We start from the raw sequence: 115,343 nt of genomic DNA, 5'->3' as shown, positions 1-115,343 counted from the left end.
AATTTAATTCTCGTTCGACTTCAGCGAAGGCAGCTTCGATACCAGACGCAGCGACACTGTTAATCCTTCCAGCTGATAATGCGGGCGCAGGAAGAATTTCGCTGCATAGTAGCCAGGGTTGTCTTCCTGCTCTTCCACATTCACCTCCGCCGCAGCCAGTGGCTTGCGTGATTTGGTTTCCTGTGAAGAGTTAGCCGGGTCACCATCGACATAGTTCATTATCCAGTCATTCAGCCAGCGTTCCATATCGTCACGCTCACGGAATGAACCAATCTTGTCGCGCACAATGCACTTCAGATAGTGAGCGAAACGGCAGCAGGCGAACAGGTACGGCAGACGGGCAGCCAGACGGGCATTCGCGGTAGCGTCCGCATCATGGTATTCCGCCGGTTTTTGCAGCGACTGTGCGCCAATAAACGCGGCGAAGTCAGAGTTTTTACGGTGGACCAGCGGCATAAAGCCATTTTTCGCCAGTTCGGCTTCACGGCGATCGCTGATGGCGATCTCGGTCGGGCACTTCATGTCCACGCCGCCGTCATCGCTGGGGAACGTATGGCAGGGCAGGTTTTCCACTGCGCCACCTGATTCCACGCCACGGATGGAGGTACACCAGCCGTACTCTTTAAATGAACGGTTGATGTTGGCCGCCATCGCATAAGCTGCGTTGGTCCAGCTGTAGTTGCTGTGATCCGAGCCATCGGTCTGCTCTTCAAAATCGAAGCTGTCAACCGGGTTGGTACGAATGCCGTAAGGCAGACGAGACAGGAAGCGCGGCATTACCAGGCCCAGGTAACGCGCATCTTCCGATTCGCGCAGGCTGCGCCAGGCGGCATATTCGGTATTCTGGAAGATTTTGGTCAGATCGCGTGGATTCGCCAGCTCCTGCCAGGATTCCATCTGCATAACGCCTGGCGCGGTACCGGTGATAAACGGACAGTGCGCGGCCGCACCGATGCGGGCCATCTCGCCCAGCAGCTCAACGTCCTGCGGGCTGTGGTCGAAGTAGTAATCGCCGACCAGGCAACCGAACGGCTCGCCACCGAACTGGCCGTATTCCTGTTCATAGATTTTCTTAAACAGCGGACTTTGATCCCAGCCCACGCCTTTATAGCGCTTGAGCGTGCGGCCCAGCTCCTGTTTAGAGATGCTCATGAAACGAATCTTCAGCATCTCATCGGTTTCCGTGTTATTCACCAGATAGCTCAGACCGCGCCAGGCGCTTTCCAGCTTCTGAAACTCTTCATGGTGAATAATCTGATTGACCTGCTGAGACAGCTTTTCATCAATCTCAGCAATCAGTGCCTGAATGGTGCGGTAAGCATCGCTGGAAACGGTCACCGTATTTTCCAGCGCCTGCTGTGCCAGCGTTTTCACCGCGCTTTCTACCGCTTCGCGCGCCTGATCACTCTTTGGACGAAACTCTTTGTTCAGTAAGGCACTAAACTCGTCCTGACTAAAACTGGCATCGCCCTGTGACTGGGGTTGTTGAGAAGTCTGATTCATTATTGCTCCTCCTTCCCTTCTGCGGCATCCGCCTGCTTAGGCACATGCGTCAGCGCCTGCAGCAGGGTCGGATCCTGAAGAATTTTGCCGATAAGCTCTTCAGCGCCATTTTTGCCATCCATATAGGTCAGCAGATTTGAAAGCTGAGTACGTGCTTCCAGCAGGCTGTTAAGTGGTTCGACTTTACGGGCAATGGCATCCGGGGAGAAATCGTCCATGCTTTCAAAAGTCAGGTCAATATTCAGTTTGCCGTCGCCGTTCAGCGTATTGTCGACCTGGAATGCAGCGCGTGGCTTCATGGCTTTCATGCGCTCATCGAAGTTATCGATGTCGATTTCCAGGAATTTGCGGTCGTCAACGCTGGCCTGCGGCTCCAGCGGCTTACCGGCTAAATCGGCCAGTACGCCCATGATGAAGGGCAACTGAATTTTTCGTTCTGCACCATAAACTTCCACGTCATATTCAATCTGAACGCGTGGCGCGCGATTGCGGGCGATAAATTTCTGCCCACTGGACTTCATTGTTGGCATGGTTCTCTCCATAAATAATGCGCGGTTACTGGCTCGCAGGAGGCGCGCAGGTCTCGCTGCGTTAAGACTTCACTGATAGCTTAGTCGCGGCGTCCAAAAATGTTTTCTAACTGATGTACACCATCCGGCGCAAGGTCGCGAATGATGTCCATAAAGTCGAGTTCGATCAGGCGCTGTACACGGTCAATCATCAACGGTGCCGGATGGCTGGGCTCGTGCTGCGTAAAGTACTGTTTCACTTTTTCCAGCATTAACTGCGCTTCAGCACGCGAGTTAAGTTGAGCACTGCGCCAGTCTGTAGCGGCGCGCGACGCGGCCCTGGGCGCGGTTGGGTTTTCGGTTTCCGGTGCAGACTGTACGGCCGCTGCCAGAGACTGTAACGCGCCGATATCGGTGGCCTGGCAACGCTCATTCAGCATGGCGAAGCTGCGCTGAAGCTGACTCATATCCGGTAAGGCCGTTTCATCCAGCTTTTCAGTCACCAGGCTACGAATGCGCTGCAAACGTTCGCCAATGTCCTGAATGGCCGCAACGCCGGGTTGCTCGCCTCGCGCCAGTTCATCATTAAGACGCGGCAGGCCGCCAGGGTAGTCTGGCACTTCCGTTTTACTGCCGTCACATAATGCAGCGGCATCGCGAAGCGTAATCCCGTCGGAAGCATAACGCAGCAGCCACGACTGGCGCACCGCGCCCGCCAGGGCTGACTGGTCGCCCAGCACGGCCAGGGCATTAATGCGGTAAAAGGGATCGGGCTGGCCATCTTCTTCCAGACGTGGCCACAAGGTTTCCCAGTATTGCGACATGGCCTGCTCAATCAGTTGCAACCCCTGTGCATAGCCGGGCAACCCTTTGAGACGAGTCCAGGCGTGCGTCAGCGTGAGCATGACGCGTAAATCTTTGCTGCGGCTCATTAAATCCAGTGCCAGCTTTTCGACCTTGTTCCAGTCAGCCGGTTCGGCCGGAATGATGGTATTGCCGAACTGCTGCTCGGCTTTGCCTACGCTGGCCTGTTCCATCGCCTGAAAATCCGCATCGTATTCCAGGTTATCCCCGCAGGGATTATCGTGGCTTACCGGTATCAGCAACGTGTCAATATCAATACTCATCCGTTTCGCCTCAGGATTCAAACATAGGAGGATAAAGTCCATTTCGCCCGGGCTTTGCACCGCCCGCCGGATCGAATAACAGCGAAAATAACTGCGCTGTCAGGTTGCCGCTGTGGACATGGGTATAAAGCGGAAAACCGTCACTCTGATTGGTCCACCAAAAACTGCTTTGAAACTGGGGATCAAAACTCTGTGATGGCAAATTCCAGCTCAGGGTGGAGGCATTATTCTCCCCGCTGCCGATCACCGATAAGATATCCGATGAGGCTTCGCCTTCCTGAGGCTGTGGAAGGGGAATACTTAACAACGCCTGATCAAACTGCTCGGGCGTGCCACCCTCCTGAACCGCCCGCAACAAGGTATTGCCCATCTGGTGATACCAGTCACCGGCGCGGGCCAGCAATAACGGGGCCCATTCCGTCGGCGTAAAGTAGCGCAACGCACAGAGCGGATAATGTCGCCCGACGCTGTCGCGCGCGGCGGTCAGACAGCCCATCTGAATCAGCTGCGTACCTAACATGGGCGGTATGACAAAATTCCATACGGGCGCTTTAAGAAAGGCCCGGGACGCGGAATGCTCGCCTTCCGCACTGGTTTGCCAGTGATGCAATCCTACCTGAAACCAGTTCGACCACTGGCGCTGCAGGGTATCGGGGAAACGTCGTTTTACGAAATCACCCGAACTGGGCAGTTTGCCGTACCAGCCAGGTGCTGCGTATTGAGTCATAGTCAGATCCTGTTTCAGGGACAGCTAAATGCAGGGAGCTGGAAGGGGTTCCTGATGCTGCCCGGCGTAAAGGACAACGTCACATTATGGCCGTCCACATTAAAGCTGGCTTCGCGTGTCAGTCCACCGACCGAGGTGACCTGTGCGCGGTCAAAGAAGCGATTAAGCGCCCATGGCCCGCTGGTGGTCAGCGTGGAGGTTGTGCCATTCGTCAGGCCCAGTTGCATGCGTACCTGACTGGTTCCCCCCGGACCGGGCCAGCTGACTAACTGCACCGCCTGTGGACCATGACTGTAGCGTAAGATTTGCCCGTCCACGTCCAGCGTCATATTAAGAATGTCGTTGTCCATTTTTACCGTGCGCAACGTCACGCGGAAAGAAGGCGTGGTGGCACCATTGGCAAAAAACGCATCGCGAATCGACTGAGCCTGCTGGAACGGACGCAGCAGCGCTTCGCCCCCCGGTAACGTTTTACCATCAATGCCCGGCGTGAAACGCCATGCCGCGCGGGTGGTATCCACTTTACTGGCCAGATTGTCCCGGAAGAAGCTGTCCATCAGTCCGCTGCCTGGCGCAAACATGCGCGCCAGGTCGTCAGGCGTGACTTCACTTCGCGCGTTGCGCACTAAAGGATAGCGGCCGGCAATCGCCTGGCGACAGAAACTGCCAACTTCCATGGTAATGCGCTTGCGGACGTTATCCATATCGCGACGCTGTGCATCACTGCTGGCACCGACAGCCATACCGGAGACCATATTTTGCAGCGAGCCAGGCAAACGGCCCGCGCTGGCCTGCAGACGGCTGATCGCATCACTGGACGGCGGTGGCATTCCGCTGTTCGCCGCGTCCTGTACGGCCGTGAGGTAACGATAGAGGTCGTCAATCTGCTTCAGGAAATCATCCACGGCCAGCACTTTGCTGCCCTGTTGCAATGGCTGTGCCAGTTCGATAATCGGTGCGAAATGGGCCGTTACCGCTTGTTCAGGCGTTTGCTGCACCGCACCCTGTTCACCATTCGAGCGCGGCGAGGTAAACAGTGCCTGTAACGTGCGCGTGGCACTGTTATCTGACGCGGCTGCGGCATTTTTCGCGCTCTTGTCGTCAGGTTGTGCCCGCGTCAGCGTGAGCTGTTTACTTAAATTAATAACCAGTTGCCGCAGCGGGGAATGGTTACTGGATAACAGACGTGCGGTATTAATACGCTGCGTTAAATCGGCACTGCTGTTGAGCTGGATATCGCTGAGAAACTGCTCCCACTGGCGAATATAGTCCTGAATATACAGCTGACGCACCGCCATATCGGTTTGTTTGCTGTCTTCATGGGCCGTTTCGCCGCCCAGCACCCAGATATCATCCTTATAGAGGGCATCCGTCACGGGGGCGATCTCTTTATCAACGTGGTTCCAGTAGCCGTCGGGCGTGAAAAGTCCGGACACACCTTCATTCACGGATTTACCGCTTTTACGTGAGAACACCAGTTCGCTTTGCGGCCCACCCAGGGCAGCCAGGGTCACGGGTGACAATGCACTATCGCGTTCCAGCAGGCGTTTCAGGCGTCCGTAAACGCGCTGTGACAGCGGCATCTGACTAATCAGCGCCTGCTCGCGCTTTACCAGCGCGTCATCCTTCGCATAGGGCGAGGACTGGATCTGTGTTTCCAGCAACTGCTGCAGGTGCCACGCCAGCTGTTTCACCTCCGCCTGTGTCACATCCTGAGGCAGTTCACGGGAGATATTTAACATCATCCACGCCTGAAGAAACTTACCGTCATAGTGCTTTGGCTGATACAGCATCTGATAAGCCTTCAGGGCTTCATAGCTGTAATCGGCATCGCTGCCGTTGTCATTGCGTAACCAGCGGGTAATATTTTGCGCCACTTGTGGCATCAACAGTTGTTTAAGTGCGCGATCGTATAACGCCTGCGTGGCGTCACTCACTTCGGTACCCCGATACAGCCCCATGCGACGCGTCAGCGGCGGATGCTCCAGGGAAAAAGACGCGCTTTCCGGCAGGTGCAACAGCGTGTTGAGATAAGGGACCAGCGCAAACAGGTTACCGTTCACCTCTTTTTGCAGTTTGTCACCCAGTTGCTCGACCTGCGGCGTTTTGGCCGCCATCTCCTGCAGATAAGTTTTATTTTTGTTATAGCTGATCAGCCACAATGTCCCCGCAATCAGCACCAGGATAAGCAAGGCCAGGTAGCCCGACCAGAGCCCTACGCGATTACGGAGTTCCCACCAGCGATTGCTGCCCGCCAGGCCCGACTCCTGGAAAATGACGTTTTCCAGCACCCCTTTCAGGAAGAAACTCTGGCCTTTGTTCTGCGGAATCGGGGCCTCTTTATCCACCTTGTCCCAGCTACCTGACTCGCCCTGCTGCTGGCCCGGCAAGTGCAGTGCACGTGTCAGTTCGCCCATCACACGGTCAAATGGCAGCCCTTCCTGGGTGCCGCTGGCGAAATAGATCCCGCGCGGCGCAAACTGCGTTTCGAAATCAGAACGGGCAAAGAGAATATCCAGCGCTTCAGCCAACTGTGGGCGCAGCGCGGCAAATTCTTGTGGGAACAGATAACTTTCTGCCCGCGCCTGCGCATCACTTTCCGCCAGCAGAACATCCGCCAGCCCGGCATCCAGCCGCTGTTGCAACAGAGCATATTCCTGCTGGAACTGGCTGCTCAGTTCGAAATCCGCTGTCGAGGCTTTCGCCCATGGGAAGGTAAATCCCCAGATCTGTTCGCGCTGTGTTTTATCCAGGCTGGCAAAATAACTGCGGAAACCTTTTAACAGGTCAGCTTTAGTGACCAGCACATAAACCGGAAAGCGAATGCCCAGTTGATCGTGAAGTTCCATCAGGCGCTGACGCAGCGCCATCGCCTGATTACGCATGGCGTCGGGCGACTGCGACAACAGATCAGCCACGCTCAGTGTCACAATGACGCCGTTTACAGGCTGACGGCCACGGTATTTGCGCAACAGCGCCAGAAAATGGTGCCATTCACTGGCATCACGCTCCTGCTGACTTTCCTGCGTGGTATAGCGTCCTGCGGTATCCAGCAGGACAGCTTCATTTGTAAACCACCAGTCGCAGTTTCGTGTTCCGCCAATACCGCGTAAGGCCGCTTTGCCAAATTTATCGGCCAGCGGAAACTGCAAACCGGAATTCACCAGCGCCGTCGTTTTACCCGCGCCAGGCGCACCGATAATCATGTACCACGGCAGTTGGTACAGGTACTGATGGCTGAAGCGCTGCGCCCAGAAAGGGGCGCCTTTGCTGCTCTGGCGCTGAAAATGCGCCTTTTTTAGCATTTCTGTCGCTTCAGAGAAGCGGCTGGCAAGCACCTGATCCTCACTGGTCAGGCGTTTGCGCTCTTCCTCAGGTGCGTCCGGTTTGCTGGTCTTCAGACTGGACATCAGTTTACGGTTCAGCCAGTAGTTATACAGACGTGGGATCGCCTGACTCAGGCCCCAGACCACATACAGCAGCGCAATACTGATCATGCGGTTCTGTTCAGACTCCAGCGGCCGGGAATCCACTATCGAGAACACCGGACCGATGACCCAAATGATAAATGATAACGCTGTGATACCGACGAAGCCCCACGCCAGGCGGCTGGTCAGTATCGAAAACAGGACATTCAGCATGGATTAGTTCCCTCTTGCCAGGCCGTTAAGTTCAGCTTTCGTCGTGTCAGGTGCGACCTGCAGCGTGATTTCAACACGACGGTTGCGGGCGCGGTTCTCTGCACTGTTATTAGGCACCAGCGGGTGCGTTTCGCCCCGCCCTTCCGCTTTGACACGTGACGGATTGGCCAGCTGTTTTTGCAACAGGTTCTGAACGGACTGAGCGCGAGCCAGCGACAGCTCGTAGTTCGATGCAAAACGTGCACTGCGAATCGGTACGTTATCGCTGTATCCCACGACCAGGATTTTCCCGCTGACGTTGTTCATGGCCTCGGCAATGCGCTGAATCACCGCATCATAACGCCCACGAACTTCCGTTGATCCAGAGGCGAATAAGCCGTCTCCTTTCAGCGTCACCACGCTCTGATCGGCCTCGTCACGCACCGCGACCAGGCCTTCATCGATTTCTGGTTTGAGGAAGGACTTCAGGTTCAGTGACGGCGGCGGCGGCGGTGCCGGATTACGAATCTGCACTTCAGGCAGCGTCGTCTGATAAATTTTGGCCAGCACCGGCGAGGTGTAATCCCCCAGCCGCCAGTTAAGCACAATGTAGAACAGGCAGGCCGCCAGGCCCGCCAGCGCGGCGCAGGCCCACAGCGGAATCATCGGTCGCCACAGTTTGCGCAACACCGGTTGATCGGTAGGATGCGGCGAAAGCGCAGCGGCAAAACTTCCCCTGACGCTTCGGATCATCTGCAGCAGGCGCTGTTTAATGGTGTCCAGTTGTGAACGCCCGTTGTCGAGTACGCGGTAGCGCCCTTCGAACCCCAGCACCAGACAGAAATAAATTAGCTCCAGTAACAGAATATGCTGTCGCGGATTTTGTGACAGTTTAGCCAGCAGCTGGAAAAACTTTTCGCCACCCCAGGTTTCGTTGTGAAAAGTTACCAGCAAGCCATTACTGGTCCACACACCGCGGCTGCCCCAGGGCGTCAGCGCAGCGGCTTCGTCCAGCGCCGTACACAGGCAGTAACGTGCGCCAACGATCACTTCGTAGCTCAGACCCGACTGCTGACAGGCCAGCTCGAAACGACGAATCTGTTCGATAAGTTGCTGGCGTAAACGGGCTGGATCGTCATGCGATACCGAGTGACGAATCTGGGGAATGGCGTTGATCAGCGGATTAGCTGCGGCCACCAGCGTGTTCTGATGGCTCAGACTTAACTCCTGCTGAAAAGCATCACTGTTCGGTTTGTTTTGTTCCTGCATCATGCCTGCTCAGTTTGAATTATTCTGACTGACTGCGAATGGCCCAGAACTCCATGTTCAGGCCCGGAAACTCACCGGCAAGGTGCAGCGCGAAGGCACCCGATCGTTCCATCTCCTGCCACAGCTCGCTGTTTTTATCCAACTCAAAATAGCTGTATCCGGCGTGCCAGGGGATTTGCGGGGGCGCGCCAGGCATGGCTCTCAGGGCCAGCCCCGGAAGCTGCAACTGCACGAGATCGCGAATTTTGGTCACAGGCGCGACCTTCATCTGTGCCGGGAAATGGGTTTTGAGTGCATCGGCGGGAACGCTTGCCTTGACGGCCAGCACAAAGCCAAATTCACGTACCATGCTGTTGTCTGGCACGGTGGCGACGTTCAGGCCGTGTGAACGCTGCGTCAGTGGCAGTTGAATGGCGCTCTCTTCCATGACCTGCGACAGCCCCTGACGCAGCAACAGGGTGAGGCGCGAAAAGCAACCTTGCAGATCATCGTGATCGTAAACGGGAAGCGCGTCAGGCGTACGGGCCTGCGTCCAGGTTGCCAGTTCCGCGGCCAGTTGTAACCAGTGGCTGTAGAGCGTTTCAGGATGCAGTAACGGCAGGTGCTGCAGATGAGAGTGCAGCCCCAACTGGCGATTAAGGAGCGCCAGCAGCATGAAATCCACCATATCTGCACTGTTAAAACGCCCGGTACCTGGCGCGCGCTGGCTCAGTTGCTGGCTGCGCTGCTGAATCATACCGTGCAAATCCGTCATCATGCTCTGAAGCGGACGACTGCCTGCAAGCGTTAAGGTAGGAGGGATGTAGTCATTGTCTAAACGAATGTGGTTGTCACTGCGTTTTTCAACAATCTGCGCCACGCCCATGGCCGTCCACTCTGCGGTCAGATCCTGCTCCAGCATTAACCGCAGGCGAAGCTTGCCAAACTGGACGGTGGCGGTGCCAACAGCCTGCGCGTTGTCATCTTCGACTTCCGCTTCCCAGGCGAGATAGCGCGCCAGAGAATCTGGCGCATCTTCAAACGTTACCGCTTCGCGGCCATTACGCCGCGCGGGGATGGCCAGCACCACTTTCGCCCGGTCAATATTCGCGGGCACGTCTAAGGGGGCTGGACCTTGCTGGGGCTGGCTGAAAGCAAAAAACGTCCCATCCGGCAGACATCCACTGGCGGCATTGAGCGCCAGCTTGCCCTGCCGTAACAGCGCTTCATCAAATTCGAGATCGAAAAATCCCCAAATGTAAGGACGTTGCGACTGGCCCCATTCACGCAGCGAGCTTTGCAGAAAATTTTCTGCCTGCTGGAAATGGTGAGGACGCAAAAACATCCCTTCCGCCCAAACAACCTTTTCGGCTCTGTTCATAATCATCCTTTGAAGACGGTGTTATTGCTTAACGGGACGCATACCGGCATCGTCAACGATAATGTTGGCGTTTAGCTCACCATCATTGCTTTTCCAGAACTGCCAGAATGAACTGCTCTCGCTGTCCGGGAAAGGCAGCGCCAGCCGCCACACTTTGCCATCCAGCTTTTGATATTCCGCCATGATGCCGATAAACCGTGCCTCAGGCAGGCTTTTCGCACTCAGCGTTTTACTGAGCTGACCGGACATCAGGAAAAACTGCTGACTGTTAAGTAGCGTATTGCCTAATGCTGTCGCGGGTTGATTCTGTAATGTGAAGAAATCAGCGGACATAAACTCGGCATCCGACGTCAACAGCATGACGCGCACTTTGAGCGGCGCGCCGGCGTTGATGGGGGGATGCGCCTGAAAATTCAGGTTGTAGCGCGCGATATCGGGCTTACTGCTACTGCATGCGGTCAGCAGAAGTAGCAGGAAGGGCCAGAGCCATTTTTTCAGGCCAGCGCGCAAGTGGGTATGTGCCATATCTGCCCCTCCCTGCCCCTGACTTAGTTAATGATCCAGGTACCGTTATTGCTGTTCTGGCAGGCCTGGCTGTTGCCATCAACAGAGACGCAGGTCTTTTTCTTCGCGGCGGCACGCGCACGACGCTTAGGCTGATCGGCTTTGATGGTTTGGTCGTATAAATCGCTTTTTACCACTGCACGGAAAGGCACATAGCCAATGACTTTGACCGCATTGGTCGGTGCCTGAGGCGCGGCGCCCTTACTGTCGGTGGCTTTCGCGTCAGTTGCGGGTGGTGAAACCGCGTCAGCTTCTTCGCCCAGTGCCAGCCAGTTATTTTCTACCTGACCCACAACGGTATAGGTTTCACCCGTTTTCAGCGTTTCCACGACCTTGCCGCCAAAATCCGGGCGTGTCATCACAGAGGCAGGATACAGGGCACGGTAACCCTCATTGACGGCGGTGAACTGTGCAGGCGCAGCTACGGCATGACGGTGAATCAGGGTAGTGCCATCAACGGTATTGGTGACCATTGTGTCATCTGTCATTTTTGGCGGTGTTTTACAGCCTGCAACAGCAAAAACAAACATCAGGCTTAATGCAATTCGAAAGTTCACCATTTTTTTCATATTTAGTTCCATTAATACCCAAAAAAGTGGCCTTTGGCCGGTGGTCAGCGCGTCGTATTGTTGCACAACGTCAACTGGACGCCAGATGACGCCAAGTCATTGATTAAAAATACAAGTTGCCTGAATAGGAGCGTTGATTGAGTGTAAATTTTATACGATGAGCATGAACAGTATAGGCACAGTTCATAAAACCTGATGACCGGAGAAGCGGGTCGGCTGAATTTCACAAAATACATTCAGCAAACTGACCCATTCCTAAAAGCAAACGGTATTAAAGCAGCCTGATTAGGTTTTGGTAAGACACGATTTTTGTTAGGTAATCGTTAAACTTAACGGGGCTGGTTAATCGTTATTCGTGTGGGGAGAATGGTAACATCCTGCTTAAATTCCAGTCGATCTCACACAAATAGCAATAAATCAATGGGTTACAAAAAAATATGCAGCACCATAGCTACCGCACGAGCCTGTACATCCTGCTCGCCTGTGTAAAGTTCTTTTCCATTTATTAACATCTTACACAGCTTTACATATTGCCTTGAAAAATTCAATACAGCTCCCAGTTACGTAACTAAGTAATAGTACTTATGTTTTTTACTAACTCAAACAGATGACAATACGGTGAAACCTGCACATTTCGTACATCTGATACTCATCTATGGTCTCAGCGCCCCTATCCTTTAGTATAAAAGCTTAAGCCAGATGAATATTTTAAGGTGCCGGATGGCCCTGAACGCTGAGAAAACCGTCAGCTCAAACGCGATGCGTAAGTTGAAAAGAGGAATTAAGTCAAATTTTGCTGTCTGGTCTTTCTGAAACAAAATCAATAACACATATTAATCAAAGCGTTAAACGAAGCAATGGCGTTAAATTTAAGAGTATTCCTATCAAGAGGCGATGCGCGCGGCCCTGGATTCGAACGCATTTCGTCCGCTTTGCGGGAAAAGTGGGCACAGAACCGTCCTGACGAATGACGAAACCTGTGTAGAGGCAGGTAAATGAAAAGCGTGGCAGTATTAAAACAAACTGTGATGATGCGCGGCGCGAAGCTGCCACGCATCATCCCCTCTCACAAACGGGTGGCTAAAGGTATTCAGGTGGATTCTGCCCTGGCGAGCATCTTGCGGTAGTTATTAAGCCATTTTCCGCTTTTCAGTCGCCACCAGAAAAATCCGCCGCGCACCGTCCAGTCAAGGAACATGCCCAGCCAGACACCAATCACGCCCATACCGAGTTCAATGCCCAACAGATAACCAATAACAACCCTTGCGCACCACATACTGAACATCGATACATACATCGTATAACGGGCATCACGCGCGCCCTTCAGGCCGGCGGGGAGCACCCAGGAGGCGGCCCAAATCGGCATAAACAGGGCATTCAGCCAGATAAGGTGTTTGGTAACGCTAATCACTTCCGGATCGCTGGTGTAGAAGCGTGCCAGCAGCCCCGCCAGCGGTATGGTCAGCGCAGCAACGCCTGTCAGACAGATTGTAGCCAACAGATAGACGTGCTTGATTTGCCGCTCTGCCTGAAAAACCTGGTATTTACCTAAGCGTTTTCCCGTAATAATGGTCGACGCCGATCCCAGCGCATTACCAGGCAGGTTAATCAGTGAGGCGATTGAAAACGCGATAAAATTGCCGGCAATTTCGTTGGTGCCCATGCCCGCCACAAAGACCTGTGTCAGTAACTTCCCGCCGTTAAACAGCACGGATTCAATACTGGCCGGCACACCGATGCTTAAGACTTCAAATAAAATACTGCTGTTCCAGCGCCTGAAATAGCTGGACAGCGAAATTCTCAGTGAGGCGTTGAAGCCAATCATTAACACGTAGATGACCGCTATTGCGCCAATGTAGCGGGTAATTGTCAGCCCTAATCCGGCCCCCACAAAGCCCAGCCCCTTCCACGAAAAACAGCCATAAATCAGCACACTGCTGATAACGATGTTAAGGATATTCATCCCACCGTTAATCAGCATCGGTATTTTCGTGTTCCCTGCCCCACGCAGCGCACCGCTACCAATCAGCGTAATGGCCGCCGCCGGATAACTCCATGCGGAAACCTGCAGATAGCTGAGTGCCAGGGCTTTCACTTTCGGTTCTGCTGCGCCTGCGATGGCGTCAATAATCAGATGCCCCCAGAACTCAATGGCGATAACCAGCACCAGGGCTAATACCGTCATCATTGCCAGCGACTGCCGTGTTGCGGCGCGGGCCCGTTTACCATTGCGTCTGGCCAGGCTAAACGCGACCACTACCGTGGTTCCCAGGTCGATGGCGGCAAAAAAGGAGATGACGACCATGTTGAAGCTGTCTGCCAGCCCGACGCCGGCCATGGCTTCTTTGCCCAGCCAGCTCACCAGGAAGGTACTTAACACGCCCATCAGTAGCACACAGGCATTTTCAAAAAAGATAGGAACTGCAAGAGGCGAAATTTCACGCCAGTACAGCGTGCGGTAAGCGCGACGTTTCGGATACCACGCCGTGCGCTTAATCGCCTGCACCACTGCTACGCCGGGATTTTGCAAAGGAGTACCAAATATGAACATGTCGGGAAAGAACTCTAATGATGGTAGCGTAAAGTGAAATATGCAAAACGTTTTGCATTCCTGTTAAATCATCGTTACACACTTTTCTGCTCTCGCCTTTAGTCGCGCCGAATCGGTGCTGCCATGCTCCGGTCCACCCTCTTGCCTTAGCGAAAGCCATTGCTGCCCTGCACATCCTGATGCTGTCGGGTTAATCCGTTTTTTTACTCAGTGCCGCATGATGCCCACTAGCCTCGCCCATAACAGGCAGCCGCAAAATGCGCGCGATCATAGATTCTTCACCCAATCCGTTGTTAAAACCGCTAAGCTGAGGAGCATTGTGGTAAGAACCTGAAAGGAGAAGTTATGCCAGCCCAACGGAAAAAGCTGACACGCGAACAGGCACTCGATGCGCTTGAGCAACTTTACAATGACGCCGTCGATGCGCTTCGTGCGTCCATCAAGGCCTACACGGAAGAAGGCGTGCTGCCGGACCCCGCCGCGCGTGAGCAAGGCCTGTTTGTTTATCCTGAATTACGCATTACCTGGCAGGGAGACGGACCGCAACAGAATCGCACGCGTGCATGGGGCCGTTTTACACATACAGGCAGTTACAGCACCACCGTCACCCGCCCCGCTTTGCTTCGTCATTACATTTCAGAACAGCTGGCGATGCTGGAAAAAGAGTACGACGTGGACATCGAAGTCGGCCCGTCACAGCAGGAGATTCCCTACCCGTATGTAATAGACGGCTCTGACCTGTCGCTGGACCGGACCATGAGCGCCGGCATAGCCCGTCATTTTCCCACGACTGAACTCTCGCAGATTGGGGATGAAACGGCAGATGGCTTGTTTCATGCTGACGCCACCTTTCCCCTTTCCCACTTTGATGCGCTGCGCACCGACTTTTCGCTGGCACGCCTGCGCCACTATACCGGCACGGCTGTGGAGTATTTTCAGCCGTTCGTGTTGTTTACCAACTACACGCGTTATGTGGATGAATTCGTCCGCTGGGCCATCGAACAGGTACGCGATCCGTCAACCCCGTTTGACAGCCTGGTATGCGCCGGAGATGTCATCCTGACGGCTGACACGGAAAACAATGACGCGATGCTGTCCGATCTGGCCTGGAAAAAACATCAGATGCCTGCCTGGCATCTGACGTCACCGCATCGCCGCGGCATCACGCTGATCAATATCGGTGTGGGTCCTTCCAATGCCAAAACCATCTGCGATCACCTTGCCGTCATTCGCCCTCATGCCTGGCTGATGATAGGTCACTGCGGCGGTCTGCGCGAAAGTCAGCGTATTGGGGATTACGTGCTGGCCCATGCGTATTTGCGTGACGATCATGTACTGGATAGCGTGCTGCCACCGGATATCCCGATTCCCAGCATCGCCGAAGTTCAGCGCGCCCTCTACGATGCCACCAAATCGGTCAGCGGTATGCCCGGCGAAGAAGTCAAAGAGCGCCTGCGCACCGGTACTGTTGTCACCACCGATGACCGTAACTGGGAGCTGCGTTACTCGGCTTCTGCCCTGCGCTTTAATCTCAGCCGCGCCGTGGCGGTGGATATGGAAAGTGCCACCATTGCCGCCCAGGGTTACCGCTTCCGGGTGCCTTATGGCACGTTACTCTGTGTTTCCGATAAACCGTTACACGGCGAAATTAAGCTGCCCGGTCAGGCGAATCGCTTTTACGACGGCGCCATCTCTGAACACCTGCAGATTGGGATTCAGGCGGTAGAGCTGTTACGGGCTGAGGGTGACAAGTTACATTCGCGTAAACTGCGAACGTTTAACGAACCCCCGTTCCGTTAAAGAGTAAAATCAAAGACGGTATTAAGGGTGAATCTCTTTCACATTAATGCCGTCATCCCTTCTCCGTTTCTGCTGAATCAGGCTGCGTTCAGTACGGCAGTATTTATAAACCAGGCAAACACAGCCAGAATAGCCGGGACCATAAATGTCCAGATAAGGCGATTATTCAGGCTTTCAAATCGCGCATCCAGCTTATCGAAACGCTCATCCACCTTGTCGAATCGCTGATCCACCTTGTCGAAGCAACAATCCATTCCGTCGAGTCGTTTATCAATGCCATCAAGGCGATAGTCGATTCCGTCTAGCCGCTTATCCACGCCATCGAGCCGACAGTCGAGTCCGTCCAGCCGCTTATCCACGCCATCGAGCCGACTGTCGATGCCGTCCAGCCGCTTATCCACACCATCAAGCCGACTGTCGAGTCCGTCCAGCCGCTTATCCACGCCATCAAGCCGACTGTCGAGTCCGTCCAGCCGCTTGTCCACGCTATCGAGCCGACAGTCGAGTCCGTCGAACCGCTTATCCACGCCATCAAGCCGACTGTCGAGTCCGTCCAGCCGCTTATCCACGCCATTAAGCCGACAGTCGAGTCCGTCCAGCCGCTTATCCACGCCATCAAGCCGACAGTCGAGTCCGTCGAACCGCTTATCCACGCCATCAAGTCGACAGTCAAGTCCGTCGAACCGCTTGTCCACACCCTCGAACCGACAGCCAAGTCCGTCCAGCCGCTTATCTGTCCCATCAAATCGGCTGTCAGTATCATCAAATTTCGCTATGACAACCGAGAAGGTGGCGTCAATGCTGTTAAACCGGTTAGTAACGTCGACTAATACCTTATTGATTTCAAAAATTTTGCTGTCAATACGATCCTGCCTGTTCTCAATACCGGCAAACTGACTCGCGACGTGTCCTACATTTTCTTCCAGGCCAGTGAATCGCTGAAGCATTTCAACGTGAAACAGCGTTTGCTCTGAGCGCAGTATTTCAAGATCGGTTTTCGTCGCAAATGCCGTCGCGCGCCCACTGAACAGCGCCAGATCAATTTTCATCTGATGGCTGTCTTGCTCCAGTCGCTCAAAGCGCTTTTCAAAATTTTCCATTGTTTTGCCTCCCGTCCCGCAATGACGGTCGATTACGTTTGGCTTTCCGCGATCCCGTTTTATACAAAGGTTGCCCATTATCGGTCCCTGACAGGCGGATTACATGCATCCGTTAACGTTATTCACGACCTGCTTCGACGTTATTGAAGCAAAGTCCCGCACAATAAACATTACCTGATTGAATAAGAACGCAAAATAAAACCAGCGTGCCGCCTTATTCAGAAGGTGTTGTCGGAGAATAAGAGGTGAAAGGCGTGAAGAAAAGGCAGTTCATATTCATTTTGGAAGAGAATGCACAACGATTGAAAAAAGCTGAATCAGCCTGGTGATGCATCGACGCGAAATATAACGCTAAAACCGTTACAGCATATTAACTATGCTGTAACGGTGAAGTTAATTATGCACTCAACCAGCCGAGCTTAATGACAAACAGCAGGGAAAGAATAATCAGCGCCGCATTAATTTCTTTCGTCCGTCCACTCAGCAGTTTCACCACGGTCCAGGTGATAAAGCCGAAAGCGATACCGTTTGCAATGGAATACGTTAATGGCATGGTCAGGGCCGTCACCGTAACAGGAGCCGCAGTAGTAATGTCTTTCCAGTCGATCTCGGCCAGGCCTGAGGTCATCAGCACAGCCACAAAGAGCAGTGCGGGTGCCGTGGCGTAAACCGGCACGCTGGAAGCCAGGGGTGAAAAGAACAGCGCCAGTAAAAACAGCACCGCCACCACCACAGCCGTTAATCCGGTACGGCCACCGGCGCTGACGCCTGCAGCCGATTCGACATAGCTGGTGGTCGTGGACGTTCCCAGCAGAGAACCAAACAGCGCCGCCGCACTGTCCGCCACAAGCGCGCGCCCCATTTTAGGCACGTTGCCCTCTTCGTCAGCCAGCCCGGCACGTTTGGTCACGCCCAGCAGCGTTCCCGTGTTATCAAACACGTCGACAAACAGGAACGCAAAAATCACGCTAATCAAACCCACGTTAAACGCACCCGCGATATCCAGATGCATAAACGTCGGGGCGATGGACGGCGGGGCAGAAAATACGCCGCCAAACGGCGTCAGGCCAATTCCCATGGAGATAAAGGTAATGATCAGAATGCCAATCAAAACCGCGCCCGTCACACGGCGCGCCTCCAGCACGACGATGATGATAAAACCTAACATCGCCAGCAGTGGTCCAGGCTTGGTCAAATCACCAATTCCTACCAGCGTGGCCGGATTGTCGACGACGATTCCCGCCCCTTCCAGCGCGATAATCGCCAGGAACAGACCAATACCGGCGGCAATCCCCGCACGCAACGGCAACGGAATGCTTTTGATAATCCATTCGCGAATTTTAAAGATTGATAACGCAAAGAAGATAACCGCAGACAGGAATACCGCGCCCAGCGCAATCTGCCAGGTGTAGCCCATGTGCAGCACAACGGTATACGTGAAGAACGCATTCAGGCCCATTCCCGGTGCCAGGGCGATAGGATAGTTGGCAATCAGTCCCATCAACACAGAACCAATTGCTGCCGCCAGACAGGTCGCGACGAAGACCGCACCTTTGTCCATGCCGGTCGCCCCTAAAATACTGGGGTTAACGAACAGGATATAAGCCATTGCCAGAAAGGTCGTGATCCCGGCGATGATTTCGGTGCGAACCGTTGTGTTGTGCGCTTTTAATTTAAATAGTTTTTCTAACATCATTATCTCTCGATGATAGAGACGTCACTCAGGTACGTGCTCTCTTGCCAAAGTTATTATCATGCTGTTTGTGGTAATGCCGACGGCTGGCCTGCGCCGTTGCAGGCCTGCTAAAAACCGGGGTTGCTTTCCTTTGTCATGTGAGCAATTGCTAAGGCTTAAGCAATTGCTGTGCCAGTCCGACACGCAATCGATTACCTGGATAAGCGCAAACGAGCCTTAAGAGAATTCTGAACCGAATCAGGGCGCGATTATGGTGCATTGCCCCCTAAATGCGCAAACGTTTTCCTTTTGGTGCCGAAAAGGCGAAAAAAGGGTGCTGACGCACGCTTCAACACTTTGTGAGGCGACGCTGGTCACGTTTCAGCCGCATTAACCTGCAGGCAAAAGGGGAATGTGTAAACTCGAAATTAACTCTTTAGTAACATTGAGGTCACACAATGAAGCCAGCAGTTCTGGTGGTGGATGATGATCCTGCGGTCTGCGATCTGTTGCAGGACGCGCTCAGTGAACATGCTTTACGGGTTTATCGTTGTCATCAGGGTAAAGAGGCGCTGGCGATGGTCAGTGCTCACCCGGACATCGCGCTGGTAATGTTGGATATGATGTTGCCTGATACCAATGGATTGCTGGTGCTCCAGCAGTTGCAGCGTCAACGGCCTGATATCCTCGTAATCATGCTGACCGGCATGGGATCGGAATCGGAAATGGTCGTGGGTCTGGAGATGGGCGCGGACGACTATATTGCTAAACCGTTCAATCCCCGCGTGGTCGTGGCCCGCGCACGCGCCGCCCTCAGACGCAGCGGACGTGCCGCAACCAGTGATGACGCGCAGTCAGGCTGGCGCTTCAATGGCTGGGTGCTTGATGAAGCGCGCTGCCAGTTACTCAATCCTCAACGCGAAACGGTTCCCCTGACGCAGGGGGAATATACTTTGTTACGCGCCATGGTACGGCATGCACGTAAGGTCCTGACACGCGATCAGTTATTAGAACTGACCCACAGCGAGACGATGGATGTCTTTGACCGCACGATCGATGTGCTGATCATGCGGTTACGCCGTAAAATTGAAGCCAATCCGCATCAGCCCGGCCTGATCCGCACTATCCGCGGGCTGGGCTATGTTTTTTCTGCCGATGTGGTCAAACCTGAAGGGCTGGGACTTTCCACACAAACCGCCTGAGCCATCCATTCACGCATGTCGCGCAAGGGGCGAATGCCGTCTGTCGCATTGGCGGCACGCAGATTAAAACAGGCGCAGGTATGGGCCAGTTTCAGCGTCGAGACCATATCCTCGCCTTCATGGCTGGCAAACAACACGCCCGCACAAAACGCATCACCCGCTCCGACGCTGCCCACAATGTCGTCGGGTGCCAGCTGCCAGGCGGGCTGCCAGACACCTTCGCCGTCCGCTTCACGTCCCCATGCGCCCTCGGGCGCATGGATAACAACACGCTGACGCACGCCCTGCTCCGCCAGCCACTGCGCGGCACGGGCAAAAGCGGCGGGCGGCTGAATGCCGCGGCCATCACGTAACAGCACGCCTGACAACGCCTGCGCTTCCAGTTCATTAATCACCAGATAATCCAGCCAGCGTAAGGCGGGCAGCACCTGAGGGCGGTAATCGCCCGCGCGGGAAGCCAGATCCAGGGACGTGAAATAGCCCCGCTGCTGCATGTGTGCCAGCAACCGGGCGCTGCGGGTACCAAATTCGCTGTCCACGCTATCCAGCGTTTCCAGCAGCAGCAAATACCCCAGATGAAAGATGCGCTGTGCGTCATCGACGGCGGCGAAGTGCGGTCTGTCCAGTAAGCTGTTGGCGCCGGGTGAAAAGAAAAAAGTCCGTTGTCCGTCCGGTGTCGTCATCACCTGGGTCATCGCTGTAGGCTTGTCGTCGGTGCGCTGCACTAACCGGTAGTCAATCTGCGCCGCTTTCATCATAGCCAGCAGAAAATCGCCATCGGCGTCATTGCCGAGCAGGCCAATCGCCGCCAGCGGCAATGTGCACTGCATGCGCGACAGCGTGAGCAGAACATTGAGCGGCGCGCCACCTGCGGCCTTTTCGCTGTGCTGTATTTCGGTCAGCCAGCCCTGTTCCGGCCAGTGGCTGATGCGATGCACATAATCCACCAGCATGACACCTGCGGCCAGAATGCCGCTTCGCGTTGCCATTTACGCCTGGCCTGCGCTGCCGAAAATGTTCATCTGCTGCATAACGGTTTCACAAATCGCCTTTTCCACCGCCATCAGTAACTCTGCGAACTCATCATAACGGGTATTGCGCGAGGCCAGGCTGCGTTCCACCGCGTCAAGGGCCGCCTGAGACATGCCGGTGTAAAAGTTAATTTTGTGAATACCGAGTGAGATTGCCCGACGGAAATCCGCGTCGCTGATGCCCGACCCGCCGTGCAGCACCAGCGGTACACCGGTTTGCTGACGAATCGCCGCCAGCCGGTCAAAATCCAGTTTGGGTTCCCCTTTGTATTTGCCGTGCGCATTACCAATGGCGACCGCCAGCGTATCAATGCCGGTTTCGCGCACAAATTCAGCGGCCAGTCGCGGATCGGTAAATTTCTCGCTGTCCGCTTCCCCAAACAGTGCGCCGCCTTCATCACCCCCGACTGCGCCCAGCTCTGCCTCAACGGAAACGCCGACGGCATGTGCGGCGCGAACCACTTCCCGCGTCTGGCGAATGTTCTCTTCATAGCTCAGGGTCGAACCATCAAACATCACCGAGGTGAACCCGAGACGAATCGCCTGCATCACCGCCTCAAAGTGCAAGCCATGATCCAGGTTCAGCACCACCGGAACAGTATGCTTCGCGGCTTCAAAACGGATCGCCTCAGCGATCTGATCGAGCGTGACGTACTTAAAATGCACTTCGGCAATGTTGATAATAAACGGCGAGCGCTGTCGCTCTGCCGCATCAAACAGCGCACGCAGGAAATGGCTGTCCAGGACATTAAACGCGCCCAGCGCATAACCCTGTTGCTGGGCATGCGCCAGCCCCTGTGCCAGAGAAATCAAAGCCATCATTCACTCCTCAAGGTGAGCCAGCGGGAATAGTCGTTACAAAGCAGCCTCTGGGGTTCCTCATCCTCGTCAAGGTCATTGAAACGCGCCAGCGGCGTCAGGAAGACGTTGTCGTTGTCATCATCGTTGGGCATGGAGACTTCCCCCACCAGGACGTCACCAAAGCCGTTTTCGCCCCAGAAGCTGTGCCAGACGCCCGCGACGAGCGTGACACTTTCACCAGGGGAAAGCCTGATCTGCGAACCCGCCGCATGGGTTTGCCGGATGCCGTCCAGGGAAACCGTCACCGGCGTGGCGGCTTTGTCATGGCCTTCACGGTTATACAGCTCGACAATCAGGTTGCCGCCGCCGCGATTAATAATGTCTTCCATCTTGCGCGGATGGTAATGCATCGGCGTTATCTGCCCTTCACGCACGTGCATCACTTTTTCTGCATAAGGTTTGTGCCAGGGCGTTCCGTGCGGCGAGCCGTTGCGGAGTGTGAATAACGTCAGGCCGGTTTGCAGAAAATCGTCGCCACCAAAACTGGTCAGATCCCAGCCCAGGCGTAAGGCAACGATTTCAGTGATGTCCTCCTGTTGCTGACGCCACTGCCGGATACCATAATCGGCCCAGGACGGCAGAGGGACGTCCTGACGGGTGAAAAAGTCTCGCGTATATTGCAACTGTCTGTTCACGTCGGCGCGTTTCATCTTCCGCTCTCCCGTTAAGGCGGCACCCTGCGATGCCGCCTGCTGGTTTATTTCACGGTCCAGCCTTTGTAGCTGCCGACATTATTACGGTCGATCAGCTTCACCGGGATCAGCACGGGTTTATCCGGTGCGGGTTTTCCCTGCAGGATGTCGTAACCGATTTCGACGGCTTTCGCGGCCATCACCTGAGGATCCTGAGCGGGCGTGGCGGCAAAGAGCGAGTTCTTACGCTTCAGCGCTTCTTCGCCGTCCGGTGAGCCGTCCACTCCGACAATGAAGAACTCGTTACGCTGTGCCTGTTTCGCCGCTAAATCCGCGCCAATTGCGGTTGGATCGTTAATCGCGAACACGGCATCGATTTTCGGGTTGGCCGACAGCAGGCCGGTCATCACTTCCAGGCCGCCTTCACGGCTGCCTTTGGCGTTCTGATTAGAAGAAAGCAGTTTGATGTCAGGATAGCGTTTCAGCGCCGTCATACAGCCTTCCACGCGGTTTTGCACCGCCGAGACCGGCGGCCCGTTGATAATGACGACGTTGCCTTTGTCTTTCAGACGGTCAGCGATATATTTACAGGCCATTTCACCGGCCTGAGTGTTATCCGAGGTGATCGTCGCGTTGGCACCGTCGGCGGCGACGTCGACAGCCACCACCACAATCCCGGCATCCCGTGCGCGTTTCACTGCGGGCGCGATCCCTTTTGAGTCCGCGGCATTCAGGATAATCATGTCGACTTTAGCGGCGATGAAGTTATCTATCTGCCCTACCTGCTGTCCGAGATCGTAGCCACTCGACACCAGCGTCACCTTGACGTTATCGCCAGCCAGCTGGCGCGCCTTCATCTCTGCGCCCTTGGTGATTTGCACGAAGAACGGGTTAGCCAGATCGCCCACCGTCACGCCAATCGATTTCAGTTCTTTTGCCTGAGCCATACCGGCGCTGAGCAGCGTTGCCGCCAGCAACCCGGTTACAATCGGATTAAAACGCATAGATCTTCTCCTGCTGTTATTTATTGGCCAACTGCTGAATGGCGCGTTGTGTACTCTCTGCATAGGGGACATCAGCCCACATGATGACGCGTGCGATATTTGTCGATCAGCACGGCGATGATGATTACGGCCCCTTTAATCACCAGTTGCCAGAAATAAGAAACGCCCATCAATGTCATGCCGTTGTTCAGCGTGGCAATAATCAGTGCGCCAATCAGCGTGCCGGTAATGGTGCCAATTCCCCCCACAAAACTGGTGCCACCCAGAATGACCGCCGCAATGGCATCCAGCTCGTAACCCATGCCCAGATTGCCGTTGGCGCTGTAGAGACGTGAAGCGCTCATCAGTCCGCCCAGGCCGGACAGTAAGCCGCTCATCCCGTAAACGAACAGCAGTACCAGCCCGACTTTGATCCCGGTCAGACGGGCTGCCTGGATATTGCCGCCTACGGCGTAGATGTGAACGCCCAGCGTAGTGCGGCGCAGGATGAACCAGCAAAGCGCAATCACCGCGAACGCAATAACAATCAGCCACGGTACCGGCCCCAGATAGCCATTGCCTATCCATTCGAAATTGATATCGGCGTTGATGACCGTGGTGCCGTTCGCCAGCAGATAGGCGGCTCCGCGCAGTGCGGTATAGGTGCCCAGCGTCACGATAAACGGCGGAAGCCCGGCCCAGGCCACTAGAATGCCGTTAAACAGGCCCATCGCCAGCCCGGCTCCCAGCGCCATCGGAATCGTGAGCGAGGCCAGCATCGGATCCAGCGAAGTGAGCAACGCCACCACCGCCGTCGTGCCCAGCATTGAGCCGACAGATAAATCGATACCGCCGGTAAGAATGACAAACGTCATGCCTGCGGCCAGTACAATGTTGATGGACGCCTGGCGCGTAATATTCAGTAAATTGGCTTCGGTAAAGAAATTGGGTGTGACAACGCCGAAGACCGCCACGATTAAAATCAAAATGGGTAAAATGCCGACGGTCTGCATGATGTCGCCCATCAGGGCTCGTCTGACCGTGGGTGGATGAATCCGTGCCGTTTGTGTCATGGTTTTATCCTCATACTTCAAGCGGTGATGCGCTATACGCACCGGTTGCCAGCGTCATGATGTTTTCCTGACTGATCTCGTTACCTGCCAGTTCCCCTGCGATAGTGCCTTCATGCATCACATAAACCCGGTCACTCATGCCGACCACTTCCGGTAATTCACTGGAGATCATCAGAATGGCCACGCCCTGCCGCGCCATATCCTGCATCATGCGGTAAATCTCGCTTTTGGCCCCGACGTCCACGCCGCGCGTCGGCTCATCCAGGATGAGAATGCGCGGACCAATGGCAATCCAGCGGGAAATCAGCAGCTTCTGTTGGTTGCCACCGGACAGGCCTCCTGCCCGCACCAGCGCGTGGGGAACCCGGATATTGAGCGCGGCAATCGCCTCGCTGGCGATCTTTCTGGCTTGACGGCGGTTCAGCATGCCGTACTGCGCATCCCGTTCCAGCGTGGCCATCACGATGTTTTCCTGTGCAGCCATTTCGAGGAATAATCCCTGTTCTTTGCGGTTCTCGGTCAGGAAGCCAATGCCGTGCGCAATCGCTTCTCTTGGGGAGTGAATCTCTATCTTCTGGCCGTCCACCCAGATTTCACCCTGCTGAAGCCGGTGCACGCCAAAAATCAGCTGGGCCAGTTCGCTGCGTCCCGCACCAACCAGGCCGGCCAGGCCAACAATTTCGCCTGCCCGCACGTTAAGGCTACAGGGCTGTACCTTGCCGCCATCGGACAGGTTGTGCAGAGCCAGACGCACCTCGCCGCGAGGAATGGTGCGGTCTTTATTGAACAGATCGCTGAGTGGGCGTCCCACCATCATGCGCACCAGCTCGCTGGCGTTAAGGTTGTCGCGCGTCAGACTGCCGACGTACTGCCCGTCGCGCAGTACGCTGACGCGATCCGACAGCTCATACACTTCCGCCATGCGATGACTGATGTAGATAATCGCCATTCCCTGGCTGCGCAGCCGTTTGATCAGGGCAAAGAGTTGTTCAGTTTCGCGGCTGGATAAGGCGGCGGTGGGCTCATCCATCACCAGAATACGGCTGTTGCGATGCAGGGCGCGCGCAATCTCCACCTGTTGCTGCTCGGCAATGCTCAGCCTGCTGACTTTGTCCGTTGCGCTGAACTGCGCGCCTAAGTGGTTAATAACCTGCTGCGCTTCACGGGCCATCTGGTGACGCCTGACCATGCCAGCACGGGTGATTTCGCTTCCCAGAAAGATGTTTTCTGCCACGGTGAGATTCGGAGCAAGGTTGATTTCCTGATAGATCAGCGTAATCCCGGCCGCTAATGCCGCTTTCGGTCCTTTAAGCGGATACGGCTCGCCGTTGATCAACACCTCGCCGCTGGTGGCCGTATAGGCCCCCGCCAGAATCTTCATCAGGGTGCTTTTGCCCGCGCCATTTTCCCCCATCAGCGCATGCACCTCGACAGGATAAACGGTCAGGTCAACGCCTTTCAGTGCGTAGAAGTGGCCAAAACGCCGGGTGATCTGACGCATTTCAAGTATCGGCTTAGCTGTCATCGCCCCGCTCCTGCTGATTATGGATAGCCGCGAGTTAAGCAGGAGAAGATAAATGGATAATGTCAGCGGCCATTCATATTTGTCATATTCCGCTTCGCACTCACTTTTATACTCGCCCTATCGTCGCATGGCCGGAGAGCGTATTGATGCAACGCAGTTTGCCGTGGCAGGTCGGGGCGCGCGGTCGCCTGTTGCTGTCGCATTTATTAGTTGTGTGCGTCACCCTGATGGTGAGCGTGGTGGCCATTACCAGCTTTCGCCATGCCGGAAGCCTTCAGGAACAGGCTCAGGCCCAGACGCTGGCCGATATGAACGGCAGCCTGGCGCTGGCGCGCAATACCGCGAATGTCGCCATCACCGCCGTGCGGTTATCTCAGGTCGTGGGCGCGCTGGAATATCAGAGCGAATCGCGACGACTGCAGCAGAATCAGCAGGCCCTGCAACATTCACTCGCCCTGCTGGCCAGTACGCCGCTGGCTGCACGCGAGCCTGAACGCGTGGCCCGACTGCGTGCACGCAGTCTGATGCTTGAGCAGTCTGTGAGTCTGTTGCTGCGTAAGGGCCATGAACGTCATTTGCAGCGCAATCTTGTGCTCAGCGGGTTATGGCAGTCACAGCTGCTGCTGGAACGCATTAATGACCTGGCACACCGCAACGGAACCGGCGCACCCGATTTCGCCTTGCGCCAGCAGACCGGCAGGCTACTGGATATTGCGATTCGTACGCCCTCCTCGACCGCGGTCATCGATCAGTTGCAGCAGGTGATGACGCAATGGCGCAACGTGGTCGCATTGGGGGCGTTGGGTGACAACGTGCAGCAGTTACTGGAAACCCAACGCAGCCTGATCCCCTTGGCGGCAGCGCTGGAACAGAGCGATCTGTCCATCGCCTATGCCACCTACCGTATCAAGGCGCTCGTAGCCGCGCTGAATGATGACATTACCGCGTACGTTCAGCAGGTAGCCCGGCAAAGTGATCAGCGTAACATTGCCACTCACCGACAACGGGATTCGGTCAGTGGCTTTATCCTGCTTTCTGCCCTGTTGGCACTCGCCATCACCGTCTATACCGGGTACTACATCTATCGCAACCTGGGGTCCAGCCTGACCGCCATTGCCGCCGCAATGACCCGGCTGGCCCAGGGGGAACACAATGTCAGCGTGCCGGGCCTTCAGCGACGGGATGAACTGGGCGAGCTGGCGCGCGCCTTCAATGTGTTTGCCCGTAATACCGCCTCGCTGGCCCATACGTCGCGTCTGCTAAAAGAGAAAAGTACCCAACTTGAATCCACCTTTCTGGCAATGCGTGATGGCTTTGCCCTGTTTGATAACAGCGGCGAATTGGTGGTGTGGAACGATCAGTATCCGCAGCTTCTGGGCATCGCACCGCGGGATTTGCAGCGGGGACTGCACTACCAGCATCTGCTGGCGCAGCTTGATATACACCTGCACGATCTGGCGGAACCACAGGAAGTCAGGCTGGCCGATGGCCGCACCGTAGAACTGCGCTTCAGCCCGGTCCCCCGGCGCGGTAGCGTGAACACGGTGCTGGAACGCACCTCACGGAAGGTGCTGGAAGAAGCGCTGGTACACAGTCAGAAAATGAAAGCGGTAGGTCAGTTGACCGGCGGCATCGCGCATGATTTCAACAATCTGCTGGCCGTCATTATCGGCAGCCTGGCGTTAACCGAGGGGCAACTGCCGCCCGGCCCTCTTGCAAGCCGGGTTGAACGCGCCCGCCAGGCGGCGGATCGGGCAGCCCTGCTGACCCAGCGACTGCTGGCCTTTTCGCGTAAGCAAACCCTGAATCCGCATGCGGTGTCAGTCGTGTCGTTAGTGGAAAACCTGCAGGGGCTGCTGCAACATTCGCTGTTGCCCGGTCAACACCTGATTATTGATGCCCAACGGCCCGGCTGGCCTGCCTGGATTGATGCCAGTCAGTTAGAGAATGCGGTCATGAATCTGGTGGTGAATGCCAGAGATGCGATGGCCGGACAAAGCGGCGAGATCCGTCTGCGTATCTGGAACCAGCGCCGCACTGAGCGCGGTGAAAAGCGAGACCGGGTCACCATTGAGGTCATCGATCACGGTTGCGGCATGTCAGAAGAGGTGCGTGCGCAGGTGTTTGAACCCTTCTTTACCACCAAAACAACCGGTACCGGTAGCGGCCTGGGCCTGTCGATGGTCTACGGTTTTGTTCGTCAGTCGGGCGGACAGGTAGAGCTGGAAACCGCGCCGGGCCAGGGCACCACCGTACGGCTGTTGCTGCCCCGCGCGCCCGAAGTCCCGGCGGTCCGATCCGTCGCCTCGCACCCGGCGCAGCCGGATGCCGCGCAGGACCGGTTAGTTCTGGTGCTGGATGATGAACCGGCAGTGCGGCAAACCCTGTGTGAACATCTGCACCAACTGGGTTACCTGACGCTGGAGTGTGACACGGGCGAAGCGGCGCTGGCGCTGCTGCACCAGACGCCGGATATCGATTTGCTGATCAGCGATTTGATGCTGCCGGGTGAGATTAACGGTGCGGAGGTGATTCGTCAGGCACAGCAAAAGTGGCCACAGTTGGCTACATTGCTCATCAGCGGCCAGGATCTGCGTCACCAGCCCGTCACGTTGCCGTTATGTGAACGACTGGCGAAACCCTGGCAGGCAGCGCAGCTGGTGCAGGCGCTTCAGCGCGCCTGGCAGCGCAGCGCGCGGCTTAATCGTGCCCGCCAGGCTGCCACAACGGCACCGGCTTCCCGATGATATAGCGTTTACGCAGGCGGCTGGAGATGGCATCCATCACCATGACCACGACAACGAGGATGATCGTCAGGAACATCACCACATCCCAGTTCCACAGGCGCATGTTCTCCGCGTACACCAGGCCGACACCGCCCGCGCCGACAAAGCCAAGCACCGCCGCTGAGCGGGTATTGGACTCGATCTGATACAGGCTCAGTGCCAGAAACTGTGGGAAAGACTGGGTGAAAATACCAAACCGGTGCTTCTGCAGACTGTTTGCGCCCAGCGCGCCCAGGCCGCGACTGGGTGAACGCTCAACCGCTTCGTGGCCTTCGGAATAGAGCTTACCTAACAGACCAATGTCCTGCAGGATAATCGCCAGCACCCCGGCCAGCGGCCCCATGCCGACCGCGCGAACAAAAATCAGGCCCCAAATCGCCATATCAATGCCGCGCAGCATATCGAACAGGCGACGCACAACAAACGCAATGGGACGGGCAACCTTGTCATGCATCACATTACGCGCCGCCAGAAACGAGAGCGGCAGCGCCAGCAGCGTGGCGGTCAGCGTGCCGGCAAACACAATCGCCAGCGTAATGCCGACCTGAGAGAAATAGTAGCCAAACGGCCAGTTCACGAAGTCCTGCCAGACAAACATGCGCAGAAAATAGCGGCCCAGTTGCTGGCATCCTGTAAGCAGGCGGTTCCATTCGATGCCAAACACCATAAAGAAAAAGACATAATAGAGCACCAGCGCCAGGGCCAGCATGGCAAGGCGACGCAGATAGCGGTTTTGTGCAGCAAACAGCGCGGGATGCTGCTGTTTCATCGCGCTGATATCGGGCGCAAGCGTAACCATGGTTATTCCTCCACAACGCGACGGCGCAGGCGGCCAGAAACGGTGTCCAGTAGCGAGACCACAATCAAAATCAGCAGCAGCGTCATGCTGACCTGATCAAAGCGATCCAGTTTAATATTGGTCATTAACTCCTGACCAATGCCGCCCGCCCCCACCAGCCCCAGGATGGTCGACGAACGGAAATTAACTTCCAGGCGCATAAAGCTGTATGACAGAAAAACCGGCTTCACCTGCGGCCAGAAGGCATAGCGCATCCGTTGCAGTTTGCTGGCACCGCAGGCCGCCAGCCCGCGCACCGGTTTATCCGAGGCGGACTCAATGGCTTCATAAAACAGTTTGGTCAGGCTGCCAATGGTGTGCAGCGCCAGCGCCAGAAAGCCGGGAATCGCTCCGATGCCAAATGCCATCACAAACATTACCGCCCAGGCCAGTTCCGGCATGGTGCGTAGAAAGGCGACAAAAGCGCGAATCGCCATGCGCAGACTGGCTGGCGTTTGTGTGTTATCGGCCGCAAAGAAGGCCAGCACGCCCGCTATCACCACCGCAATCAGCGTGGAGGCCAGCGCCAGCTGCAATGTTTCCCATATCAACGGCAGCTGGATATTCAGACGATAGCCCCAGTAAGCCAGCGATCCTTCTGTCTTGCCATCCGCAAATAACACCGGCAGATGCAATACGGGCATGATTTCGTGCAGGTAATCAAAAAAGTGCGGTAAGGATTGCCAGATGGTCACGAGATTGAACTCGGCCATATTCGCCGCCGCCAGGTAAAGCCCCACCAGCACCAGTGACCAGACGAGCGAGTCACGCTTCTGTTGGCGGCGGATGCGTTGATAATAGCGTTCGAAGTCGGTCACGGCGGTGTTCTCAGATTGATGTGTGGCAAAGTCAGCAGAGAAAGGGAAATCTGTCTGTGATAGCGGGCCGCCCGCACCCCGGCGGGCGGCTCGCTGGCTCAACGCCAACGGCTTTACCGTTAGCCGCGCGCGCCTTTCATCAGCTCGCGCTTCATGTCGATGATGTTCTGGAAGTCAGCCACAGAGGTTTTGCCAATGTGCTGCTGGCCGCCCACGGCCTTGGTGAAACAGGCGTGGTCGTCTTTATCCAGTTTTTTGATGGCAGCAATCACTTTCGCTTTGAAATCGGCGGGCAGTTTATTGCTCACGAGGATAGGCCCGTTAGGAATTAACGGTGACTGCCAGATGATGCGGATTTGTTTCATCAGGTCAGGATGATCCATACGGATCAGGCGGCCAAACGCACCCGAGGTGTAGCCCGTATTGTAATCCCCCACCATGGAGGTCCAGGTGACGGCGCCGTCGAACTGATTATTTAGCACGCCCAGGATGTCCTGCTCATGACCACCGGAGAAGGTTACGCTGGAAAAGAAATTGTTGTATTTGTTGTCGATGTTGCCGCCAAACAGCTTTTTAAAGGCCTGATTGGGTACCAGGAAGCCTGACGTGGAATCCGGATCGGCCATCCCAAACGATTTGCCTTTCAGATCTTCCAGCTTTTTGTAAGGACTGTCAGCTTTCACAATCACGACAGAGTGATAACCGCGAGACTGATCTTTGTCATCCACGACAATGCCGACTAAATCGACGGCTTTCGGGTCCTGAATATACACCGAGGCGTAAGACGACGGCGACATGCTCAGCACCAGATCCACTTTGCCACCCAGCAGGCCCTGAATTACGCCGGAATAGTCGGACGAGTTGCGGATTTTGGTATCCACGTGCAGTTCTTTATCAAAGAAGGATTTCACACACTGGTTATCACCAATCTGCTGGGTGGCGTTCTGACCGCCCAAAATGCCCAGATTCAGTTCTTTAGGTGCATCCGCTGCATTAACGCCAAAGGTAAGCAGTGCCGTAGTCAATAACGCGAAAGCTTTGATTTTCATTAGCCTTGTTCTCTTGCTGTGATAGTTAGTGGATCTGGTTGAATTCATCGCCGTACAGCTGATGCAGCAGGCCGTCGGTCAGGTCAGAAGGATGGCCGTCAAAGAGCACCACACCGCGTTGAATCCCAATGACGCGGGTGCAGTAACTTTTCACCAGCTCGATCGAGTGCAGGTTAACCATCACGCTGATGCCCTGTTCACTCACCTGGCGCAGAACGTCCATAATGCGGGTGGTATTTTTGGGATCGAGAGAGGCAACCGGTTCGTCGGCCAGCAGAATTTTGGGGTTTTGCATCAGCGCCCGACAGATCGCCACGCGCTGCATTTGTCCACCTGAAAGGTTTTCGGCACGCTGTAACGCCTGCGGTAGCATGTTCATCCACTCCAGCAGTTGAATCGCGCGGGCGCGGTCGGCGTCAGAGAAGACTTTGAAAAACGATTTCAGCGTCGACGTCTGGCTGAGACGACCCAGCAGCACGTTGGTCAGCACGTCAAGACGCGGCACCAGGCAGAAATCCTGAAAAATCATGCCGCACTGCGCACGCCATTCGCGCATCTGGCGGCTACTGAGGTTGACCACATTGCGATCGGCTTCGCCGTGATGCAGGCTGATGATTGCGCCCTGCGAGGCCGAAATGGTGCCGTTCAGCATATGCAGCAATGTCGATTTGCCTGCGCCAGAGCGACCAATCACCGCCACTAATTCACCCGCATGCAAATCGAAACTGACATTATCGAGGACTTTGTTGCTACCGTAGGCTTTGCTCAATCCCTGAACAGATAACACTTTTTGCCCGCCGGAGTGGGTCAACGACGTGACGTTATCGACCACCGTTTTCAGCAGTGCCTGTGCCATGATGTTCTCCGTTGTTCCAGTTAACGTTCTGTGCACCCGACGCTGAATCCGGGGCTTCATTACCCTGTCTGGCCCGTACCTGTTGGCTCAGTGCCTTTGCTGGCAGCAGGGACAGCAGGCCCTGCTCACGCAGCAAGAACCTGACGAGAGACCGCTATATTAAGAACACCGGGGATGAAAGCTGTATTACGGTTATGTGATTAAACGATGACAGGCAAAACGGCGTCCAGAGACAGCGACAGGCCGTCATGCGCCGCCTGCACCGAGGCCGGTAGCGGATGCTCGGCCAGCCAGTTGTCCATATCGTGACTCAGATGAATCAGCCAGGCCTGGTGGGGTTTCAGTGCCTCGATGATGGTCAGGGCCGCGGTCACATCGTTATGGTTACGCCCGCCCTGACCGGGGGGATCGTTGCAGTCCAGCACCAGGTGGTCCAGCGTTTGTCCACGAAGGAAATCCGCGGTATCCGGCGGCAGACCGCAGGTATCACACAGCCAGGCCAGCCGGGCACCGTGCCAGTCAAACAGATAGCCATGCGTAAGCCGTGAATGCTGGAGTGGTAAGGGCGTCACCCGCAGGTCGCCAAATGACTGGGCCACGAAGGGGGTTAACGCGGGCCGGAAATCCAGTAAGCCGGGATGTTTAAACAAGTCGTCACAGCCCTTTTCATCCGGCGGCCCCCAGACGGGAATCGGTTTTCCTTTGCCCCAGCGCAGGGTAAATAAGCCCTGCACATGATCCATATGATAGTGCGTCAGCAGAATCCGGTTGATATCCTCAGGCTGAAACCGTTCTGCCAGCAAGGGTAAGCCCGCATCCAGTAAAATACGTTCACGTCCGGCTTCGATTAACGCGCTTGTAGGCGCGCGGCGATAACGGGCAAACTGACGGGCGCGCAAACAGGCGACACAGTCACAACCGAACACGGGTGCCCCGGTTACGCCGCCCGTACCGAGCAGGGTCAGTTTCATGAGGCGCCCTCCAGCAGCTGACGTAACTGTTGTACGGTCTCTTCGAGTGCGCCATCGTTATTCAGCCGCAGGCAGCCTTCTGGCTGATGCCGGTCAGCCCGTGCCAGCCGTTGGGCGATCGCCGCTTCGCTCTCACGGCCACGCTGGCGTAACCGTGCGGCCAGTACCGCAGACGACACCTCAAGGCATAGCGGTAACAGTCGCGTGCCGTAACGTGCCCGGACGTGTTCCAGATGCTGGCGCGATCCGTTGACCAGCACGTTTTGCCCGCACGCCAGCCAGTGGTCGATTTCACTGCCCACGCCATAATAAAAACCGTGCGCCTGCCAGCTGACGGCAAATAACCCCAGCGCATCGCGCCGGATAAATTCCGCTTCCGTCAGGGCGATATGGTTTTCGCCCCCTACATCATGGGGGCGCGTAATATAGCGATGAGCAATCAGCAAGCCCTCAGGCGGTGCCTCGCGCAGCCGGTCCAGCAGGCTGTCTTTGCCTGAACCGGACGGGCCGATAAGCCAGATGAGCCGGGCCATCAGTACACCTGCCGACCTTTACACCAGACATGGCGAATATGGGGATGGCCATGTTGAGTATGCGCCAGGACCAGGTCGGCGCGGCAGCCTTCGCTGATCACGCCACGATCTTCCAGCCCCAGCGCACGTGCCGGATTGCACGTCACCAGCGCAATGGCCTGAGGCAAAGAGAGCGTATTGCGCTCATCGGCGGCCAGGCGGAACGCCGCATCCAGCAGGCTGGCGGGATAGTAGTCCGACGACAGGATATCCAGCATGCCGTGAGCGGCCAGCTCCCAGGCGGCCACGTTGCCGGAATGCGAACCGCCGCGAACAATGTTGGGCGCGCCCATTAACACCTGCATGTTGCGGTAGCGCGAAGCTTTCGCCGCCTCCAGCGTGGTGGGAAACTCGGCAATCGCACTGCCCACGGCGTGCGACTCTTCGACATGGTCAACAGTCGCATCGTCATGACTGGCGATCGCGATGCCGTGATCGCGGCACAGCGCGGCAATCGCCAGACGATTAGGCTGTGACCAGGCCTCGGCCAGTTCCAGTTGCTCGCGCTCAAACGCATCCATCTGCTCGTCATTCAGCTGGTATTTTCCCTGGTAGTATTCCCGGTACTTTTCCAGCGACGCATACTGACGCTGGCCGGGTGAGTGATCCATCAGCGACACCAGCGACAGCTCGGGTGAGGACAGCAAGGCTTCAAACAGCGGCAGCGTTGTATGATGCGGCAGCTCACAGCGCAGATGCAGTAAATGCTCCGCGCGATTAAGCCCCTTTTGGTTGCTGTCACGAATCGCGCCAATCATTTTACTGAGATTTTCCAGTCGGTGGCCGCCATCACGCACATCCCCCACGCCGATAGCATCCAGCACGGTGGTGATGCCGCTGGCCACCATCAGCGCATCGTGGCTGCTCATCGCCGAGTGCGCCGGCCAGTCGACTTTAGGCCGTGGGGTGAAAAATTTGTCCAGGTTATCGGTATGCAACTCCACCAGGCCCGGCAGCAGATACGCGCCTTCGCCATCCAGCGCACTGGCCAGCTGGCTGTTCGTTTCGCTAAAGTTGGTAATACGGTCTTCGCGAAACTCCAGCGAACCGGCAACAACCTCATTTTCCAGCACCAGCTTTACGTTATTAATGATCATGCTTCTGCCCCTGTTTTGAAGGGCTGCATGACGTGCAGGCGATCGGCCACACGTTCCCGCACCGCTTCATCATGAAAGATCCCCACGATTGCCGCGCCGCGTTCACGCGCCTGCTCAATCAGGCCCACGACCGCGGCACTGTTGACACTGTCGAGTGACGCTGTGGGTTCGTCCAGTAACAACACCGGATAGTCCGCGATAAAGCCGCGGGCGATATTGACGCGCTGCTGCTCGCCTCCCGAAAAGGTTGAGGGGGCCAGAGACCAGAGGCGCTGCGGGACGTTAAGTCGCGTCAGCAGCTCTTTCGCGCGGGCTTCGCAGAAGCCGCGTTCCACGCCGCGCTCCAGCAACGGCTGCATCACGATCTCCAGCGTCGGCACGCGCGGGATGACGCGCAGAAACTGACTGACCCAGCCGATAGTATCGCGACGAATGGCAATAATCTGACGGGCCGGTGCCTGCGCCATATCCACCCACTCGCCCTGATGCTGTACCCAGATGTGGCCGCTGTTGGCCTGATAGTTACCGTACAGGGCACGCAGCAGGGTGGATTTCCCGCTGCCGGAATGCCCGTGCAGTACCACGCATTCGCCCTGACTGACGTCCAGGCAGGCATTCTGTAATACCGGCAGCGCCGCCCCGTTTTGATTGTGCAACACAAAGGTTTTGCACAAATTTTCTACGCGCAGTTGCGTTTTCATAGTCGCCGTCGCCATTAGTTGAGCACCGATGAAACCAGCAGTTGCGTGTAAGGATGATGCGGGTCATCCAGCACGCGGTCAGTTAAGCCACTTTCCACCACCCGGCCCTGCTTCATCACCAGCAGGCGATGCGCCAGCAGGCGCGCCACGCCCAGATCGTGCGTCACAATCACCACCGCCAGATTGAGTTCCCGCACCAGCGTACGCAGCAGATCCAATAACCGTGCCTGCACCGAGACGTCCAGGCCGCCGGTCGGTTCATCCATAAACACCAGCTTCGGCTGGGTGACCAGATTGCGGGCGATTTGCAGACGCTGCTGCATGCCGCCGGAAAAGGTTGTCGGCAGATCATCGATGCGGTTAGCTGCGATTTCCACCGCCTGCAGCCAGTGGCTGGCTTGCGCGCGGATCTCGCCGTAATGGCGGTGACCGACGGCCATCAGGCGCTCGCCGATATTGCCGCCCGCCGTGACCTGAGGGCGCAAACCTTCCAGCGGGTGCTGGTGGACCACGCCCCACGCCGTGCGCAGTAAGCGGCGGCGGTCGCTTTCGCTCATTTGATACAGATCGCGTTGCAGATAATGAATCGCGCCTGCCTGCGGTGCCAGCCGCGCTGACAGGCTACGCAACAGGGTGGTTTTGCCCGATCCGGATTCCCCGACGATACCCAAAACCTCGCCCGGATAGAGATCAAAACTGACGTCTTCAAAGCCTTTTCCTGGCGCATACAGATGCGTAAGGTTGTTCACCGCGAGCAGCGGTTGTTCACTGTGCATGGTGTTGTTCCTGCTGCTGGTGGCAAAAATCGGTATCGGAGCACACAAACATGCGCGTGCCCTGGTCGTCCATCACCACCTCATCCAGATAGCTGTGGCGCGAACCACAGAGCGCACAGGGTTCGTCCCACTGCTGCACGGTGAAGGGATGATCGTCAAAATCGAGGCTTTCAACTTTGGTATAGGGCGGCAAGGCATAGATGCGTTTTTCACGACCGGCACCAAACAGCTGGAGCGCGGGCATCATGTGCATCTTGGGGTTATCGAATTTGGGGATCGGCGACGGATCCATCACATAGCGATCGTTGACCTTTACCGGATAGGCATAGGTGGTGGCGATGTGACCAAAACGGGCGATATCTTCGTACAGTTTGACCTGCATGATGCCGTACTCTTCCAACGCATGCATGGTGCGGGTTTCCGTTTCGCGAGGCTCAATAAAGCGCAGCGGCTCGGGAATCGGCACTTGGAAAATCAGGATCTGATCTTCTTGCAGCGGCGTTTCCGGAATACGGTGGCGCGTCTGGATCAGCGTGGCGTCCACTGTGCGCTCGGTCGTCGCCGCACCGCTGACGCGCTGAAAGAAACGGCGGATCGAGACCGCATTGGTGGTATCGTCCGCGCCCTGGTCGATAACTTTCAGAACGTCTTTGTCGCCAATCACGCTGGCGGTAATTTGAATGCCGCCGGTGCCCCAGCCATAAGGCATCGGCATTTCACGTCCGGCAAACGGCACCTGATAGCCGGGAATCGCCACGGCTTTCAGGATGGCGCGTCGGATCGTACGTTTGGTTTGTTCGTCAAGATAGCCGTTGTTATAGCCGCTGAGTTCAGCCATTTTGCTGCTCCTGATAGTCCTGGCGCAGACGTTTCAGCAGTTCCAGTTCCGCCTGGAAATCGACGTAGTGCGGCAGTTTTAAGTGGGACACAAAACCTGCGGCTTCGACGTTATCCGCATGGGACAGCACAAACTCCTCGTCCTGCGCCGGGCTGGTAATGCGTTCATGGTGTTCACGCGTCTGTAGCGCCCGATCCACCAGTGCCATGGACATGGCTTTACGCTCAGCCCGGCCAAAGACCAGGCCATAACCCCGTGTAAAGTGCGGGGCGCTTTCGCCGTCGTGCGTGAAACCGTTGACCATTTCGCATTCGGTCAGCAGCATTTCCCCGATCTCCAGTTCAAAACCCAGCTCTTCGGGGCAAATGCTGACGCTGACGTATCCGGTACGGATTTCACCGGCAAAGGGGTGCGTGCGGCCATAGCCACGCTGAGTGGAATAGCCCAGCGACAGCAGAAACCCTTCGTCGCCGCGCACCAGTTGCTGAAGACGTGCCGCGCGCGAGGCGGGAAAGCCCATCGGCTCACGGGTGATATCCGTGGGTTCGCTGCCATCGTCGTGTTCTGCCTCCGCAAAGCCTTCCTCGCTCATCATGCTGAACATATGCGGACAGTGTTCCGGTAGCGCCTGCTCACTGCGCGGCGGCGGCGGTGTTTCGCCATTTGCCATCAACGTAAAGTCCAGCAGACGGTGGCTATAGTCGTAGGTCGGCCCGAGTACCTGACCGCCGGGTAAATCCTTATACACCGCCGAGATGCGTCGCTCGATTCGCATGCTACCGGTAGCTAACGGCGTGCTTTGCGCCAGCCGCGGCAGGGTTGTGCGATAGGCACGCAGCAGGAAAATGGCCTCCACCAGATCGCCGCCGGCCTGCTTAATCGCCAGCGCCGCCAGCGCGGGATCGTAAATGCCACCTTCCGTCATCACCCGATCTACTGCCAGACCGAGCTGCTGCGCGACCTGGTCGCAGGATAATTCAGGCACCGCGCGATCGCCGCGCCGCACATCCGCCTGCAGGTGATGGGCGTTAGCAATGGCTTTTTCGCCCCCTTTCACGGCTACGTACATGAGCACACCTCAACGTGGGTTGTCCGTGGCACCGCCATCATCGCTTCGCCACAGGTAAAGATGAGATCCACACCCTGAGGAAACGGATGCGGGCGGGCACGCAGGTAGTCGATCACGCTTTCCGGCAGTTGTGGCGCAATGGCGCGTGCTTCGCGCAGCCCCGGCCCTGTCAACCGTAATGCCAGGCCACCGTTCAGCGCAGGTACCTCAATAATCAGCGTGGTGCTTTTCTCAGGTGCCAGGTTGTCGCCCGCGGAAAAATCGGCCGGGTTAGGCTGAGCGGTCGCGTGACTTAACGCAAATGCCGCATCACTGCTGTCGGTAATCGGTGCGCCGGTATGAAAACGCAGGTTATCGCGCAGCGTCTGATTATCGACCTGTGGGTCCAGCCATAGGGGGCTTTCCTGATCGACCAGGGTCAGCAGCACGGCAGTGGCGGCGGGAGAAAGTGCGCCCCAGCCCTGTTGCAGCGGCAGCGATACCATAACGCCGGGTTCGCTCATGGCTTTCAGAATGCGGCGAAAAGCATGCTGCGCATCCGCAACCGGGTGATGAAAACTTGCCAGTAAAGTCATTCATTGTCTCCGCGTACCAGCGTAAAGAAGTCCACTTTGCTACTGGCGATTTCACGTGCACGCAGCTGACGCTGCTCGTCGCGTAAGGCCGCCAGTGGGGTAATAATCTTTTCCTGTAACAGCTCGGCGGTGCCCGTCTGCTGCAACAGCGCATCCATCAGGGCACAGCGTTCGGCGTGGACTTTATCCCGGCCCAGCAGGTAGCTGTAGCCCAGGGTGCCATCGTTTAGCCGGACGACCGCGCGCGTGACGGTGGCATCGCCCATCACAAAACGTTTGCCCGTCGCGCCCATGCGGGCCTGCAACCGTGTCAGGCCAATTTCAGCCGGTCGGATCAGCGTAAATGCCGGCGTAAGGTTGAGCGGCTGCCAGAGCGCGTCAAGCTCGGCGGCGCTGCTGTGGGCCAACACCGAAAGCCAGTGCTGGCGTGCCGTTTGCTGTTTCATTCGTGCTCCAGAGTGAGTTCAATCATGTCGCCACGCGTCAGGCTGACGGAGTACTCCGCCATCGCACCATCGGTGGTTTTATTCAGGGTGCGCACGCACAACAAGGGGGAATGCAGTGCGATCTCCAGCTGCTTGCACTCTTTGGCCTGAGCCCGACGGGTGCTGATGCGCGTTTGCGTGCGCACCAGCTGCTTGCCGGTGTGCTGCCGCAGGAAGTCATGGAGCGAGCCGCTGGTAAAGCGTTGTAGCTGCGGCCACCAACTGAGGTCGGGCAGGAAGTGATTAATCAGGCACACCGGCAGGCCATTGACCCGGCGCAGCGTGCGCAGATGAATGACGTTGTCGCCTTCGTTCACGCCTAATGCGGCCGCGACGTCTGCACTGGCAGGACGCAATACGGCCAGCAGGCGCTCACTGGTGGGATCGCTGCCCTGTTCCAGTAAGTTCTGGCTGAAGCGGGCCTGCGCATGGAGCGGATAATCATACGGGCGCATTAACACCAAAATGCCGACGCCGTGGCGACGCTGCAGCAACCCTTTATTCACCAGTTCATCAACCGCCCGACGTAAGGTGTGGCGGTTAACGGCATAGTGATCGGCCAGCTGTTGCTCCGAAGGAAGGTAGTCACCACTGCGATAACGCTCCTGAACAGCCTGCTCCAGTTGCGCCGCAACGGCCTGATACACAGTGGTCGGATGTCTGGATAACTCCATCACAAATAAATCCTCACAGCGTAAGGGGGGATTTCGCAGCCGGTGGACTGCGGGATGGCTACAGCGTGACGGGATCAGATGACAGAGAGGTGACGACTTAGTGAAGCGAAGGTGAATTTGTCTGTGAAGCGCAGGACACCGGACAGATCTGAGAGTAAACCGCTCAACGCCATAGGGCATCCATGCCATATGGCGGTCAGGGCTTATCCGGCTGTTTAATCAGGAAAATCGGTTGATAATGACGTCTGTTTCCAGGCTTCTATCTGTGCCAGTCGCGCTTTGAGTTTTTCCGTTACCGCCTCATAACCCCATGCTCCCATCACCACGTGGCGCGGCGGTTCGGGGTGTTCAGCAATGGCGATCATCGCGCTCGCCGCACGAACAGGGTCACCTTTCTGCGTGCCGCTGTACGCCGCCGTCGCCTTCATCCTGGCGGCAGCGGTTTCGGCATAATCCGGTAAGGTGCTCGGGGTCTGATGCAGCGAACGTCCTGCCCAGTCGGTACGAAACGGGCCGGGTTCAATACAGGTCACGTGAATCCCTAACGGACCCACCTCCTGGGCGAGCGAATCAGACCAGCCCTCTACGGCGTGCTTACTGGCAGCATAATAACCTGAGCTGGCAAAGCCGATGAATCCTGCCACAGAGGTGATATTCATAATGTGACCCCGTCGCGCGGTGCGCATAGCCGGCAGTACCGCACGCGTCAGAGCAAACAGACCGAAAACGTTGGCATCAAACTGCGCGCGTATGGCCTTCTCTTCCCCTTCTTCGACGGAACTTTGGTAACCGTAACCCGCATTATTGACCAGTACGTCAAGGGTGCCGAACGTTTCAAGCGCTTTGTTGACCGCCTTATCAATACTGTGTTGTTGCGTCACATCCAGTTCAACCGCAATCGCGTTCGGATGGCCGTCAACCAGATCGGCGATCGCTGATCGATGGCGTGCAGTTACGACCACCCGGAATCCGCGGGCGATGGTCTGCTGCGCCAGTTCACGGCCAAATCCCGTTGAACATCCAGAAATCAGCCACACCGGTTGTGTGTTTGTTCCCATGATCAGGCTCCTGTTATCGGTTTAGCAAAGGGCTGCCGGACATCCGTATGGCCGGCAGCAAGCAGAGTCTTGCCGCAGGGCGAGTGAAAATTTACCCGCTATTGCTTTTTATGAAAAAGTTGGCTGGCCGTGTCACTGAGAATCTGGACCGCGCCACGATCCCCTTTAACCATGGAGGCCATAAAGGATTTGGCCTGACTGAACGTGATATGTGGCGGCAGAGGCGCGACTTCCGGATCGGTTTTTACCTCCAGCAGTACAGGCCGGTCAGCGCTGAGCGCCCGTTGCCATGCACCTGCGAGCGCATCCGGATTATCCACATAGATCCCTGTCAATCCCAGGGATTCAGCGAACTCAGCATAGTTAACGTTCGGCAGTTGCTGGGTTGCTTCGAAGCGCGGATTACCCTCCATCACGCGCTGTTCCCAGGTCACCTGATTGAGGTCCTGATTATTGAATACACAAACAATCAGGCGCGGATCGGCCCATTGTTGCCAGTATTTCTGAATGGTGATCAGCTCAGCCATATTATTCATCTGCATCGCCCCGTCTCCCACCAGCGCCACAACCGGCTTGTGCGGATGGGCAAATTTGGCCGCAATCGCGTAGGGCACCGCCGCCCCCATACAGGCCAGGCCGCCGGACAGTGAGGCGCGCTGGCCCTGTTTTACACGATAGTCACGCGCAAACCAGTTGGCACAGGAGCCGGAATCGGAGGTCACAATGGCATCGTCCGGCAGTTGCGGCGACATTTCCCATACCACACGCTGCGGATTAACGGGATTGGCAGGAGCATGCGCTCGCGTTTCCATCAGTGTCCACCAGTCTTGTACCTGACGTGCAATATCCTCCTGCCAGCGACGATCGGTTTTGTGCTCCAGCAAAGGTAACAAAGCACGCAACGTTTCTGCGGCATCGCCGTGCAGATTCACTTCACAAGGATAACGCAGGCCCAGCATGGCAGGATCGATATCAATCTGTACTGCGCGTGCCTGACCTTCTTTCGGCAGAAATTCCGTCCAGGGAAAGCCGCTACCGATCATCAGCAGCGTGTCGCAGTGTTGCATCATTTCCCAGGAGGGCCCCGTGCCAAGTAAACCAATAGCGCCGGTCACAAAAGGGGCATCATCCGGCAGCACATCTTTACCTAACAACGCTTTTGCCACGCCCGCGCCCAACAGATTAGCCGCTTTCACCACTTCTGTCGCCGCATCGCGGGCACCAGAACCAATAAGAATGGCGACCTTTTTCCCGCTGTTCAGCACCTCCGCAGCACGTTGCAGATCATGGTCGTAAGGGACAACTTTGGGGCGCTGATAGCCGCTGCCAGAATGGGTAAAACCGTGAAGGTGCGGAGGCGCCTGCCAGTCTTCGTCCTGAATATCTTTCGGGACGATCACCACCGCCACGCCATTCTGTGCAATGGCAATACGAACGCCACGGTCAATCAGATGGCGGACCTGCGCAGGCGCGGAGGCTTCCTGCACAAAATTAGCCACGTCGGAAAAAATCCGGTCAAGGTTCATTTCCTGCTGATAACTGGCACCGCGAGCGGTCGCTTCCGCCTGCCCGGCAATGGCGAGAACCGGTGCGTGATCCATTTTGGCATCGTAGAGCCCGGTCAGAAGATGTGTCGCACCCGGGCCGCCCGTTGACAGACAAACGCCAAGCTCGCCGGTAAATTTGGCATGTCCGGCGGCCATAAAGGCGGCCATTTCTTCGTGACGGACCTGGATAAATTCAATGCCGTCACCCTGTTCGTTGGCACGCTGAATGGCCCCTAAAACACCGTTGATGCCATCGCCCGGATAGCCATAAATGCGCGTAACGCCCCACGCCTTGAGACGCTGGACAAAAAAATCACTGGTTTTGGTACTCATGGTCGCCTTCCCCTCTTAGTCCGTGCAGACTTAAAGGGTAGTCGATCAAAAAAATATCAACGGTCAGTGATGGATTTCGCGCCCAGGCGATGTGGCATTCGTACCTGTCATCGCGAAAAAGCGTTCTTACTGCGCGGGCTACTGGCTTCCGTATTCCATCGCGTTATGTTTGCCGATCAGTGAGCGCAGGGGCACACTGCTTTTCATGACCGGGGATTTGATCACGATGTAGCTGAAGTATTTATCAATGCCGATTTGGGCATCAAGCATCTTCTCAATCACGTCCTGGTAGTGCTCAATACTGCGGGTGATAAAGCGCAGAAGGTAATCGTAACCGCCGGTAATCAGATGGCACTCCATCAGCTCATCGACGTCACGCATCGCAGCTTCAAACTTCATAAAGTCTTCGCGGCGGTGTCCGTTAAGCGTGACTTCGGTAAAGACGGTGACGGAATCGGTAATTTTGGTGAGATTAACGTGCGCTTCATAGCCCGTGATGAATCCCGCCTGTTCCAGGCGCTTGACGCGTTGCAGGCAAGGGCTCGGGGAAAGCCCGACGGCATCGGCGAGATTAACGTTGCTGATACGGCCATCTTTTTGTAGTTGCACCAGAATATTGATATCGATGCGATCGAGTTTCATTAAGCCGTTCATAGCACCCCTCATTGTTTACCGCTGTACTGGACGTTCGTGACTACCCAGAAATACGCTGTGTACTCGCGCAAAGCGCACTTTTATTACTCCTTAAAATACGCCTTTTTAAAATAACAACTGCGCTACTTTTTTGTAACACAAAAAATCCCGGGCTTATCACGCTTTGCAAAAAATGCGCCAGCGTGACACCCGGTTGCGGCCTGGTGGACCGCATCCCGGGTGGCTGCCTTGTCAATGAGGGCCAGTGCTGTTACAAACGACCGGTCGCCCGCGCCAGCGCGATATCGAAAATATGCAGCGCCTCTTCAAGTTGCGAATCGGTGGTCACTAACGGTGCAAGGAAACGTATGGTATTGCGATGCAAGCCACATTTAATCAGCAGCAACCCTTCCTGACAGGCGCAGTCGAGGATCTTTTGCGTCAGTGCACTGTCGGGTTTGTGTGTGTCCACATCCAGAATCTCAACGGCCTGCATAAAACCTACGCCGCGCACATCGCCAATACAGGCATACTTGTCTGCCAGTTGACGCAGACGCTGATTCAGTTGCTCACCTAACTGACAAGAACGCGCCAGCAAATTTTCCTGCTCAAAGATATCCAGTACCGCGAGGGCCGCCGCACAGGCCAGCGCGTTACCGCCATAGGTCCCGCCCAGTCCGCCCGGCGCCGGGCTGTCCATGATCTCGGCTTTACCTACCACGCCCGAAATCGGCAACCCGCCTGCCAGACTCTTCGCCGTCGTGACTAAATCCGGTTTGATGCCAAGTTGCTGGAAGGCAAACATGGTGCCGGTACGGCCAAAGCCGCTCTGGATTTCATCACAGATCAACACAATGCCGTGCTGGGTGGTAATGCGGCGCAGGGCCTGCATAAACGCAGGACCGGCCGGTAAGAAGCCGCCATCGCCCTGCACCGGTTCAATGATAATGGCGGCCACGCGCTCCGGCAGAATCTGCACCGCAAACAGCTGCTCCAGCGCCTTCAGACAGTCGGCCTCCGTGACACCGTGCAACGGATTCGGGAACGGCAGACGATACACATCACTCGGGAACGGACCGAAATTCTGTTTGTACGGCGCAGACATGCCGGTCAGCGTGACGCCCAGCAAGGTACGACCGTGGAAGGCACCGTCAAAGGCGATAATGCCGGGACGTTGCGTATAAGCTCGCGCAATTTTTACCGCATTCTCGACGGCTTCTGCGCCGCTGGTGAAGAAAACACTTTTATAATGATCTTCACCGCCGACCAGCTTATTCAGGCGCTGTGCCAGTTCGATATAGCCGGGATAGGCCACAACCTGAAAACAGGCATGCGACACCAGGCCGAGCTGACGGGTCACGGCATTAACGACCGCAGGATGGTTATGACCGACGTTCAGTACGCCGATGCCGCCCACGAAATCCAGATAGCGGTTCCCTTCCACATCCCATACTTCGCTGCCTTTCGCGCGTTCGATCACCAGCGGATGTGCGGTAACGATGCCACGCGGCACATGGTGTTCTCGGACATCCAGCAACAGGCTGTTATCCGAATAAGTTTGCTGTTCTGCCAGGACATTCTGCATTTCTCTACCTCATCCACGTCGTGTTCGGTTGGCTTAAGTATCGCAATCTGTTGAGCGATGACGGTGCCGTAATTCCGCCAGTAGCGGCATTAAGTGTTAAAATCCCACAGGTTTCAGCAAGGAAATGTTGCCCCCAGCCCGTGGCAGGCCAGCGTGATAAATGCCCGTATTCCATGCGGTATCAACGCGTCGTTAAAGTCATAGGCCGCATGGTGCAGCGGCTTGCAGGGCGCGGAGCCGATCCACAGATAGGCGCCGGGTTTGGCCTGCAACATAAAAGCAAAATCTTCTGAGGTAAGCGCGGGCTGAGCCGCGAGGCGTGCCTGCATACCTGCGGCCTGCAGGGCGGCGAGTGCCTGAGTCGCTTCCGCATCACTGTTGATCGTGGCCGGGTAATAGCGCAGATAGTTCACCTCAGCCTGTAAGCCGTGCGCGGCCGCGATGTGTTCTGCCATCTGCCGCAGGCGTGATTCGATGATGTCCTGCGCCGCGGGATTAAAGGTGCGCACCGTACCGGTGATGTTGGCTTCCGCAGGGATCATATTGTGGGAGAAACCGCCCTGCATGCGCGTCACGGTCAGCAGAGCCGGTTCGCAGGGATCGAGTGCCCGTGGCACCAGCGTGTTGAGCTGGACCACCAGCTCGCTCAGCGCCAGCAGCGTGTCATGGGTCAGATGAGGCTGGGCAGCATGCCCGCCTGCGCCTTTGACGGTGATATCAAAACGGTCGGCTGCCGCCATAATCGGCCCCGGACGGGTTTGAATCTCCCCAAGCGGCAGCTCGGGCCAGTTATGCAGCGCATACACGGCATCGCAGGGAAAGCGTTCAAACAGGCCATCGTCGATCATAGCCTTCGCGCCCGCCAGCCCCTCTTCTGCCGGTTGAAAGATAAAACACACCGTACCGTCAAACGCAACGTCACGCGCCAGTTTCTCCGCTGCGCCCAGCAACATGGTCGTGTGGCCATCATGACCACAGGCATGGCTGCGGTTTTGTTGCAGGCTGGTCCAGGCAACCTCGCCTTTATCCTGCACAGGAAGCGCATCCATATCGGCACGCAACCCAATCATGCGCGAATTTGTGCCTTTCTTCAGTATGCCCACGACGCCGGTTTTACCGATGCCACGATGCACTTCAATGCCCAGATCGTGTAAAAAGCGGGCAACAATGTCGCTGGTACGCTGCTCCTGAAATCCCAGCTCCGGGTTACGGTGCAGATCCCGGCGCAACGCCACTAAATGATCCATCTTAATATCCTCGTGAACGATCGATAACGCCGTGCAGCGGCTCACCGCGCTGAAAACGCCGCAGGTTGGCCACCAGTGCGCTCACCGCGCTGTCGTTTTGTGTGCGACTGGCAATATGGGGCGTGAGCCAGATGGCGGGATGGGTCCAGAAAGCATGACCGGCAGGGAGCGGTTCCGGCTCCGTTACGTCAATCACCGCGGCCCGTAACTGACCGCTGTCCAGCGCGGTCAGCAAATCCTGTTCGTTAAGCTGCGGTCCGCGTCCGGCCTGCACCAGCGCGGCCCCGGCGGGCAACTGGCTGAACAGTCTGGCATTGAGCAGGCCCTCTGTGCTGGGCGTCAGTGGTAACAGGCACACCAGAATGTCGCTGCGAGCCAGAAACGCGGGCAGCTGCGCGTCACCGTGCCAGCAGGCTGCGCCCGGTATCTGATGGGGCGTCCGGCTCCAGCCGCCGCAGTCAAAGCCTAATGTCTGAAGCTGGGTCAGTGCGGCGCGCCCCAGTTCGCCGAGTCCCATGATCCCTACGCGCCGTTCGCTGGCGGGCACGGCTGAATGCGCCTGCCACTGCTGCGCACGCTGTTGCTGGAAATAGCGCGGCATATCGCGATGCAGTCCCAGCACGGCGAAGGTAATGTATTCCACCATGCCCTGCGTCAGCCCGGGCTCAATCATCCTCACTAACGGCAGGTGCGCAGGAAGCGCGGACAGATCGAACTGTTCCGCCCCGGCACCGACAGAAAACAGAATTTTCAGGTTGGGAAACCGGCGGGTCACATCGTCCGGCGGCACCCAGGCGATCACCGCCTCCACCTGCTCCGGCTCACCCGTTTCGGGCCAGAGATGTAAGTGGATATCCGGCGCATGCGCCGCCAGCCAGCGCTGCCAGTAAAGGCCGCGCTGGGGCTCCGATTTGTACACGATATGCATCAGGCCATCGCCTGGGTCATTAAGCCAAACGCCTGCATGCCCTGTGGTGCCCACACCTGGCCACGTACCATGGTGACCGGGGCATCCACATTGGCCAGTCCAAGACTTTCAAGCCAGCTGGCCATCGGCAGCGCGGCGTCGGTGTCCATGCGCAGATATTCCCCTTTCAGGCCCTGCATTAACGCGGCGGTCAGTGCCTGTGCCACCGGTAAACTGTCCGCGATCACCGGTCCGATCACCCAGCCGCGGCCAAAACGGCGCAGGCTGGCAAACCCGCGCGCCTGTTGTGCGTCGTCCTGCAAAATAACGGTCTGGTTATCGTTAATAAGATGCGCAATAAGTTCAGGGCGGTACAGCCCATGCGCCGCCTGGTCCATCTGCACCAGCCTGTCCTGGTCGTCGGCGGTTGCGGCAGACAGAGTTAACCCCGCCGGGATGGGCACGGCCGGCACGCTGCTCAGCGATGGCGTTTGGTACTGGAGAATGTTGCCGCAGGCCACAAAACCCAGTTTCTCGTAAAGGCCCTTGCCCATGTCGGTGGCGTGCAGACGTACGTTATAGCCGGGGACTTTTTCCAGCAGCGCCAGCATCAGCTGCTTGCCCAGTCCCCGGCCCTGATGCTGATTGGCCACAATGACCAGGCCAATGGTGGCGGCCTCGTCACCCCAGCGCCACAGAATCGCGCTGCCGATGACCTCGCCCTGCTCTTCAATCACTACGCCTTCGCCAAGCTGGATGCCGATCGCCCAGTCCTCGCGACGGTGCGGCCAGTTAAGTGCCTGGCTCATGGCGTGAACCTGCGGGATATCGTCTGAGGTCATGGTACGAATATGAAATGTCATTTTGCTTTCCTTACATCATGCCAGGTACATCAAGTGCGCTGCCGTCAGTGAAACGGCTGTAGCGATAAGGGGTCGGATCGACAACCGGCGTGGCGTCAGTTGCCAGCTCGGCGGCAAGGCGGCCCGCACCGGGGCCAATGCCAAAACCGTGGGCGCTGAAGCCCGCCGACAGCACCAGACCGGGCAGTTTTGCCACGGTGGAGATGACCGGAATCGCATCCGGGGTGCTGTCAATCATGCCGCCCCAGGCCTGGGCAACCTTCAGGTTGGCCAGGGCAGGAAACTCCCGGCGCATCGCTGCCAGGCCGTTTTCCACCACCGAGCGATCGGCGGCCGGATCGAGAATACGCATGCGCTCAAACGGCGAAACGCTATCCAGATCCCAGCGGCCCATGGCTTCAGGCCCATGGAAAAACGGTTTAATCCCCAGGTTCAGGGTAAGGTTTTTACGACGACTTTTGAATGTGGGATAAAACTGCTTCAGATAACGTAGACCCTGCGCGCCGGGCTCCAGTCTGCCGCGGCCGGAGACGGAAACCGTATAGCTGCCGTCGAGTTGTGGGCGACAGGCGAAACGTTCGGTATAAAACGGCACGGTAATGGCCTGCCGAATGGGCTGGGTGCGAAACGCGGTGCCAATCACGTTGCCAAGCGGCAGATCGAGACCGTGACGACGGCAAAACATCGAGGTCCATGCCCCGGCAGCACAGATCACACGGCTGGTCTTGATCAGGCCGCGTTCCGTAACGACGCCGCTGACACGGCCCGCCGTGATATCCAGCCCGCGCACGGCACACTGCTGAAAAACCTGCGCCCCGTTTTTCTGCGCCCCTATGACAATGCCGGGGGCGGCGAGTCGCGGCTCAGCAGCACCGTCCGTAGGCGCAGATACGCCGCCCAGCCAGTCAGTGGTACTGCCCGGCGTCATCGCTTTAGCCTGCCGGGCATTCAGAATATCGCTGCGCACGCCGTACTGCTTCGCCATCTGCCCCCACTTATCCCAGGCGGCAATATCCGCTTCATTGCGGGTGGCATACACCAGGCCGCTGCGGCGAAACCCCAGCTCTTCCCCGGTTTCCTGGCTCAGTTGTTCCCAGCCGCGCAGGGCTTCAATCACCAGTGGCAGTTCACGCTCGTCGCGATTCTGCTGGCGGCACCAGCCCCAGTTGCGGCTGGACTGTTCGGCCCCGACCAGGCCTTTTTCTATCAGCACCACTTTCAGGCCCTGCTTTGCCAGATACCAGGTTGCGGCTGCACCGGCGATACCGGCACCTATCACCACCACATCAGCAGCATCCGGGAAATCCGGGCTGTCCTGTACATATCGAATCGGTGCGGGCATGTCGTCACAACCTCGTCGTGTGTTGGGGCAACATGGCAATGGCGTGCTGCCCTGCCCCGGAATGGGGGGCGCTTGTTTACCGGTTATTCGGCTTTCAGGATCTCTTCGTGCTCGTCGAGCCAGCCCTGACGGAGTTCAGGCACGGCACGTTTCAGGCGTTCAAAATAGAGCTCGCGGGTCGGCTGCTCGTAATTTTCCCGCGCCAGTTGGGTGACGATAGCGCCATTGCGCATGACGACGATCTCATCGCACACCGCTCTGACGGCGTGCATATCGTGGCTGATAAAGATGACAGACAGCCCCAGTTCACGGCGCAGCTCACTGATCAGATCCAGTACCGCCGAGGCCACCACGGTATCGAGCGCCGAGGTTACCTCATCGCACAGAATGACATCCGGCTCTGCCGCCAGCGCGCGCGCCAGGTTCACGCGCTGCTTTTGTCCACCGGACAGCGACCAGGGACGGCGCGAGAGCACGGTACGTGGCAGCCTGACCAAATCCAGCAGTTGATACAGCCGGTTCTGCCGGGCGATGCCGCTCAGCCCATGAAACAGCGTCAGCGGGCGTGACAGAATTTGTTCCACACTGTGTGCAGGATTGAGCGCCGTATCCGCCATCTGGAAAACATACTGAATACGACGCAGTTCGTTATCCGTGCGCTTTTGCATCTGACCGGCCACCATGTGACCGTTAAACAGGATTTGCCCCTGACAGGCCGGGTTCAGGCCGGCGATAGCATGAGCCAGCGTGGTTTTGCCCGAGCCGGACTCACCGATAATGCCGATAGCCTGGCCTTTCCAGAGCGTAAGATTGATGTTTTCCAGAATGCGCACTTTGGGCAAACCATCACTGCCTTTGGGTCCGTAACCCGCAGACAGGTCGCGTACTTCCAGCAGCGGCAGCTCATTCGCCTTTGCCGGGCACCAGTTGCTGGGGCGTTCTTTCTGTTGCGCCGCCGCCATCAGCAGGCGCGTATAGTCCGACTGCGGTGCGCCTATCAGATGGGCCGTGGTGCCGTATTCGGCAATTTTTCCCTGCAGCAAAACCAGAATACGGTCGGCCATTTGTGCAACGACGGCCAGATCGTGGCTGACATAAATCGCCGTCACGCCACGCTGTTTGACCACGCGGCGGAAGGCTTTGAGCACTTCGACCTGCGTGGTGACATCCAGCGCGGTAGTAGGCTCATCAAGAATCACCACCTCCGGATCGCTAATCAGCGCCATGGCCGTCATTAAGCGCTGTAGCTGTCCGCCTGAAACCTGATGCGGAAAGCGATCGCCAATGGTGTCCGGATTCGGCAGCGCCAGCTCCCGAAACAGGCCCAGCGCTTTGGCTTTTGCCGCCTTGCGCGTCATCGTGCCGTGAATCACCACTGGCTCGATCACCTGGTCGATAATTTTCATGCCGGGGTTAAACGAGGCCGCCGCACTTTGCGCAATGTAGGCGACCTTATTTCCGCGGAAAAAGCGAAGTTCGGCAGGCGTCAGTGCCATGACGTTGGTGCCCGCGACGTGGATATTTCCCTCGGCGATCTTACAACCGTGGCGGGCATAGCCCATCAGCGCCATTGCGATGGTGGTTTTCCCCGAGCCGGATTCACCAATCAGCGCCAGGACTTCCCCCTTCTGCACGGTGAAGCGAATATCGGAGACGATATCCAGCTCATCGCCATTGTCGTTGTGCGCCGTTACGCGCAGCTTATCCACCGAAATCACAGGCATCGCCGTATGTGGTGTCACGTTCATGCCCCCTCCTTTGCCAGCGTCAGCGGACGCATGCTTTGCAGACTGTCAATAAACAGGTTTACGGCGATAGTAAGACTGGCAATCGCCAGGGCGGGCATCAACACCGCCGGCGAACCGTCAAACAGCCCCTGAATATTTTCGCGGACTAAGGTGCCCCAGTCGGCATACGGCGGCTGGACGCCCAACCCCAGGAAGCTCAGGCCGCTCAGCAGCAGGACGATGTACACAAAGCGCAGACCAAAATCGGCCAGCACCGGATGAACCATGTTCGGCAGAATATCGTGGATGGCGATGTACCAGCGGCTTTCGCCCCGCAGCCGGGAGGCGCGGACGTAATCCATATTGCGCAAACTACTGGCCAGCGCAAACGCAATGCGGAAGGCGCCCGGCCAGTAGGTGAACACCGCCGTGATCAGCAGCATCGGCAGTGAAGAACCAAATACCGCCACAATCATCAGCGCCAGAATTTTACCCGGCAGCACCAGCATCGCGTCGTTAATGCGACCCAAGAGCTCTTCCAGCCAGCGTCCGGTGACCGCCGCGATTAAGGCCAGCATCGTCCCAATCAGGCTGGCCAGAATGGCCGCGCCGAGTGCCAGGCCCAGCGAGAATTTCGCGCCGTACATAATGCGCGTGAGCATATCCCGCCCCAGATAATCGGTGCCCAACAGGTTTTCGGGGGTGAATCCGCCCATCAGCGGCCCGGAACCAATATCGTCGAGGCTGTGCGGTGCCCACCAGGTGCCAAACAGCGCGATGACCAGCCAGAACAGGGTCACGATCAGGCCCAGGCGACCTGATAACGACAGTGACTGAAAAATGCGCCAGGGAAGCAGAAGTTTCATCAGCTCCTCCATTTCGGGTTAAAGGCGATAGTGACAATATCCGCAGCCAGCAGCAGCAACAGATAACAGCCGGCAAACAGCATGACGCAGAGCTGCACGACGGGCAGATCGCGGTTACTGACCGCATCCACCATCTGGCTGGCCAGACCGGGATAGCTGAAGATGGTTTCAATGATGATGACGCCACCAAACAGATAAGAAAGGCTGAGGGAAATCGCGTTTGCAATCGGGCCAACGGCGTTAGGTAAGGCATGACGCAACACGGCGCGCATCGGGGAAACGCCTTTCAGCAACGCCATTTCCAGATACGGGCTGTCGAGCTGGTTAATGATGGCCGCACGCGTCATGCGCGCCATCTGGGCGACCAGGCCGCAACATAGCGTGATGACCGGCAATGCGTAGGCTTTGATATAGCTGGCGAAATCCATGTTGGGACTGCCCAGTGACATAGCCGAGACCCAGTGCAGCTTCACGGCGAAGATCAGCACCGCTACGGTCGCCACCAGAAATTCCGGTACGGCTACCGTGGCCATAGTGCCAATCACCAGCGCGCGATCCAGCTTCGAGCCGCGGTTCATCGCGGCGGCAATACCGATAATCAGCGCAAGCGGCACGCAGATGGCGGTGGTGGTCGCCGCCAGTTCAAACGTGGCCGGAAGCCGCTGTGCCACCAGCTGTGCCACCGGCAGATGACTGGCAAATGAGGTGCCAAAATTCCCTGTCAGCATGCCGCCGAGCCAGGTGAAATAGCGCACCAGCAGCGGCTGATCTAAGCCCAGTTGCTGACGCAGGGCCGCCACGGTTTCGGGTGTGGCGTTTTGCCCCAGGATCATTTGCGCCGCATCGCCCGGCAGCAGGCTGGTGATAAAGAACACCACCGCTGAGACGATAAGCAAGGTCAGGATGCCGGCGCCAATGCGCCGGGCAATCAGGAACATCATGTATCGGTTCATCGGCGAACTCCTCTTACAGACGCGTGATCAGGCAGACAGCCAGGCAAACTCGTGGAAGCGATAGCCCATCAACATGCCTGACGGCCAGGCTTCCAGCCCTTTCAACTTTTTGCTGTAACCATCCATCGAGCTGATAAAGGCAGGAATCAGCGTGCCGCAGTGGTCATAGATCAGGGTTTGCATATCGCCGTACATCTGCTTGCGTTTGGCTTTATCCCGTTCGCCACGCGCCGCAATCACCAGCTGATCGAACTGTTCATTTTTCCAGCCGCATTCGTTGTTCGGTGCGCTGGAGAGATAAAACTGTGAGAACAGCATATCCAGTGTTGGCCGCGGGTTGATGGAGCCATAACCAATGGGATCTTTCATCCAGTGGGTCCCCCAGTAGCCTTCATACGGCACACGACGCACGTTGACGTTCAGTCCGACGTTGCGACCTACCTGCTGAATCAGCTGCGCGCCTTCGGTTGCGCCTTCCAGCGGCGGCGTCGTAACAATCTCAATGGTTTGCCCGCTCATGCCGGCTTTGTTGATATAAAACTTCGCTTTTTCCGGATCCAACGGACGGGGTTTGAGATCGGCGTTGTACAGCGGGTGCCACGGCGGCACCGGCGTGTCGTTGCTGACGTCGCCAAAGCCCTGCAACACGGTTTTCACCACGATCTCTCGGGGTTGCAGATATTTCATCGCCAGCACGAAATCCGGATTGCTGCCGGGTTTAATGTCGGTGCGGATAATCAGGTTGGTGTACATGCCGCCCTTGGTTTCAAGCACCGCATGATCCGGTGTACGGCTGATGCGCATACTGTCCGAGGCTTTCAGCCCTGAAGCCACCTGAATATCGCCTGATAACAGAGCATTGACGCGGGCCGCCTGATCGGTCACGCCGAGCAGCTCCACCTGGTCCAGATGCGGCAGCCCCGGTTTAAAATAGTTGGGATTTTTCGTGCCAAGCGTACTGACGCCAGGCGTAAAGCTTTTGCAGACAAACGGCCCTGTGCCGATACCTTTGCTGAAATCTTTGGTGCCGTCCTGCACGATCAGGAAGGGCGACGTTGCGAGCATATAGGGAACGTCAAAGTTAGGTGCCACCAGAATAAGCTGCACTTCATTGTCGTTGACGGCGTTGATGGTTTTGAACTGCTCAGCCAGCTTGAAAGCGCTGGACGCGACGGCCGGATCTTTATGGCGGCTCAGTGAATAAACCACGTCTTTGGACGTAAACGGCTTACCATCATGGAAGGTCACGCCTTTACGCAGCTTAATGCTCCAGGTGACGCCATCGTCAGAGTCGATGGATTCCGCCAGCGCAGGTTTCACCGTCAGGGTTTTATCCACCTCTGTCAGACCGCTGTAGAACATAAACTGGCGCGTAAAGTCGGCGCTGTTATTGCCTTTCGCCGGGTCCAGCGTGTCAGTCGCCGACGCATTGGACATGCCCACACGGATTTTGCCGCCCTGAGTCGGTTTCTCCTCTGCCAGCGCCATGCCAGGGAAGCCGATCAGCCCGGTGCTCATCGCGGCCCCGGCTGAAAGCAATTTCATCAGACTGCGGCGGGACAGCGTACCTTCAGTGATCATCCGCGTCAGAGCAGGATTGGTTACGTCAGATTCTTTATTATCGATTTTACTCATCTGTACACCCTCATTACATTTTCAAGCGAACGGTGAAATTCCCTGCGTTAATCAGACGGCACATGCTGTGTGGCGCGCACCGCGAAGGCGATGATCCGGTCATGATGTTTCGACCCGACAATGCCCCGGCGGCCTGAAAAACAATGTGAAGTTATGAAAGGCGATCCTTTGCTTTGTAGTAGAGCCCGGCGAGAGGCAGGAACCACGGTTTTCCGTGATAACCCGGTAGTGCAGGCCATGTCTCGCGCTGCCAGGGGTTATCGCGGGATTTCTCACTCAACAGATCGGCCATGACCCGGCCCATCCATACCGACATCTGCGTGCCATGCCCGCTGTAACCCAGCGAGTAAAACACACCGTCCTGTTCGCCTGCGTGCGGCAGGCGATCGGCGCTCATATCCACCATGCCGCCCCAGCAGTAGTCGATCTGCGTATGGCGCAGTCTGGGGAACATACTGGCCATGGCGGCGTGCAGGATGTCCCCGCTGCGGGAGTCTGACGTTGGGTTACTGATGGCGAAGCGTGCCCGGCCACCGAACACCAGACGGCTGTCCGCGGTGGTCCGGAAGTAGTTGCCGATGTTCATGGACGTCACATAGTTACGTCTATGCGGCAGCAAGCCGGTAAGCAGCGCCCTATCCAGCGGCTCGGTCACCACGATAAAGCTGCCTACCGGCACAATACGGCGCTGGAACCACGGGAACGGACCGTCACTGGAACAGCCCGTCGCCATCAGCACTTTATCGGCCAGAATGTCACCTTTGCTGGTCACCACCCGATGGCGGTAGCCGTCAAGCCGTTCCAGCTTCGTAACATGATGGTGCGTATAAATTTTTGCCCCACTGCGGGCCGCGACTTCGGCCAGGCCGACGCCAAATTTGCCCATGTGCATCTGGCCGCCGTGATGCTGTAGCAGGCCGCCATGAAAGTCGCCGCCGTCGATCTCCTGCGCAATCTCTGACTGACTGAGCAGTTCCACATCCGGATCCACCGTACGGCGCATCAGTTCCCAGGCCTCACGCAGGCCAGAGAAGTGCGACGCCTTACTGGCCAGTTTGAGCTTGCCGCACAGACGAAAGTCACAGTCAATCTGCTCGTCTTTAATCAACTGCCCGACATAGGTCACGGCATCATCGAATGCCTTATAGAACCGACTGGCCTGCTCAAGCCCCTGGCTGGCCACCAGTGAAGCAAAGTTTTGCGCCACGCCGGTGTTGCAGTGACCGCCATTACGGGCGGAGGCCTGACTCATCACCTCCCCGCTGTCCAGCACCACCACATTGATCCCACTGCGCGCCAGCGATAAGGCCGCCGAAACACCGGTAAAGCCCGCCCCGATCACCACCACATCCGCGTGGGCGGGTAACGGACCGCTGGCGGCCGCGCGAAACGCCGGTGCGGTCGCCTGCCAGTACGATTCCAGTTTCATGACGCTGTCCTCACAGACCCACGACGCCGGGCAGGCCGCCAATGTCTTTGATTTCGGTGTATTGGTAATAGGGGTTAGCCGGTTCGTGGCCACGGTTGACCCAGACCTTGTGTTTAATGCCAAGATCGTGCGCCGTCATCAGGTCATAGCGGAAACTGGAGGAGACATGCAGAATTTCGTCCGGACGGCAGTCCAGTTTCTCCAGCATGTATTCAAAGCCTTTCATCTGCGGTTTATACGCGCCCGCTTCTTCTGCGGTAATCGTCATGTGGATGGGCGCACCCAGACGGGGAATATGGTGCGGAATCAGATCCTTCATTGAATTGGTCAGCAGCACCAACGGGAAGGCTTCCGCCACTTTAGCTAACCCGGCAGGCACATCCGGATGCGGTCCCCAGGTGGCGCAGTCGGTGTAAATGTAATCGCTGTCTGCCTGCGTCCATGTCACGCCCCACTTTTTACAGGTGCGCTGAATCGCATTGCTGACCACATCGTAATAGGGTTTCCACGCGCCCAGCACTTCGTCCAGGCGATAGCTGGAAAAGTCGGTCACAAAGGCCGCCATGTCTTTCGCGTCGACGCGATCGTGAAAACAGCGTTTTGCCGCACCGGCCATATCAAAAAAGATCAGCGTGCCATAGCAATCAAACGTGATGAATTTGGGTTTAAACAGTGCCATTACATTAACCTCGTTATTGTCTGGTTAGGTGCTTAAAAATCGATAAGGACGCTTTTCTGGCGCTGGCAGGCCTGGAACGCCTGACGACCCAAATCTTTGCCGATGCCGGACCCCATGAACCCTCCGGTAGGAATAATGAAATCGCCGGACCGCCCGTAGCGGTTGACCCATACCGTGCCGGAAGCGATTCCCCGTATCGCACGCATCGCACGTGGCAGGCTCAGCGTGTGCACCCCGGCGCACAGGCCATAGGTCTCATGTGCCGCCAGCGCCAGCCCTTCGTCTTCGCTGTCGAACGTCTGAATTGTCAGCACAGGCCCGAAGATTTCCTGCTGCACTGCCGGATTATCCTGTTTCACCTGCGTCAGCAGCGTAGGTTGCCAGAACCAGCCCTCGTCGGTATCCGCGAAGCGGTCACCGCCCACCAGCACGTCTGCGCCCTGGGCTTTCGCCGCCTCAATCACGGACTGCACTTTGTTGCCCTGACGCGCATCAATCAGCGGGGCATAGCGGCTGGTCTCCTGCCAGGTCACGCCAGGCCGGACCTCACGACACAGCGCCGCCAGCCGTTCCGTCAGCGCATCGGCAATACCGCGCTGCACAATCAGGCGCGTCCCGGCAACGCAGGCCTGGCCGCCGTTGGCGGTAAAGCCACGCAGAATACGTTGTGCCAGCACCTCAATCTCGCCCGCATCATCAAACACCAGTTGGGGGCTTTTGCCGCCTAACTCCAGCGTGACGGGCTTCATGCCAAACTGGGCCGCATCACTCATAATGCGCGCGCCTGTCACAGTGGAGCCGGTAAAGGAGACTTTGCGCACCAGGGGATGCCTGACCAGGGCGCTGCCGGTCACCGCACCGCTGCCCTGCACAATATTCAGAATGCCCGCCGGTAACCCGGCCTGCACCGCCAGCTCGGCCATACGCACGGTGGACAGCGGCGTCAGCTCTGAGGGTTTAAGCACTACCGCATTGCCTGCGGCCAGCGCAGGTCCGCATTTCCATGAAGCCATGGACAGCGGGAAGTTCCACGGCGTGATCGCCCCGATAACGCCATAGGGCTCCGCAATCAACATGCCCAGGCTACTGTCGCGTGTCGGAAACAGATCGCCGCTGTATTTGTCGGCGCACTCGGCATAGAAGCGAATGGCTTCGGCAGTAAAGGGAATTTCATGTTGCACGACATCGGTAATCGGACGGGTTGAGCCAAGGGCTTCAAGCTGCGCCAGCAGGGGATCTTGTTCGATTAAGTCTGCCCAGCGGCGCAATACCCGGCCACGTTCACGCGGTGCACATCCTGACCAGCCGCTGGTTTTCAATGCCTGATGTGCCGTCATGACGGCATGGTCAACATCCTCTGCCTGGGCTTCGCGCAGCGTGGCAAACACCTTGCCATCAGACGGGCGTTTAACGGCAAAAGCGTCGCCCTGTGTCTGTACATGTTTTCCGCCAATATAGTGACCAGGCGGGAGTTGCACGCTTTCCGGGTCGAAACTCAACATGAAAGAATCCTTATTTGTTACACCCATCACATGCTGGATGAATTAATTTCTGGCAATGCTTTTCGGCACGCTTTATTAGGTAATGCAGAAAGTATGCCAGCCGTTAAAAAAATAAAAATGCGTTTAAAACCGCCCAAAAAAATTTTTGTGCCGTATTCGTGAAGGATTTATTGCGGAATTGCCGAAGGGTTAAACAGATGATTTACTTCACAAAAAAGCCGCATTGCTTTGGTGCAATGCGCATGAAACTTGCACTAAAAAGGAGAATACGGATAAAACGTCGATCTGGCGCACAAAAAAAACGCCAGCATAACGTTCATGCTGGCGAGGAATATCAGAAATTAAAAGTTAAATTACAGGCTGCCCATGTGAAATGTTTTTTGCTCCAGATATTCGTCAATGCCATATCGCGACCCTTCGCGACCTATCCCGGATAATTTCACGCCGCCAAACGGCGCGACTTCCAGCGAAATGACGCCGGTATTAAAACCGACCATGCCAAACTCCAGCGCTTCCGCCACGCGCCAGGCTCGACGGATATTTTCAGTAAAGAAGTAAGCGCCGAGACCAAAGGGTGTGTCATTTGCCATCGCCAGCGCCTGTTCTTCATCATCAAAGATAAACAGCGGAGCCACCGGTCCAAAGGTTTCTTCCTGCGCGATGCGCATCTCACTCGTGACCTGTCCCAGCACGGTGGGCTGCACCCACGTACCGGGGTCGTTGCTGATGCCACCGGTCAACAGCGTTGCGCCTTTTTGCAGCGCATCATCAATGTGCCCGTTGACCTTCTCCACCGCGGAGGTATTGATCAACGGCCCGATAGTGCTGCCAGGGGCAAAACCATCCCCGACCTTCAGGGTCGCCACCGCGTCCAGCAGTCGGGCGGCAAAGCGTTCATAGATGTTACGCTGCACCAGAATACGGTTGGCACACACACAGGTTTGTCCCGCATTACGGAATTTGCTGGTCATCACGCCTGCGACGGCAATCTCGATATCCGCGTCGTCAAAGACAATAAGCGGCGCGTTGCCGCCCAGCTCCAGACTCAGGCGTTTAATGCTGTCAGCGCACTGCTTCATCAGCAGCTGGCCCACGCGCGTTGAGCCGGTGAACGAGATTTTACGCACCAGACGGCTTTCGGTCAGCGCGGCGCCGATGTCTGTCGGCATGCCGGTGAGCACCTGTAAAACGCCTGCCGGGAAACCCGCGCGCTCGGCCAGCACGGCCAGTGCCAGTGCAGACAGCGGCGTCAGGTCAGACGGTTTAACGATAATCGGGCAGCCTGCCGCCAGTGCCGGTGCGACTTTGCGGGTAATCATTGCGATGGGGAAATTCCAGGGCGTAATCGCTGCCGCGACGCCAACCGGTTGTTTCAGGACAATAATGCGCCGGTCGGTCGTTGGGGCGGGAATGGTGTCGCCATAAATCCGACGCGCTTCTTCCGCAAACCATTTCACAAAACTGGCACCGTAGAGCACTTCACCGCGCGCCTCCGCCAGCGGCTTGCCCTGTTCTGCCGTCATGATGATGGCCAGATCGTCAGCGTTATCAAGAATAAGCTGATGCCATTTTTCCAGCAGCGCCGCACGGGTGGCATTGGGGGTTGTCGCCCATGCATGGCGGACCGATTCGGCACAGGCAATTGCCGCCTCCGTTTCCTGGCGACCTAACGCCGGTACGCTAGCCAGCGTTTCGCCCGTAGCCGGATCGTTAACGGCGAGCGTTGCGCCCTGATAACCGTGTTGCCATTCACCGGCAAACAGCGCCTGCTGGCGCAGTAGTGTGTGATCTTTCAGTTGTATACGTGACATCGCATCCCCCTTTTTCAGTTCTCTTCACTTTATCGGTTGGGGGAAGCGCAGGATGTTGTTATTGGCAGCCAGAAAGCGTTCGCTATGGCGAATGACGGCCGAAAAAAAATTTTATGCCGTCAGGGCGCAACGCGGAGTCAGATTTGAAAGTCGATTACGGGCTCATCATCGCCTGCCGTAGAGAGCGCCTGCGCTTTAATTTCTTCAAGCGACAGATTCGCGTTGCACAGCTCAAGGAACTGCCAGACGTAATTGCGCTGCAGTTGTCCCCGTTTCAGGCCCAGCCAGACGGTGTTGGCGTCGAACAGGTGAGTGGCATCCAGCCGGACCAGCTCTCCGCCCGGCTCTTTTTCACAGGCCTGATCGGCCAGAATACCGACGCCCAGCCCGAGTTTGACATAGGTGCGCACCACATCGGAATCCTGAGCGCTGAGCACGATATCCGGCTTTAAGCCGGCGCGCTGAAACGCGCTGTCCACCCGGGAGCGGCCGGTAATGCCCTGCCGGTAGGTAATTAACGGATGCTGACTGAGAGCATTCAGTGAGACCGGCTGCTGTTGTGCCAGTTCATGATCGCGCGGGACCAACAGTGCATGATGCCAGCTGAACCAGGGAAACGCGGCCAGGCTGTTATTATTCGCCAGCATTTCACTGGCAATCCCGACATCCACCTCACCGGCCAGTAGCATATTCACAATTTCCTGCGGCGATCCCTGATTAAGTTCAAGCCGGACATTAGGATAAAGCTGGCGAAAGGACTTGATGACCGGCGGCAGGCTGTACCGGGCCTGCGTGTGTGTGGTGGCGATAGAGAGAATGCCGCTGGATTCGTTCGTGAAGACATCGGCCAGGCGACGCACTTTACCAGCTTCATCGAGAATGCGTTCGGCGATGGTAAGCAGCGCCTTGCCCGGCTCCGTCATACCAAGCAGGCGCTTGCCACGGCGGACAAAAATTTCGACGCCAAGCTCATCCTCCAGATCGCGAATATGACGGCTGACGCCTGATTGCGAGGTAAACAGCGTGCTGGCGACCTCCGTGAGGTTGAACTCCCGCCGCGCGGCTTCGCGAATAATTTTAAGTTGCTGGAAATTCAAAATATTTACCTCTCTTTACGCAATCTGATCATTCGATAATAAAAACGCTTATCGATAACCTGAAATAATAAAAAAGATTTATTTATGCGTTTGAAGCATATAGAAGGCGGCAGGACGCACAGAGAGGACAGCCTGGAAGAGGAGAAAAGGCAGCGGCGCGGTTTTACGCGCCCTGCTTGAGAGGGATAAACAGAACGCTGTGTTTAGCTGACCAGAGTGAGTTCGCGTTTTTCAGTCAGTGGCTTGTTGAGCAGCGACAGCAGAATATTTTTAACGGCCTGTGCGGGTGGCGATAACGGCAAGCGGTGTGAAAGATTCAGTGACAGCGGCAGGCTGATGGTCGGGCTGGTGATCCGCGCCATCCAGGCCTGGGTTGAACCAACCAGCGCTCTGGCCGCCGATTCAGGCAACACGGTCACGCCCATCCCGCTGGATATTGCGGCGGTGAGCGTCGAAAGCGATTCGATCTCGCCAATAATGCGCGCGCTCAGGCGGCGCAGTGAGAAAGCCTCATCAACCCGCTGGCGCACGGCGCTGTAATCACGCGGCAGAAACAGGCTCATCTGGGCTACCTCGGCCAGATCGACGTTGGCGCCAGGGCAGGCGGTTGCGCCGACCAGATAGAGATCTTCTTTCAGCAGGGGCACGCTGTTGATGCCCGCCGTGGGGGCGCGGTCATACAGCACCGCCATATCCAGTTGCCCGCTGATGATGTTGTCATTCAACGCACTGCTGCTGTTTTCATGCAGGTAAATCATGATATCCGGGTACTGTTCCCGTACGGTTTGCAGAAGCGGCATAGTTAACGCGGATGCAGCCGTGCCCGGTGCCAGACCGATTGACACCTGCCCCTCCACCACCTGACCGGCATTCATCACCGCAGACTGGGCCAGCTCACACTGCCGCAGAATGACGCGTGCATGGCTGTAAAGCAGTTTACCGGCTTCGGTCGGTGTGACGCCGCGTTTGGTCCGGTTCAGAAGCTGCTGTTCCAGCTCGCCTTCCAGCGTAGCAACCTGCTGGCTCAATGCAGGCTGAGCAATATGCAGCACTTCTGCTGCCTGTGTCAGGCTACCGATATCGACGATTTTCACAAAGTATTTCAGCCGTCTTAAGTTCATCTTGCCTCCGTCGCTACGTCAAGGTGTCTGGCTGGTCGCTACTCACCAGCCTGCATAAGAGGGAATTGCAAGATGCAGACCAGGTTTATTCAGTTTGCAAAATATCTTTGAAAATTTTTCTAACAGTCGGATAAAAAAGCGTTTCCTGTTACCTCTAAAGAGGTAATCCCGGACGACTGCCAGACCTGCTTTTCCCATTCATGTCGCCCTGCACCGCAATAGTGCGCAACATGACAGACCAGCGTGCAGGGATGGTTAACAGGCAATCTTCATCGAGGATGAGGCTTGATGACCGGGAAATCCCCCCACCTCTCCGGGGCAGGGTTTATCCGTAAAAGGCGGGAAACGTAACAGGTTTAGCAGACCGCCGGGGCGGCGTTATTGCGGCCCGGCAGACGTGCAAAGACGCATTAGTTAAAAGGAATAACCGAAACGTTTCGTACCCTGTTTTTTCTTTTAACAGGATCGCGAAACGGGACGACGTAAACGCATTTGTGATGTAGCAAGGCGGCGGTGGCGCTTAGTCCCGGGCGCAGGGTGAACGATGTGACCGGGATAAGCGCCTGCCGCCAGCGCCGCTACAGCGCCAGGGCGGCAGCGTATTCAGCGTTTGGCACGGTTGCGTCGCATATCGATGGTCACTGCGGCGACGATGATGATGCCTTTGATGATATCCTGGATATACGCATCTACCCCGACAAACGTAAAGCCGCTTTTAATCAGTCCCAGTATCACCGCGCCTATCAGCGTGCCGGTAATGCGCCCTACGCCGCCCATCAGGCTGCTGCCGCCGATAACCGCCGCGGCAATCGCATCCAGCTCATAGCCCACGCCCATGCTCGACTGGCCGCTACTGACGCGCGCTGCCAGTACCACGCCCGCCAGGCCGGACAACGCGCCTGCGATGGTATAGACAATAATCAGGTATTTATTGACGTTGATACCGGACACTTTGGCCGAGGTCATATTACCGCCGATGGCGTACACGTATTTGCCGTAGCGGGTATGTTTCAGTGCGATGTGGAACACCAGCGCAACCACCAGGAAGATAATGACCGGCATTGCGCCCTGGCCAATCGAGGTGAACCCGTCAGAGAGAAAACTGATAGGGTTACCCTGGGTGTAATACTGTGCCAGTCCACGGGCCGACACCATCATGCCCAGCGTGGCAATAAACGGGGGAATACCGGTACGGGTAATTAATACGCCGTTAATCAGACCGCACAATAACCCTACCCCAATGCCGGCCCCAATCGGCACCACCGCGGGCATGTTCACCAGTGACGGAAACATCGGGGTCAGCGTATCTGAAGTTTGCGCCAGACTGGCGGCTACAACGGCAGTGAGCGCGATAACCGACCCGGAGGACAGATCGATACCGGTGGTAATAATGACCTGGGTCACGCCCACAGCAATGATGCCGATAATGGCAACCTGCAGGACGATAAGAATCAGACGATTGGTGTTCATCAAAAAGGACTGATCGCGCACATACCAGCCAAACATTTCGAAAATTAACGCAATGCCGACCATCACGACAAAAATGCCGGTATCTTTTGGCAGTTTCTGACGTAAATGCGCAAAAAAAGAGGGTTGATGCTGAGGAGCCTGCGTGGCCGTTGCTTTCATATTACTCATCGTGGTTTCGCGCCTCATTCGGATGCTAACGACAAAATAGTTTCCTGATCGGCCTCGTCTTTATCGAGGATGCCGGTAATGCGCCCACCATGCATCACCATGATACGGTCACTCATGCCCAGAATTTCCGGCAGCTCTGACGACACCATAATGATGGCAACTCCACGGTTGGCCAGTTCACTGATCAAACGGTAAATCTCTGCTTTCGCCCCGACGTCAATTCCACGGGTTGGCTCATCAAGAATCAGGATTTTGGGTTGAGCCAGCAGCCAGCGGGCAATCAACACTTTCTGCTGATTCCCTCCGCTCAGGTTATTGATGATTTGGTCCATGGTGGGAGTTTTGATATTCAGACGGCGGATCTGATCCATGCAGTCCTGAGCCATTTTCACATGACTGACAAAACCGCCTTTACCGCTGTATTCAGGCATGTTGACGATGCTCATGTTCTCTAACACCGACAACACCAAAAACAATCCGGACTTCTTGCGATCTTCTGTCAGAAACGCCATTCCTTTTTCGATGGCGACCGACGGCGAATCAATAGCGACCGGCACACCATCAATCAGGATTTCGCCGCTGTCGAAAGGCACCATGCCAAACAGGCTTTCCATCACTTCACTGCGTCCGGCACCGACCAGACCCGCCACACCGAGAATTTCCCCACGGCGCACGCCAAAGCTGACGTCGGAAAAGCGGTCCTGACAACTCAGATGACGAACGGTGAGCACCTCTTCCCCAATCGCATTATTGAATTTCGGGAACAGCTGCGTCAGCTCACGTCCGACCATTTTGGTAATCAGCGACTGACGCGTGAATGCGCTGGTACTGTCGCTGCCCACCCAACTGCCATCGCGGAACACGCTGATTTCATCCGTAATGGCGAAGATCTCATCCATTTTGTGACTGATATAAACGATGGCTTTGCCCTGCTCGCGCAGATCACGAATGATGGTAAACAGATGGGCGACCTCGGTTTCCGTCAGGGCGGAGGTGGGCTCGTCCATGATCACAATGTCCGAGTTCCAGGACACCGCTTTGGCGATCTCCACCATCTGCTGTGACGCAATACTGAGTTCGCCCACCAGCCGATCGGCTTTCAGTCTGATGTTCAGGCGGCTTAACAACTGCTGGGTTTCTTCATTCAGTCGGGCGTGATCGACAAAACCAAACTTCACCGGCTCCCGTCCCAGCCAGATATTCTCTGCGACGGTCATATGCGGCACCAGGTTGAGTTCCTGATGAATCATGGAAATACCGGAACGTAACGCATCCATGGTGTCCCTGAACTGCACTGGCTCCCCTTTAATTTTAATGGAGCCCTGATCGGGACGGTACATCCCGATCAGGCATTTCATTAAAGTGGATTTGCCCGCGCCATTTTCACCCATCAACGCATGTACCGTTCCCGGACGCACACGTAACGACACATTATCCAGTGCCTTCACGCCCGGAAAGAACTTGCTGATGCCTTCGGCTTCAAGCGCAAACGCGGTCATACATCACCTCCGTTCCACAGGTTCAGGACGTTTATTTTTGGTTCATGCTGGTGTATTTGGTGTAGTTGTCTTTGGTGATCAGCTGGAACGGGATATCGACGATCTTTTGCACTTTCTCACCTTTGACGAGCTTAACCGCCGTTTGAACGGCACCTTCACCCTGTCCTTTTGCGTCCTGGAACACGCTGGCGACCATTTTGCCGTTCTTAATCATCTGCAGCGCATCGGGCGTACCATCGACACCGGCGACCAGAATATGTTTATCGTTTTTACCCAGCGCCTGAATGGCACCGATGGCCATTTCGTCGTTGTTTGACGCGATGGCGTTGATATCGTCTCCGGCGGTCATCCAGTTACTCACGACGTCCACCGCATCGTTACGGCTAAATTTCGCCGTTTGCTTTTGTACCACTTTAATATTCGGGTATTTCGCCACGACCGCTTCCACCCCTTTGGTGCGCTCGCGGGTGGATTCGTTCGCCAAATCACCCAGCAAAATAGCCACGTTACCTTTTCCGTTCATGGCTTTTGCCAGCGCTTCCATCTGCAGACGGCCCGCCAGTTCGGAGTCAGAACCCACAAACGCCATCTTGTCACCCAACTGCGCCTGGGGTTTGCGGTTGACGAACACCAGCGCCACACCCGCCTTAGATGCCTGATCGATAATCGGTTTCACCGCGTCGGTGTCCACCGGGTTAACAATAATGGCGTCGACGCCCTGACCAATAAAGTTTTGTACCTGCTGAAGTTGCTGCGCGACATCGCCTTTGGCATCTTCAATCTGGCCTTTTACGTCATCCTTTTTCATCTCATTTTGTATAGCATTACGCACAATGGTCAGGAAGTTATCGTCAAACATCGCCATCGAAACCCCCACGGAAATATCTTTCGCCATCGCAGCGGCGGGCAACATGCAGGCTAACAGTGAAGCAACAATCGTTTTTTTGATGTTCATAGGGACCCTTCTTATTTGTTAACTTGCTAGCGACTGACCTGTTGAATGAAAAATATTTTTTACATTCATACCGCCTCGCTGGCGTTTTTAATGGAAAATTTGAGGTAAGACGACTACGTTGACGCTTTTCTGACACTCCCACCACTTTTCTTATCTTCATGATTTCCATAAACATGCGCTACAGGCGACGCGGACACATCTCAGAACATTCCATTTTGTCGCCGCAAACAGTTTATTTATTCCATAAATTACGTTTTTGAAATTTTTATCATAAAAGCACTGAAACAAGTGTTTTGATATCGTCAAATAACAAAAATTTGACATGCGTCTAACATCTACCCGGAAATGGGTTTAAAGTGAGATCCTGTTAGCAGTTTGAAAAGCAAGCGAATGCGTCAGATCTTCGCCAATGCGCTGCTTTTACACGCACTTGAACGCAAACCGTTAAAGAGTGCTTTGACATCCCGTACTGACGCCGCTACTATTCGCCCCGTTCCAACAATTCCTCTGTAGTTCAGTCGGTAGAACGGCGGACTGTTAATCCGTATGTCACTGGTTCGAGTCCAGTCAGAGGAGCCAGATTGAGAAAAGCCCGCTCAGGGAAACCTGAGCGGGCTTTTTGTTTGGTGCGCTTTTGTGAACGCTTGCAGGACATATGTCCCGTTCGACGGCCCTTACGCGGGAGTGAGGCGTCGATGCAGAGTGAGGACGGCCAGCAAGAAAGAGAATAAGCCCTGTCACTGACGCTGCGGCTGTCTATCCGCTGCGGTGAACGGCGCTTTACCCCTGTTCAGGCTGCGTCACCGTTGCGCAGTGCACAGCAAACGTGCTCGCGCTGAGCGTGCGCCAGACGGCGATGCGGATCGTCATTAAAATTCAACGATGATATTGTTCTTTGGAATGCTACAGCACGACAGAATGTAGCCCTCTTCCACATCCTCATCGGTGATGCCGCCGTTGTGGTTCATCTCGACGTCGCCGTCCAGGCACTTCACCTTACAGGTGCCGCAGATGCCCATGCCGCACGCTTTTGGAATATGCAGTCCCAGTTTGGCCGCGGCGGCGTGCACGGTTTCGCCGGGGGCGATTCTGACGCTCTTGTCGCTTTGGGTGAATGCCACGCTAAGCAGTTCTGAACTGCACAGCGCGTCGGCCATTTCAGCGGCCTCTTCGGCCTCCTGTTCGACCTGCTCCTGCACGACCTCTGGTGTGGCACCAAACGACTCTTCGTGATAGCGCGTCATGTCATAACCGACTTCCTGTAACAGCGTTTTAATCGCGCGCATGTACGGTGTCGGGCCACAGCAGAAAATCTCGCGGTCCTTGAAATCCGCAGCAATCATTTGCAGCATCGCCAAATTGAGGAAACCGCTGAAGCCGGACCAGCACTGGCCCGATTCGTACCGCTCACAGATGATGCTCAGTCTGAAATTGGGGATACGCGCCGTCATGTTTTCCAGATCGCGTCGGAAAATAATGTCTTCCGGCGTTCGTGCGCTGTGCACAAACACCATGTCCACATCCGCATTGGTATCAAAATACCAGCGCGCCATCGACATCATGGGCGTAATGCCCACGCCGCCAGAGAGGTACAGCACCTTGTTGCTGGGATAGTCGATGCAGTTGAACTGCCCTACCGGACCATGTACTGCCAGATTCATGCCCTCGCGCAGTGTGGCATGTAACCAGTTCGAGACCACGCCGCCCGGCACCTGTTTTACCGAAATGGAGAAGCTGTAAGGCACGGAGGGCGAACTGGAGATGGTATAGGAGCGGAAAACCGTTTCATTCTCGATCAGCAGTTCCAGCGTGACAAACTGCCCCGGTTTGAAAAAGAACATCACCGGCTGCTCTGCCATAAAGCAGAAGGTTTTCACGTCATGGGTTTCCTGTATCACCTTCACACAGCGCACCGCATGGCGGCCATTGGTCCAGGTTTGTGTTGTGACAGGCTCAAAAGCATTGGTATTCAGTACGGTGATATTTCGGTCTGACATACGTTTCATTCCCATCAGAAGTGGAGAGTTCAATTGCCTGTCTGACTGGCGACATCGCAACAGGCTTTTGAGCCGGTAAGCCTGATTTTCCGTTTAACCCTGTTTCAGCATTTAGTTATTCGCGACACGGAAATGCTTAAAAAAACCGTCCCGCTAAGAAATTTCGCGCGCACGTCTTTAACAGAGGGGATGGATGTCGCTGGCAGAACATTGGCGTGCGCGTAACCCGTGCAGCATGGACGTCACCCTTAGCCGTTACGCGTGTATCAACGTCTGGCCTGACGGAAAATTTGGGTGGTTGGCATCCTGTTACGCCTGGAAAGGCGCAAAACACTCTCCTTAACCGCGCGGGAAGATCACTATGAGCCATAACGATCTGCTGAATATCACCTGTACAAGCCTTGTCGATGCGAACGACCGCATACGCGATTTGCTCGAAAAGCGTCAGCCCAACTACTCGCTGCCGCAGGCGCTTTATAACGACCCGACTCTGTTTCGCATTGATATGGAGGCGATCTTTCAGAAAGAGTGGCTGTTTGCCGGAATGAGCAGTGAAATCCCGAAAAAAGGGGACTACTTCACCCTTGAGGTGGGTCAGAACCCGGTGTTGGTCTTGCGGGACGCGGAAGGTAACATTAACGCCTTTCATAATACCTGCCGTCATCGCGGCTCCAGACTCTGCTCAAAAGAGCGCGGCAAAGTAGCGAACCTGGTGTGTCCCTATCATCAGTGGACCTACGACCTGAAAGGCAATCTGTTATTTGCCGGCTCGGAAATGAATCAGGCATTTGATATGAAGCAGCACGGGCTGAAAAAGGCGCACTGCAAAACCGCCGGCGGCTTTATTTTTGTCTGTCTGGCTGATGCGCCGCCACAGTCTGACTTTGACGCCTTTCTGGCCACCCTGGACGAATATATGGCGCCCCATGACGTGGAAAACACCAAACTGGCGGCAGAATCGCACATGTACGAAAAAGCGAACTGGAAACTGGTACTGGAGAATAATCGCGAGTGCTATCACTGCGCCGGAAGTCATCCTGAACTGCTGAACAGCCTGCTGGAGTGGGACGATACCAACGATCCGCGCGCGCCGCAGAGCTTCCACGATTACTACAATAAACAGGCCGCACGCTGGGACGAACAGGGGATTCCCCATCGCCACCAGAGCTTTGGCCTGCGTAACCGCATCGTGCGGATGCCGCTGAAAGAGGGCACGAAGGCGATGACCATAGATGGTCGCGAAGGCTGCACCAGACTCATGGGGCGTTTTTTGAGTCACGATCAGGGTTCCATGCGCATCCTGCACCTGCCGAACTCCTGGAACCACATGCAGAGCGATCACTTTATTGTGTTCCGCGTGTTGCCCCTCTCGGCGCAGGAAACGATGGTCACCACCAAATGGTTTGTGCATAAAGACGCGGTAGCGGGTGAAGATTTTGATCCCGAGAAACTGCGTGCCGTCTGGGATGCGACCAATGAGCAGGATCGCGTTCTGGGGGAAGAAAACCAGCGTGGGATTAACTCTGTCGGCTATCAACCGGGCCCTTATTCGGAAACCTATGAGTTCGGCGTGATTAACTTTATCGACTGGTACAGTGAAACCATCCTCAAAAACGTGAAAGACTGATGATATTCCTGCCTGGCGAGGATCAAGCCAGGCAGGATCAGCGTTGCCCTAGCGAATCACCCCCTCCTCCAGCAGCAGATCAAAGACCGCCTGCGCCATTTCCTCTACCGGTTTATTTTGCAAAACCTTTCCGCCGTCGCTCTGTGATTTGGCGGTTGCCGCTTTAAAGCGGTCAGCAGCCGTTTTGGCTTTGATCTTTTTGAGACGCTTCGGCCGTTTGACCGCCGGGGCAATCTGCCATTCCGCTCTTGCCGCATCCCGCACCTCAACGCCCGGCTGCGCCATAATCGTCGCCCGGTTTGCCGGACCAAAGGCGACCTGACGCGGTGCGCAGGCGGCCATGTCGACGCTGGCGATAAACGGCAGCGCAATGCGTAGCAACCGGCGCTGTCCTCGCGGCAGTGCCTGTAATACTTCGGCATCGGTGCCGTTGAGGCTGACGATTTCCGCCACGCCGACCACCACCGGCATCGCCAGCGCTTCCGCCAGCAGAAAAGGCAGCATACCGGACGACTCACCCCGCTCCGACCGGCCGCCGGTCAGGATCACGTCCGGCTGATCCTGACTAAGGTAATGGCTCAATACCGCCACCGCGTCGCCCTGTTCGTCCATGGCGAGCACGCGCAGCGCCTCCACGCCCATCCCGGCATAGCTGCGCAGCGCCGCATCATGCGGATCGCCCGCATGCAGGACTTCCAGGGTGTCCTGCGCCAGCGTCAGCCCAAGCTCTACCGCGCGGGCGTCCTGTTCTGCCCGACGGGCGCGTCCGGATTCCGGATGCCTGCCCACCGACACCAGCGCGGTGATACGGCAGCCGCTGTGTTGCACATTATGCTGCATGATGTAACTCCTCTTTGCGCCAGTCACGCACCCGCCGTGCCAGCGCTGCCAGAACCTCATCACTGTCGGCAATCACGCTGAGCGAGGCGCGGCTGACCATATCACAGCCGGGGTCGGTATTAATGGCAATCACCCGGTCACACTGCGCAATGCCCTGTAAATGCTGTACCGCGCCGGAGATGCCCACCGCCACATAAACCCGTGCCGTTACCCAGGTGCCGGTGGCCCCTACCTGACGGAAACGCGGCATATGACCGCTGTCCACCACGACACGGCTTGCGCCTTCGGTGGCCCCGAGAAGCGCGGCCGTGGCATGAAACTGTTCCCAGTTGCCGATGCCATTGCCTGCCGACAGAATGAATTCCGCTTCGCCCAGCGGCACCGCAGCCGGATCGACCGGTATCAGGCCGCAGTCCTCAATACGTTTTGTCCGGATACTCAATGGCCCGATGCTGACCGGCAAGACCTCATGCCGGGTGTCGTCGATCGGTTCGGCGCACTCCTCCGCCAGCAACATCACGCGCGCAAGCGGTCGGGTAATATCCGCGCTGCCGCCTGCGGCACGGCTGATGCAGGTTTCCCCGGTTACGCGCCAGACCTGGGTTGCGGGCCGTTCGCCCGTGCGGGCGGCAAACCTGCAGCCAAGTTCGAAGCCGCCCGCGACGCTGTCCGGGAACAGCCAGAAACGCGGTGCCCACTCTTTTTCAACCGCCATCAGTGCATGAATGCGCTGCTCCGGGCGGTAGCCGGTATAGTGCTCGCCGCTGAGATGCAGCAGGCGATCCACACCGGCCGTCGCAAAGTCCCCTTCACGATGCTCGCCAAACACCACGGCCATCACCACGCCAGCGCCACCAGCATGCTGGATCAGCTGATGAGCCTGGCCCAGGATATCGCGATCGTGGCGGGTAAGGCGTCCGCCGGACATGTCGAGCACCACGGCCACGCAGTAATCGGGCTGCTCCACACGATACAGCGGCCGTTCGACCGGATGATCAGCCCCGGCCAGACGCCGGCTGGCGAGCTGCACGCAGGCATTACCGTTCTCGCGGTCAATGCGCCTGAGGCCAGTCGGGCCGGTAAAGCCTACGCCGTGTGGGTTTTTGCGCAGCAACCCTGACGGGCCGCGGCTCTCCGGCGGCGGCTGACACCGCTCCGCATGGTCGGGATGCAGGCGGTTGCGGCTGATCCACTCAAGGCGCGGATCGCGACGTATGATCGTTTCCATCAGATAACCTCCACAGCAATTTGGCGGTCGCGGATTTTCGCGGGCAGCGGTTTTTTGGGTTCGCTCAGCGCCTCAGCCACCAGTTCGGCGATGTCTTTTACCGCCGGACGTGGCCCGACAACGCCTTCCAGCATCGCGGTACACTGCTGGCAACCGACAGCGATCAGTTCCGCCCCGGTCTCTCTGGCATCCTCCATGCGCATATCGGCGATACGGCGTTCACCAGGAATATCCGTCACCGGCGCACCGCCCCCGCCACCGCAGCAGCGGGAACGAAAGCCGGATCGGGTCATTTCAGACAGCGTGATCCCCAGCTCCGCCAGCACTTCGCGCGGAGCGGCATATTCACCGTTATAGCGGCCGAGATAACAGGGATCGTGCCAGGTCACCTTGCCGCCCTTGTAATCCTTCAGGTCCAGGAGCTGTGCCTTAACCAGTTCGTTGATGAATGTCGTGTGGTGCAGCACCTCGTAGTCGGGCTGCGTGCCAGCCGGATAGTGTTCAGGATATTCATTCTTCAGACAGTGAAAGGCATGCGGATCGGTGGTGACGATGCGGTTAAAACGATACTGTTGCAGCGTCGCAATGTTGCTTTTCGCCAGGCGCTGGAATGTAGCGTCATCGCCCAGCCGCCGCGCCACGTCGCCGCTGTCCCGTTCTTCATCGCCCAGCACCGCAAAACGCACATTGGCGGCCTTAAGAATATTGACGAAGGCGCGCAGGATACGCTGACTGCGCATATCAAACGCGCCGTCCGATACCCAGAACAGCACGTCGGTCTGTTTCACGTCGCGCATCAGCGGCAGGTTCTGGTCAGCCGCCCAGTGCGTACGGCTGCGCGGATTAAAGCCGTTCGGGTTGTCAGTGAGACTGAGGTTTTCCAGCACTGCCGCGCCCTTGCCTGGTGTTTGCCCCTTTTCCAGCGTCATAAAACGGCGCATATCGACAATGGCATCAACGTGCTCGATCATCATCGGGCACTCCTCAACGCAGGCGCGGCAGGTCGTGCAGGACCATAACGTCTCTTCTTTAATCAGCCCCCCGACGATCGGTTGATGCGGCTGGCCGCAGGCCTCACCGACGGGTACACCGGGATAAGGGCTGCCCGCAAAACGGGCATCGTTGCCGCCTGCCATACCGATCACCATGTCCTGAATCAGCTTTTTTGGGTTTAGCGGCTGACCCGCCGCAAATGCCGGGCACATTGCTTCGCACTTACCGCACTGGACGCAGGCGTCAAATCCGAGCAGTTGATTCCATTTAAAATCCGCCGGTTTTTCGACGCCCAGCGTCGGCGCATTGAGATCGACGCTTTTGAGTCCGGTTGAACGTCCGCCGCCAAAGCGTTCCGGCCGGCGATGAAAAGCCAGATGCAGTGCGCCCGCAAAGGCATGTTTCATCGGTCCGCCCCAGGCCATGCCAAACACCATCTCACCCAGTCCCCAGATGATGCCCGCCAGCAGAAGCAGCGCCAGCGCCCAGCGTCCGGCCTCGCCAAACCGATCCGAGATCGGCAATGTGGTGATAAAGAAGGTGAACGCAAACACCAGCAGACTTTTCGGCAGCCGCATCCAGGGGCCACGCGAAAGCCGGGCGGGCGGATTCCGGCGGCGATACCAGACAAACAGCGCGCCTGTAAACATGACGACCAGCGCGGCCGCCAGTACGCCATTGACCAGTACGTTGCTGATGCGAAAGAGGTGAACCGCCAGAATCAGTAACATTGACAGGACAAAGCCACCTGCGGTCGCCACATGGGTGCGCGACATGTATTTATCGCGTGCCACGACATGATGCAGATCGACCAGATAGCGCCGTGGCATGGCCAGCAAACCGCTCAGCAGGGCCACCTTTTCAGGTTGCCCGCGCCGCCAGAGCAGCATGCGCCTGACCATACCGATGAGGGCGAGTATCACTGCGCCAAGCAGTAACCAGGGAAGTAACCGATCGAGTACCATGATGTGCCCTTACCAGACAATTTCTGCGATGTGCAGCGCGCGGGCTGCACGTCAACGACGGCGAATTACAGGTCCTTACACAGACGCAGTGCATCGTAAATCGCGGCGTGGGCATTGCGTTGCGACACGCAGTCGCCCAGGCGCCAGAGGATCATGCCACTGCCCGGCTGCGACAACACCGGCTGCGGTTTGATGTCAAACAGCGCCTCTACATCAATCTGCCCGTTGTTGCGCGATTCGGCTTTCAGCGCGTAGTACAGCGCCTCATCAGGACGCGTGCCGTTCTCGACCACGATCTGATCGACCACCCGCTCCTCTTTCTGGCCGGTATACTCATTTTCCAGCACCGCCACCAGCTTCTCGCCTTCGCGATACACTTTCTCCAGCGCCAGATCAGCGGTCATCACGACCGCTTTTTCATACAGGCTGCGATAGTAGGTTGGGAACGTCGTGCCGCCGATGCCAATGCCGGGTTTGATGTCGCCAGTGACCAGTTCGACTAACGCGCCGCGTGCCGCCAGGAAGTCGGCGGCGGACATGCCAGAGAATTCACAGATGGCGTCGTACACCAGTACGTTTTTGCCCGGCTCCACCACGCCGTTGAGAATGTCCCAGCTGGAGACCACCCTCCCGTCGGCTGCGCCCCATTCCTGATTTTGTTCAAGGAAAGGTTGTCCACCCGTAGCGAGGATGCAGACATCCGGATTCAGGTCCCGGATCATCGCCGTATCCGCTGTCGTATCAGTCATAACGTTAACGTTAAGGCGCGCCAGCTCCATCGCTAACCAGCGCGTGATCCCCGCCATCTGGTCGCGCTGCGGTGCTTTGGCGGCAATGGTGATCTGTCCGCCCAGTTCACTGGCGCGTTCGATCAGCGTCACCTTATGACCGCGCTCGGCTGCCACGCGTGCGGCTTCCAGTCCGCCAGGCCCGCCGCCGATGACCACGACGTTGCGCACAGGGCCGTCGGTTTTGGTAATGATATGCGGCAGCCCCATGTACTCGCGCGAGGTGGCCGCGTTCTGAATACACAGCACATCCAGCCCCATATACTGACGGTCGATACAGTAGTTCGCCCCGACGCACTGACGAATCTGGTCTACCTGATTCATTTTGATTTTGGCGATAAGGTGCGGATCGGCGATGTGGGCGCGCGTCATGCCGACAAAGTCCACATAGCCCGCGGCGAGAATGCGCTGTGCCTGATTGGGATCTTTAATATTCTGCGCATGGATCACCGGCACCGAGACCACTTCTTTAATGCCTGCCGCCAGGTGCAGGAACGGCTCGGGCGGATAACTCATGTTGGGGATCACGTTAGCCAGCGTGTTGTGGGTGTCACAGCCGGAACCGACCACACCGAAATAATCGACCAGGCCGGTTTTATCGTAGTACGCGGCAATCTGGCGCATGTCCTCATGGCTGAGGCCGTCCGGATGGAACTCATCGCCGGTGATGCGCATGCCCACCACAAAGTCCGGCCCCACCGCGTCACGCACGGCAGTCAGGACTTCAAGGCCAAAACGCATCCGTTTTTCAAAGCTGCCACCCCATTCATCCGTGCGCTTATTGACGCGCGGCGACCAGAACTGGTCGATCATATGCTGATGCACGGCCGATAACTCGACACCATCCAGGCCGCCCGCTTTCGCCCGCACCGCCGCTTTGGCGAAATCGCCAATGACGCGCCAGATCTCCTCTTCCTCGATCGTTTTACAGGTGGCGCGGTGCACCGGTTCACGAATACCGGACGGCGACATCAGATTCGGCCAGTTTTCCCCATCCCAGCGTGAACGGCGACCCATATGGCTAATCTGAATCATGATTTTGCCGCCGTGCTGATGCACGGCATCGGCCAGATTCTGAAAGTGCGGAATGATACGATCAGTGCTCAGGTTGACCGAGCTCCACCAGCTCTGCGGACTGTCGATGGACACCACGCTTGAGCCGCCGCAGATACAGAGGCCACATCCCCCCTTCGCTTTCTCTTCATAGTATTTCACGTAGCGATCGGTGGTCATTCCGCCATCCGTGGCGTACACCTCGGCATGGGCCGTGCTGACAATGCGGTTGCGGATAGTCAGTTTATTTATCTTCAATGGCTCAAACAGCAGATCAAACTGTGACATAGCTTCACCTTCACGTAATTCTGATAGCCCGCCGCCAGCCAGCGGTTCCTTCAGGTCATGCGTCTTACGCAGCAGGCTGCGGCGCGTGCGTGTTTAGCGCGGCGAAACGGTGAAGATGCCGTAATCACAGCCCTCTTCCGCCGCACTCTGCGTCTGCACCGCCTGCGTTCTTACGCTGTAGCCCAGGCTTTCGGCGATCTGGTCCATGGCACCGGCAAACCAGCCGGTAAACATGTAGTCCACCTTACGGTTCACTTTGCCGTACTGATACACAAACGCGGAGTGATCGAGCCGGATGCGCGCGGTCCCCTGCTTCAGGTCCAGCGACTCGGTGGTAAAAAAGCCCCAGCCGCGCTGAGAAAGGCGTTTCATGTAGTGTTCAAACACCGCCTCACCCGAAAAACCGTGCAGTTCGGCCTCTTTCTGACACCAGTGCCAGGCGGATTTATAGCCCGCTTTGTAGAGGATCGCGGCATAGCGTTCTGCACCGATTTCCTCTTCGATGCCCATATGGTTATTCACAAAAAAGTGGCGCGGTACGTACAACATCGGTAACGCATCGGTGGTCCAGACGCCGGTTTCATCATCGACGCTGATAGGCATTTCAGGCGCATGTGCCATGGTTTAACCTCACGTGTTCACAGGAATGGGTAACGGATTTACTCGTTCCAGACATTGGCCAGCAGATTGAGCCAGTTTTCGCCCATAAATTTACGTACCTGCTTTTCGGTGAAGCCGTGACGTAACAAGGCGGCGGTTAAATTCGGGAATTCGCCCAAAGTACGAATGCCCTCCGGGTTGATGATCTTGCCGAAGTCCGTTAACTGGCGGGCGTAGCCTTTATCGTGAGTCAGCCATTCGAAAAATGCCTGGCCATGTCCCTGGGTGAAATCGGTGCCAATGCCGATTTGGTCTTCCCCGACCCGGTTAAAGATGTAGTCGATGGCTTCGACATAATCCTCGATGGTGGAGTGAATACCGTTCTTTAAAAACGGGGTAAACATGGTGACGCCAACAAAGCCGCCGTGATCGGCAATAAACTTCAACTCTTCATCCGATTTATTGCGCGGGTGATCTTTCAGACCTGACGGCAGGCAGTGTGAGTAGCACACCGGTTTTTTCGAGGCGAGGATCACCTCTTTCGAGGTTTGCGCGCCGACGTGCGACAGGTCGCACAGCATGCCGACGCGGTTCATTTCCGCCACGACTTCATGGCCGTAGCCCGAGAGCCCGCCGTCACGCTCATAGCAGCCGGTGCCGACCAGGTTCTGCGTGTTATAGGCCATCTGCACCACACCGACACCCAGTTCTTTAAACACCTGGATATAGCCAAGCTGGTCTTCAAACGCATGGGCGTTCTGGAAGCCCAGCAGAATCCCGGTTTTGCCTTCGTCCTTAGCGCGGCGGATATCGCGCGTCGTGGTGACTTTGGTGACCAGATCGGCGTTTTGCGCAATCAGGTGATTCATCTCGACGATGTTATTCACCGTGCTCTGGAAGCCCTCCCACACGGATACCGTGCAGTTGGCCGCGGTGAGTCCGCCGCGGCGCATATCTTCAAACAGCGCTCTGTCCCACTTCGCAATGACCAACCCATCAATGACAATCGCAGAATCATGCAATTCAGTCGCGTTCATATCTTCCTCTCTGGTTTACGTCATAACCGGATGCGGCCTGATGAAAACAGAATAGGGTTTACGCGCGGGCAGAATTGTTCTGAAAACGTCACTTGCCTGACCGCTGGCGCAGTTCAGGGCACAGAAAAACGGCAATACGTTGCGGGACCCGAAGCAAAAAACAGCCCCGAAAGGCTGTTTTTTGCTGACACAGTGGGGTAAGACAGGCGTCAGAGATTGCCCGGCAGCGTGACGGAGCCAAAGGTGGGTTCAAACCGCGCTTCGTTCAGAATACGCAGGGAGGTGGAGACGGTGCTTTCCTGCTGCCAGTTAGTCAGGCCGGGCAGGTCGGCCATGAAAAACTGCGTCAGCGTTTTGCCGCTTCCCTGGCTGTGAACGCCGCGCCGCTCTTCACGCGGCGGCACGCCAAGGTGTTCGCGATAGCATTTACTGAAGTGCGGCGTGGAAACAAAACCGCAGGCCAGCGCAATTTCAATAATCGACATGGAGGTTTGTTTTAATAACTGACGGGCGCGGAACAGACGCAGCTTTAAGTAGTAACGTGAGGGCGAACAGTGCAGATATTTCTGGAACAGCCGTTCCAGCTGTCGCCGGGACAGGCCCACGTATCCGGCCAGTTCATCCAGATCGATGGCCTCTTCGATATTGGCTTCCATCAGGGAAACGGCTTCGACCAGGCTGGGCTGGGCGGTGCCGAGTACATGGCGCAGGGGAATACGCTGGTAGTCGGACTCGTTGCGGACCCGGTCGCAGATAAACATCTCTGAAATGGCGGCGGTGAGCTGATGGCCAAAATGCCGTTGAATCATCGTCAGCATCATATCCATCGGTACAGTACCGCCACTGCTGGTCATGCGATCCTGCTCAATCACAAACAGCTGATTGGTGCAGATCACGCGGGGATAGGCTTCCTGCATGGAGGCTATGCATTCCCAGTGGGCGCTGCAGTGATAGCCATCCAGCAGCCCCGCTTCCGCCAGCAGGTACGGGCCGGTACAGATGCCACCAATCAGGATCTTACGGCGCGCCAGACTTTGCAGCCAGCCAATCTGTCGACTGGAATAGCTGCGGGTAATGTTGACACCGCCGACCACAATCAGGACATCCAGTGCCGGCACGTTCGCCATCGAATGGTCGGGTGTAATGGCAATCCCGTCACTGGCGACAACGGGCGCGCCCTCTTCACTGACGGTATACCAGCTGTACAGCTCCTTGCCGCTCAGCTGGTTCGCCATGCGTAAGGGTTCAACGGCGGTTGCCAGCGCGATCATGGTGAAGTTATTCACCAGCAAAAAGCCTACGCTGCGCGTTTTATTTTCAGTAGAGGAACGTTTATGAATTGCGTCTGTATCGAACATGTGCGCTGACCTCTATTAGGCTTAACAGGAACATCACCCAGGGGTATTTCACCCAACTGCTTTCCAACACCTATAGAGTAAGCAACAGCCATGCCATTCGTCACCAGGTCGCACGACGCAAAAATGACACACAGTTAACATAAGCGAAACAAATGTTTGTTCAGCTTCACAGATTTGATCATTGCAGCCCTTTCAACGCAGGCAGGCTTCATAACGGTGCACCCGCTGAACCGTTTTAGTCATATGACGGTTTTATTGCACTGTTTTGTGACGTGTTTTTCTGGCTGTTTTTTATTCTAACCCATAAGCGCAAGTAACCAAAAACCAACACATCGTTAACATTCAATCGCGTTGACCGCCAGCCCGCCGCGCGAGGTTTCCTTGTATTTATCCTGCATATCCCGTCCGGTGTCGCGCATGGTGCGAATCACTTTATCCAGCGAAATAAAGTGCTGACCGTCGCCGCGCAGCGCCATCTGTGCCGCGTTTATCGCTTTCATTGCCGCAATGGCATTGCGTTCGATGCACGGCACCTGCACCAGTCCGCCAACCGGATCACAGGTCAGACCGAGATTATGCTCCAGCGCAATCTCGGCGGCATTTTCGACCTGCTCGGGCGTGCCACCCAGCACCTCGGTCAGGCCGGCTGCCGCCATAGCACAGGCGGACCCCACCTCACCCTGGCAGCCGACTTCGGCCCCCGAAATGGAAGCATTTTTCTTGCACAGTGCGCCGATCGCCGCCGCCGCGAGCAGAAAATCGACCACATCGTCTTCGCGCGCCTGGGGTTCAAACTTCATGTAGTACATCAGTACCGCCGGGATAATACCTGCCGCCCCGTTCGTGGGCGCGGTAACCATACGCCCGCCTGCCGCATTTTCCTCATTGACCGCCAGCGCATAGAGGTTGATCCAGTCCATCGCCGACAGGGTTGAACTGATCACATTTTCCGCTGAGGCGCGGCACAGCGATCGGTAGAGCATGGGCGCTCGTCGGCGCACGTTAAGCCCTCCCGGCAGGATGCCTTCATTTTCCAGACCATTGGCAATGCACTGCTGCATCACCTGCCAGATCTGCGCCAGACCGGTCCGAATCCCGGCCTCCGTGCGCCAGACTTTTTCATTCTCCAGCATCAGTGCACTGATGCGTAACTGCCGGTCCGCACAGTGTGCCAGCAAAGCGGCGCCGCTGTTAAAGTCGTAGGGCAGCGTGCACTGTGGCACCAGATGTGCCGACGCCAGCGCCTCATCCTCATCCAGCACAAATCCGCCCCCAATGGAGTAATACACGGTCGAATGGCTTTGCCCGTTGCGGTAAAACGCGCTCAGGCGCATCGCGTTCGGATGGTAAGCAAGCACATCATCGACAAACAGCAGGTCCTCATGGCTGTCGAACGCAATGTTTTCTCCCCAGGGCAGCGTGAGGGAGCCGGTTTCATCAATCGCCTGTATCGTGCTGTTGATCGTAGCGGGATCGACGGTATCGGGTGAGGCGCCCATCAGCCCCATCAGTACCGCTTTATCCGTACTGTGCCCGCGCCCGGTGGCGCTGAGCGAACCAAACAGTTCGACTTTGATGCGGTAAATCATCCCACGATCCTCACGGTGACCGAGCGGTTCGACAAAGCGTTGTGCCGCGCGCATAGGGCCAACGGTATGTGAACTGGAGGGACCAATTCCGACTTTGAACAGATCGAAGACACTGATACTCATGTTGCGCTCCCGGGCTTATGCCTGCCGTTGAGTGAATGACAGCCGCATTATCTGCGCGGATGAAAAACAAGAGATGCCGGATAACGACGTATTTGGCGATGAATTCGCCATGTTTTGCCCTTTCTGCCGTTCCTCACCGTTCAATGTGTCCGCCTTGCGTGGGTATGTCGCAAATTGACATCGCCGGGGCGCTACCAAACATTCCGGCATCGGTGACGCTGGTTATTATCCCTCCCACATTCACTCTACCGCTGCCCTGAACGGTTCAGGCCCAAAGCAGGCGCTGCGTGGTTATCCGGGCAAGGAGAAAAGCATGTTTGCGAAGCGCGACGATATTCAAAGCTTTGACAGTGAACTGTGGCAGGCCATTGAACAGGAAGCGGTGCGTCAGGAAGAGCATATTGAGCTTATCGCCTCCGAGAATTACACCAGCCCGCGCGTGATGCAGGCTCAGGGTACGGTACTGACCAATAAATATGCAGAAGGCTATCCGGGGAAGCGCTACTACGGCGGCTGTGAATATGTCGACGTAGTCGAAAAACTGGCAACAGAACGTGCCTGTGCGCTGTTTGGTGCCGATTACGCTAACGTGCAGCCCCATTCGGGTTCGCAGGCGAATGCGGCGGTCTATATGGCGTTGTGCCAGCCGGGCGACACCATTCTGGGCATGAGCCTGGCGCACGGCGGTCATCTGACGCACGGCGCCCATGTCAGCTTCTCCGGCAAAATTTACCGTGCCGTGCAGTACGGCCTGAATGAAGCCAGCGGCGAAATTGATTATGAACAGGTCGAAGCGCTGGCGCTGGAACACCGGCCGAAAATGATCGTCGCCGGTTTCTCGGCCTACTCACGCGTCGTGGACTGGGCGCGCTTCCGCGCCATTGCCGATAAGGTCGGTGCCTGGCTGTTTGTCGACATGGCGCATGTGGCGGGCCTGGTCGCGGCGGGCCTTTATCCCACTCCACTGCCCTATGCCGATGTGGTCACTACCACCACGCATAAAACCCTGCGCGGTCCGCGCGGCGGCCTGATTCTGGCAAAAGCCAACCCCGAGCTGGAGAAAAAGCTCAACGCCGCCGTGTTTCCGGGCGGCCAGGGCGGTCCGTTGATGCATGTGATCGCCGCCAAAGCCGTCGCCTTTAAAGAGGCCATGCAGCCTGACTATACCGACTACCAGCGTCGCGTGGTCAACAATGCCCGCGCGATGGCCGACGTGTTTATGACGCGTGGCTACGATGTGGTCTCAGGCGGCACCGACAACCACCTGTTTTTACTCAGCCTGATTAAACAGGGGCTGACCGGTAAAGCGGCCGATGCGGCGCTGGGGCGCGCCAACATTACCGTCAACAAAAATGCCGTTCCCGGCGATCCACAATCCCCGTTTGTGACCTCCGGTCTGCGCATTGGCGCGCCGGTTGTTACCACGCGCGGCTTCAGCGAAGCGCACTGTCGCATGCTGGCCGGCTGGATTGCCGACATCCTGGATGTGATGAACAACGCCGACATGCTGGAGACGAAGATTGCTCAGGTGAAGCAGCAGGTGCTGTCCCTGTGCGCGGACTTCCCGGTTTACCGTTAGGCCAGGCGGCCACCGGCTTCGGTCGGCGGCGCGGTTTTATCGTCTGTCAATTCGCCCACGCGCGAGAGTTACTGGAGTAGAAATGATGCAACGCTATTCAGGATTTGGCCTGCTCAGGCACAGTCTGAGCTATCACGAGAACTGGCAGAAAGTCTGGCGCAACCCCACCCCGCAGAAACGCTACGACGTTATTATCATCGGCGGCGGGGGGCACGGTCTGGCTACCGCCTACTATCTGGCGAAAGAGCACGGCATCACCAACGTGGCGGTGCTGGAAAAAGGCCATCTTGGCGGCGGCAACATCTGCCGTAACACCACGATTGTGCGCTCCAACTACCTGTGGGATGAATCCGCAGCGCTGTATGAGCACGCCATGAAATTATGGGAAGGCCTGTCACAAGCGCTGAACTACAACCAGATGTTCTCTCAGCGTGGGGTTTATCACACCTGCCATACGTTGCAGGACCTGCGCACCAATGAACGACTGGCGAATGCCAATCGCCTGCAGGGCATCGACAACGAGATGGTTTACGGCGACCAGTTACAGAAAGAGATCCCCGCACTGGACTGCAGCAAAGATGCGCGCTATCCGGTACTGGGCGCGTCGGTGCAGCGGCGCGGGGGCAATGCCCGTCACGATGCGGTGGCCTGGGGTTATGCCCGTGCGGCGGACAGCCTGGGCGTCGATCTGATTCAGAACTGCGAGGTCATTGATATGGAAATCAGTGACGGCAAAATCACCGGCGTCAAAACCCGCCACCACGGCGTAATTAAAGCGGATCGTGTGGGGTGCGTCACCGCCGGTAACTCTGGCGTGATGGCCAAAATGGCCGGCTTTGAGTTGCCGGTTGAATCCCATCCGCTTCAGGCGCTGGTCTCCGAGCCGATCAAGCCCTTCCTGGATACCGTCGTCATGTCCAACCATGTGCATGGCTATATGAGTCAGTCAGATAAAGGTGATCTGGTCATCGGCGCAGGTATTGATGGCTGGGTCGGCTATGGTCAGCGCGGCTCCTACAGCGTCATCGAACACACCATTCAGGCGATTGTTGAGCTGTTTCCGTGCACCAGCCGTGTCCGCATGAACCGTCAGTGGGGCGGCATTGTCGACACCTGCCCGGATGCCAGCCCGATTCTCTCGTCCACCCCGGTGCGCAACCTGTTCTTTAACTGCGGCTGGGGCACCGGTGGCTTTAAGGCTACGCCTGGCTCCGGCAACCTGTTTGCCCATCAGTTAGCGCACGGCACGCCGCACCCGATTGCCGAACCCTTCGCCCTGTCCCGGTTTTATACTGGTGCGCTGGTCGATGAACATGGCGCCGCAGGCGTAGCCCACTAAGGAGTGACAACATGCTGCACATTTACTGTCCTCACTGTGGTGAGTATCGCGAAGAAGAAGAGTTTCATCCCCGTGGCCAGGCGCATATCGCGCGGCCTGCTAACCCGGATCAGTGCAGTGATGAAGCGTGGGGAACCTTTCTCTATTTCCGTAAAAACCCGCGCGGATTACATCACGAACTTTGGGTGCACAGCGCGGGATGCCGCAAATTCTTTAATCTGGTACGTGATACCCAGACCTATGAGATCAAACAGGTTTACACACTCAACGAACAGCCTGAATCCCGTGAACACGCGTAAGGAGCGGAGCGCATGAGCCAGAAGAATCGCCTGCCGTCCGGCGGCAGAATTAACCGTTCCAGTACGCTGACCTTTACGTGGAATGGCAAGCCGTATCAGGGCTACGAAGGCGATACCGTCGCCTCCGCCCTGCTCGCCAACGGCATTGATATTGTCGGTCGCAGTTTTAAATACAGCCGTCCACGCGGCATTGTCGCCGCCGGCGCTGAAGAGCCGAACGCAGTGCTACAGCTTGGCGCGACAGAAGCCACGCAGGTGCCAAACGTGCGCGCTACCCAGCAGGCCCTTTATGACGGCCTGGTCTGTTCGGCCACCAACGGCTGGCCGTCTGTCGAATCCGACCTGATGAGTCTGGTAGGCAACCTTGGCGGCAAAGTGATGCCGCCGGGGTTTTACTACAAAACCTTTATGTATCCGCAATCGATGTGGCCGACCTATGAGAAATTCATCCGCAAAGCCGCCGGTCTGGGTCGCGCGCCACGCGAGAAAGATCCCGATATCTATGACGCCATGAACCAGCATTGCGATCTCATGGTTGTGGGCGGCGGGCCTGCGGGCCTGATGGCGGCACTCGCCGCCGGTCGCAGCGGCGCCCGCGTCATCCTGGCGGATGAGCAGGATGAATTCGGTGGCCATCTGCTTGCCAGCCGGGAACTGATTGACGGCAAACCGGCGATGGAATGGGTCAACAAGGTGGTGGCGGAACTGGCGACGATGCCGGAGGTGACGCTGCTGACGCGCGCCACGGTGAATGGCTATCACGACCATAACTTTCTTACCGTTAACGAGAACCGAACCGACTACAAAGGCGATCGCGCTGCGGCGGCCCAGGTTCGCCAGCGTATGCACCGCGTCCGGGCACACTGGGTCGTGCTGGCCACCGGTGCCCAGGAGCGACCGCTGGTGTTTAGCCATAACGATGTACCGGGCTGCATGATCCCTTCAGCCATCTCCACCTACATCAACCGCTATGGCGTGGTGCCCGGGCACCAACTGGTGCTGATGACCACCAATGACAGCGCTTACCGAACCGCGCTCGACTGGGCTGATGCGGGACGCGAGGTGGTCGCCGTGGTAGATACCCGAACCGTGACCAAAGGTGAACTGGCCGCCGCTGTTCGTGGCCGCGGTATTCGAATCATCACCGGCAGTGCCGTTATTGAAGTAAAGGGCAAAAAGCGCGTCAGCGGCGTCACGATTGCCGCCCTGGATAAAAAAGGTGAGGCGATCGCCGGCAAGCCCTTTTCCCTCACCTGCGACACCGTAGCCAGCTCTGGGGGCTGGAGCCCGGTCATTCATCTGGCGGGCCATACCGGCAGCCGTCCGGTCTGGAACACGGACGTGACGGGTTTCCTGCCCGGCCCGACACATCAGAAGCAGTTGACGGCAGGCGGCATCAACGGGCGCTATGCGCTTGATAAGGTGCTGCAGGAAGGCATCAATGCCGGGCAGGACGCTGCGCTGAAGCTGGGCCTGACGCCAGTCGAGGTCGCCCTGCCCGATGTGAAAAAGTGGCTGGAACATCCGCCCGCCGCCCTGTTCCATATTCCGCACATCAAACCGATCAGCCGCGCACCCAAGCAGTTTGTGGATTTGCAGAATGACGTTACGGCCGCCGGTATCGCTCTGGCAACGCGGGAAGGGTTTGAAGCGATTGAGCACATTAAACGCTATACGGCAATGGGGTTTGGCACCGATCAGGGAAAGCTGGGCAACATCAACGGCATGGCGATTGCCGCCAAAGTGATGGGCAAGAGCATCCCCGAGACCGGGACCACGGTATTTCGTCCGAACTATACGCCAATCGCCTTTGGCGCTATCGCGGGGCGTAACTGTGGCGAACTGTTTGAACCCAAACGCTTCACCGCCATGCACCCCTGGCATGTCAGGCAAGGTGCGATGTTCGAGGATGTCGGCCAGTGGAAGCGCCCCTGGTACTACCCGCGTGCCGGCGAAACGATGCAACAGACGCTGGATCGCGAATGTCGTGCGGTGCGCAATGGCGTGGGCATTCTGGATGCGTCCACGCTGGGCAAAATTGATATTCAGGGCAAAGATGCCCGTGAGTTTATCAGCCGTGTTTATACCAACGCCTGGGCCAAACTGGGCGTCGGCAAATGCCGTTACGGTCTGATGTGCGGCGAAAGCGGCATGGTGTTCGACGATGGCGTGACGTCATGCCTGGCGGAAAACCACTTCCTGATGACCACCACCACCGGCGGCGCGGCACACGTCATGGAATGGCTGGAGTTGTACCATCAGACCGAATGGCCGGAGCTGGAAGTGTTCTTTACCAGCGTGACCGATCACTGGGCCACGATGACCGTATCCGGCCCAGACAGCCGCAATTTACTGGCTGAACTGTGCAGCGACGTCTCGCTGGACAAAGAGACCTTTAAGTTTATGGACTGGCAGGAAGGCAAGATAGCGGGCGTACCGGCACGACTCTTCCGTATCTCCTTTACCGGTGAGCTGTCGTTTGAGATCAACGTACAGGCCAATTACGGCCTGTACGTCTGGGAGAAACTCTTTGCGCACGGCGCAAAATACGATCTGACGCCTTACGGCACCGAAACCATGCATATCCTGCGCGCCGAGAAGGGATTCATCATTGCCGGTCAGGACACCGACGGCTCGGTGACGCCGCACGATCTCAATATGAGCTGGTGCGTCGCGGACACAAAACCGTTCAGCTATATCGGCAAACGCGGCATGGCGCGGGCTGACTGCGTGCGTGACCAGCGCAAACAGCTGGTCGGGCTGAAAACACGCGATCCTATGATCGTCTTGCCGGAAGGCGCACAGGCGGTGGCCGATCCTGCTCAGCCTGTCCCGATGGATATCCTGGGCCACATCAGCTCCAGCTACTGGAGCGCTAACCTGAATCGCAGCATCGCCATGGGCTTTATCAAAGGCGGGCTGTCTCGCATGGGCGAAACCGTATTCTACCCGCTGGCCGATGGCCGGGTGGTCGAAGCGGAAATCTGCAGCACGGTCTTTATCGATCCGAAAGGAGAACGTCAACATGTCTGAAACCCTCTTACCTGAAACCAAACCGGCAAAGACTGTCAGACAGGTGGCGGTTATGGATCAGTGTGCGCCTGCGCAGGTACGCGCCGAATCCCCTTTGCATCACGTCGGGCTGGACAAGCTGGCGGCCAGCCATGCGCAGCCCGGTGGCGTTCAGCTGCGCGAACAGGCGCTGCTGGGCCATCTGGTGCTGCGTGGTTCACAGCAGAACCGGAGTTTTATGCGGGGTTGCCTGACGGTGCTGGGTGTAGCGCTGCCCACCGTCCCCCTTACCTCCTGTGAAGAGGGCGACATTTCTGTGCGCTGGCTGAGTCCCGACGAGTGGCTGGTGGTTCTGCCAATGGATCAGCTGTTTCCGGTGGAAAAAGCGTTGCGCGCAGAGATTGACGGTCACTACTCCGTGGTCAACGTCAGCGGCGGACAGACGATACTGACGCTCTCCGGCAAACATGCCATTGATGTGCTGAAGAAAAGCACGGTGTTGGATCTTCATCCCCGTGCGTTCCCGGTGGGCAAAGTCGCAGGTTCGGTATTTGCCAAAAGCAGCGCACTGATCCGCCGGACCGGCGAAGACCGCTGGGAACTGGTCGTCCGTCGTAGCTTCGCCGACTACATCTGGCTGTGGTTACAGGATGCCAGTCGTGAATATGTCCTGACCATTACGAAGTAATGCCCTGTTGTGCCGGCCGGACGCGTTTCCGACGGCACGCGTTTCTCTTCTTCACAGGAGCTGCCCATGAGCGCGCTGCCCGATTCATGGATTTTTACCGCCAGTTGCCCGAGTAAACTGGGTACCGTGGATGTTGTGACCCGATTCATGGCAGAGTCCGGTCACTACATCAATGAAATACACTCTTTTGATGACAGGGTCAGTCACCATTTTTTTATTCGCGTTGCCTTTTCACCCGCCTCCCCCTTCAGTACCGACCTTTTTCGGGATAATTTCACGCCGCGCGTGATGCCCTTTGAAATGCACTGGCAACTCACGCCGCCGCAGCATCGCGAACGCGTCGCTATTCTGGTGTCTAAATTCGATCACTGTCTTAACGATCTGTTATTTCGTCACCGCACCGGCCAGCTCAATATTGATGTCCCGCTGATCATTTCTAACCATCCCGATCTCTGTTCCCTGGCCGAATGGCACGGTATTCCTTATTACCATCTGCCGGTAAATAACGCGAACCGCGCCGAACAGGAAGCCCGCATTATGGCGCTGCTGGCGCAGCATCATATCGACCTGGTAGTGCTGGCCCGTTATATGCAGGTCCTGTCACCTGCCATGTGCGAAAAACTCGACGGAAAAGCCATCAATATTCATCACTCCCTGCTGCCGGGCTTTAAAGGCGCGCGCCCTTACCATCAGGCCTGGGAAAAAGGGGTAAAAATGGTCGGCGCCACTGCCCACTATGTGAATAACGATCTGGATGAAGGGCCGATTATTACCCAGGGCATTCAGAGCGTCGATCACGCCCTTTATCCGGATGACCTGATTAGTCGTGGACAGGATATTGAGCGGGTAACGTTATTTAATGCCGTGCGTTATCACGTCGAAAAACGGGTGTTTTTAAGCGGCAAACGTACGGTGGTGTTCAGCTGAATGAAAGGAAAGGCGACTGATAGCCGCACTCTTGCACCACAGGAAAACAGGGATTGTCAGGGATGAGCGAAACGATGTCCGTTAACTAAAACAGAGCCAGCCCGGCGTGCTGAGGATGGCATTAACAACAACGAACAAATCGCGAGGAAATGATTATGGCAGACGCCAGAGATCCCATGCTGCCTGACGGGGACGTCGCACCTTATGATACTGATTATCAGGTGGGGCAGGACAATATCGTGGTAAATGTTGGCCCCTTCGGTCTGGATATTCACAACCGGGTATTTGTTCTCTCCGGGATGGTCATTATTGCCTTTATCGTTTTAACGCTCGTCTTTCAAAGTGATGTGGCACCGCTGTTTAAAGGAATGCTGAACTGGCTGACCACCCGACTCGACTGGTTCTTTATCAGTGCCGGAAATATTTTTGTTCTTCTCTGTCTCGGCCTGATTATTTCCCCCCTCGGTAAAGTGCGCCTCGGCGGCACGCTGGCCCGCCCTGACTACAACTACGTGACCTGGTTCTCCATGCTGTTTGCCGCCGGAATGGGCATTGGCCTGATGTTTTATGGCGTTTCCGAGCCTTTGTCGCACTTCTCCAGCTCAATGGGTGGCACCGTTGTGGAAAACGGTGTACGTACCGACTGGGCTCCCCTGAATGGCGCAGTTGGCGCGGCCGACAATGCGCAGCAGCTGGCGATGGCCGCCACGATTTTTCACTGGGCGCTGCATCCCTGGGCCATTTACGCCTTTCTGGCATTAGGTCTGGCGCTGTTCTCTTTCAATAAAGGTTTACCGCTGACGATCCGCTCGCTGTTTTATCCGCTGTTGGGCGACGCGGTGTGGGGCTGGCCGGGACACATCATTGATATCCTGGCTGTACTGGCGACGCTGTTTGGTCTGGCAACCTCGCTGGGGCTGGGCGCTTCCCAGGCGGCGTCCGGCCTGAATTTTCTGTTTGATGTGCCATTAGGACAAACTACGCAGATTGTCCTGGTGATCGTCATCACCGCGATTGCCACCTTTTCGGTGGTGGCCGGGCTGGATGTCGGCGTACGGCGGTTATCTGAAGCCAACATGATTCTGGCTGGGTTACTGCTGCTGTTTATCATTGTGGTCGGCCCTACCCTGATTTTGTTTAGCGGTTTTTTCTCTAACCTGGCTTCCTATCTTGCGTTTTTGCCCGCCCTGTCGAATCCGGTTGCCCGCCCTGACAGCAATTTTGCCGCAGGCTGGACCTCGTTTTACTGGGCATGGTGGATCTCATGGTCGCCCTTTGTCGGGATGTTCATTGCACGCATCTCGCGTGGTCGCACGGTGCGTGAATTCATGATCTCGGTACTGCTGGTGCCGTCACTGGCCTGCGTGCTGTGGATGACGGTGCTGGGCGGCACCACCATTCATCAGTATTTCACCGAAGGCTATCAGAGCATTGCCGATGCTGTTCTGCCGCTGCAGTTGTTCACCATGCTGGATACGTTGCCGCTGGCAAAAATCACCTGCGTGGTGGCGATTATTCTGGTGGTGGTGTTTTTTGTGACGTCGGCGGATTCGGGCACGCTGGTCATCGATATTATTGCTTCCGGTGGCAAGATCGACTCTCCCACTTCACAACGCGTGTTCTGGTGCGTGTTTGAAGGGCTGGTTGCGATAACGTTGATCCTCGGCGGTGGGCTGGATGCGCTACAGGCGATGGTGGTCTCGACCGGGCTGCCGTTCGCACTGGTCTTGCTGATCGCCTCAGTCGCGGTGGTGAAAGGACTGATGTCAGAACCGCGGCTGGCACGTTCTGCCCCTGCGGTGCGTAATCAATAAGTCAGCGTTGAGCGGACCGCGCAGGTCAGGCTGTCCGCTGTGGCAGAAAAGGAGGTCACCGTGCAGTCAGCCCATCAGGAAATTATCGACTTCATTCAGCGCTATCCGCCGTTTGACACCTTACCGCTCACGGCGCTGGCGCGCATCGCCGCGCACATTGAGGTCAGCTATTTCAAAGCCGGAACGCCTGTTCTCACCTTTGGCCAGCCTGTCGATGCCTGGTATGTGATTCGCAGCGGCGCGGTGGAAATCTACCGACGCAATGGCGATCTGTATAACCGACTGACGGCCGGGGGCTATTTTGGCGAGTTTGGTTTGTTGCGCGAAAACAGCGTACGCTTTCCGGTGACCGCGCTGGAAGATACGCTGACTTACCTGATCCCGGCCCCGATTTTTAATGCGCTGTTTCGCAAATACGAGGAATTTGCCGATTTAGTGGAAGTGGAGGACCGCACCCGTCTCCGGCAAACCGTGGCGCGCACAGAAGAGGCTAACGGCCTGATGGCCTCCCGCATTGAGGCGCTGATTAGCCGACCGCCCGTTACCCTCGACAGCCGGGCCACGGTGCGCGACGCCGCGGTGAAAATGAGTAAAGAGGATGTCTCCTCGCTGTTGATCGTGACGCCGATGGCAGAAGTTAACCCCGCCGTCAGGCCGGCGCTGACCGGCATCGTGACGGATAAAGACCTGCGTGAGCGGGTCATCGCGGGTGGACTCGGGTTTGAGACACCGGTGAAGGCGATCATGACCGCACCGCTGAACCATGTGGAACATTATCAGCTGGTGTCTGAAGCGATGCTGACCATGATGCAGCACAATATTCATCATCTGCCGGTGATGAAAAACGGCTGTCCTGTCGGCGTGATTTCACAATCGGACATTATCCGCTACGAGTCGCAAAACAGCCTGTTTATCGTCAGCCGTATTTTTCACTGCCAGCGCCCGGACGAACTGAGCGCCCTGAAAAACGAGGTGCGTGCCTGTTTCAGCCGCATCGTACGTGAAGATGCCAACTCGCAGATGACTGGCCGCGCCATGGCGGTCATTGGTCGCAGTTTCACGCAGCGCCTGCTGGCGCTGGCCGAGGCGGAACTGGGGCCGCCGCCGGTCCCCTACTGCTTTATCACCCTGGGTTCGATGGCCCGCCAGGAGCAACTGCTCGTCACCGATCAGGATAATGCCCTGATCCTGGATAACCGTTATGACCCGCTGCGCCATGCGCCCTATTTTATGGCGCTGACCCGACGCGTGAGTGACGGGCTGGACGCCTGCGGCTATCGCTACTGCAAAGGAAATATCATGGCGACAAACAGCCGCTGGTGTCAGCCGCTCTCCGTCTGGGAACGCTATTTTGATGAGTGGATCGATTCGCCCTCACCGCAATCACTGCTGGACAGCGCGATTTTCTTCGACCTGGACGCCGTCTGGGGCCAGGTGGAATGGGGAGAACAGCTTAACCAGCGTATCAGACACAAAGCGCGGCACAACGCCCGTTTTCTCGCCTGTCTGGCGCGCAATGCCTTGCTGCGAAAGCCGCCGCTGGGGTTCTTTAAAAACTTTGTGATGGAGCCCTCCGGCCAGCATACGCAATCCATTGATATGAAACGGCGCGGAACGGCCCCGCTGGCCGATCTGATTCGTGTGCATGCGCTGGCGGCGGGCGCAACGGCGCATAACTCCTTTGATCGGCTGCAGACGATTATGCAGGCCGACATTTTGCCCCACGGACGCGGTCAGGATCTGCGGGATGCGCTGGAGTTTATTTCGATGGTGCGCATCCGCCACCAGGCGCAGGATGTGGAGAACGGTCAGGAACCGGACAACCGGATTGAACCGCTTAATCTGTCTGACTTTGAGCGCAAGAATCTGAAGGATGCCTTTCAGATCCTCAGCAATGCGCAAAAATTTTTAAAATATCGCTATCAGCCAGGGCGGAGCGTTTAATGCTGCATATCAATAAAGCATTGCTGTCGCCCTGTGTCCGCGCCCGCCAGGACAGCGTGCTGCCGCAGGACTGGCCCGCCGTCCTCGCCAGACGGGCCAGGGAAACGCGCCATGCCGCGCTGAAAAACTACTACTTGTCTGGCATGCCGTCACCCGATACACCGTTGTCCGACGTTCCCTTACTGGCGATGGATTTTGAAACCACCGGCCTGAATCCTCAGCATGATGATATTGTCAGTATCGGTTTACTGCCGATGAGCCTGTCGCGCATCCGTATCCAGGGCAGCCAGCACTGGATACTGAATCCGCGTGCCGACCTGCGAACAGAGTCGGTGGTTATTCACGGCATCACACATTCCGCAATTGCCCGCGCCCCGGACCTGAATGCTGTGCTGCTCAGGCTGCTGGCAATGATGGCGGGAAACGTGATGGTGGTCCATCACAAAGGGATTGAACAGCCTTTTCTGGATGCAGCATTTAAAAAGCGCATTGGCGAAGGCATTGTGTTCCCCTGTATCGATACGCTGGCGCTGGAGGCGCGCGTTATTGCGGCACAGCGGCAAAACGGCTGGCGACAGAAATGGTGGCGACCGCGCCCCCGACTGTCGTTGCGCCTGTCTGACTGTCGGGCCCGTTATCATCTGCCGCACTATCCGGCCCACAACGCGCTGACCGATGCGCTGGGCTGCGCCGAACTGTTGCAGGCGCAGATTGCGCATCATTTCTCAGCCAGCACGTTGCTTGGCGATCTTGGGTGACCCGTCGGGTCACGCTTTCTCTGACGTGTTGACACCGCAATGGGTGATAAGCACTTCCCCTGCGATGCTGCACAGTCCCTTGTCTGCTTCGCGCCGATGCCGCCCTCGCTATGCGGAGGAATGCTTATGTCGCAGTTTTATGCGCCGCCAGCGAGGCCATCAGAAGATAACCCGGGCGGGTGCCCGGTTGGTGACCTTTATGCCTCACACCGGCTCCTTGCGGGCGACCGTCCCCACGTGCTTTACCGCACCCTGTTGCCGCGAATGCGGATGTGCGGCGTCATCCTGCAAAGAAATACGTGAGGTTTCGGGCAAGCTCAGCCCGCCCGCCAGCGCCAGCACCGCGACCGCAACAAGATAAAAGGCCGGTGACAGCGTATTGCCTGTGTAGTCAATGAGCCAGGTTGCCACCAGCGGTGCTGTGCCGCCGAAAAGCGTATAGGCCAGATTGTAGGTAATGGCAGAGGCGGTATACCGTGCCCGCGTGGGGAAGACTTCGGAGAGTAACGCGGCCGTCACGACGCCCGAAAACACCGCCCCCGTCGCTAACAGCATATCCCCGAGGATGGCGGCCCAGAGCGGGCCCGAACTGGCCAGCCACCAGGCCGGTAAGACACTTACGATCACCCATCCGCCCGTGACAGCCACCGTCTTTCTTCTGCCTATCCCGTCACAAAGCGCTCCCGCTACCGGACAGAGCCCCGCCGCAAACAGCAGCGCGAGGAAGGAGACCAGCAAGGCCGAGGCCCGACTGAAGTGGCCCTGCAACTGGAGAAAGGTCGAGAAGTAGGTGGTAAACATATAAAACGTCAGCGCGGTTAAGGCGATAAAGGCCCCCAGCCGCAGGATGTTTCCTGTCTGCTGGCGTAACGTGTCAGCAAGTGCCGCATGTGTTCCCGCCTCTTCGCGACGTGCAGCCCGGAAAGCAGGCGTCTCTTCCATACGAATGCGCAGATAAATCCCCACCAGCCCCAGCGGGGCCGCAATCAGAAAAGGAATACGCCAGCCCCACGCGCGCATCTGATCCTGGCCCAGCGCGGCGTCTGACAGAAAAGTGATAACTGCCGCAGCCGCGAAAGCAGAAAACGTCGAGACCGTGATAAAGCTTCCGTACCAGGCGCGTTTGCGTGGCGGTGAATGCTCCATCACATAGGCGCAGGCTCCGGCATATTCCCCTCCTGCCGAAAATCCCTGAATACAGCGGGCCAGCGTCAGCAGAATCGGGGCCATGATCCCCAGATGCCTGTCGGTCGGAAGCAAGCCAATCAGCGTGGTCGCGCCCGCCATCATGAGTACCGTCAACGATAAGATACGTTTACGCCCGTATTTATCCCCCAGCATACCGAATATCACCCCACCTAATGGCCGCAAGGCAAACGCCACGGCAAACACCAGGAACGTCTGTAATAAGGCGGTCTGCGGAAGTGCCTGTGAAAAAAAGTTTTGGGCAATAATCGTGGCCAGGAAACCATAAACGGCAAAATCAAACCACTCGACAAAATTACCTATAGCGGCAGCGGCTGTTACCTTTCTGAGCGTAGCGGGCGACGCGGGCGTAACAATATTCATTGTCCTGTTCCTTCTACGTAATGATTAACACTCAGCGACCATTGCGGTTGATGATATATTGCGGTCGACATGCCAGAAATAACCGTCAGCGATACGGTAATCTTCCGGCGATAACGATCGCAGGGTATTCAGGCACGATATTCTGACGCGTTATTTCGTAACTGCCGGGTTATTGCAACACTTAATTAAAACCTGACCGCCTGAAAAAAAATGAAGTCAACACGCGTGAGCTAATTCATTTTTATCATAGCACTGTCTGACGTGAAATAACGGCATAGGAAAAGCCTATGTAATAATAAGCGACGTTGTCGCCGACAGATAATTACAGGTCGTTTTTAATAAAATCATTTTATTTATTTTCGACAGGATGTCCGGACAGGCTTTATTGCACAATGGCGATCTGTTTTTATTATTTCTGTTGATGTCGCCATTCTGCGTTTTTTCCCGTCCCGATGTCGTTGTCAGATCATTTAAGCACCACTGACTTGCTTACACTGCCTTTGCAGACCGGTAAGTACCTCACCCTACATGCATGATACCGCGCTGCCAGACAGACCTCTTAATCAGCCAGACAGGACATTACTATGGGAAACGCTTCCAATAAAGGTGTGGTATATCAGGGGCCCGGTAAGGTTGAAGTGATGGATATAGCCGATCCGAAATTCGTCAGCCCCGCGGGTAAAAAAATCGATCACGCGGTCATCATCAAAGTGCTGTCGACCAATATCTGTGGCTCCGATCAGCACATGGTACGTGGACGCACCACCGCACCGGCGGGCATGGTGCTGGGGCATGAAATTACCGGTGAAATCATTGAAAAAGGCACCGACGTTGAAATGCTTAACGTGGGAGATATTGTCTCTGTCCCCTTCAACGTGGCCTGCGGACGTTGTCGCTGCTGCCGGGAACTGGATACCGGCGTGTGCCTGACGGTTAATCCGGCACGCGCTGGCGGCGCATTCGGCTATGTCGATATGGGCGGCTGGGTTGGCGGACAGGCAAAATATGTCATGGTGCCGTATGCCGATTTTAACCTGTTGAAGTTCCCTGACCGGGATCAGGCGCTGGCAAAAATTCTGGATCTGACCATGCTGTCAGACATTCTGCCGACTGGCTTTCATGGTGCGGTCACGGCTGGCGTGGGCGTCGGTTCGATGACCTATGTCGCGGGCGCGGGCCCGGTTGGCCTGGCCGCGGCAGCCTCAGCGCAAATTCTGGGTTCAGCGGTAGTTATGGTTGGTGACTTCAATCAGGATCGCCTGGCGCATGCAGAAAAAATGGGCTTTGTGCCCGTCGACCTGAGCAAACACGATCGCCTGGGTGAAATGATCGCGGATATCATCGGCGTGCCGGAAGTCGACTCGGCGATTGATGCGGTCGGCTTTGAAGCGCGGGGCCATTCGGGTAAAGAGCAGCCGGCTATTGTCCTGAACAGCATGATGGCTGTCACCCGGGTAGCCGGTAAGATTGGTATTCCGGGACTGTATGTAACAGACGATCCGGGCGCTCAGGAGCAGGCAGCCCGTGAAGGATCCCTGAGCCTGAAGTTTGGCCTGGGCTGGTCAAAGGCGCAAACCCTGCACACCGGACAAACGCCAGTGCTGCGATATAACCGCCAGCTCATGAATGCAATTTTGCATGACCGGTTACCCATCGCGAAAATTGTGAACGCCAAAGTGCTGCCCCTTGAACAGGCGGCCGAGGGTTATGCCAGCTTTGATGCCGGCGTGGCCGCCAAATATGTCCTGGATCCACACGGTTTGCTGGCGTAGGCCTTGTCTGCCCCGATGCCGGGACAGGTCGCGGCATCGGCTTACTGTCTTCTTGCCGCCAGTGGCGCGGTTAACCCGTCGGGTTAATGTCATGGTTTAGCCGGGGCGAACCGCGAACACATGCAGCGATCGTCCGGCTGAATCTCAGGCTGGCATACTGCTCAGGGCGTTGCTGGCGGGCAAGCCTGCCAACCCGGTGCCGGCCGATACGTCAGTGGCGACAATCTACGAATGCTGCCCGTTCGGAACAACAGAACGGGCAGTGTTATGTCCTTTGCATTCAGCCGATTGCCGCCGTCCCTTTATAACACCTCAGACCAGCTCATAATCAGCTTTGCCTGCACAGGATCGGCCAGCAGGCTGGGATCGGGTTGCCAGCTGTCCCAGTCGCGGAACGCGCTGAAATCAAGCCCGGTGAGTGTTTCCAGTGAACGAATCGAAACGCGGTATTCGTCCACCTGCGGAACCGCTTCCGGCTGCTGAAGCGGCAGTACGCGGCGCGGTTCGTCCAGCAACTTATCCTGACTGACCAGCAGTGCGGTGACCTGCGGCGTGCCCTGCGGCCCGATGCGCAGTACCACTTTCCAGAACATCAGCGGCACCTGTAAGTTCCCGTATTGCCGGTGCTGATCGTTAAGTACCGGTCCGGTCAGCACGCTAATCTGCTGTTTGGTTTTTAACACACCATATTCCAGGATGTAGCGCTCAACACCTTGCCAGTACTGCACACTCTGGTTAAAGCGAAAATGCTGCGGTGAACAGTTGGTAAAATGAAACGTGTCTTTATTGGCGCGCACTGCTTCGGCCGCGGTGCCCCAGGTAGGATCGCTACGGCGGGTGAGATGGCCCCGATCAAACCAGCGGCTGAATTCACTATAGAACGCCTGGCCGGTGATATAGCGACTGTCGATACGGCTGTCTTCATACCAGCGGTCGCCTTCAGGGAGCAGCGAAGGTTGTCCACTGCCGCGGTCAATATTGATGTAGCGCGCACCATCAATATTGGTGGCTGTGAAAAAGGCCAGCTTCCGCCCTGCGCTCATGATCAGCGAGAAGTGCTCATAATCCAGCGTGGCTTCTGCACCGCTGCGCCCATTACGCAGCGGTGCGACTTCACTGGCGCGTGGCGCGATAATCCCGGCGACATCAACATGCGTGCCCGACAGAAAGCCCGCCTGATAACCGTCGCGATTAGCGTAATTTTCATCGGGTGCAGCGGCACTGGGCAACACCTGTTCCGCTGCAGGCTCAGCCTTGAGCGCCTGCATCAGTGACGATTGCCAGGCTTCAGGTAACGTCGGCAGCGCGCCTTTAAGCCAGTCGGTAAGCGCGCTGATGCGGATGCCTTCATTGACCCATTTTCCGTTCTCTTTCACGCCGCCGTGATGAAGCGCCACCAGCTGCCAGCTGTCATTGAAAACGGGTGCGCCCGACGAGCCACCTTCGCTGTCGGCTTCGTAGTGCAAAAACTCTTCATGACGGGCTAACAGTGCATTATTGCGCAGCGAGACCTGCTGCGGCGCACCGCCGGGATGGTGGATAAGATTAAGGTGGATGCCCAACGCATGTTTATCGTTGCGGTCATTGAGCGCCAGCGGCAGCGGTTGCTCGCCACTGTCGTCAAGCGCGTCGCCTAACGCGATCAGCGTGCAGTCCAATGCTTCGGTCGGGCTGGTGAGCCAGAAGCGTTCCGCATCCACACTGAAAAGACGTCCCTGAATCATCTCACCCGCTTCCCCCTGGCGGTAGCCAAACTGAAGCGTAATACGGCCTTTTTCAGGCGGTTCAGGTAACAAATGGTGATTCGTGACAAACAGGTTGCCCCAGGTTAAAAACCCACTGCCTTTGGGTACGCCATCTTCCCTGACCAGTGCCACCGCCCTGGCGGCGCTCAGCCCCTGCTGCAAAAAAGAGACGGGCAGCAAATCATTCGTGCCGATGATGACCTGTTGTCTGGCGCGTTGCTGAAAGGCATAACGCTGTGCGCGTCGTGAATCAGGTTCCGCTGGCAGACCCTGACTCAGCGCCGTGCGCGTCTGTTGCCGCTGTCCGGCTGTCAACGCCAGCCTTGCGGCAATCTGTGCTTGCAGTTGCTCGTTCATTCACTTCTCCATGGTCGACGGTGCCCCTTTAACCATAGCTGTTTAAAACGGAATACGCGGCAGGTGAGCATATCAACGGGCATACTGCACTTTTGCACTGAGAGGTGAACGACATCACCAGACTGTTGATTCAGCCTCGTGCTGAAGGGCTTTGACCCTGGGGGATAAGCGGCGAACAGTTAGAGAGGGAGTGGATAGCAGGCGCATAAAAATGGATGCGCGTCTGGCCGCTGTCAGGCGCGAACGCAAAGGTCACGTCCGGGCCTTCAGTCTTACTTTTTCTTATCCAGCATTGCCTTTAAATCCGCAAAGGGATTATAGGTGGCTTCGCCCACGTCTTTTTGCGCGTCCTCACCCGCCACAACCCGGGTGCCGTACTGGTCAGCTTCCGTATACTTCGAGTGTTCGTGATCGTGGCAGTACAGGCACAGCAATTCCCAGTTACTGCCATCTTCCGGGTTATTGGTGTGGTCATGATCAATATGATGAACCGTTAATTCACGCAGGTTGGAATAGACAAACTCGCGCGAACAGCGCCCACAAACCCACGGATAGATTTTCAGGGCTTTCTCACGATAGCCACTTTCAAGCCGTGAGTAGTTTTTTGGAATCAACGCCATGACGATATTACCTGTGATAAAGAGTGTTTGAGACAAGCTACAGGGACGAATGCTGCATACTACGTCCGTGGATGGCGCAACGCCAGCCTTCTGCGGTGCGTTTGTGGCTGTGGTAAGGAAGACGTAGGACGCTATCGCTTACTGATATGCAGTGGAAACCTGTGGCGCGAATGCACTCGACGTGAATAAACAAAAGCAGGCTATGCACGTTTATCAAAAGCTGGGCTTTGTCATCATGGGCCGCCTGGAACAGGATGGTCAGGCTAATCCGTTTCCTTTGTTGCATAGGCATCGATGATGCGGGTCGCACTCACCTGTCCGGCATGGGTGCTGTGATAAAACCATTTTATGGATGAAGAAGAGCAGGAATGCGCAAAGTTGCGCTTGAAACAACCAGAATGCTGAATCCTTCAGCAAACAGACTGTCCGGCGCGAAAACCGCTTTGACTCAGTAAGATCAGTCCATTACTATGCGCCCTGTAGCACGATTCCTCTGTAGTTCAGTCGGTAGAACGGCGGACTGTTAATCCGTATGTCACTGGTTCGAGTCCAGTCAGAGGAGCCAGATTAAAGAAACCAGATGTCTACTGACGTCTGGTTTTTTGCTTTCTGTCGATTGGTGCCCTCTTCCCGTTTGTCTACTCACTTCTGTTAATAATCACGCGAAGCTCCATGCCTTTGCGGGTAACGCTGATTCGATTTTCTTTTGCCAGCAATCAGTGGAAACCGCTATGGCATTTACGGAGACCTAAGTAAAGGTGCAGGACGCCAGAAAAGAGAGTTAAGCTCCCTGAGTCTTTGGCCTCTGTCTGTGAATTCCCTATGGCGGTTCAAAATACGGGCAACTGAGTTTGCTTAACCCTGTTCGCTTTGAGCCCCGCTTTGGGTTAGTGAAAACCGGGCTGCATATATAGCCAGTGAGCATACCCTGTGGCAAACTTATGTTTTTTCAGGCACAGGGAATCTGCTCAATGTCCGAAAGCCAAGCTACCTGTCTGTTCACCGAAGGTCAGGTAACGCTTCCTGACCAGTATCAGGACCGCACGGTGAATGTTTTTACACTCTCCGGCGAGAATGCCCCCGCATTTAACATTTCACGCGATACCCTCAGTGCTGGCGAGGTACTGCAAGACTATATTGACCGCCAGTTAGCGCTCATGGATAAGCATCTTAAAAGATGGAAACTGTCTCTACGCGAAGCCACTGTACTGGGGGGGAATGTTGCAAAAGGTGAATGTATTCATGCCAGCTACCTTCGGGACAGCCAGCGCGTTTTTCAGCAGCAGGCTGTCTTTAATCTTACGGATAACCATATCCTGGTATTCACCATGACACGTGCGGAAAAAATCAGGGATACGGACAGCCAGTGCTTTCAGACACTCCTGGCCAGTTTTACGTCTAACACTAACAATTAAGGAACGTTGTTATGTTCGAAGCGGCGCGCGTGGGTGATGATATCGGCCATTCTCATGCGCTGGCAGGGATGATTGCCGGAACGATTGTTGGTGGACTGATTGCCGCAGCGGGAGGTATCGCCGCCGGGGCATTGATGATTGCCGGTATCGGTGCGTCATGTCTGGGTATTGGTGTGCTTCTGGTCGGGGCCAGTCTGGCGGTTGGGTATTTTACGGGCGAACTGGCAACGAAGGCCAGGGACAGCATTGCGGATGCCGGGGCCGCCAGCATGGAGAAGGAAGGCGTTATCGCCACCGGCTCTCATAACGTGTTCATTAATGGCAGACCTGCCGCCCTTGCCACCGACAGCATGGTGGAATGCGCCAAAGATGCTGGCTCACAGCAGTTGGCCGAAGGCTCCTCACGCGTGTACATCAATGGCCTGCCTGCTGCCCGTCTCAGCGATCAGACCACCTGTGGTGGAAAGGTCATGACCGGTTCCGCAGATGTGATTATTGGTGGTGAGCCGGAACAGACACTGCCCATACAGTCAGAAGTCCAGGAATGGCTCTATAAAGCCTCTGACCTGACGCTGTTATTTGCCGGACTGCTCGGTGGAGCGGGCGGAGCGGCAGGTAAAGTCGGTGCGCTGGGAAGGCTGTTCAGTAAAATTCCGGGTATCAACAAACTGGCCCGCGTCGCCTGCCGCGCTGGCGTGCTGATGACCAGCGCCGCCGCCGTGGGCATTATCGCCCGCCCGGTTGATATCGTCAGTGGGCAGAAATTCCTCTCCGGTGATGACGAGCTGGACTTTGTATTACCCTCCCGTCTGCCGGTTGTCTGGCAGCGTTACTGGCGCAGTGGCAATCCCGGCGACAGCGTACTGGGCCGTGGCTGGTCACTTTTCTGGGAAACGCGACTGGAAAAATATCAGGACGGGCTGGTGTGGCGTGCACCGTCCGGCGATTACGTGTCATTTCCTCTCGTGCCGAAAGGGAAGCGTACCTTCTGCGAAACCGAAAAACGCTGGCTGGAACACCATCAGGATGATACCTGGTCAGTGTATGACATCGGCGGCGAACGCTGGTGTTACGCATCTCTGCAGGGTGATTCCCCTTCCCTGCCGCTGCGACTCACCGAACCTTGTGGTAACGATATTCTTTTTGACTGGAACGACGACCATACGCTGCATGCACTCACCGACAGCGCCGGACAGCGCGTGGTCTGCCGTTATCAGACCGTCAGCGGACAGGTTCGCCTGGCCGGAGCCTGGCTGGATGATGAGATTTGTCTGGTCAGCTACGATTACGATGCTAAGGCCCGGCTGATTAGCGTCACCGGACGCGGCGGTCAGGTACGCCGCCGCTTTGGCTGGTATGATGACGGAGACGGCACGGATTTACTGCGCAGCCATGAGGACAGCAACGGTCTGCTGAACGAGTATCTCTGGCAGAGTCTTGACGGACTGCCCCGCGTGCTGGCTTACCGCAACAGCGCGGGCGAGCAGCTTACTTTTGATTACGATTTTGAAAACGGCACCCGCCGCGCCACCCGCGAGGATGGCGCACAGGCACACTGGCTGGTTGACGACGATGACAATGTTGCACGTTTCACCGATTATGACGGTCGCCAGACCGGCTTCGTCTGTCGTGATGGGGAGTTGTGCGATGTTATCCTGCCTGACGGAGCCATGCGGCGCAGCCAGTGGGACCGTTACGGTCGCCTGACGTCAGAGACCGACCCGGCAGGCCGCACCACAGCGTATTACTGGTTCCGTAATACTGACCGAATCGCCCGCACGGTTTTCCCGGATTCAACAGCCTCTCAGTCTGTGTATGACCTGAACGGTCGCCTGCTGTCGGAAACCGATGCACTGAATCACACCACCACGTATCACTACCCTGATGAAGAAGAAACGCTGCCTGACCGCATCACCGATGCCAGTGGTGGTGACGTGCTGCTGGTGTGGAACCACCAGGGACTGCTGACTCAACGCACCGACTGCTCCGGCAGCGTGACCCGCTTTACCTATGACCGCTTCGGTCAGCTTATTACCAGTGAGGACGCAGAAGGCAACCTCACACGCCGCGAATGGAACGATGCAGGCCAGCTTACCGCCTTAATTCGGGCCGATGGCAGTCATGAAACGTTACGATGGAACGAGCACGGGCAACTTGCGGCCTGGCGAGACCCGCTGGAAAGTGAGGTTCGCTGGCAGTATTCCGCGCTTGGACTGCCAGAAAGCGTTACCGACCGCACGGGACGAACCCGCCGCTGGCACTATGACCCGAGAGGCAATCTGCTGCGTCTGGAAAACGGCAACGGTGGCGAGTACCGTTTTACTTATGACCCGACAGGCCATCTACTGAGCGAAACCCGCCCGGACGATACATCCCGGCAGATGGAATGGAATGAACGTGGACTGCTCACCACGCTTATGGAAAGCGGCAGGCCGGACGACGATGGCGGCATTCCGCGACGCGCTCAGCAGTTCAGCTATGACAGCAGCGGCCTTCTGACCATACGCACTACCCGCGATGCTCAGTACCATTACCAGCGTAAAAACAGCGGGCAGCTTACCGGCCTGACCCGCAAGCCAACCGCCGATGGCATGGCGCTGGGAATTGAAGAAGATGAAATTCAGTTTACCTTTGACGCGGCAGGAAACCTGCTTGCTGAACAGGGAGTCAACGGTGAACTGCATTCTGAGTATGACGTTCTGGGTAATCTCACTGCGCTGACCCTGCCCGGCGGCCAGCAGGTAAGCTGGCTGCATTACGGTTCCGGCCACGTCAGCGCCATCCGCTTCGGTCAGCAAATCATCTCTGAATTTACACGCGACCGCCTTCACAGGGAGGTGGCCCGCACTCAGGGAACCCGTGAGCAGACCCGCCAGTATGACAGTCTGGGCAGACGTACCCGGCAGCGCAGTTTCACACCCGACCTGCCGGAACAGACAATCTTCGAACGCGCCTTCAACTACACCGGGCGGGGAGAACTGTCAGACGTCAGTGACACCCTGCGTGGCAACACAATTTACGGCTATGATGAGGAAGGCCGTTTTCTCAGGCATTACGAAGCCCGCCCGGACCACAGCAACAGGACGTTCCGCTACGACGCTGCGGATAACCTGCTGCCGGATAATGACCACCCTGCCCTGCCTCTGAGGGATAACCGCCTGACGCACTGGCAGAACCTGTTTATGAAATACGACTGGTGGGGAAACCTTGTCAGCCGTCGCAGCGGCCTGCATGAACAGCATTATGAATATGACGCGGAAAACCGGCTGATACGGGCCGAGGGCAATGGACCAGAAGGCAATTTTACCGCGCACTACCATTATGACGCCCTGGGCCGCCGCACACGCAAAACGGTCACCACGCCACACGGCACCACAAAGACCCGCTTTCTGTGGCAGGGCTTGCGACTGTTGCAGGAGCAGCAACATAACGGTCAGTGTCAGACATATGTTTACGACCCGAACGAAACTTACAGCCCGCTGGCGCGTATTGACCATTTGCGTGACGAAACCAGCGGAGAGGTTCTCTGGTTCAGCACCGATCTGAACGGTGCACCGCTGGATATCACTGATGAACAGGGACAACTCCGGTGGAGCGGTCATTACGGGAGTTTTGGTGAGGTTGCACGACAGACGGAAGGCTTCCACAGACTCACGCAACAAACTGCCCTTGTTCATCAGCCACTGCGCTATGCCGGGCAGTACGCGGACAGTGAAACGGGTCTGCATTATAATCTTTTCAGGTATTACGATCCGCAGGTTGGACGCTTTACGGTCCAGGACCCGATAGGATTATTGGGAGGCTGGAATCTTTATCAGTATGCACCGAATCCGCTGGGTTGGATTGACCCATTAGGGCTGAGTAACGAACTCGTTTCATATTGGCCACCAAATGATGGTGCTTTTGGTGAAACCAAAATTTCAGTTTTGGAACCTGGAACAATAATTGATCGTTATGGATATCCGGGGGGTACATATACTTCACCGGTTGGTACACCATATTCGATGCGTGCATTGCCCCTTGGGACAAATAATAAAGATTATACTGTTTATGAAGTTCTCAAACCCATACCTAATGTACAGGAAAGCAAAATTGCTCCTTGGTTTGGTGAAATCGGTTTGGGGACGCAGTATAAATTAGATCAATCAGTGCAGAAATACGTAGATTCTGGACATCTGAAAGAAATAAAAAAAATCAAAGGAAAATCTTGTGGATAAAGAAGAATTGATAAAAAACCTTAATAAATTGAGCATCCCAAATGATAGCTATTCTATTGGGAGCATTGAGGACGAAGCCCTGTGTATGATCTTTGATGGCTTAACGTGGTGTATTTTTTATAGTGAGAAAGGACATCGTACGGAACCCGAATATTTTGCAAGCGAAAATGATGCCTGTCATGCTTTTATAAACCGAATTAAAAAATGGTTTTGATTTTTTAGCATCATCATAAATTCTCAGTCATGCCCAAAGAGGTGGCAATGAATCGTATATTTTGAATGGGGACAGGTCCGGTGGAGCAGGCACTACGGGAGCTTTGGCGAGGTTACCGGCCTCTCTATCCGTTGCGTGATGAAAATAGCGTAAGATTCTCTGGTTAAGCACCGTTCTGAACCGGTGCACCACTGGATATCACTCATGTACAGAAACATCGCCGGTTGAACAGATATTACGACAGTTTTGGCGAGAAGGTTTTCTCAGACTCATGCAGCAAACTGCCCAGGGACCCTTTAAATGATTATGATCCCATAACCACTACTTCTACCCTGAGACTTGTAGAGATGAGCGCTCTCGAAGCCACTTCCCCCTCTTCGGTTCAATGAGATAATACGAAAAATATCATGATGATTAAATATTAATCATCGCCTCAAAACTTTGTTTAATACAATATAAGTCCGGCTGCATCACACATGCTGCATAAGATTCAGCCAGTCATATCAGTGTGTATTTTTAACCGGATAAGCGGTCAGCGGTTTGATCTCTTTAAGCACAAACATACTTTGCATCTCTTTAATGCGCGGCAATCTGCGTACTACGGACATGGCGAACTCTGCATAAGTTTCGAGATCGCTCGCCACAACCTGTAGCAGGAAATCGGCATCACCACCGATACTGTAGCAGGCCACCACATCATCCAGCGCCGTGACCTGTTGCTCGAATTTTTTTGCCTCATCCTCGCTGTGGCAATCAATAACCACCCGAATAAACACCATGACCCCGGCGCCGATTTTTTTGCGGTCCAGTACAGCCCGGTACCCCTGAATGACGCCCTGCTCTTCCAGCCTGCGCACTTTACGCCAGCACGGTGAGGCAGACATACCAATCTTGTCAGCCAGTTCCTGATTAGTAATACGGGCATCGTCCTGTAAAACACGCAGGATTTTCATTTCTGTCTTATCAAGCAGCATACCGGTCAATTCCTTCCGCTACATTTCGTTTATGAGGTTAATTCTTGCAAAGAATACGATAAATGAATGTGATTGAGACAGCCTATTTCTGTCTCGCCAGGACATACTGTTTTCAGGTGCTGTACAAGGTGCAGATCAAAAGAAATGGCCGGACACGGCAGATTAAGGCGGCAGACGAGGCCGGGTTGTCCTGGTCATGCCGCTTTTCATGGCCAGCCTGTCTGGATTTTATCCCGAAATAACATTTATGAAGGAAAGACGATGCCTGCGATAACAGAATTACTGCCTTATATACTGGCGCTGGGTCTGGCCGCGGCCATTCCCGGCCCAGGCATGACAGCGATCGTGGCCCGTACCCTTAACGGAGGCTCTCTGGCGGGTTTGGCTGCGCTTGCAGGCGTGATAATGGGCGATTTATTTTATTTGACGCTCGCCGTGTTTGGCCTGGCCGTTGTCGCTCATACCTATACCGGACTGTTTACACTGATTAACTGGGCTGCGGCGCTCTATTTAGCTTTTCTGGCCTGGCAGTTCTGGTCTTATCAGCCGCATTCCATCACGCTGGACCAAAAAGTGACGCACAAGCAACTGACTTCTGCCTGGCTGTCAGGCCTGACCATCACACTGGGCAACCCGAAAACAATCGCGTTTTATCTGGCCATATTACCGCTTGTGATATCGCTGGAGAGCATATCCTTAACATTCTGGGCAGCCATACTGGTGCCCGTTACCGCAGCGGTACTGCTGATGGTCGGGGCCATGTTTATTCTGGCGGCAGTAAGCGTTCGCGCATTACTGACCAGCCAACGTGCACAGCGCATCATGTTTAAATCGGTCGGCGTTATCATGCTGCTGGCCGCCATCGGTATGATCCTGAAAACGCTTTAATGCCGTGACCGATGTGACACGGCTTCCCGTGCGACGTCAGAACAGACTGATTAATCTTCATTTGCTCTCGGTATAAGTAACAGCCCTGATCCGCTGTGGTAACATCTTGCCCTCACCTTCTCGTTACCGGGCACCCTGTTAAGCACTATGTCAGACACTACGAAACGCAAAAATGATCCTGAAGGACTTAAAAAGCGCATTCTTGCGAGCGCACTGACGACCTTTGCTGAGTTTGGTATGCAAGGCGCCCGTCTTGAGCAGATTGCTGAAAATGCCCAGACGACTAAACGAATGGTGGTTTACCATTTTGGCAATAAGGAACAGCTCTATATCGATGCGCTGGAACAGGTTTACCAGCAGATCAGGGAGCATGAAACTGGCCTGAATCTGGCCTCGCTCGCCCCTGAGCAGGCCATCATAAAACTGGTTGAAGCCAGCTTCGATTACCATGTTTCCCACCCGGATTTTGTGCGTCTGATCTGTATGGAGAACCTGTCTCGCGGCCGCTACATCTCGCAGTCTGCCCGCCTGAGTCAACTGAACCGCAGCGCACTGGATTTACTTGACGATATTCTGAGTCGGGGACAACAACAGGGGCTCTTTATCAAAGAGATTGAGACACTGGACGTGCATCGCCTGATCAGCAGTATTTGTGTGCATCAGGTGTCCAACCGCTTCACCTTCAATACGCTGTTTAGTCGGGACAAAAATGAAGACGAGATCATCAGTCGTAATCGCCAGCTCGCCGTCACGGCAACGCTGCGCTACATCGGTTACTCACGCCACGCGTCCTGAGCGCTGAAAAGGATAGTCTATGATTAGGTGGTAATAACAATATCACTTAAGTAAGGAAAGCAGCTTGAGCAGAGACGCCAGCCTTTATCCGCTTCGCCAGACGCAGCGTGAACCTCATGACAATACACTCTGGAACTGGGCGCAAAACGCACCGATTGGTACACAACAGCAGGTAAAACGCCCTGCCAATGAGGCGGCTTTGCAGCAGTTACTGCGCGACACTGACAACACAGTGCGCGTTATTGGCAAAACCTACTCGCCCGGCAGAATGCTGGCTGTGCATTCCGATGATCTGCTGCTGGATCTGAGCGCCTTTACCGGCCTGCTCCGCAGCGATGCTCACAGCGTTACGTTTGCAGGCGCCACACCGCTCGAACAGATCTACAGCACCCTGACAGACATGGACCGCATGCTGGCCTCTTCGCCGGGCGTGATCTCCGTGCAGACGCTGGCCGGTGCGATGGCAACCGGTACGCACGGTCAGGGTCTGCAGCAAAGCTCCATTGCGGATGAAGCCGAGCAGATCCGTCTGGTGCTGAGCGACGGCTCCATACGGGAGCTGTCGCGCGGTGACGACGATTTTGCGGCGGCGCTGGTGTCGCTCGGCACCCTGGGCATCGTGACCGAAGTGACGTTGCGCACCCAACCGTTCCGCATCTTCACTTGCCACAAGAATGCGGTTTCGGCGGACAACCTGGAAAGCGATCTGCTGCGCTGGAATGAGGATTATGCACTCAGTAAGGCCTGGTGGTTTGTTGACGATAACATCATGCACGTCTGGAATGCACATCAGGCCAGCTACGATGAGATCCAGCGTTACGAGCAGTCGGGACGCGAAGTAGTAGAACATGCCGATGAAGGTGATGACAGCCTGAACGATACTATCGAACAGACGCTGGAGCACATGCATCGCGATACGCAGATTCACGGTAAAGGCGGCAAACAGTTCCGCACTGTGACTCGCTTTCGCGACTTTACCGATGTCACAGGCGACATCTACCAACTGTTCTGTCGCGGTATCGCCGTGCCGCAGATCAACGTTGAGATTGGCGTTCCGCTGGCGCGCACGCCGGCGATCATCAGCAAGATCAAACGCTGGTATGCCGAAAATCGTCCGCACATGCACTATCCGATTATCCTGCGCTGCACCGGTGCCTCATCCGCCTGGCTGAGCCCCGCCTTCGACCAGCCCACCTGCTTCTTTGGCTTTGTCGTTTATTACGCAGATGATGGATCGCTTTCTGAGGCCGGCCTGCACTTTTTAAGCGAGGTGGAGAAACTGCTGGCCGAAGAAGGTGGGCGTCCGCACTGGGGTAAATATTACGATGCCTCGCTCTACCACTGGCGGGATCTTTATCCGCACTGGGACCGCTTTCGCGCCCTGCGTGAACAACTTGATCCGCACCACCGCTTCAGCAACGACTATACCGCTGCACTGTTTAAATAATTTAAAAAAGGGATGTTATGTTTGCCTGGGTAACGTTACTGACGCAACCGGATTATCTGGTGGGCGTGAAAGCGCTGCACCGTTCACTGCAACAGACGAAAACACGCTGGCCACTGCTTGTGATGGCCACCAATGCTATCAGTGACAGCGAGTGTGAAGCCCTCAGGGATGAGGGCTGTATTATCCGCCGGGTTGATCCGCTTTATCCGGATAATGATTTGAATCAGCACTATGCCTCTGAACGCTTTGGCGAGGTCTGGACTAAGCTGCGCGCCTGGCAGTTGACCGAGTATCGGCGCGTGGTATTCCTGGATGCTGACATGCTCATCTTAAAGAATATGGATGAACTGTTTACACTGGACCTGGGTGACTTCGTGCTGGCCGCCTGCCACGCCTGCCGCTGTAATCCCAACCAGATTGAGTCCTATCCTGACAGTTGGGAGCCCGAGTTCTGCCACTATACCTGGCAGGAGCGCGAGCAGACGCCGCCGGCCCATGTGGATTATTACCTGAACGGTGGATTCCTGGTGCTGGAACCGGATGAGGCTGTCTTTAACGATCTTGAAGCGCGTATTGCTGCCATTGATGACCTGCGCGCCTATGCCTTCTCAGAACAGGACTTGCTCAACGAAGCTTTTAAAGATAAATGGCTGCCCCTTTCCTATATTTATAACGCGCTAAAAACGCTTCGTTTTCAGCACGATACGTTATGGGAATGTAAAGAGGTGAAGAACCTGCACTACATCCTGGCGAAGCCCTGGGAGCGGGATTTGTCACAGCCGGTGAGCCAGCGTGACCGCTATTACGCGATGGACAAGCTGTGGTGGGACAAAGCATCTGACTGCTGATAACAACGTGCGCCTGCCTGTCCGCAGGCGCACAGGTTCCCGTCTGTGCGTTAAAGTATGCTGTAACTACTATCAGACTTCCTGCCAGCACCGTTCTGTGGCGGACAGCGCAATCGCCTCCAGCACCTTTTGTACCTGCAAACCTTCGGCAAAATCCGGCCACATACGGTCGCCTGCGGCGACGCCATTAATCAGATCGCGTATTTCCACGGTCTTTTGATCGTTAAAGCCGATACCGTGGCCTGCTGACACGCAGAAACTGGCGTAATCCGGATGAGCAGGCCCGGTCAGAATCGTTTTGAAGCCCTGACGCCCGGCGGGTTCATCATGAAGATAGAGTTCAAGCTCTGCCATCCGTTCCTGCGTATAGCGCAGCGTGCCTTTGGTGCCCGTCACCACATAGGTCAGGCCCATCTTGGCTCCGCAGGCAATGCGCGAGGTTTCAATCACGCCGTGCGCCCCGTTCTTGAAACGCAGCAATGCGCTGGCCTGATCTTCGTTTTCAACCGGTAACTGACGACTGAGATCTTTCGGGTCAGGACGCGACCTGATGACCGTCATCATATCGCCGCTGACTTCCACTATATTGCCGACCAGATAATGCGCCATATTGACGATATGCGCAGCCAGATCGCCCAGGGCGCCCAGTCCGGCCAGTGCTTTTTGGCAGTGCCAGTCGAGCGGAGTGTCAGGTTTTGCCAGATAGTCCTCATTGTGCGTGCCATAAAAGTGCACCACTTCGCCGATTTCGCCTCGGGCAATAATCTCTTTCGCCAGCTGACTGGTGGGGTTTTTCATGTAATTGAAGCCCACCAGCGTTTTCACGCCGGCCTTTGCCGCGGCTTCCACCATTTCCCGGGCATCCGCTACGGTCAGGGAAAGCGGCTTTTCGGAATAGACATGTTTACCGTTAGCAATCGCAGCCAGCGCCATCTCTTTATGCAGAAAATTGGGCGCACAGATATCCACCACATCAATATTGGGATCGCACACCAGCTCACGCCAGTCACCGGTTGAGCGGGCAAACCCAAAGGTGGCGGCCTGCTTTGCCGCCAGTTCCGGATTCACCTCTGCCAGCATCTCACGGACAATCTCCCCTTTTAACGCAAACACCGCAGGGGCCTGGGCATAAGCAATCGCATGACAGCGGCCAATGTAGCCACTGCCGATCATGCCGATTCTGACTTTGTTCATTTGGACTCCGGGCGGACAGCGAAAGTTGAAATGAAATTTAAATTCCATTTATTAGCATTTCAAACTAAAAATGAAATAAATGTGACGAACATAAAGAACAATCGTCACTGTCCAGTCCAAGGCGACGTTTTACGCGGTTTGGGTTTCTGTTTACGCAATAAGAAACCCTGTGAAGCCGCTTGTTAGCGTTAGCGATACGGCACAGCGCACAGAGTTGGCGAGTATTTCAGCAATCAGACACTTTTATGAAAAAGAGTTTTGACAAGCCTGCACGACGTCGATAATATGCGCCCCGTTCAAACGATTCCTCTGTAGTTCAGTCGGTAGAACGGCGGACTGTTAATCCGTATGTCACTGGTTCGAGTCCAGTCAGAGGAGCCAGATTTAGAGAAGCCCGCTCAGTGAAACCTGAGCGGGCTTTTTGTTTTGGGAATGGCGTGAAATACGCAACAATCCAGGTCGCGTTACAGCGCAGGGAACTTAACGCAGGCGCTGCTCCGGCTGCGCTACTTCTTACCCACGATAAAACCCGCTACCGCGCGTAAGCCATCGATGATCGGCATCGTTGCCGCCCCCGCCAGGAAGTCCTCGTAATCCGCCTGGTTACGTTGGCGAATATCCGCAAAGCGAGCGAGTGCCTTTTTCTCACTGGACGCACTCATCTCCTCAAATTGCTTTTCATAGCCCTGCGCAATGAGCTGGGTAGCCTCGTCTGTAGACGATTTTTCCAGCACGACAATCTGCTTACCCTTTTGGAAAAAACAGTAATGTGGCATGTCAGGCTCCTTAAACGGGGCGGTTGATTCTGTAACTATAAACGGTGGTGAGAGCAACACAACCCTTAACGCGCTGGGGAAAGGTTCTCTTCTGACTCCGGTGTCTCGACCTGCAACACGATACAGCCCTTGCTGATCTCTGCCCTTACCTTCGTCCCCGTCTCGAATCCCAATTCACGTAACCATTTGCCACTAATGTTCAGTGCAGGTGTGCTGGTGTCCCCGAATTTAGGTACATATCCAACTGTATAATGTCGCTGGGTTTTAAATGAGGCCGCCGTAAGTGCAGCGTCAGAAGATCGGGCATTCATCGTCATTTGCAAGCTCCTGGTCAATAAGGTGAGTCCATCATTCGCGAGGCCATTTGGCGCGATACAGGCCGGATGAGGCTGTACCTGCTTCTGGTGCACCAGCACCGGGTTTGCGCCTTCAGACAGCCCGCTTACTGTTTATGTCTGCAAGACATCAATGCGTTAAAAGAGTGCCGACGCGCTGATATCGGGAGGTTTTCTTACTGGGCTGGTCCCGCTATCGGGTCTGACAAACGCTTGTAAACCATAACGATTTTAGCGGATGACAACAAGTCAGGACCTGGAAGCTAACTCGCATAACGTTGACAATATTCTGCTGTCTGTCCCGTCCGGCCCTGCGGCCGACTGTTATTGCGCCTCCAACGCATACTGCGCGCCAACTGACACGCCGTATGCGCGAATGGATAATGTGAATGGTGGGGCCTGAAGCCTGACTTTTGGCTGGCGCAAAGCAATACCGTTTACCCGGGCGGAAAAGCGCGGGGTAACCTTTATCCGCGCAGGGTAACTTATCTGAGAAGTGAGTCGGTAAACGCAAAATCCAGGGCGTATGCTTTAACCGGTAAGGTGGTCAGTCTGCTTACCTTTATCAAGACGTGAACTCACCGTCCGGCACGCTAAGCGGGCTTGCCGTCTGAATAGCGTTGCCTTCAGACAGCTTTTCGCCATTCCTTACGGGAATTTTAAGTTAATCAGATTACTGTACTGCGTGCGTGAAAGAGAAAGGGGTGCCTGGTTTTTAAAAAAAACCTTCACAAACTCGGCACTTGTGCCATACAGCTCCACACGCTGATATTCATGGCGGATAAATTGCTGAAGGATGGGCGTCATGTCCCGCGCATGATCCTGGGGCCAGGCGTTATGGGATGCCACGGTTTGCTCAAAGGTGAGGGGCGTACGCATTTGATCATCGGGTTTAAAATTAGCGCGTTTACGCTCCGCTTCTGTTTTGAAGTCTTCAAAGGCTTCATGTGCAGTATTAAAGAGATCCGCAAGTGCTTTGATATGGGCAGCCATCTGATTAACGGCAACGGTTTTTTTGTTGACGAAGTAGGCGCCTGCCGCAGAAAAGAGTGCCGCCAGTACAGGAAGAGAGCCCCGTCCAATAATACTTCCAAGACCCTGGTAAGCGGACCATAAAACCACACCTGTAGCGCCAGTAGAGCTTGATATCGCACCTGTCGCAATCGAACTTGCCTGCTGAACTCTGACGCCGCCAATACGATTGTCAAGATGCCGAATTTCTCCGCCAGGCCTCCTGACTGAAGCCGACTCTTCGTTCCAGGTTTTATAACGACGGTTATTATCTTCTTTATAATTCGACATCGCATAAGCAATCTGGCTGGTATCGGTTTTACTCAGCCGGGCGATTTCCGCTGGTTCAAACGATCTGACTAAAATCAGCGCTTCATCAAGCACCTCTTTGGACAGAAAGTTAGCGGAACCCGCAGGATTAAAACGAGGATCCGTAGTCAGGCCCTCAATAAGACTCACTTTTGGAAATGCCATAACGCCCTCACTTTTTGATGCCGCCCGACAAAGTCATTAGTTTTCTTTATTTTGTTTAATATCCCAGCCCATCTGTACAGAAGCGGCTTTCGTTCCCTGAGAAGCCTGTTCCCAGTATTCCAGTGCCACTTTGCTGGCCTGAAAGGAATATTGCATACCCAGCGTTGACGCGTGCCCGACGCCGGTGAAGTCAGTCTGTGTCACCAGGACATCCTCAAGTGTGATGCGGGTATACTCCACTTCCTGTCCACCCGCCTTGCAAACGGACAGCTGAACTTTCGGCAGATGTTTACCACTGGCGCAATATTTCACTAATGCAGGCGTGGCCTTATCAATTAAGGCCTCAACGGTTAAATCGCGGTAATTTACTTTACCTGCTCCCCCACCGCCGCCAACGGCCATATTCCCTGGCTGCTGCGCGCCCCAGTCAAATGAAAGTACATCAATCCATTTTTTATGATTCGCATTTTGCGACTCACCTTCAATCCCGTCTATCTTCAAAAATATATCAATAGCCATTTTTCACCTTTATATTTACGGGCAGATTAACTCAGCTCTCTTTATTTTGTTTAATATCCCAACCGGCTTTGCTTTCCGCACCTTTAGTCCCGCTGGCGCTTTGCTCCCAATAGCTGGTAGAAACTTTAGATGCCTGAAAGGCATAGTCCACAACAATAGTGTCACTTTGCCCGATACCGTTGAAATTCGTTGCGGTGACCAGAACATCTTCCAGCACAATTTTCGTGTACTCAATCTGACTACCGCCAGCTTTGCAAACCGACAGTTCAACTTTTGAAACATGCTTTCCGCTGGAACAGTATTTAAGAATGGCTGGCGTGGATTTATCGATTAAGGCTTTGATCCGCAGATCGTTAAAACTCACTTTTCCCGCGCCACCACCGCCGCCAACAGCCATATTGCCGGGTTGTGAAGCCCCCCACTCAAATGAGAGTACGTCGGTCCATCCTTTATGTTTACTGTCCTGTGATTCACCTGTGGTGCCTTCAACTTTCAAATAAATATCGATCGCCATTCTTTTTTCCGGTTAGTTTGGGGTGGGACAAAATGCACGATGCACATCGCCAGGCTGAGACATTTCGTCAGCATCAGTGCCATCTTAAATTCAGGATAAGCACCGGCCTGTCATTTCTGTTCGCTATAAAGTGGAAATAAAAAGATGACTGCGTTATTCACGCAGCAATTAGGGATAGTTAATCAGGCAACGATTCTTTCTACGCCCTTTACTCATTAATAAAATTAACATGAGTTCATGTCAATTAATTTACAACGCGCATGATTTTATTGAGATAAATCCGAAAGAGTTATTCTTAATAAGAAATTGTGTCGCGACGAAATAGTTTTTTAAAATAAAAAAACGGTATTCACTGCTACGTAACCGGGAGAGAAGACAGGACATCAGGATGGAAAAGAATGAAAAACCCCGCGCAATCCGGACTGCGCGGGGGCCTTATTCTCATAGAATCAGTTAGCGTTTAACGCCAGCCTAATTCAGGAGCGACATACTTCAGAATCGCTTCAATCACATGGGCATTATATTCCACGCCCAACTGATTCGGCACGGTGAGCAGCAAGGTATCCGCTTCGGCAATCGCCTGATCCTCTGCCAGCAGTT

94 protein-coding genes and 3 tRNA genes (1 of these 97 cut by a window edge) are annotated in these 115,343 nt (G+C 56.1%); 24 read left to right on the top strand and 73 right to left on the bottom strand.

Features of this window, described 5'->3' with window-relative positions; translation table 11 throughout:
- Positions 1-3 precede the first annotated feature (3 nt).
- The 10 genes from tssC to GC090_RS07990 all read right to left on the bottom strand — a co-directional run bounded on the left by tssC (position 4) and on the right by GC090_RS07990 (position 13,754).
- Positions 4-1,503 carry a type VI secretion system contractile sheath large subunit gene (gene tssC, locus GC090_RS08035; RefSeq protein WP_033742163.1) on the bottom strand — a complete coding sequence of 500 codons (1,500 nt, stop codon included), beginning with the start codon at positions 1,501-1,503 and terminating at the stop codon, positions 4-6.
- The gene (gene tssB, locus GC090_RS08030) at positions 1,503-2,033 is read right to left on the bottom strand and encodes a type VI secretion system contractile sheath small subunit (protein ID WP_033742165.1); all 531 of its coding nucleotides are present in this window, start codon (positions 2,031-2,033) and stop codon (positions 1,503-1,505) included. Before tssB ends, tssC begins: the two co-directional genes overlap by 1 nt.
- An 80-nt stretch (positions 2,034-2,113) precedes the next feature.
- The gene (gene tssA, locus GC090_RS08025; RefSeq protein ID WP_033742167.1) at positions 2,114-3,139 is read right to left on the bottom strand and encodes a type VI secretion system protein TssA; all 1,026 of its coding nucleotides are present in this window, start codon (positions 3,137-3,139) and stop codon (positions 2,114-2,116) included.
- A gap of 10 nt (positions 3,140-3,149) precedes the next feature.
- Positions 3,150-3,866 (bottom strand): type VI secretion system-associated protein TagF, encoded by a 717-nt coding sequence (gene tagF, locus GC090_RS08020; RefSeq protein WP_033742168.1) that lies wholly within the window; start codon positions 3,864-3,866, stop codon positions 3,150-3,152.
- 14 nt (positions 3,867-3,880) lie between these two features.
- On the bottom strand, positions 3,881-7,507 hold the full coding sequence (tssM, locus tag GC090_RS08015) for a type VI secretion system membrane subunit TssM (RefSeq protein ID WP_205950424.1): 3,627 nt from the start codon (positions 7,505-7,507) through the stop codon (positions 3,881-3,883).
- Between the two features lie 3 nt (positions 7,508-7,510).
- The gene (locus tag GC090_RS08010) at positions 7,511-8,758 is read right to left on the bottom strand and encodes a DotU family type VI secretion system protein (RefSeq protein ID WP_080752842.1); all 1,248 of its coding nucleotides are present in this window, start codon (positions 8,756-8,758) and stop codon (positions 7,511-7,513) included.
- Between the two features lie 16 nt (positions 8,759-8,774).
- Positions 8,775-10,115: a type VI secretion system baseplate subunit TssK gene (gene tssK, locus GC090_RS08005; RefSeq protein WP_324021308.1), complete on the bottom strand. Its 1,341-nt coding sequence runs from the start codon at positions 10,113-10,115 to the stop codon at positions 8,775-8,777.
- Positions 10,116-10,136: 21 nt separating this feature from the next.
- A complete protein-coding gene (gene tssJ, locus GC090_RS08000) occupies positions 10,137-10,640 on the bottom strand; it encodes a type VI secretion system lipoprotein TssJ (RefSeq protein WP_058708365.1) in 504 nt (167 codons plus the stop codon).
- A gap of 23 nt (positions 10,641-10,663) precedes the next feature.
- On the bottom strand, positions 10,664-11,260 hold the full coding sequence (locus GC090_RS07995; RefSeq protein WP_263757862.1) for an SH3 domain-containing protein: 597 nt from the start codon (positions 11,258-11,260) through the stop codon (positions 10,664-10,666).
- Positions 11,261-12,338: 1,078 nt separating this feature from the next.
- Positions 12,339-13,754, bottom strand: coding sequence for an EmmdR/YeeO family multidrug/toxin efflux MATE transporter (locus GC090_RS07990; protein WP_039338298.1), 1,416 nt, complete (start codon positions 13,752-13,754; stop codon positions 12,339-12,341).
- 390 nt (positions 13,755-14,144) lie between these two features.
- On the opposite strand from GC090_RS07990, the gene GC090_RS07985 reads away from it, so the two are divergent.
- Positions 14,145-15,599 (top strand): AMP nucleosidase, encoded by a 1,455-nt coding sequence (locus GC090_RS07985; protein WP_033742179.1) that lies wholly within the window; start codon positions 14,145-14,147, stop codon positions 15,597-15,599.
- 77 nt (positions 15,600-15,676) lie between these two features.
- Here the strand turns inward: GC090_RS07985 and GC090_RS07980 are convergent, their stop codons facing one another.
- Together GC090_RS07980 and GC090_RS07975 are read right to left on the bottom strand one after the other, a co-directional pair.
- Positions 15,677-16,699 carry a coiled-coil domain-containing protein gene (locus GC090_RS07980; protein ID WP_324021305.1) on the bottom strand — a complete coding sequence of 341 codons (1,023 nt, stop codon included), beginning with the start codon at positions 16,697-16,699 and terminating at the stop codon, positions 15,677-15,679.
- Between the two features lie 397 nt (positions 16,700-17,096).
- Complete coding sequence (locus GC090_RS07975) at positions 17,097-18,395, bottom strand: NCS2 family permease (RefSeq protein ID WP_199227855.1); 1,299 nt, start codon at positions 18,393-18,395, stop codon at positions 17,097-17,099.
- 437 nt (positions 18,396-18,832) lie between these two features.
- Between GC090_RS07975 and GC090_RS07970 the strand changes: the two genes are divergently transcribed.
- The gene (locus GC090_RS07970) at positions 18,833-19,576 is read left to right on the top strand and encodes a response regulator (protein ID WP_033739476.1); all 744 of its coding nucleotides are present in this window, start codon (positions 18,833-18,835) and stop codon (positions 19,574-19,576) included.
- Here the strand turns inward: GC090_RS07970 and GC090_RS07965 are convergent.
- The 6 genes from GC090_RS07965 to GC090_RS07940 all read right to left on the bottom strand — a co-directional run bounded on the left by GC090_RS07965 (position 19,513) and on the right by GC090_RS07940 (position 25,681).
- Positions 19,513-20,565 carry a carbohydrate kinase family protein gene (locus GC090_RS07965; RefSeq protein ID WP_058701633.1) on the bottom strand — a complete coding sequence of 351 codons (1,053 nt, stop codon included), beginning with the start codon at positions 20,563-20,565 and terminating at the stop codon, positions 19,513-19,515. The genes GC090_RS07970 and GC090_RS07965 overlap by 64 nt on opposite strands.
- The gene (locus tag GC090_RS07960; RefSeq protein WP_324021549.1) at positions 20,566-21,426 is read right to left on the bottom strand and encodes a ketose 1,6-bisphosphate aldolase; all 861 of its coding nucleotides are present in this window, start codon (positions 21,424-21,426) and stop codon (positions 20,566-20,568) included.
- Positions 21,426-22,118: a D-lyxose/D-mannose isomerase gene (locus GC090_RS07955; RefSeq protein ID WP_324021303.1), complete on the bottom strand. Its 693-nt coding sequence runs from the start codon at positions 22,116-22,118 to the stop codon at positions 21,426-21,428. Before GC090_RS07955 ends, GC090_RS07960 begins: the two co-directional genes overlap by 1 nt.
- Before the next feature lie 47 nt (positions 22,119-22,165).
- Positions 22,166-23,104, bottom strand: a complete 939-nt coding sequence (locus tag GC090_RS07950; RefSeq protein ID WP_205955455.1) for an ABC transporter substrate-binding protein — start codon at positions 23,102-23,104, stop codon at positions 22,166-22,168.
- A gap of 71 nt (positions 23,105-23,175) precedes the next feature.
- Entirely contained in the window at positions 23,176-24,156 is a 981-nt protein-coding gene (locus GC090_RS07945; protein ID WP_033739482.1) for an ABC transporter permease subunit, read from the bottom strand.
- Between the two features lie 10 nt (positions 24,157-24,166).
- Positions 24,167-25,681, bottom strand: coding sequence for a sugar ABC transporter ATP-binding protein (locus GC090_RS07940; RefSeq protein ID WP_324021301.1), 1,515 nt, complete (start codon positions 25,679-25,681; stop codon positions 24,167-24,169).
- A gap of 146 nt (positions 25,682-25,827) precedes the next feature.
- On the opposite strand from GC090_RS07940, the gene GC090_RS07935 reads away from it, so the two are divergent.
- Positions 25,828-28,428, top strand: coding sequence for an ATP-binding protein (locus GC090_RS07935; protein ID WP_324021547.1), 2,601 nt, complete (start codon positions 25,828-25,830; stop codon positions 28,426-28,428).
- Here the strand turns inward: GC090_RS07935 and phnE (GC090_RS07930) are convergent.
- From phnE (GC090_RS07930) to GC090_RS07760, 35 genes are all read right to left on the bottom strand, one after another.
- Positions 28,382-29,266: a phosphonate ABC transporter, permease protein PhnE gene (gene phnE, locus GC090_RS07930; protein ID WP_033739486.1), complete on the bottom strand. Its 885-nt coding sequence runs from the start codon at positions 29,264-29,266 to the stop codon at positions 28,382-28,384. The two genes, GC090_RS07935 and phnE (GC090_RS07930), sit on opposite strands and share 47 nt — an antisense overlap.
- A 2-nt stretch (positions 29,267-29,268) precedes the next feature.
- Complete coding sequence (phnE, locus tag GC090_RS07925) at positions 29,269-30,123, bottom strand: phosphonate ABC transporter, permease protein PhnE (protein WP_033739498.1); 855 nt, start codon at positions 30,121-30,123, stop codon at positions 29,269-29,271.
- A 119-nt stretch (positions 30,124-30,242) separates the two neighbouring features.
- On the bottom strand, positions 30,243-31,172 hold the full coding sequence (gene phnD, locus GC090_RS07920; protein WP_054633541.1) for a phosphonate ABC transporter substrate-binding protein: 930 nt from the start codon (positions 31,170-31,172) through the stop codon (positions 30,243-30,245).
- A gap of 25 nt (positions 31,173-31,197) precedes the next feature.
- On the bottom strand, positions 31,198-32,028 hold the full coding sequence (gene phnC, locus GC090_RS07915) for a phosphonate ABC transporter ATP-binding protein (protein WP_006119631.1): 831 nt from the start codon (positions 32,026-32,028) through the stop codon (positions 31,198-31,200).
- Between the two features lie 200 nt (positions 32,029-32,228).
- Positions 32,229-32,999: a phosphonate metabolism protein PhnP gene (phnP, locus tag GC090_RS07910; protein WP_324021299.1), complete on the bottom strand. Its 771-nt coding sequence runs from the start codon at positions 32,997-32,999 to the stop codon at positions 32,229-32,231.
- Positions 32,996-33,532 (bottom strand): ribose 1,5-bisphosphokinase, encoded by a 537-nt coding sequence (gene phnN, locus GC090_RS07905; RefSeq protein ID WP_006119633.1) that lies wholly within the window; start codon positions 33,530-33,532, stop codon positions 32,996-32,998. Before phnN ends, phnP begins: the two co-directional genes overlap by 4 nt.
- On the bottom strand, positions 33,532-34,668 hold the full coding sequence (phnM, locus tag GC090_RS07900; protein WP_039338201.1) for an alpha-D-ribose 1-methylphosphonate 5-triphosphate diphosphatase: 1,137 nt from the start codon (positions 34,666-34,668) through the stop codon (positions 33,532-33,534). Before phnM ends, phnN begins: the two co-directional genes overlap by 1 nt.
- Positions 34,665-35,384 (bottom strand): phosphonate C-P lyase system protein PhnL, encoded by a 720-nt coding sequence (gene phnL, locus GC090_RS07895; protein WP_006119635.1) that lies wholly within the window; start codon positions 35,382-35,384, stop codon positions 34,665-34,667. The genes phnM and phnL overlap by 4 nt, the downstream gene beginning before the upstream one ends.
- A complete protein-coding gene (phnK, locus tag GC090_RS07890; RefSeq protein ID WP_006119636.1) occupies positions 35,384-36,145 on the bottom strand; it encodes a phosphonate C-P lyase system protein PhnK in 762 nt (253 codons plus the stop codon). Before phnK ends, phnL begins: the two co-directional genes overlap by 1 nt.
- Complete coding sequence (locus tag GC090_RS07885) at positions 36,135-36,983, bottom strand: alpha-D-ribose 1-methylphosphonate 5-phosphate C-P-lyase PhnJ (protein ID WP_006119637.1); 849 nt, start codon at positions 36,981-36,983, stop codon at positions 36,135-36,137. The genes phnK and GC090_RS07885 overlap by 11 nt, the downstream gene beginning before the upstream one ends.
- Positions 36,976-38,052, bottom strand: coding sequence for a carbon-phosphorus lyase complex subunit (locus tag GC090_RS07880; RefSeq protein WP_324021296.1), 1,077 nt, complete (start codon positions 38,050-38,052; stop codon positions 36,976-36,978). Before GC090_RS07880 ends, GC090_RS07885 begins: the two co-directional genes overlap by 8 nt.
- Positions 38,043-38,627: a phosphonate C-P lyase system protein PhnH gene (phnH, locus tag GC090_RS07875; protein WP_033739495.1), complete on the bottom strand. Its 585-nt coding sequence runs from the start codon at positions 38,625-38,627 to the stop codon at positions 38,043-38,045. The genes GC090_RS07880 and phnH overlap by 10 nt, the downstream gene beginning before the upstream one ends.
- Positions 38,624-39,073: a phosphonate C-P lyase system protein PhnG gene (phnG, locus tag GC090_RS07870; protein WP_185199300.1), complete on the bottom strand. Its 450-nt coding sequence runs from the start codon at positions 39,071-39,073 to the stop codon at positions 38,624-38,626. The genes phnH and phnG overlap by 4 nt, the downstream gene beginning before the upstream one ends.
- Positions 39,070-39,786: a phosphonate metabolism transcriptional regulator PhnF gene (phnF, locus tag GC090_RS07865; RefSeq protein WP_058701628.1), complete on the bottom strand. Its 717-nt coding sequence runs from the start codon at positions 39,784-39,786 to the stop codon at positions 39,070-39,072. The genes phnG and phnF overlap by 4 nt, the downstream gene beginning before the upstream one ends.
- Positions 39,787-40,001: 215 nt before the next feature.
- On the bottom strand, positions 40,002-40,844 hold the full coding sequence (locus GC090_RS07860) for an oxidoreductase (protein ID WP_324021294.1): 843 nt from the start codon (positions 40,842-40,844) through the stop codon (positions 40,002-40,004).
- A gap of 98 nt (positions 40,845-40,942) precedes the next feature.
- Complete coding sequence (locus GC090_RS07855; RefSeq protein ID WP_324021292.1) at positions 40,943-42,724, bottom strand: thiamine pyrophosphate-requiring protein; 1,782 nt, start codon at positions 42,722-42,724, stop codon at positions 40,943-40,945.
- 138 nt (positions 42,725-42,862) lie between these two features.
- On the bottom strand, positions 42,863-43,378 hold the full coding sequence (locus GC090_RS07850) for an Lrp/AsnC family transcriptional regulator (RefSeq protein ID WP_033740352.1): 516 nt from the start codon (positions 43,376-43,378) through the stop codon (positions 42,863-42,865).
- 250 nt (positions 43,379-43,628) lie between these two features.
- Positions 43,629-44,942, bottom strand: coding sequence for a 4-aminobutyrate--2-oxoglutarate transaminase (gene gabT, locus GC090_RS07845; protein ID WP_033740353.1), 1,314 nt, complete (start codon positions 44,940-44,942; stop codon positions 43,629-43,631).
- Positions 44,943-45,055: 113 nt separating this feature from the next.
- Complete coding sequence (locus tag GC090_RS07840; protein WP_205952017.1) at positions 45,056-46,189, bottom strand: M20 aminoacylase family protein; 1,134 nt, start codon at positions 46,187-46,189, stop codon at positions 45,056-45,058.
- A gap of 1 nt (position 46,190) precedes the next feature.
- The gene (locus tag GC090_RS07835; RefSeq protein ID WP_058701625.1) at positions 46,191-47,117 is read right to left on the bottom strand and encodes a 2-hydroxyacid dehydrogenase; all 927 of its coding nucleotides are present in this window, start codon (positions 47,115-47,117) and stop codon (positions 46,191-46,193) included.
- The gene (locus tag GC090_RS07830; protein ID WP_039338046.1) at positions 47,117-47,959 is read right to left on the bottom strand and encodes a GNAT family N-acetyltransferase; all 843 of its coding nucleotides are present in this window, start codon (positions 47,957-47,959) and stop codon (positions 47,117-47,119) included. The genes GC090_RS07835 and GC090_RS07830 overlap by 1 nt, the downstream gene beginning before the upstream one ends.
- 10 nt (positions 47,960-47,969) lie before the next feature.
- Complete coding sequence (locus tag GC090_RS07825) at positions 47,970-49,301, bottom strand: NAD(P)/FAD-dependent oxidoreductase (RefSeq protein ID WP_324021289.1); 1,332 nt, start codon at positions 49,299-49,301, stop codon at positions 47,970-47,972.
- 83 nt (positions 49,302-49,384) lie between these two features.
- On the bottom strand, positions 49,385-51,049 hold the full coding sequence (locus GC090_RS07820; RefSeq protein ID WP_110268287.1) for an ABC transporter ATP-binding protein: 1,665 nt from the start codon (positions 51,047-51,049) through the stop codon (positions 49,385-49,387).
- Positions 51,046-51,894, bottom strand: a complete 849-nt coding sequence (locus GC090_RS07815) for an ABC transporter permease (RefSeq protein WP_006119653.1) — start codon at positions 51,892-51,894, stop codon at positions 51,046-51,048. The genes GC090_RS07820 and GC090_RS07815 overlap by 4 nt, the downstream gene beginning before the upstream one ends.
- Entirely contained in the window at positions 51,894-52,847 is a 954-nt protein-coding gene (locus GC090_RS07810; protein WP_039338049.1) for an ABC transporter permease, read from the bottom strand. The genes GC090_RS07815 and GC090_RS07810 overlap by 1 nt, the downstream gene beginning before the upstream one ends.
- A gap of 27 nt (positions 52,848-52,874) precedes the next feature.
- Complete coding sequence (locus GC090_RS07805; protein ID WP_039338050.1) at positions 52,875-54,482, bottom strand: ABC transporter substrate-binding protein; 1,608 nt, start codon at positions 54,480-54,482, stop codon at positions 52,875-52,877.
- Between the two features lie 151 nt (positions 54,483-54,633).
- The gene (locus tag GC090_RS07800) at positions 54,634-55,911 is read right to left on the bottom strand and encodes an NAD(P)/FAD-dependent oxidoreductase (protein ID WP_324021287.1); all 1,278 of its coding nucleotides are present in this window, start codon (positions 55,909-55,911) and stop codon (positions 54,634-54,636) included.
- Between the two features lie 10 nt (positions 55,912-55,921).
- Complete coding sequence (locus tag GC090_RS07795) at positions 55,922-56,590, bottom strand: haloacid dehalogenase type II (protein WP_039338052.1); 669 nt, start codon at positions 56,588-56,590, stop codon at positions 55,922-55,924.
- 32 nt (positions 56,591-56,622) lie between these two features.
- Complete coding sequence (locus GC090_RS07790; RefSeq protein ID WP_033740361.1) at positions 56,623-58,092, bottom strand: aldehyde dehydrogenase family protein; 1,470 nt, start codon at positions 58,090-58,092, stop codon at positions 56,623-56,625.
- Between the two features lie 353 nt (positions 58,093-58,445).
- Positions 58,446-59,903: an NAD-dependent succinate-semialdehyde dehydrogenase gene (locus GC090_RS07785; RefSeq protein WP_172912968.1), complete on the bottom strand. Its 1,458-nt coding sequence runs from the start codon at positions 59,901-59,903 to the stop codon at positions 58,446-58,448.
- A 137-nt stretch (positions 59,904-60,040) separates the two neighbouring features.
- Positions 60,041-61,000, bottom strand: a complete 960-nt coding sequence (gene cbl / locus GC090_RS07780; protein ID WP_006119660.1) for an HTH-type transcriptional regulator Cbl — start codon at positions 60,998-61,000, stop codon at positions 60,041-60,043.
- A gap of 203 nt (positions 61,001-61,203) precedes the next feature.
- Positions 61,204-62,121, bottom strand: a complete 918-nt coding sequence (gene nac, locus GC090_RS07775; protein WP_006119661.1) for a nitrogen assimilation transcriptional regulator NAC — start codon at positions 62,119-62,121, stop codon at positions 61,204-61,206.
- Positions 62,122-62,724: 603 nt separating this feature from the next.
- Positions 62,725-63,750: an ABC transporter permease gene (locus GC090_RS07770; protein WP_369974382.1), complete on the bottom strand. Its 1,026-nt coding sequence runs from the start codon at positions 63,748-63,750 to the stop codon at positions 62,725-62,727.
- Positions 63,751-63,773: 23 nt separating this feature from the next.
- Positions 63,774-65,258, bottom strand: coding sequence for a sugar ABC transporter ATP-binding protein (locus tag GC090_RS07765; protein ID WP_033740365.1), 1,485 nt, complete (start codon positions 65,256-65,258; stop codon positions 63,774-63,776).
- A 31-nt stretch (positions 65,259-65,289) separates the two neighbouring features.
- Positions 65,290-66,213, bottom strand: coding sequence for a sugar ABC transporter substrate-binding protein (locus GC090_RS07760; RefSeq protein WP_033740368.1), 924 nt, complete (start codon positions 66,211-66,213; stop codon positions 65,290-65,292).
- A 503-nt stretch (positions 66,214-66,716) separates the two neighbouring features.
- On the opposite strand from GC090_RS07760, the gene GC090_RS07755 reads away from it, so the two are divergent.
- Positions 66,717-66,792, top strand: a tRNA-Asn gene (locus GC090_RS07755).
- Between the two features lie 290 nt (positions 66,793-67,082).
- Here the strand turns inward: GC090_RS07755 and GC090_RS07750 are convergent.
- Positions 67,083-68,210, bottom strand: a complete 1,128-nt coding sequence (locus GC090_RS07750) for a glycine betaine monooxygenase reductase subunit (protein WP_110268332.1) — start codon at positions 68,208-68,210, stop codon at positions 67,083-67,085.
- 361 nt (positions 68,211-68,571) lie between these two features.
- Between GC090_RS07750 and GC090_RS07745 the strand changes: the two genes are divergently transcribed.
- Positions 68,572-69,837 carry a glycine betaine monooxygenase oxygenase subunit gene (locus GC090_RS07745; protein WP_324021284.1) on the top strand — a complete coding sequence of 422 codons (1,266 nt, stop codon included), beginning with the start codon at positions 68,572-68,574 and terminating at the stop codon, positions 69,835-69,837.
- Positions 69,838-69,885: 48 nt separating this feature from the next.
- On the opposite strand, the gene GC090_RS07740 is transcribed toward GC090_RS07745, so the two are convergent.
- From GC090_RS07740 to GC090_RS07705, 8 genes are all read right to left on the bottom strand, one after another.
- Positions 69,886-70,677, bottom strand: coding sequence for an electron transfer flavoprotein subunit beta (locus GC090_RS07740; protein WP_039338057.1), 792 nt, complete (start codon positions 70,675-70,677; stop codon positions 69,886-69,888).
- Positions 70,667-71,905, bottom strand: coding sequence for an electron transfer flavoprotein subunit alpha (locus GC090_RS07735; RefSeq protein ID WP_324021282.1), 1,239 nt, complete (start codon positions 71,903-71,905; stop codon positions 70,667-70,669). Before GC090_RS07735 ends, GC090_RS07740 begins: the two co-directional genes overlap by 11 nt.
- A complete protein-coding gene (locus GC090_RS07730) occupies positions 71,905-73,863 on the bottom strand; it encodes a (Fe-S)-binding protein (protein ID WP_033740374.1) in 1,959 nt (652 codons plus the stop codon). The genes GC090_RS07735 and GC090_RS07730 overlap by 1 nt, the downstream gene beginning before the upstream one ends.
- Positions 73,864-73,928: 65 nt before the next feature.
- Complete coding sequence (gene dgcA, locus GC090_RS07725) at positions 73,929-75,992, bottom strand: dimethylglycine demethylation protein DgcA (protein ID WP_324021280.1); 2,064 nt, start codon at positions 75,990-75,992, stop codon at positions 73,929-73,931.
- Between the two features lie 93 nt (positions 75,993-76,085).
- A complete protein-coding gene (locus GC090_RS07720; RefSeq protein ID WP_033740376.1) occupies positions 76,086-76,613 on the bottom strand; it encodes a DUF5943 domain-containing protein in 528 nt (175 codons plus the stop codon).
- A gap of 38 nt (positions 76,614-76,651) precedes the next feature.
- A complete protein-coding gene (locus GC090_RS07715; protein WP_033740378.1) occupies positions 76,652-77,629 on the bottom strand; it encodes a dipeptidase in 978 nt (325 codons plus the stop codon).
- A 209-nt stretch (positions 77,630-77,838) separates the two neighbouring features.
- Positions 77,839-78,987, bottom strand: coding sequence for a choline metabolism transcriptional regulator GbdR (locus GC090_RS07710; RefSeq protein ID WP_033740379.1), 1,149 nt, complete (start codon positions 78,985-78,987; stop codon positions 77,839-77,841).
- Between the two features lie 335 nt (positions 78,988-79,322).
- On the bottom strand, positions 79,323-80,699 hold the full coding sequence (locus GC090_RS07705; RefSeq protein WP_058701614.1) for an L-serine ammonia-lyase: 1,377 nt from the start codon (positions 80,697-80,699) through the stop codon (positions 79,323-79,325).
- A gap of 313 nt (positions 80,700-81,012) precedes the next feature.
- Here GC090_RS07705 and glyA point away from each other — a divergent pair, with 313 nt between their 5' ends.
- The 9 genes from glyA (at position 81,013) to GC090_RS07660 (ending at position 93,059) form a co-directional block, all read left to right on the top strand.
- Entirely contained in the window at positions 81,013-82,278 is a 1,266-nt protein-coding gene (gene glyA, locus GC090_RS07700; protein WP_039338062.1) for a serine hydroxymethyltransferase, read from the top strand.
- An 85-nt stretch (positions 82,279-82,363) separates the two neighbouring features.
- Entirely contained in the window at positions 82,364-83,617 is a 1,254-nt protein-coding gene (locus tag GC090_RS07695; RefSeq protein WP_133745468.1) for a sarcosine oxidase subunit beta family protein, read from the top strand.
- 11 nt (positions 83,618-83,628) lie between these two features.
- Entirely contained in the window at positions 83,629-83,916 is a 288-nt protein-coding gene (locus GC090_RS07690) for a sarcosine oxidase subunit delta (protein WP_033740381.1), read from the top strand.
- A gap of 12 nt (positions 83,917-83,928) precedes the next feature.
- Positions 83,929-86,949: a sarcosine oxidase subunit alpha family protein gene (locus tag GC090_RS07685; protein ID WP_324021277.1), complete on the top strand. Its 3,021-nt coding sequence runs from the start codon at positions 83,929-83,931 to the stop codon at positions 86,947-86,949.
- Positions 86,942-87,616 carry a sarcosine oxidase subunit gamma gene (locus GC090_RS07680; RefSeq protein ID WP_324021275.1) on the top strand — a complete coding sequence of 225 codons (675 nt, stop codon included), beginning with the start codon at positions 86,942-86,944 and terminating at the stop codon, positions 87,614-87,616. The genes GC090_RS07685 and GC090_RS07680 overlap by 8 nt, the downstream gene beginning before the upstream one ends.
- Before the next feature lie 66 nt (positions 87,617-87,682).
- Positions 87,683-88,543: a formyltetrahydrofolate deformylase gene (gene purU, locus GC090_RS07675; RefSeq protein ID WP_164482139.1), complete on the top strand. Its 861-nt coding sequence runs from the start codon at positions 87,683-87,685 to the stop codon at positions 88,541-88,543.
- A gap of 155 nt (positions 88,544-88,698) precedes the next feature.
- Positions 88,699-90,357: a BCCT family transporter gene (locus GC090_RS07670; protein ID WP_039338067.1), complete on the top strand. Its 1,659-nt coding sequence runs from the start codon at positions 88,699-88,701 to the stop codon at positions 90,355-90,357.
- A gap of 60 nt (positions 90,358-90,417) precedes the next feature.
- A complete protein-coding gene (locus GC090_RS07665; protein ID WP_033740948.1) occupies positions 90,418-92,301 on the top strand; it encodes a DUF294 nucleotidyltransferase-like domain-containing protein in 1,884 nt (627 codons plus the stop codon).
- Positions 92,301-93,059 carry a 3'-5' exonuclease gene (locus GC090_RS07660; protein WP_033740392.1) on the top strand — a complete coding sequence of 253 codons (759 nt, stop codon included), beginning with the start codon at positions 92,301-92,303 and terminating at the stop codon, positions 93,057-93,059. Before GC090_RS07665 ends, GC090_RS07660 begins: the two co-directional genes overlap by 1 nt.
- Positions 93,060-93,263: 204 nt before the next feature.
- On the opposite strand, the gene GC090_RS07655 is transcribed toward GC090_RS07660, so the two are convergent.
- Positions 93,264-94,628: an MFS transporter gene (locus GC090_RS07655; RefSeq protein ID WP_033740394.1), complete on the bottom strand. Its 1,365-nt coding sequence runs from the start codon at positions 94,626-94,628 to the stop codon at positions 93,264-93,266.
- Between the two features lie 584 nt (positions 94,629-95,212).
- Here GC090_RS07655 and fdhA point away from each other — a divergent pair.
- Positions 95,213-96,400: a formaldehyde dehydrogenase, glutathione-independent gene (gene fdhA / locus GC090_RS07650; protein WP_058708382.1), complete on the top strand. Its 1,188-nt coding sequence runs from the start codon at positions 95,213-95,215 to the stop codon at positions 96,398-96,400.
- A 302-nt stretch (positions 96,401-96,702) separates the two neighbouring features.
- On the opposite strand, the gene GC090_RS07645 is transcribed toward fdhA, so the two are convergent.
- Both GC090_RS07645 and yajD read right to left on the bottom strand, forming a co-directional pair.
- Positions 96,703-98,502, bottom strand: a complete 1,800-nt coding sequence (locus GC090_RS07645) for a DNA/RNA non-specific endonuclease (protein ID WP_324021270.1) — start codon at positions 98,500-98,502, stop codon at positions 96,703-96,705.
- A 272-nt stretch (positions 98,503-98,774) separates the two neighbouring features.
- A complete protein-coding gene (yajD, locus tag GC090_RS07640) occupies positions 98,775-99,122 on the bottom strand; it encodes an HNH nuclease YajD (RefSeq protein WP_033740398.1) in 348 nt (115 codons plus the stop codon).
- A gap of 489 nt (positions 99,123-99,611) precedes the next feature.
- On the opposite strand from yajD, the gene GC090_RS07635 reads away from it, so the two are divergent.
- The 4 genes from GC090_RS07635 (at position 99,612) to GC090_RS07620 (ending at position 104,968) form a co-directional block, all read left to right on the top strand.
- Positions 99,612-99,687: transfer RNA gene (locus GC090_RS07635), tRNA-Asn, on the top strand.
- Between the two features lie 406 nt (positions 99,688-100,093).
- Positions 100,094-100,537: a DcrB-related protein gene (locus tag GC090_RS07630; protein ID WP_324021268.1), complete on the top strand. Its 444-nt coding sequence runs from the start codon at positions 100,094-100,096 to the stop codon at positions 100,535-100,537.
- Between the two features lie 11 nt (positions 100,538-100,548).
- The gene (locus GC090_RS07625; RefSeq protein ID WP_324021266.1) at positions 100,549-104,754 is read left to right on the top strand and encodes a glycohydrolase toxin TNT-related protein; all 4,206 of its coding nucleotides are present in this window, start codon (positions 100,549-100,551) and stop codon (positions 104,752-104,754) included.
- A complete protein-coding gene (locus GC090_RS07620; RefSeq protein WP_105077420.1) occupies positions 104,747-104,968 on the top strand; it encodes a hypothetical protein in 222 nt (73 codons plus the stop codon). The genes GC090_RS07625 and GC090_RS07620 overlap by 8 nt, the downstream gene beginning before the upstream one ends.
- A gap of 503 nt (positions 104,969-105,471) precedes the next feature.
- On the opposite strand, the gene GC090_RS07615 is transcribed toward GC090_RS07620, so the two are convergent.
- Positions 105,472-105,942 (bottom strand): Lrp/AsnC family transcriptional regulator, encoded by a 471-nt coding sequence (locus tag GC090_RS07615; RefSeq protein ID WP_006120213.1) that lies wholly within the window; start codon positions 105,940-105,942, stop codon positions 105,472-105,474.
- Positions 105,943-106,203: 261 nt separating this feature from the next.
- Here GC090_RS07615 and GC090_RS07610 point away from each other — a divergent pair, with 261 nt between their 5' ends.
- The 4 genes from GC090_RS07610 to GC090_RS07595 all read left to right on the top strand — a co-directional run bounded on the left by GC090_RS07610 (position 106,204) and on the right by GC090_RS07595 (position 109,920).
- Positions 106,204-106,830, top strand: a complete 627-nt coding sequence (locus GC090_RS07610; RefSeq protein ID WP_110268268.1) for a LysE family translocator — start codon at positions 106,204-106,206, stop codon at positions 106,828-106,830.
- Positions 106,831-106,977: 147 nt separating this feature from the next.
- The gene (locus tag GC090_RS07605) at positions 106,978-107,625 is read left to right on the top strand and encodes a TetR/AcrR family transcriptional regulator (RefSeq protein ID WP_324021264.1); all 648 of its coding nucleotides are present in this window, start codon (positions 106,978-106,980) and stop codon (positions 107,623-107,625) included.
- Between the two features lie 64 nt (positions 107,626-107,689).
- On the top strand, positions 107,690-109,072 hold the full coding sequence (locus GC090_RS07600; RefSeq protein WP_324021262.1) for a D-arabinono-1,4-lactone oxidase: 1,383 nt from the start codon (positions 107,690-107,692) through the stop codon (positions 109,070-109,072).
- Between the two features lie 17 nt (positions 109,073-109,089).
- Positions 109,090-109,920 (top strand): glycosyltransferase family 8 protein, encoded by an 831-nt coding sequence (locus GC090_RS07595; protein ID WP_039338083.1) that lies wholly within the window; start codon positions 109,090-109,092, stop codon positions 109,918-109,920.
- Positions 109,921-109,992: 72 nt separating this feature from the next.
- Here GC090_RS07595 and GC090_RS07590 read toward each other — a convergent pair whose 3' ends face one another.
- Complete coding sequence (locus GC090_RS07590; RefSeq protein ID WP_324021260.1) at positions 109,993-111,114, bottom strand: Gfo/Idh/MocA family protein; 1,122 nt, start codon at positions 111,112-111,114, stop codon at positions 109,993-109,995.
- A gap of 305 nt (positions 111,115-111,419) precedes the next feature.
- Between GC090_RS07590 and GC090_RS07585 the strand changes: the two genes are divergently transcribed.
- Positions 111,420-111,495 (top strand) — tRNA-Asn (locus GC090_RS07585).
- Between the two features lie 125 nt (positions 111,496-111,620).
- Here the strand turns inward: GC090_RS07585 and GC090_RS07580 are convergent.
- The 6 genes from GC090_RS07580 to GC090_RS07555 form a co-directional block, all read right to left on the bottom strand.
- Positions 111,621-111,890, bottom strand: a complete 270-nt coding sequence (locus GC090_RS07580; RefSeq protein ID WP_110268265.1) for a hypothetical protein — start codon at positions 111,888-111,890, stop codon at positions 111,621-111,623.
- Between the two features lie 65 nt (positions 111,891-111,955).
- Positions 111,956-112,207 carry a SymE family type I addiction module toxin gene (locus GC090_RS07575; protein ID WP_172912958.1) on the bottom strand — a complete coding sequence of 84 codons (252 nt, stop codon included), beginning with the start codon at positions 112,205-112,207 and terminating at the stop codon, positions 111,956-111,958.
- A 666-nt stretch (positions 112,208-112,873) separates the two neighbouring features.
- Positions 112,874-113,710, bottom strand: coding sequence for a hypothetical protein (locus GC090_RS07570; protein ID WP_054633505.1), 837 nt, complete (start codon positions 113,708-113,710; stop codon positions 112,874-112,876).
- A gap of 36 nt (positions 113,711-113,746) precedes the next feature.
- Positions 113,747-114,229, bottom strand: coding sequence for an Hcp family type VI secretion system effector (locus GC090_RS07565; RefSeq protein ID WP_033740412.1), 483 nt, complete (start codon positions 114,227-114,229; stop codon positions 113,747-113,749).
- Positions 114,230-114,260: 31 nt separating this feature from the next.
- Positions 114,261-114,743 (bottom strand): Hcp family type VI secretion system effector, encoded by a 483-nt coding sequence (locus tag GC090_RS07560; protein WP_039338087.1) that lies wholly within the window; start codon positions 114,741-114,743, stop codon positions 114,261-114,263.
- 460 nt (positions 114,744-115,203) lie between these two features.
- Positions 115,204-115,343 carry the 3' end of an LLM class flavin-dependent oxidoreductase gene (locus GC090_RS07555; protein WP_054633503.1) on the bottom strand. 883 nt of this gene lie beyond the right edge of the window, so 140 of the gene's 1,023 nt are visible here — the last part of the coding sequence; its start codon lies beyond the right edge, outside the window; the stop codon is at positions 115,204-115,206.

The sequence above is a fragment of the Pantoea sp. JZ29 genome (genome assembly GCF_035190385.1).
GTDB classification, from domain to species: domain Bacteria; phylum Pseudomonadota; class Gammaproteobacteria; order Enterobacterales; family Enterobacteriaceae; genus Pantoea; species Pantoea stewartii.
The sequence above is the reverse complement of the archived record's forward strand: the minus strand, read 5'-3'. Positions and strand labels throughout refer to the sequence as shown.

What these genes read in the sequence shown, in the direction of transcription:
- tssC (WP_033742163.1), bottom strand. Translation starts at nt 1,503, where the DNA reads ATGAATCAGACTTCTCAACAACCCCAGTCACAGGGCGATGCCAGTTTT.
- tssB (WP_033742165.1), bottom strand. Translation starts at nt 2,033, where the DNA reads ATGCCAACAATGAAGTCCAGTGGGCAGAAATTTATCGCCCGCAATCGC.
- tssA (WP_033742167.1), bottom strand. Translation starts at nt 3,139, where the DNA reads ATGAGTATTGATATTGACACGTTGCTGATACCGGTAAGCCACGATAAT.
- tagF (WP_033742168.1), bottom strand. Translation starts at nt 3,866, where the DNA reads ATGACTCAATACGCAGCACCTGGCTGGTACGGCAAACTGCCCAGTTCG.
- tssM (WP_205950424.1), bottom strand. Translation starts at nt 7,507, where the DNA reads ATGCTGAATGTCCTGTTTTCGATACTGACCAGCCGCCTGGCGTGGGGC.
- GC090_RS08010 (WP_080752842.1), bottom strand. Translation starts at nt 8,758, where the DNA reads ATGATGCAGGAACAAAACAAACCGAACAGTGATGCTTTTCAGCAGGAG.
- tssK (WP_324021308.1), bottom strand. Translation starts at nt 10,115, where the DNA reads ATGAACAGAGCCGAAAAGGTTGTTTGGGCGGAAGGGATGTTTTTGCGT.
- tssJ (WP_058708365.1), bottom strand. Translation starts at nt 10,640, where the DNA reads ATGGCACATACCCACTTGCGCGCTGGCCTGAAAAAATGGCTCTGGCCC.
- GC090_RS07995 (WP_263757862.1), bottom strand. Translation starts at nt 11,260, where the DNA reads ATGGAACTAAATATGAAAAAAATGGTGAACTTTCGAATTGCATTAAGC.
- GC090_RS07985 (WP_033742179.1), top strand. Translation starts at nt 14,145, where the DNA reads ATGCCAGCCCAACGGAAAAAGCTGACACGCGAACAGGCACTCGATGCG.
- GC090_RS07980 (WP_324021305.1), bottom strand. Translation starts at nt 16,699, where the DNA reads ATGGAAAATTTTGAAAAGCGCTTTGAGCGACTGGAGCAAGACAGCCAT.
- GC090_RS07975 (WP_199227855.1), bottom strand. Translation starts at nt 18,395, where the DNA reads ATGATGTTAGAAAAACTATTTAAATTAAAAGCGCACAACACAACGGTT.
- GC090_RS07970 (WP_033739476.1), top strand. Translation starts at nt 18,833, where the DNA reads ATGAAGCCAGCAGTTCTGGTGGTGGATGATGATCCTGCGGTCTGCGAT.
- GC090_RS07965 (WP_058701633.1), bottom strand. Translation starts at nt 20,565, where the DNA reads ATGGCAACGCGAAGCGGCATTCTGGCCGCAGGTGTCATGCTGGTGGAT.
- GC090_RS07960 (WP_324021549.1), bottom strand. Translation starts at nt 21,426, where the DNA reads ATGGCTTTGATTTCTCTGGCACAGGGGCTGGCGCATGCCCAGCAACAG.
- GC090_RS07955 (WP_324021303.1), bottom strand. Translation starts at nt 22,118, where the DNA reads ATGAAACGCGCCGACGTGAACAGACAGTTGCAATATACGCGAGACTTT.
- GC090_RS07950 (WP_205955455.1), bottom strand. Translation starts at nt 23,104, where the DNA reads ATGCGTTTTAATCCGATTGTAACCGGGTTGCTGGCGGCAACGCTGCTC.
- GC090_RS07945 (WP_033739482.1), bottom strand. Translation starts at nt 24,156, where the DNA reads ATGACACAAACGGCACGGATTCATCCACCCACGGTCAGACGAGCCCTG.
- GC090_RS07940 (WP_324021301.1), bottom strand. Translation starts at nt 25,681, where the DNA reads ATGACAGCTAAGCCGATACTTGAAATGCGTCAGATCACCCGGCGTTTT.
- GC090_RS07935 (WP_324021547.1), top strand. Translation starts at nt 25,828, where the DNA reads ATGCAACGCAGTTTGCCGTGGCAGGTCGGGGCGCGCGGTCGCCTGTTG.
- phnE (WP_033739486.1), bottom strand. Translation starts at nt 29,266, where the DNA reads ATGGTTACGCTTGCGCCCGATATCAGCGCGATGAAACAGCAGCATCCC.
- phnD (WP_054633541.1), bottom strand. Translation starts at nt 31,172, where the DNA reads ATGAAAATCAAAGCTTTCGCGTTATTGACTACGGCACTGCTTACCTTT.
- phnC (WP_006119631.1), bottom strand. Translation starts at nt 32,028, where the DNA reads ATGGCACAGGCACTGCTGAAAACGGTGGTCGATAACGTCACGTCGTTG.
- phnP (WP_324021299.1), bottom strand. Translation starts at nt 32,999, where the DNA reads ATGAAACTGACCCTGCTCGGTACGGGCGGCGTAACCGGGGCACCCGTG.
- phnN (WP_006119633.1), bottom strand. Translation starts at nt 33,532, where the DNA reads ATGGCCCGGCTCATCTGGCTTATCGGCCCGTCCGGTTCAGGCAAAGAC.
- phnM (WP_039338201.1), bottom strand. Translation starts at nt 34,668, where the DNA reads ATGATCATTAATAACGTAAAGCTGGTGCTGGAAAATGAGGTTGTTGCC.
- phnL (WP_006119635.1), bottom strand. Translation starts at nt 35,384, where the DNA reads ATGGCGACGGCGACTATGAAAACGCAACTGCGCGTAGAAAATTTGTGC.
- phnK (WP_006119636.1), bottom strand. Translation starts at nt 36,145, where the DNA reads ATGCACAGTGAACAACCGCTGCTCGCGGTGAACAACCTTACGCATCTG.
- GC090_RS07885 (WP_006119637.1), bottom strand. Translation starts at nt 36,983, where the DNA reads ATGGCTGAACTCAGCGGCTATAACAACGGCTATCTTGACGAACAAACC.
- GC090_RS07880 (WP_324021296.1), bottom strand. Translation starts at nt 38,052, where the DNA reads ATGTACGTAGCCGTGAAAGGGGGCGAAAAAGCCATTGCTAACGCCCAT.
- phnH (WP_033739495.1), bottom strand. Translation starts at nt 38,627, where the DNA reads ATGACTTTACTGGCAAGTTTTCATCACCCGGTTGCGGATGCGCAGCAT.
- phnG (WP_185199300.1), bottom strand. Translation starts at nt 39,073, where the DNA reads ATGAAACAGCAAACGGCACGCCAGCACTGGCTTTCGGTGTTGGCCCAC.
- phnF (WP_058701628.1), bottom strand. Translation starts at nt 39,786, where the DNA reads ATGGAGTTATCCAGACATCCGACCACTGTGTATCAGGCCGTTGCGGCG.
- GC090_RS07860 (WP_324021294.1), bottom strand. Translation starts at nt 40,844, where the DNA reads ATGGGAACAAACACACAACCGGTGTGGCTGATTTCTGGATGTTCAACG.
- GC090_RS07855 (WP_324021292.1), bottom strand. Translation starts at nt 42,724, where the DNA reads ATGAGTACCAAAACCAGTGATTTTTTTGTCCAGCGTCTCAAGGCGTGG.
- GC090_RS07850 (WP_033740352.1), bottom strand. Translation starts at nt 43,378, where the DNA reads ATGAACGGCTTAATGAAACTCGATCGCATCGATATCAATATTCTGGTG.
- gabT (WP_033740353.1), bottom strand. Translation starts at nt 44,942, where the DNA reads ATGCAGAATGTCCTGGCAGAACAGCAAACTTATTCGGATAACAGCCTG.
- GC090_RS07840 (WP_205952017.1), bottom strand. Translation starts at nt 46,189, where the DNA reads ATGGATCATTTAGTGGCGTTGCGCCGGGATCTGCACCGTAACCCGGAG.
- GC090_RS07835 (WP_058701625.1), bottom strand. Translation starts at nt 47,117, where the DNA reads ATGCATATCGTGTACAAATCGGAGCCCCAGCGCGGCCTTTACTGGCAG.
- GC090_RS07830 (WP_039338046.1), bottom strand. Translation starts at nt 47,959, where the DNA reads ATGACATTTCATATTCGTACCATGACCTCAGACGATATCCCGCAGGTT.
- GC090_RS07825 (WP_324021289.1), bottom strand. Translation starts at nt 49,301, where the DNA reads ATGCCCGCACCGATTCGATATGTACAGGACAGCCCGGATTTCCCGGAT.
- GC090_RS07820 (WP_110268287.1), bottom strand. Translation starts at nt 51,049, where the DNA reads ATGAACGTGACACCACATACGGCGATGCCTGTGATTTCGGTGGATAAG.
- GC090_RS07815 (WP_006119653.1), bottom strand. Translation starts at nt 51,894, where the DNA reads ATGAAACTTCTGCTTCCCTGGCGCATTTTTCAGTCACTGTCGTTATCA.
- GC090_RS07810 (WP_039338049.1), bottom strand. Translation starts at nt 52,847, where the DNA reads ATGAACCGATACATGATGTTCCTGATTGCCCGGCGCATTGGCGCCGGC.
- GC090_RS07805 (WP_039338050.1), bottom strand. Translation starts at nt 54,482, where the DNA reads ATGAGTAAAATCGATAATAAAGAATCTGACGTAACCAATCCTGCTCTG.
- GC090_RS07800 (WP_324021287.1), bottom strand. Translation starts at nt 55,911, where the DNA reads ATGAAACTGGAATCGTACTGGCAGGCGACCGCACCGGCGTTTCGCGCG.
- GC090_RS07795 (WP_039338052.1), bottom strand. Translation starts at nt 56,590, where the DNA reads ATGGCACTGTTTAAACCCAAATTCATCACGTTTGATTGCTATGGCACG.
- GC090_RS07790 (WP_033740361.1), bottom strand. Translation starts at nt 58,092, where the DNA reads ATGTTGAGTTTCGACCCGGAAAGCGTGCAACTCCCGCCTGGTCACTAT.
- GC090_RS07785 (WP_172912968.1), bottom strand. Translation starts at nt 59,903, where the DNA reads ATGTCACGTATACAACTGAAAGATCACACACTACTGCGCCAGCAGGCG.
- nac (WP_006119661.1), bottom strand. Translation starts at nt 62,121, where the DNA reads ATGAACTTAAGACGGCTGAAATACTTTGTGAAAATCGTCGATATCGGT.
- GC090_RS07770 (WP_369974382.1), bottom strand. Translation starts at nt 63,750, where the DNA reads ATGAAAGCAACGGCCACGCAGGCTCCTCAGCATCAACCCTCTTTTTTT.
- GC090_RS07765 (WP_033740365.1), bottom strand. Translation starts at nt 65,258, where the DNA reads ATGACCGCGTTTGCGCTTGAAGCCGAAGGCATCAGCAAGTTCTTTCCG.
- GC090_RS07760 (WP_033740368.1), bottom strand. Translation starts at nt 66,213, where the DNA reads ATGAACATCAAAAAAACGATTGTTGCTTCACTGTTAGCCTGCATGTTG.
- GC090_RS07750 (WP_110268332.1), bottom strand. Translation starts at nt 68,210, where the DNA reads ATGTCAGACCGAAATATCACCGTACTGAATACCAATGCTTTTGAGCCT.
- GC090_RS07745 (WP_324021284.1), top strand. Translation starts at nt 68,572, where the DNA reads ATGAGCCATAACGATCTGCTGAATATCACCTGTACAAGCCTTGTCGAT.
- GC090_RS07740 (WP_039338057.1), bottom strand. Translation starts at nt 70,677, where the DNA reads ATGCAGCATAATGTGCAACACAGCGGCTGCCGTATCACCGCGCTGGTG.
- GC090_RS07735 (WP_324021282.1), bottom strand. Translation starts at nt 71,905, where the DNA reads ATGGAAACGATCATACGTCGCGATCCGCGCCTTGAGTGGATCAGCCGC.
- GC090_RS07730 (WP_033740374.1), bottom strand. Translation starts at nt 73,863, where the DNA reads ATGGTACTCGATCGGTTACTTCCCTGGTTACTGCTTGGCGCAGTGATA.
- dgcA (WP_324021280.1), bottom strand. Translation starts at nt 75,992, where the DNA reads ATGTCACAGTTTGATCTGCTGTTTGAGCCATTGAAGATAAATAAACTG.
- GC090_RS07720 (WP_033740376.1), bottom strand. Translation starts at nt 76,613, where the DNA reads ATGGCACATGCGCCTGAAATGCCTATCAGCGTCGATGATGAAACCGGC.
- GC090_RS07715 (WP_033740378.1), bottom strand. Translation starts at nt 77,629, where the DNA reads ATGAACGCGACTGAATTGCATGATTCTGCGATTGTCATTGATGGGTTG.
- GC090_RS07710 (WP_033740379.1), bottom strand. Translation starts at nt 78,987, where the DNA reads ATGTTCGATACAGACGCAATTCATAAACGTTCCTCTACTGAAAATAAA.
- GC090_RS07705 (WP_058701614.1), bottom strand. Translation starts at nt 80,699, where the DNA reads ATGAGTATCAGTGTCTTCGATCTGTTCAAAGTCGGAATTGGTCCCTCC.
- glyA (WP_039338062.1), top strand. Translation starts at nt 81,013, where the DNA reads ATGTTTGCGAAGCGCGACGATATTCAAAGCTTTGACAGTGAACTGTGG.
- GC090_RS07695 (WP_133745468.1), top strand. Translation starts at nt 82,364, where the DNA reads ATGCAACGCTATTCAGGATTTGGCCTGCTCAGGCACAGTCTGAGCTAT.
- GC090_RS07690 (WP_033740381.1), top strand. Translation starts at nt 83,629, where the DNA reads ATGCTGCACATTTACTGTCCTCACTGTGGTGAGTATCGCGAAGAAGAA.
- GC090_RS07685 (WP_324021277.1), top strand. Translation starts at nt 83,929, where the DNA reads ATGAGCCAGAAGAATCGCCTGCCGTCCGGCGGCAGAATTAACCGTTCC.
- GC090_RS07680 (WP_324021275.1), top strand. Translation starts at nt 86,942, where the DNA reads ATGTCTGAAACCCTCTTACCTGAAACCAAACCGGCAAAGACTGTCAGA.
- purU (WP_164482139.1), top strand. Translation starts at nt 87,683, where the DNA reads ATGAGCGCGCTGCCCGATTCATGGATTTTTACCGCCAGTTGCCCGAGT.
- GC090_RS07670 (WP_039338067.1), top strand. Translation starts at nt 88,699, where the DNA reads ATGGCAGACGCCAGAGATCCCATGCTGCCTGACGGGGACGTCGCACCT.
- GC090_RS07660 (WP_033740392.1), top strand. Translation starts at nt 92,301, where the DNA reads ATGCTGCATATCAATAAAGCATTGCTGTCGCCCTGTGTCCGCGCCCGC.
- GC090_RS07655 (WP_033740394.1), bottom strand. Translation starts at nt 94,628, where the DNA reads ATGAATATTGTTACGCCCGCGTCGCCCGCTACGCTCAGAAAGGTAACA.
- fdhA (WP_058708382.1), top strand. Translation starts at nt 95,213, where the DNA reads ATGGGAAACGCTTCCAATAAAGGTGTGGTATATCAGGGGCCCGGTAAG.
- GC090_RS07645 (WP_324021270.1), bottom strand. Translation starts at nt 98,502, where the DNA reads ATGAACGAGCAACTGCAAGCACAGATTGCCGCAAGGCTGGCGTTGACA.
- yajD (WP_033740398.1), bottom strand. Translation starts at nt 99,122, where the DNA reads ATGGCGTTGATTCCAAAAAACTACTCACGGCTTGAAAGTGGCTATCGT.
- GC090_RS07630 (WP_324021268.1), top strand. Translation starts at nt 100,094, where the DNA reads ATGTCCGAAAGCCAAGCTACCTGTCTGTTCACCGAAGGTCAGGTAACG.
- GC090_RS07625 (WP_324021266.1), top strand. Translation starts at nt 100,549, where the DNA reads ATGTTCGAAGCGGCGCGCGTGGGTGATGATATCGGCCATTCTCATGCG.
- GC090_RS07615 (WP_006120213.1), bottom strand. Translation starts at nt 105,942, where the DNA reads ATGCTGCTTGATAAGACAGAAATGAAAATCCTGCGTGTTTTACAGGAC.
- GC090_RS07610 (WP_110268268.1), top strand. Translation starts at nt 106,204, where the DNA reads ATGCCTGCGATAACAGAATTACTGCCTTATATACTGGCGCTGGGTCTG.
- GC090_RS07605 (WP_324021264.1), top strand. Translation starts at nt 106,978, where the DNA reads ATGTCAGACACTACGAAACGCAAAAATGATCCTGAAGGACTTAAAAAG.
- GC090_RS07595 (WP_039338083.1), top strand. Translation starts at nt 109,090, where the DNA reads ATGTTTGCCTGGGTAACGTTACTGACGCAACCGGATTATCTGGTGGGC.
- GC090_RS07590 (WP_324021260.1), bottom strand. Translation starts at nt 111,114, where the DNA reads ATGAACAAAGTCAGAATCGGCATGATCGGCAGTGGCTACATTGGCCGC.
- GC090_RS07580 (WP_110268265.1), bottom strand. Translation starts at nt 111,890, where the DNA reads ATGCCACATTACTGTTTTTTCCAAAAGGGTAAGCAGATTGTCGTGCTG.
- GC090_RS07575 (WP_172912958.1), bottom strand. Translation starts at nt 112,207, where the DNA reads ATGACGATGAATGCCCGATCTTCTGACGCTGCACTTACGGCGGCCTCA.
- GC090_RS07570 (WP_054633505.1), bottom strand. Translation starts at nt 113,710, where the DNA reads ATGGCATTTCCAAAAGTGAGTCTTATTGAGGGCCTGACTACGGATCCT.
- GC090_RS07565 (WP_033740412.1), bottom strand. Translation starts at nt 114,229, where the DNA reads ATGGCTATTGATATATTTTTGAAGATAGACGGGATTGAAGGTGAGTCG.
- GC090_RS07560 (WP_039338087.1), bottom strand. Translation starts at nt 114,743, where the DNA reads ATGGCGATCGATATTTATTTGAAAGTTGAAGGCACCACAGGTGAATCA.